The organism is Paraflavitalea sp. (assembly GCF_059502485.1).
This window is the reverse complement of the sequence record NZ_JCACET010000008.1, coordinates 57,672-173,014: the sequence shown is the minus strand read 5'-3', so window position 1 is coordinate 173,014 and position 115,343 is coordinate 57,672. Positions and strand designations below refer to the sequence as shown.

Annotated in this window: 98 protein-coding genes (2 of these 98 cut by a window edge); 52 read left to right on the top strand and 46 right to left on the bottom strand. The window is 46.2% G+C overall.

Annotated features, from left to right (window positions below):
• A protein-coding gene (locus tag AC5JBY_RS03385) for a porin family protein (RefSeq protein WP_495903142.1) crosses the window boundary here: on the top strand, positions 1 to 552 show its 3' portion. 9 nt of this gene lie to the left of the window's left edge; the window shows 552 of its 561 coding nt (coding positions 10–561); its start codon lies off the left edge, out of view; the stop codon is at positions 550 to 552.
• Positions 553 to 647: 95 nt separating this feature from the next.
• Here AC5JBY_RS03385 and AC5JBY_RS03380 read toward each other — a convergent pair whose 3' ends face one another.
• From AC5JBY_RS03380 to AC5JBY_RS03345, 8 genes are all read right to left on the bottom strand, one after another.
• Positions 648 to 3,092: an outer membrane beta-barrel protein gene (locus AC5JBY_RS03380; RefSeq protein ID WP_495903141.1), complete on the bottom strand. Its 2,445-nt coding sequence runs from the start codon at positions 3,090 to 3,092 to the stop codon at positions 648 to 650.
• A gap of 248 nt (positions 3,093 to 3,340) precedes the next feature.
• The gene (locus tag AC5JBY_RS03375; protein WP_495903140.1) at positions 3,341 to 4,651 is read right to left on the bottom strand and encodes a DUF4097 family beta strand repeat-containing protein; all 1,311 of its coding nucleotides are present in this window, start codon (positions 4,649 to 4,651) and stop codon (positions 3,341 to 3,343) included.
• Between the two features lie 10 nt (positions 4,652 to 4,661).
• Positions 4,662 to 5,420 (bottom strand): hypothetical protein, encoded by a 759-nt coding sequence (locus AC5JBY_RS03370; RefSeq protein ID WP_495903139.1) that lies wholly within the window; start codon positions 5,418 to 5,420, stop codon positions 4,662 to 4,664.
• Positions 5,413 to 5,931, bottom strand: coding sequence for an RNA polymerase sigma factor (locus AC5JBY_RS03365; protein ID WP_495903138.1), 519 nt, complete (start codon positions 5,929 to 5,931; stop codon positions 5,413 to 5,415). Before AC5JBY_RS03365 ends, AC5JBY_RS03370 begins: the two co-directional genes overlap by 8 nt.
• A gap of 611 nt (positions 5,932 to 6,542) precedes the next feature.
• Positions 6,543 to 7,124, bottom strand: a complete 582-nt coding sequence (gene lptC, locus AC5JBY_RS03360; protein ID WP_495903137.1) for an LPS export ABC transporter periplasmic protein LptC — start codon at positions 7,122 to 7,124, stop codon at positions 6,543 to 6,545.
• On the bottom strand, positions 7,124 to 8,425 hold the full coding sequence (gene bamG, locus AC5JBY_RS03355; protein ID WP_495903136.1) for a BamG family beta-barrel-assembly machinery protein: 1,302 nt from the start codon (positions 8,423 to 8,425) through the stop codon (positions 7,124 to 7,126). The genes lptC and bamG overlap by 1 nt, the downstream gene beginning before the upstream one ends.
• Positions 8,418 to 9,149, bottom strand: a complete 732-nt coding sequence (locus tag AC5JBY_RS03350; protein ID WP_495903135.1) for a type III pantothenate kinase — start codon at positions 9,147 to 9,149, stop codon at positions 8,418 to 8,420. Before AC5JBY_RS03350 ends, bamG begins: the two co-directional genes overlap by 8 nt.
• Before the next feature lie 53 nt (positions 9,150 to 9,202).
• The gene (locus tag AC5JBY_RS03345) at positions 9,203 to 9,853 is read right to left on the bottom strand and encodes an LON peptidase substrate-binding domain-containing protein (protein ID WP_495903134.1); all 651 of its coding nucleotides are present in this window, start codon (positions 9,851 to 9,853) and stop codon (positions 9,203 to 9,205) included.
• A gap of 188 nt (positions 9,854 to 10,041) precedes the next feature.
• Here AC5JBY_RS03345 and AC5JBY_RS03340 point away from each other — a divergent pair, with 188 nt between their 5' ends.
• The 11 genes from AC5JBY_RS03340 (at position 10,042) to rpiB (ending at position 19,410) form a co-directional block, all read left to right on the top strand.
• Positions 10,042 to 10,818, top strand: a complete 777-nt coding sequence (locus AC5JBY_RS03340; RefSeq protein WP_495903133.1) for a glycosyltransferase family 2 protein — start codon at positions 10,042 to 10,044, stop codon at positions 10,816 to 10,818.
• 9 nt (positions 10,819 to 10,827) lie between these two features.
• Positions 10,828 to 11,769, top strand: coding sequence for a glycosyltransferase family protein (locus AC5JBY_RS03335; RefSeq protein WP_495903132.1), 942 nt, complete (start codon positions 10,828 to 10,830; stop codon positions 11,767 to 11,769).
• A 3-nt stretch (positions 11,770 to 11,772) separates the two neighbouring features.
• On the top strand, positions 11,773 to 12,693 hold the full coding sequence (gene meaB, locus AC5JBY_RS03330) for a methylmalonyl Co-A mutase-associated GTPase MeaB (RefSeq protein WP_495903131.1): 921 nt from the start codon (positions 11,773 to 11,775) through the stop codon (positions 12,691 to 12,693).
• A gap of 86 nt (positions 12,694 to 12,779) precedes the next feature.
• Positions 12,780 to 13,406 (top strand): hypothetical protein, encoded by a 627-nt coding sequence (locus tag AC5JBY_RS03325; protein WP_495903130.1) that lies wholly within the window; start codon positions 12,780 to 12,782, stop codon positions 13,404 to 13,406.
• Positions 13,407 to 13,425: 19 nt separating this feature from the next.
• Positions 13,426 to 14,097, top strand: coding sequence for a hypothetical protein (locus AC5JBY_RS03320; RefSeq protein WP_495903129.1), 672 nt, complete (start codon positions 13,426 to 13,428; stop codon positions 14,095 to 14,097).
• 3 nt (positions 14,098 to 14,100) lie between these two features.
• Entirely contained in the window at positions 14,101 to 15,150 is a 1,050-nt protein-coding gene (locus AC5JBY_RS03315; RefSeq protein ID WP_495903128.1) for a sensor histidine kinase, read from the top strand.
• Complete coding sequence (locus AC5JBY_RS03310) at positions 15,147 to 15,848, top strand: LytR/AlgR family response regulator transcription factor (RefSeq protein ID WP_495903127.1); 702 nt, start codon at positions 15,147 to 15,149, stop codon at positions 15,846 to 15,848. The genes AC5JBY_RS03315 and AC5JBY_RS03310 overlap by 4 nt, the downstream gene beginning before the upstream one ends.
• Before the next feature lie 49 nt (positions 15,849 to 15,897).
• Positions 15,898 to 16,476, top strand: coding sequence for a guanylate kinase (gene gmk / locus AC5JBY_RS03305; protein ID WP_495903126.1), 579 nt, complete (start codon positions 15,898 to 15,900; stop codon positions 16,474 to 16,476).
• Positions 16,477 to 16,700: 224 nt separating this feature from the next.
• The gene (locus AC5JBY_RS03300) at positions 16,701 to 17,978 is read left to right on the top strand and encodes a hemolysin family protein (protein WP_495903125.1); all 1,278 of its coding nucleotides are present in this window, start codon (positions 16,701 to 16,703) and stop codon (positions 17,976 to 17,978) included.
• Positions 17,979 to 18,094: 116 nt separating this feature from the next.
• Positions 18,095 to 18,949, top strand: coding sequence for a twin-arginine translocase subunit TatC (gene tatC / locus AC5JBY_RS03295; protein ID WP_495903124.1), 855 nt, complete (start codon positions 18,095 to 18,097; stop codon positions 18,947 to 18,949).
• 8 nt (positions 18,950 to 18,957) lie between these two features.
• Positions 18,958 to 19,410: a ribose 5-phosphate isomerase B gene (rpiB, locus tag AC5JBY_RS03290; RefSeq protein WP_495903123.1), complete on the top strand. Its 453-nt coding sequence runs from the start codon at positions 18,958 to 18,960 to the stop codon at positions 19,408 to 19,410.
• 91 nt (positions 19,411 to 19,501) lie between these two features.
• On the opposite strand, the gene AC5JBY_RS03285 is transcribed toward rpiB, so the two are convergent.
• The 3 genes from AC5JBY_RS03285 to AC5JBY_RS03275 form a co-directional block, all read right to left on the bottom strand.
• A complete protein-coding gene (locus tag AC5JBY_RS03285; protein WP_495903122.1) occupies positions 19,502 to 20,476 on the bottom strand; it encodes a deoxyhypusine synthase family protein in 975 nt (324 codons plus the stop codon).
• 130 nt (positions 20,477 to 20,606) lie between these two features.
• Positions 20,607 to 21,059, bottom strand: coding sequence for a hypothetical protein (locus AC5JBY_RS03280; RefSeq protein ID WP_495903121.1), 453 nt, complete (start codon positions 21,057 to 21,059; stop codon positions 20,607 to 20,609).
• Between the two features lie 96 nt (positions 21,060 to 21,155).
• Positions 21,156 to 21,623 carry a hypothetical protein gene (locus AC5JBY_RS03275; protein ID WP_495903120.1) on the bottom strand — a complete coding sequence of 156 codons (468 nt, stop codon included), beginning with the start codon at positions 21,621 to 21,623 and terminating at the stop codon, positions 21,156 to 21,158.
• Between the two features lie 456 nt (positions 21,624 to 22,079).
• On the opposite strand from AC5JBY_RS03275, the gene AC5JBY_RS03270 reads away from it, so the two are divergent.
• The 4 genes from AC5JBY_RS03270 (at position 22,080) to asnB (ending at position 25,947) form a co-directional block, all read left to right on the top strand.
• The gene (locus AC5JBY_RS03270; protein WP_495903119.1) at positions 22,080 to 22,676 is read left to right on the top strand and encodes an acyl carrier protein phosphodiesterase; all 597 of its coding nucleotides are present in this window, start codon (positions 22,080 to 22,082) and stop codon (positions 22,674 to 22,676) included.
• Between the two features lie 169 nt (positions 22,677 to 22,845).
• Positions 22,846 to 23,421, top strand: a complete 576-nt coding sequence (locus AC5JBY_RS03265; RefSeq protein ID WP_495903118.1) for a DUF2911 domain-containing protein — start codon at positions 22,846 to 22,848, stop codon at positions 23,419 to 23,421.
• Positions 23,422 to 23,443: 22 nt separating this feature from the next.
• Positions 23,444 to 24,082: a DUF2911 domain-containing protein gene (locus AC5JBY_RS03260; protein ID WP_495903117.1), complete on the top strand. Its 639-nt coding sequence runs from the start codon at positions 23,444 to 23,446 to the stop codon at positions 24,080 to 24,082.
• Between the two features lie 20 nt (positions 24,083 to 24,102).
• Entirely contained in the window at positions 24,103 to 25,947 is a 1,845-nt protein-coding gene (gene asnB, locus AC5JBY_RS03255) for an asparagine synthase (glutamine-hydrolyzing) (RefSeq protein WP_495903116.1), read from the top strand.
• A gap of 37 nt (positions 25,948 to 25,984) precedes the next feature.
• Here the strand turns inward: asnB and AC5JBY_RS03250 are convergent, their stop codons facing one another.
• Complete coding sequence (locus AC5JBY_RS03250; RefSeq protein ID WP_495903115.1) at positions 25,985 to 26,419, bottom strand: hypothetical protein; 435 nt, start codon at positions 26,417 to 26,419, stop codon at positions 25,985 to 25,987.
• Between the two features lie 368 nt (positions 26,420 to 26,787).
• Here AC5JBY_RS03250 and AC5JBY_RS03245 point away from each other — a divergent pair, with 368 nt between their 5' ends.
• The 4 genes from AC5JBY_RS03245 to AC5JBY_RS03230 all read left to right on the top strand — a co-directional run bounded on the left by AC5JBY_RS03245 (position 26,788) and on the right by AC5JBY_RS03230 (position 29,861).
• Positions 26,788 to 27,930, top strand: coding sequence for a cystathionine gamma-synthase (locus tag AC5JBY_RS03245; RefSeq protein ID WP_495903114.1), 1,143 nt, complete (start codon positions 26,788 to 26,790; stop codon positions 27,928 to 27,930).
• An 11-nt stretch (positions 27,931 to 27,941) separates the two neighbouring features.
• Positions 27,942 to 28,577, top strand: a complete 636-nt coding sequence (locus AC5JBY_RS03240; RefSeq protein WP_495903113.1) for a LysE family translocator — start codon at positions 27,942 to 27,944, stop codon at positions 28,575 to 28,577.
• A 32-nt stretch (positions 28,578 to 28,609) separates the two neighbouring features.
• Positions 28,610 to 29,389, top strand: coding sequence for a TIGR02757 family protein (locus AC5JBY_RS03235; protein WP_495903112.1), 780 nt, complete (start codon positions 28,610 to 28,612; stop codon positions 29,387 to 29,389).
• A 70-nt stretch (positions 29,390 to 29,459) separates the two neighbouring features.
• Positions 29,460 to 29,861 (top strand): RidA family protein, encoded by a 402-nt coding sequence (locus AC5JBY_RS03230; RefSeq protein WP_495903111.1) that lies wholly within the window; start codon positions 29,460 to 29,462, stop codon positions 29,859 to 29,861.
• 63 nt (positions 29,862 to 29,924) lie between these two features.
• Here AC5JBY_RS03230 and AC5JBY_RS03225 read toward each other — a convergent pair whose 3' ends face one another.
• Positions 29,925 to 32,711 carry an outer membrane beta-barrel protein gene (locus tag AC5JBY_RS03225; protein WP_495903110.1) on the bottom strand — a complete coding sequence of 929 codons (2,787 nt, stop codon included), beginning with the start codon at positions 32,709 to 32,711 and terminating at the stop codon, positions 29,925 to 29,927.
• Positions 32,712 to 32,922: 211 nt separating this feature from the next.
• On the bottom strand, positions 32,923 to 35,625 hold the full coding sequence (locus AC5JBY_RS03220) for a TonB-dependent receptor domain-containing protein (protein WP_495903109.1): 2,703 nt from the start codon (positions 35,623 to 35,625) through the stop codon (positions 32,923 to 32,925).
• 60 nt (positions 35,626 to 35,685) lie between these two features.
• On the opposite strand from AC5JBY_RS03220, the gene AC5JBY_RS03215 reads away from it, so the two are divergent.
• Positions 35,686 to 36,012: a hypothetical protein gene (locus AC5JBY_RS03215; protein WP_495903108.1), complete on the top strand. Its 327-nt coding sequence runs from the start codon at positions 35,686 to 35,688 to the stop codon at positions 36,010 to 36,012.
• 21 nt (positions 36,013 to 36,033) lie between these two features.
• The gene (locus AC5JBY_RS03210; RefSeq protein ID WP_495903107.1) at positions 36,034 to 37,155 is read left to right on the top strand and encodes a GNAT family N-acetyltransferase; all 1,122 of its coding nucleotides are present in this window, start codon (positions 36,034 to 36,036) and stop codon (positions 37,153 to 37,155) included.
• A gap of 46 nt (positions 37,156 to 37,201) precedes the next feature.
• On the opposite strand, the gene AC5JBY_RS03205 is transcribed toward AC5JBY_RS03210, so the two are convergent.
• Positions 37,202 to 39,823 carry a bifunctional glycoside hydrolase family 9 protein/polysaccharide deacetylase gene (locus tag AC5JBY_RS03205; RefSeq protein WP_495903106.1) on the bottom strand — a complete coding sequence of 874 codons (2,622 nt, stop codon included), beginning with the start codon at positions 39,821 to 39,823 and terminating at the stop codon, positions 37,202 to 37,204.
• Between the two features lie 12 nt (positions 39,824 to 39,835).
• Positions 39,836 to 41,086 (bottom strand): serine hydrolase, encoded by a 1,251-nt coding sequence (locus AC5JBY_RS03200; RefSeq protein ID WP_495903105.1) that lies wholly within the window; start codon positions 41,084 to 41,086, stop codon positions 39,836 to 39,838.
• A 357-nt stretch (positions 41,087 to 41,443) separates the two neighbouring features.
• Here AC5JBY_RS03200 and AC5JBY_RS03195 point away from each other — a divergent pair, with 357 nt between their 5' ends.
• From AC5JBY_RS03195 to AC5JBY_RS03185, 3 genes are all read left to right on the top strand, one after another.
• Positions 41,444 to 41,647 (top strand): hypothetical protein, encoded by a 204-nt coding sequence (locus AC5JBY_RS03195; protein WP_495903104.1) that lies wholly within the window; start codon positions 41,444 to 41,446, stop codon positions 41,645 to 41,647.
• Positions 41,631 to 41,822 carry a hypothetical protein gene (locus AC5JBY_RS03190; RefSeq protein WP_495903103.1) on the top strand — a complete coding sequence of 64 codons (192 nt, stop codon included), beginning with the start codon at positions 41,631 to 41,633 and terminating at the stop codon, positions 41,820 to 41,822. Before AC5JBY_RS03195 ends, AC5JBY_RS03190 begins: the two co-directional genes overlap by 17 nt.
• A 303-nt stretch (positions 41,823 to 42,125) precedes the next feature.
• Positions 42,126 to 42,884: a hypothetical protein gene (locus AC5JBY_RS03185; protein WP_495903102.1), complete on the top strand. Its 759-nt coding sequence runs from the start codon at positions 42,126 to 42,128 to the stop codon at positions 42,882 to 42,884.
• Positions 42,885 to 43,113: 229 nt separating this feature from the next.
• On the opposite strand, the gene AC5JBY_RS03180 is transcribed toward AC5JBY_RS03185, so the two are convergent.
• A complete protein-coding gene (locus AC5JBY_RS03180; RefSeq protein ID WP_495903101.1) occupies positions 43,114 to 43,548 on the bottom strand; it encodes a GNAT family N-acetyltransferase in 435 nt (144 codons plus the stop codon).
• Between the two features lie 98 nt (positions 43,549 to 43,646).
• Between AC5JBY_RS03180 and pdxR the strand changes: the two genes are divergently transcribed.
• Both pdxR and AC5JBY_RS03170 read left to right on the top strand, forming a co-directional pair.
• The gene (gene pdxR, locus AC5JBY_RS03175; RefSeq protein ID WP_495903100.1) at positions 43,647 to 45,119 is read left to right on the top strand and encodes a MocR-like pyridoxine biosynthesis transcription factor PdxR; all 1,473 of its coding nucleotides are present in this window, start codon (positions 43,647 to 43,649) and stop codon (positions 45,117 to 45,119) included.
• 117 nt (positions 45,120 to 45,236) lie between these two features.
• Positions 45,237 to 47,282, top strand: coding sequence for a DUF3857 domain-containing transglutaminase family protein (locus AC5JBY_RS03170; RefSeq protein WP_495903099.1), 2,046 nt, complete (start codon positions 45,237 to 45,239; stop codon positions 47,280 to 47,282).
• A gap of 36 nt (positions 47,283 to 47,318) precedes the next feature.
• Here AC5JBY_RS03170 and AC5JBY_RS03165 read toward each other — a convergent pair whose 3' ends face one another.
• A complete protein-coding gene (locus tag AC5JBY_RS03165; RefSeq protein ID WP_495903098.1) occupies positions 47,319 to 47,645 on the bottom strand; it encodes a hypothetical protein in 327 nt (108 codons plus the stop codon).
• Between the two features lie 321 nt (positions 47,646 to 47,966).
• Between AC5JBY_RS03165 and AC5JBY_RS03160 the strand changes: the two genes are divergently transcribed.
• The 3 genes from AC5JBY_RS03160 (at position 47,967) to AC5JBY_RS03150 (ending at position 50,588) form a co-directional block, all read left to right on the top strand.
• Complete coding sequence (locus AC5JBY_RS03160) at positions 47,967 to 49,349, top strand: aldehyde dehydrogenase (RefSeq protein ID WP_495903097.1); 1,383 nt, start codon at positions 47,967 to 47,969, stop codon at positions 49,347 to 49,349.
• Between the two features lie 198 nt (positions 49,350 to 49,547).
• Positions 49,548 to 50,054 carry a glutathione peroxidase gene (locus AC5JBY_RS03155; RefSeq protein ID WP_495903096.1) on the top strand — a complete coding sequence of 169 codons (507 nt, stop codon included), beginning with the start codon at positions 49,548 to 49,550 and terminating at the stop codon, positions 50,052 to 50,054.
• Between the two features lie 21 nt (positions 50,055 to 50,075).
• Complete coding sequence (locus tag AC5JBY_RS03150) at positions 50,076 to 50,588, top strand: hypothetical protein (RefSeq protein WP_495903095.1); 513 nt, start codon at positions 50,076 to 50,078, stop codon at positions 50,586 to 50,588.
• 83 nt (positions 50,589 to 50,671) lie between these two features.
• Here the strand turns inward: AC5JBY_RS03150 and AC5JBY_RS03145 are convergent, their stop codons facing one another.
• Together AC5JBY_RS03145 and dusB are read right to left on the bottom strand one after the other, a co-directional pair.
• Entirely contained in the window at positions 50,672 to 51,631 is a 960-nt protein-coding gene (locus AC5JBY_RS03145; RefSeq protein WP_495903094.1) for a M28 family peptidase, read from the bottom strand.
• Positions 51,632 to 51,667: 36 nt separating this feature from the next.
• A complete protein-coding gene (gene dusB / locus AC5JBY_RS03140; RefSeq protein ID WP_495903093.1) occupies positions 51,668 to 52,708 on the bottom strand; it encodes a tRNA dihydrouridine synthase DusB in 1,041 nt (346 codons plus the stop codon).
• Between the two features lie 114 nt (positions 52,709 to 52,822).
• On the opposite strand from dusB, the gene AC5JBY_RS03135 reads away from it, so the two are divergent.
• Genes AC5JBY_RS03135 through AC5JBY_RS03125 form a run of 3 tightly spaced genes read left to right on the top strand, consistent with a single transcriptional unit; the run spans position 52,823 to position 55,321 of the window.
• Positions 52,823 to 53,710, top strand: coding sequence for a CPBP family glutamic-type intramembrane protease (locus tag AC5JBY_RS03135; RefSeq protein ID WP_495903092.1), 888 nt, complete (start codon positions 52,823 to 52,825; stop codon positions 53,708 to 53,710).
• Positions 53,711 to 53,722: 12 nt separating this feature from the next.
• On the top strand, positions 53,723 to 54,607 hold the full coding sequence (locus tag AC5JBY_RS03130; RefSeq protein WP_495903091.1) for a phosphatidate cytidylyltransferase: 885 nt from the start codon (positions 53,723 to 53,725) through the stop codon (positions 54,605 to 54,607).
• Between the two features lie 57 nt (positions 54,608 to 54,664).
• Positions 54,665 to 55,321, top strand: a complete 657-nt coding sequence (locus tag AC5JBY_RS03125) for a phosphatidylserine decarboxylase family protein (RefSeq protein WP_495903090.1) — start codon at positions 54,665 to 54,667, stop codon at positions 55,319 to 55,321.
• Positions 55,322 to 55,962: 641 nt separating this feature from the next.
• Here AC5JBY_RS03125 and AC5JBY_RS03120 read toward each other — a convergent pair.
• From AC5JBY_RS03120 to AC5JBY_RS03110, 3 genes are all read right to left on the bottom strand, one after another.
• Positions 55,963 to 57,456 carry a RagB/SusD family nutrient uptake outer membrane protein gene (locus AC5JBY_RS03120; protein ID WP_495903089.1) on the bottom strand — a complete coding sequence of 498 codons (1,494 nt, stop codon included), beginning with the start codon at positions 57,454 to 57,456 and terminating at the stop codon, positions 55,963 to 55,965.
• Positions 57,457 to 57,468: 12 nt separating this feature from the next.
• Complete coding sequence (locus tag AC5JBY_RS03115) at positions 57,469 to 60,687, bottom strand: SusC/RagA family TonB-linked outer membrane protein (protein ID WP_495903088.1); 3,219 nt, start codon at positions 60,685 to 60,687, stop codon at positions 57,469 to 57,471.
• Positions 60,688 to 61,057: 370 nt separating this feature from the next.
• Complete coding sequence (locus AC5JBY_RS03110; protein WP_495903087.1) at positions 61,058 to 61,753, bottom strand: YjjG family noncanonical pyrimidine nucleotidase; 696 nt, start codon at positions 61,751 to 61,753, stop codon at positions 61,058 to 61,060.
• 59 nt (positions 61,754 to 61,812) lie between these two features.
• Here AC5JBY_RS03110 and AC5JBY_RS03105 point away from each other — a divergent pair, with 59 nt between their 5' ends.
• Together AC5JBY_RS03105 and AC5JBY_RS03100 are read left to right on the top strand one after the other, a co-directional pair.
• Complete coding sequence (locus AC5JBY_RS03105) at positions 61,813 to 62,514, top strand: SDR family NAD(P)-dependent oxidoreductase (RefSeq protein ID WP_495903086.1); 702 nt, start codon at positions 61,813 to 61,815, stop codon at positions 62,512 to 62,514.
• 112 nt (positions 62,515 to 62,626) lie between these two features.
• Positions 62,627 to 64,408 (top strand): BatD family protein, encoded by a 1,782-nt coding sequence (locus tag AC5JBY_RS03100; protein ID WP_495905584.1) that lies wholly within the window; start codon positions 62,627 to 62,629, stop codon positions 64,406 to 64,408.
• Between the two features lies 1 nt (position 64,409).
• Here AC5JBY_RS03100 and AC5JBY_RS03095 read toward each other — a convergent pair whose 3' ends face one another.
• The 5 genes from AC5JBY_RS03095 to AC5JBY_RS03075 form a co-directional block, all read right to left on the bottom strand.
• Entirely contained in the window at positions 64,410 to 65,111 is a 702-nt protein-coding gene (locus tag AC5JBY_RS03095; RefSeq protein WP_495903085.1) for a response regulator transcription factor, read from the bottom strand.
• A gap of 9 nt (positions 65,112 to 65,120) precedes the next feature.
• The gene (locus tag AC5JBY_RS03090; RefSeq protein WP_495903084.1) at positions 65,121 to 66,095 is read right to left on the bottom strand and encodes a sensor histidine kinase; all 975 of its coding nucleotides are present in this window, start codon (positions 66,093 to 66,095) and stop codon (positions 65,121 to 65,123) included.
• A gap of 6 nt (positions 66,096 to 66,101) precedes the next feature.
• Positions 66,102 to 66,578 carry a gliding motility lipoprotein GldH gene (locus AC5JBY_RS03085; protein ID WP_495903083.1) on the bottom strand — a complete coding sequence of 159 codons (477 nt, stop codon included), beginning with the start codon at positions 66,576 to 66,578 and terminating at the stop codon, positions 66,102 to 66,104.
• Positions 66,579 to 66,713: 135 nt separating this feature from the next.
• Positions 66,714 to 67,589, bottom strand: a complete 876-nt coding sequence (locus AC5JBY_RS03080) for a YicC/YloC family endoribonuclease (protein WP_495903082.1) — start codon at positions 67,587 to 67,589, stop codon at positions 66,714 to 66,716.
• 53 nt (positions 67,590 to 67,642) lie between these two features.
• Entirely contained in the window at positions 67,643 to 68,245 is a 603-nt protein-coding gene (locus tag AC5JBY_RS03075; protein WP_495903081.1) for a pseudouridine synthase, read from the bottom strand.
• A 338-nt stretch (positions 68,246 to 68,583) separates the two neighbouring features.
• Between AC5JBY_RS03075 and lpxD the strand changes: the two genes are divergently transcribed.
• Positions 68,584 to 69,531, top strand: a complete 948-nt coding sequence (gene lpxD, locus AC5JBY_RS03070; RefSeq protein WP_495903080.1) for a UDP-3-O-(3-hydroxymyristoyl)glucosamine N-acyltransferase — start codon at positions 68,584 to 68,586, stop codon at positions 69,529 to 69,531.
• 12 nt (positions 69,532 to 69,543) lie between these two features.
• On the opposite strand, the gene AC5JBY_RS03065 is transcribed toward lpxD, so the two are convergent.
• From AC5JBY_RS03065 to pheS, 6 genes are all read right to left on the bottom strand, one after another.
• Positions 69,544 to 70,287, bottom strand: coding sequence for a LytR/AlgR family response regulator transcription factor (locus AC5JBY_RS03065; protein WP_495903079.1), 744 nt, complete (start codon positions 70,285 to 70,287; stop codon positions 69,544 to 69,546).
• A gap of 1 nt (position 70,288) precedes the next feature.
• Positions 70,289 to 73,267: a sensor histidine kinase gene (locus tag AC5JBY_RS03060; protein WP_495903078.1), complete on the bottom strand. Its 2,979-nt coding sequence runs from the start codon at positions 73,265 to 73,267 to the stop codon at positions 70,289 to 70,291.
• 107 nt (positions 73,268 to 73,374) lie between these two features.
• A complete protein-coding gene (locus AC5JBY_RS03055) occupies positions 73,375 to 74,460 on the bottom strand; it encodes a carboxypeptidase-like regulatory domain-containing protein (RefSeq protein ID WP_495903077.1) in 1,086 nt (361 codons plus the stop codon).
• Between the two features lie 125 nt (positions 74,461 to 74,585).
• On the bottom strand, positions 74,586 to 75,584 hold the full coding sequence (locus tag AC5JBY_RS03050) for an SDR family NAD(P)-dependent oxidoreductase (RefSeq protein ID WP_495903076.1): 999 nt from the start codon (positions 75,582 to 75,584) through the stop codon (positions 74,586 to 74,588).
• Between the two features lie 88 nt (positions 75,585 to 75,672).
• Positions 75,673 to 76,521 carry a 3-hydroxyacyl-CoA dehydrogenase family protein gene (locus AC5JBY_RS03045; RefSeq protein WP_495903075.1) on the bottom strand — a complete coding sequence of 283 codons (849 nt, stop codon included), beginning with the start codon at positions 76,519 to 76,521 and terminating at the stop codon, positions 75,673 to 75,675.
• A 91-nt stretch (positions 76,522 to 76,612) separates the two neighbouring features.
• On the bottom strand, positions 76,613 to 77,644 hold the full coding sequence (gene pheS / locus AC5JBY_RS03040) for a phenylalanine--tRNA ligase subunit alpha (protein WP_495903074.1): 1,032 nt from the start codon (positions 77,642 to 77,644) through the stop codon (positions 76,613 to 76,615).
• A 137-nt stretch (positions 77,645 to 77,781) separates the two neighbouring features.
• Between pheS and AC5JBY_RS03035 the strand changes: the two genes are divergently transcribed.
• Together AC5JBY_RS03035 and dacB are read left to right on the top strand one after the other, a co-directional pair.
• The gene (locus AC5JBY_RS03035; protein ID WP_495903073.1) at positions 77,782 to 78,918 is read left to right on the top strand and encodes a formimidoylglutamase; all 1,137 of its coding nucleotides are present in this window, start codon (positions 77,782 to 77,784) and stop codon (positions 78,916 to 78,918) included.
• A 40-nt stretch (positions 78,919 to 78,958) separates the two neighbouring features.
• Positions 78,959 to 80,323 carry a D-alanyl-D-alanine carboxypeptidase/D-alanyl-D-alanine endopeptidase gene (dacB, locus tag AC5JBY_RS03030; protein ID WP_495903072.1) on the top strand — a complete coding sequence of 455 codons (1,365 nt, stop codon included), beginning with the start codon at positions 78,959 to 78,961 and terminating at the stop codon, positions 80,321 to 80,323.
• A 78-nt stretch (positions 80,324 to 80,401) separates the two neighbouring features.
• Here dacB and AC5JBY_RS03025 read toward each other — a convergent pair whose 3' ends face one another.
• The 5 genes from AC5JBY_RS03025 to AC5JBY_RS03005 form a co-directional block, all read right to left on the bottom strand.
• Positions 80,402 to 81,196 carry a TIGR00266 family protein gene (locus AC5JBY_RS03025; protein WP_495903071.1) on the bottom strand — a complete coding sequence of 265 codons (795 nt, stop codon included), beginning with the start codon at positions 81,194 to 81,196 and terminating at the stop codon, positions 80,402 to 80,404.
• Positions 81,197 to 81,346: 150 nt separating this feature from the next.
• A complete protein-coding gene (locus tag AC5JBY_RS03020) occupies positions 81,347 to 84,925 on the bottom strand; it encodes an efflux RND transporter permease subunit (RefSeq protein WP_495903070.1) in 3,579 nt (1,192 codons plus the stop codon).
• A gap of 81 nt (positions 84,926 to 85,006) precedes the next feature.
• A complete protein-coding gene (locus AC5JBY_RS03015) occupies positions 85,007 to 86,173 on the bottom strand; it encodes an efflux RND transporter periplasmic adaptor subunit (protein WP_495903069.1) in 1,167 nt (388 codons plus the stop codon).
• Between the two features lie 38 nt (positions 86,174 to 86,211).
• Complete coding sequence (locus AC5JBY_RS03010; protein ID WP_495903068.1) at positions 86,212 to 87,627, bottom strand: TolC family protein; 1,416 nt, start codon at positions 87,625 to 87,627, stop codon at positions 86,212 to 86,214.
• Positions 87,599 to 88,258, bottom strand: a complete 660-nt coding sequence (locus tag AC5JBY_RS03005) for a TetR/AcrR family transcriptional regulator (protein WP_495903067.1) — start codon at positions 88,256 to 88,258, stop codon at positions 87,599 to 87,601. Before AC5JBY_RS03005 ends, AC5JBY_RS03010 begins: the two co-directional genes overlap by 29 nt.
• A 246-nt stretch (positions 88,259 to 88,504) precedes the next feature.
• Here AC5JBY_RS03005 and AC5JBY_RS03000 point away from each other — a divergent pair, with 246 nt between their 5' ends.
• The 5 genes from AC5JBY_RS03000 (at position 88,505) to AC5JBY_RS02980 (ending at position 96,234) form a co-directional block, all read left to right on the top strand.
• Entirely contained in the window at positions 88,505 to 89,143 is a 639-nt protein-coding gene (locus tag AC5JBY_RS03000; protein ID WP_495903066.1) for a DUF502 domain-containing protein, read from the top strand.
• Positions 89,144 to 89,242: 99 nt separating this feature from the next.
• Positions 89,243 to 90,208 (top strand): zinc dependent phospholipase C family protein, encoded by a 966-nt coding sequence (locus AC5JBY_RS02995; RefSeq protein ID WP_495903065.1) that lies wholly within the window; start codon positions 89,243 to 89,245, stop codon positions 90,206 to 90,208.
• 171 nt (positions 90,209 to 90,379) lie between these two features.
• Entirely contained in the window at positions 90,380 to 91,465 is a 1,086-nt protein-coding gene (serC, locus tag AC5JBY_RS02990) for a 3-phosphoserine/phosphohydroxythreonine transaminase (protein WP_495903064.1), read from the top strand.
• Positions 91,466 to 91,482: 17 nt separating this feature from the next.
• The gene (locus tag AC5JBY_RS02985) at positions 91,483 to 92,712 is read left to right on the top strand and encodes a DUF1015 domain-containing protein (RefSeq protein ID WP_495903063.1); all 1,230 of its coding nucleotides are present in this window, start codon (positions 91,483 to 91,485) and stop codon (positions 92,710 to 92,712) included.
• A gap of 189 nt (positions 92,713 to 92,901) precedes the next feature.
• Positions 92,902 to 96,234 carry a VCBS repeat-containing protein gene (locus tag AC5JBY_RS02980; RefSeq protein WP_495903062.1) on the top strand — a complete coding sequence of 1,111 codons (3,333 nt, stop codon included), beginning with the start codon at positions 92,902 to 92,904 and terminating at the stop codon, positions 96,232 to 96,234.
• Positions 96,235 to 96,237: 3 nt separating this feature from the next.
• Here AC5JBY_RS02980 and AC5JBY_RS02975 read toward each other — a convergent pair whose 3' ends face one another.
• The 7 genes from AC5JBY_RS02975 to AC5JBY_RS02945 all read right to left on the bottom strand — a co-directional run bounded on the left by AC5JBY_RS02975 (position 96,238) and on the right by AC5JBY_RS02945 (position 104,021).
• On the bottom strand, positions 96,238 to 98,328 hold the full coding sequence (locus AC5JBY_RS02975; RefSeq protein WP_495903061.1) for a T9SS type B sorting domain-containing protein: 2,091 nt from the start codon (positions 98,326 to 98,328) through the stop codon (positions 96,238 to 96,240).
• A 501-nt stretch (positions 98,329 to 98,829) separates the two neighbouring features.
• Complete coding sequence (locus tag AC5JBY_RS02970; protein ID WP_495903060.1) at positions 98,830 to 99,780, bottom strand: GyrI-like domain-containing protein; 951 nt, start codon at positions 99,778 to 99,780, stop codon at positions 98,830 to 98,832.
• 99 nt (positions 99,781 to 99,879) lie between these two features.
• Positions 99,880 to 100,482 carry a hydrolase gene (locus AC5JBY_RS02965; protein ID WP_495903059.1) on the bottom strand — a complete coding sequence of 201 codons (603 nt, stop codon included), beginning with the start codon at positions 100,480 to 100,482 and terminating at the stop codon, positions 99,880 to 99,882.
• A 64-nt stretch (positions 100,483 to 100,546) separates the two neighbouring features.
• Positions 100,547 to 102,031 carry a vWA domain-containing protein gene (locus tag AC5JBY_RS02960; protein ID WP_495903058.1) on the bottom strand — a complete coding sequence of 495 codons (1,485 nt, stop codon included), beginning with the start codon at positions 102,029 to 102,031 and terminating at the stop codon, positions 100,547 to 100,549.
• Positions 102,032 to 102,225: 194 nt separating this feature from the next.
• A complete protein-coding gene (locus AC5JBY_RS02955) occupies positions 102,226 to 102,597 on the bottom strand; it encodes a helix-turn-helix domain-containing protein (RefSeq protein ID WP_495903057.1) in 372 nt (123 codons plus the stop codon).
• Between the two features lie 4 nt (positions 102,598 to 102,601).
• Positions 102,602 to 102,895, bottom strand: a complete 294-nt coding sequence (locus tag AC5JBY_RS02950; RefSeq protein WP_495903056.1) for a type II toxin-antitoxin system HigB family toxin — start codon at positions 102,893 to 102,895, stop codon at positions 102,602 to 102,604.
• A gap of 241 nt (positions 102,896 to 103,136) precedes the next feature.
• On the bottom strand, positions 103,137 to 104,021 hold the full coding sequence (locus AC5JBY_RS02945) for a hypothetical protein (RefSeq protein WP_495903055.1): 885 nt from the start codon (positions 104,019 to 104,021) through the stop codon (positions 103,137 to 103,139).
• An 866-nt stretch (positions 104,022 to 104,887) separates the two neighbouring features.
• Here AC5JBY_RS02945 and rplM point away from each other — a divergent pair.
• The 9 genes from rplM to AC5JBY_RS02900 all read left to right on the top strand — a co-directional run.
• On the top strand, positions 104,888 to 105,331 hold the full coding sequence (rplM, locus tag AC5JBY_RS02940) for a 50S ribosomal protein L13 (RefSeq protein WP_495903054.1): 444 nt from the start codon (positions 104,888 to 104,890) through the stop codon (positions 105,329 to 105,331).
• 13 nt (positions 105,332 to 105,344) lie between these two features.
• The gene (gene rpsI, locus AC5JBY_RS02935; RefSeq protein ID WP_495903053.1) at positions 105,345 to 105,734 is read left to right on the top strand and encodes a 30S ribosomal protein S9; all 390 of its coding nucleotides are present in this window, start codon (positions 105,345 to 105,347) and stop codon (positions 105,732 to 105,734) included.
• Positions 105,735 to 105,847: 113 nt separating this feature from the next.
• Entirely contained in the window at positions 105,848 to 106,747 is a 900-nt protein-coding gene (gene rpsB, locus AC5JBY_RS02930) for a 30S ribosomal protein S2 (RefSeq protein ID WP_495903052.1), read from the top strand.
• 201 nt (positions 106,748 to 106,948) lie between these two features.
• Entirely contained in the window at positions 106,949 to 107,791 is an 843-nt protein-coding gene (gene tsf / locus AC5JBY_RS02925) for a translation elongation factor Ts (protein ID WP_495903051.1), read from the top strand.
• A gap of 194 nt (positions 107,792 to 107,985) precedes the next feature.
• Positions 107,986 to 108,543 (top strand): RNA polymerase sigma factor, encoded by a 558-nt coding sequence (locus AC5JBY_RS02920; RefSeq protein WP_495903050.1) that lies wholly within the window; start codon positions 107,986 to 107,988, stop codon positions 108,541 to 108,543.
• A gap of 36 nt (positions 108,544 to 108,579) precedes the next feature.
• The gene (locus tag AC5JBY_RS02915) at positions 108,580 to 109,557 is read left to right on the top strand and encodes a FecR family protein (RefSeq protein ID WP_495903049.1); all 978 of its coding nucleotides are present in this window, start codon (positions 108,580 to 108,582) and stop codon (positions 109,555 to 109,557) included.
• Between the two features lie 64 nt (positions 109,558 to 109,621).
• On the top strand, positions 109,622 to 113,023 hold the full coding sequence (locus AC5JBY_RS02910) for a SusC/RagA family TonB-linked outer membrane protein (protein WP_495903048.1): 3,402 nt from the start codon (positions 109,622 to 109,624) through the stop codon (positions 113,021 to 113,023).
• A 19-nt stretch (positions 113,024 to 113,042) separates the two neighbouring features.
• Positions 113,043 to 114,878, top strand: a complete 1,836-nt coding sequence (locus AC5JBY_RS02905) for a RagB/SusD family nutrient uptake outer membrane protein (RefSeq protein WP_495903047.1) — start codon at positions 113,043 to 113,045, stop codon at positions 114,876 to 114,878.
• A 53-nt stretch (positions 114,879 to 114,931) separates the two neighbouring features.
• Positions 114,932 to 115,343, top strand: partial view of a fibronectin type III domain-containing protein gene (locus tag AC5JBY_RS02900; protein ID WP_495903046.1) — the start only. It continues 2,225 nt past the right edge of the window; only the first 412 of its 2,637 coding nucleotides appear in the window; it begins with the start codon at positions 114,932 to 114,934; the stop codon falls past the right edge of the window.

Genomic DNA, 115,343 nt, shown 5'->3' with positions numbered 1-115,343 from the left:
TTTGTAGTAATGGCAGTTCTTGCCTTTTGTTCAGTGGGTATTGTGCGTGCACAGTTTACTCCGGGTATCAAGGGCGGATTGAATGTATCAGATGTTTCTAACTTTAACGGAGACAACCGCCTCAGTGGTCACGTGGGGTTGTTTTTACATCATACTATCAATTCCCGCTGGTGTATTCAACCTGAGATCCTTTACTCAGGTCAAGGTCAAAAATACAATACTGGTGAAGGAGAGCGTACTTTAGCACTAAGCTATATTCAGGTGCCAGTGATGGTGCAGTTCTTCCCTGTTAAGCAATTGTATTTTGAAGCCGGTCCTCAGGTATCATTTCTTACCTCTGCCAAAGTAAAGGGTGGTAACAATGATGTAGAGGTAGATGACAACTACCGTAAAACTGATCTGGGTATCAACCTGGGTGTAGGTATTGCTGCTACCAGTCAGCTTGGTTTTTATGGCCGTTATAATGCTGGCCTGAGCGACATTTCAAAGAACAATAACGTTAGTAACATGAACCGTGGTGGTCAGTTGGGTATGTATGTACGTTTGCACTAAAAAAGATATTAGATCAACAACAAAGGCCGGGTAGACACCCGGCCTTTCATCTATCCGGCATTACCGGAATAAACGGCTATGAGAAAAAAGAACGTTTAGTTGCTGGCTTTCTGGTCATCATTGCTTACTCCCCGTTTGCGGGATACGTTTTCGGTTAGCTTACCGAAATTCCAACGTAATCCAACATTCACTTGCCTGCCTGGTCTGTAATTCCATGATGTAGTACGGAAGTTGTTATCTCCGAGGGAGCTTTTCCATGGAAGCTCTTTCTGGAATATATTATTAAGGTTGAGTGATAGCGTGAATTTATCTTTCAGGAATTTAAGTGTGCCACCGAATCCATACCAATAATTGATTCCGTAATATCCCTGCAGTTGGGCGGGTGATCTGAACATATTGGTGTTGAAATAGGTGCTGATCTTTTTGGTGATATCTACATTGGTACTAAAGCTGCCATATCCTCCAAATCCCTGATTCTTTTGGGAGGGGTCGAAGCGGTTCTTCACAAAGTCATAGCGTAGTCCAAGGTTGCTGTTTATTCTCCATTTAGGGGTTATTGAAACAGTGATGTTGCCGGCGAGGCCTGTGGAATAGTAAGTGCCTATGTTGCCCAATGTCCATGAGCTGACGCCTGTGGTGCTATTGAAATAGGAGTAACGGGTAATCTGGCTGTTGCTGAAACTTTCTGACAGCCGGATGTTGATATTGGTTTTTCCTTTGAGAATGGTGTATCCAAATTCTAAAGAATGGTACAGTTCAGGGTTGAGCTGTGGGTTACCAAAGTTAAGATTGAGCGTATCTGTGTTGTTGATAAAAGGATTCAGGTCCCAGATATAGGGTCGGGCGAGACGTTTGGTATAGGATAATGACAGGGTATGGATATTCGCAAACTTCCGTGATACAAAGAACGAAGGTATGAGGGTAAGGTAATCCTGCTCGACGGTGGTATTTGATTTTACAAAATCACCGTCAACGACAGTTCGTTCGAGGCGAGCTCCGATACGGAAGCTGTATTTTTTGATAGTGAAGCGCATGGTAGCGTAAGTGCCATACACCAATTGTTTGTAGCTGAAGTTGTCGGAGTTTGAGGTGTCTATAATGTATTTGTCATTAGGAAAGGTACGATGCTGGCTTTCATAAAAGGAAGATGCGTTGCGCGTGATGAGCTTGAAACCAGTTTCCAGTCTCATCTTATTCTTTAGGGGATGTACATAATCCAATTGCCAGGTGCTTTGGAAGTTATCGGCGTCGTTGTAGTTTTTTATAGTGCGGTTGCTGCCCGGGCTTTGCTGGTCGCTGAGTTGTGTGTTCTTTTCGTTGCCGTAGTCGTGGAACATTTTTATGGTAAGTTCCTGCTCGGGGTTGCGTCTGAACTTTCGAATGTAATCGAGGCCCCAGTTCCAGCCTGGTGATCTATATTTGAATTGTTCATTGAACAGGCTGCGGGTAGTGTCGGACTTATCGGGAGAGACGAGGTCAAAGTAACGTTGGTTATTGCTCTCTGAATGTCCTCCATTAAGTGAGGCGTAGGTGCTGAGGGTGTTCATGCTGTCAACGTCCCAGCTTAATTCTATATTGCCATAGTTATAGAAGTTGTTGTTCTTTCGCTGGCCAGCGGTGATGCGTTTATAATATGCTATGGGGTTATAGGATTCTGTCTCTGCGGCATTACGTGTTTTAAATCCATCTACTCTGTTGAGGCCATAGTATCCGCTAAAGCCCAGTTTGCCATATTTAAAGCTTGCATTGGCGTTGACGTTGGTATTTCCCAAGGTGTTTTGGCTGATGCCGAGATTCCCGTTGTAGCCTATTACTTTCTTTTTGGTAATGATGTTGATGATGCCGCCTACGCCTTCGCCATCATATTTGGCAGATGGGGTAGTGATGACCTCAATGCTTTTGATCAGGTTGGCAGGAAATGATTGGAGAGCTTCTTTCACATTCCTGGTGAACATAGTGGTCTCTTTACCATTGAGCAGGACCTTGAAATTGCTTTGTCCGTTAAGTTGTACGTTGCCTTCTCCGTCTACTGAAAGGAAGGGCGTTTTGCGTAATACATCGGTAGCCATCTGCCCAGCATTGGATGGGTCTGCTTCAGCATTGTAGATCAGTTTGTCTTCCGAATGCTCAATGAGCGGGCGACGGGCTGATACGGTAACGGCTGTGAGGTTTTGGCTGGCGGGACTAAGTGGTATTACAGGTATATCTATAAGTATCTGATCGCTGGTTGCTTTGAATGGGGCAGATGCCTTTTCTGTGAAGCCGCTGTAGGAAGCAAAGATGATGTAGTGACCAGTATCTACCTGGGTAAATTCAAAGTGACCTTTGTTGTCGGTGAAAATGTTGCGAAGGGGCTTCTGCTGGTTGTTTGCGTGGTATAATCCCACTGTCGCAAATGGCAGGGTTTTGCCTTGTACACTATCCTGTACCATTCCCTTGATGGTGGTCTTTTTAGGAGCCTGTGCCCATGCCTGCCCTGTGAGGCAGGCAAGTATCAGGCACAGGGATATCCTGTACAAAGCGAAGTTTGTAAAAATCATGGCTATACTTTTGAATTGTTGCGGTTATGCAGGAAGCAGTTCCTTTGCTGTTGCAGTGCCGGGCCTGGGTAATATTTACAGTTCTAAATTATACTAAACGGGTTAGGGTATTCCGGCAATCTTGATCATATGATGCTTTTCCTTGACGAAAATATTCGATGTGGGTAAGGAGTGGAGCGGCACTCTCCGGTAGCCGCTCCATAGTGGCTATATTGCGGGTTATGGCGAAGCGATCGTTGCTGATCTGATTATTTGAAATCGAGGGTACAGTAGTGGCAGGTAAGTTCGATGCGTGTGTGCTTACCCTTGGTATCTCCCATGGTGCTGGTAAAGTGTCGAGGGGCTACTTCTGCTGAGGTGGCACTGATTTTTTGGCGATTGGTGCCATAGCCTACTACCGTCACTTCTTTTATCCTTTCTTTGGTAGTACTGGTAGTGGAGCCTTCTGTTTCTTTCTTTTCTTCTTCTTTTACTACTTCTTTCTGGAAGGGTGCAAACACCGTGGAGTACTCGCCTATGAAATCGACGAAATAGTTTTTCAGGTTTTTGACGGGCAGGCGGAGATCGCCGTATTTGTTATTGATCTTGATGAGTGATACATCCTGACCAATGTTACGGATCTTGATGTCAACGTTATTGCCTTCGAGGTCGAAGCTGGTGTTGAGCTGATCTATTTTAATGCTTCCGTATGTTTTGCGTCCGTCTACTTTGTCGATGGCGTCGATGGTATAGTGGTCGGCATCGCTGCGTACATAGAGATAGTTCCCTTTTTCGTATTCTATGGAAGAGGATCTGGAATCCATGTCGAGGTCGTTGATGGTCTGTGCACGGAAGGAGCCGTTCTTAAATTCTACTTCTGCTTTATCGATGTTGCCGAGGTTGGCGTTGCAGTAGTTGGCAACCAATTTCAGGTCTTTAATATCCTGGGCATCGAGGGTACCGTTGCTTATTTCCAGTTTGGCGTCATCGACATTCATTGCAATTATCACATCTCCATAATTGTTTTCAATATCCAGCTTGCAGCCTGTGGGCACCATGATGCTCATGATACGGATAGTAGGGCGTCGATAGCCTGATACCACTACTTCTTCGAGTTTGTTGCCTTGCTGGCTGCCTGGTACTGTCTTGACTTTGAGTGGAACTTTTTTACCAGGATTGATGTGTTGACCATCTACAATCACTTCTTTTGGATAGGTAGTGGTATAGATTTTCCCCGATACTATGTGTGCTGATGGGGCGGTAAGTATATCGACACGGTTGCTGAAGGGTTTAATGTGTATGCCCAAATCTTCAAACCATTCAACATCGGTCTTATTTTTCCGGGGATAGGAGGTATCGTAAACTACTTCCATCGTTACTTTTACTTTGGGTTGGTCCCAACTCTTGATGCTTACCTTGCGTGATGAAGAAACGATGCGTATGAGTGAACCTTTCTGGGAGGCTACTTCCTGGGTTAGTTCTTTGGTAAGTGTACTTTGTGCCTGTGTCTGTATGCCTGTTGTGATGAGTGTTCCTGCCAACAGGAGGGACGGGAAAAGGGCTAATCTTTTGTTATTCATGCTTGTTTTTTTACAGTTTTAAATAGGCTGGCTTGCTCCGCTTAATGTCGGGATGCTGCTGTGCCCGTACGTTCATTTTGCTGATCTCTGCCTGTAGTTCTCCAAGGAGCCACAGTTTTTGCTGGTAGAGCTGGATGAGCTTGCCTACTATCTGATCATTGAGGCCATAGAGGCGTACATCCTGCTTTACTTTGCGTTCATCTTTTTCGAGGTCGAGCCACTGTTTTTTGAATACGTGGAAGTAGCCCGCGCTTTCGGTATAGATGGGTGTTGTTTCCAGTTTTTTCAATTGATAGTTGATGATGGTTACATAATCATCTTCTATCGTCTTAGTGGGTGACGCTGGTTTTTGTGTGCCAGCAATCTTGTCTTTTTTTGTTTTGCGGTTGTCTGGTGGTGTATTGTTTTCGGCCAGTGTTTTATCGCCAGGTAATTCAGTGTCGGGTTCTTTATTCTCCTGCATGGATGCAGTACCAGTAGATGAATCCGCCTGGCCATTCGGCTCCGGGGTTGTATTCGTTTTAGGGTCGGTATTGACAGAAAGTATTGGATCGTCCGTTTTCACCGGGCGTTGGAATTGGTAAATGAGTACAGATGCTGCTACGAGGATAGCTGCCGCTGCGGTGGCCCATTTTGCGATCAATGGTATTGCCGGTTTTTTGACCTCTTGTGTTTGTTGCCGGATATGTTTCCATACCTGCGGACGGGGTGGTTTCTCGGTGTCGAGTTCATCCCGGTGTTCGAAGAGGTATTTTTTAAACTCATCCATGTCGTACCAATTGTTTTAATAATCTTTCTTTTAATAGTTGTCTCGCCCGGTGATACTGGCTTTTGGACGTGGACGTGGTTATTTCGAGGGCTTCGGCTATTTGCTGGTGCGAATAGTTTTCTATGACGTAGAGGTTGAATACTTCCCGGCAACCTCCCGGCAGGTTTTTGATCTCCTGGTGTATTTGTTCGAAGCTGATGCCCTGCAGCCAACTCTCTCCCTCTGCATGGGGATCGTTCATATATTCTTCTTCTACAGGCTGCCACCGTATCACTTTCTTTACGTGGCGGATGCATTCGTTGACGATGATGCGACGAAGCCAGGGTTCGAACAGGTGCTGTTCTCTAAGCTGGTGTAAGCTGTTGAACGCGGCGATGAACGATTCCTGTAATATGTCTTCCGCATCGGGCCGGCTACTGGTCATGCGCACACAAATACTGAACATTTTTTGTGAGAACTGTTCATAGAGCAAGGCCCGGGCTTCTTCATTGCCCTGGGTTGCTTTTCTCACTACTGCCGTTAGTATGTGTGCTGTTTTTTCCAATGCCGTTCTGGTAATAAGAGTATTGGGTTGTGGAAAGGTTGGAAGGGGTGTTGTAATATTTTTTCCTGTACAAGGTACGAGTGGGAGTCGAAAGTCTGAAGTCGAGCGTTAAGTGTTCGGAGTAGAAGGTTTGCAGCTGTGGAGACGGGAGGACGTTTTGCTGTGGTGACGGGGATAGGTGGGAAACGGAGGAGGTATGGCTTTGCAACGGCTTATCAATGAAGCATGTACGGAACATGGTCGCTATAAGGTCGCTATAACGTCGCTGAAAGGCCGCTGTAACCTCGCTATAAGGTCGTTGAAAGGTCGCTGAAACGTCGTTACAAGATCGCTGTAAGGACGCTGTGGGCTTATTAGCAGGGAGTTATAAAAATGGAGCGGGAGGCGTTAAAAGAAGCGAGCGCCTTTCCCATAATTGGACAGTGCTGCTAAATAGGCCCGTGAAGGGGCAAAAATGACAACTGCTAAAAGAACTGTATTTCTTCCCATTTTTGGAATGAAGCTGTTAGAGGCTAATGAAATTTACGAAAATTTGATGGTATTAGCCTTGATCTCTGCGTTTTTTACAGGCTTTATTTTTACTGCATTAAGGTGCTGTCTGTAGTCACGAACATACCGGAAGCCTGGTTGAATTGTTTCCAGGAGAGGTTCTGGGCGGCTCTTAACCCTCCGGCGGCAAACATGGTTTGGGTGCGTTGGAGGATGCGGGCGGGGGCAGTGGTATAAAATTCTTCTTTATTCTGGTCCCACCAAAGTTCTGAGGTGCGAAGGGTATCGCCATTAACGGTGTTGATCACCACCACGCTGTCGCGGAGGAGGATCTTTCGCTCGCGTTCGAAGTATTTGGCATATCGGGCATCAAGAATACTTTCTATGCGGGAGGTGGTGTCGTAAAAGTCTACATGCAGGGTTTTGGGAAACTCCATATAGGCTGAGTCATCGCCTGTGCGGCGCAGCATGAAGGGGGATGCGAGCTTAGCTTTTACCACGCCTTTTTCGCTGAGGTAGCTTTCTATTTGTTTGGCTTCTTCCAGCCTGATCTCCTTCTTAAAAAGGTTGTCGACCTCCTGCTGGTCGTTTTCGCAGGCGGTCAGAACGAAACAGCAGCTCAATAAGAGAGCTGCTGCACGAAGAAGGTATGCTGTGCGAAGTGCTTGCATTAGTCGTACTTGTATTTCTGGAACCAGATATCGCTTAATGAAAGGCCAATTCCTACGCGGAAGAAACTTTCACGCACGAGGCTGGTGTTGTCGCCACGTCTGCCAAACTCGAATACCGTATTGATAACGGAAAACTGGTTGGTATAGGCTGGCTTACGCATCGGAAGTCCTATTCCAAGGGAAAGGGTCCAGGTGGGGAGTTCCTTATCTACTTTGATATAGTCTTTACCGAAGGAGAATCCGGCGCGGTAGCTTACAAAGTTCCAGTAGGTTTTACCTCCAGAAGGGGTAATTTGTCCGCCGATCTTCATTTGCCAGCTATCCTGTACGAGGTCTTTTTCGCCGTAGAAGCGGTGTGCGGACCATTTTTGCTGGGCGTAGTCTACACCGATCTGCCATTTTCCGAGGCGATCGAAGACGATGCCAGCACCATAGGACGCGGGGTAAATTACCTTGCCGCTTATGTCGCTTTGGCGGTAAACTGAATCTATGGGATCGGGAGACCCGGTGTTGGAATTGTATTCGAAGCTTTCGCGGATGATGTCCTGTTTTGCGTTGAGTTTGGATTCGAGGTTGCCATAGACGCCAAAACGGAGCCAATGCAACTTATCCAGCTTTGCTGTATACTGCAGCCCGGCATTCAGGAGTACTCCGCCGTAGTTGGTCTTTGTTTCGTGGTTCGACTTGTAATAGTATTCGAGGGTATCGAGAATGGCTTTGCGGGTTGTATAGTCTTTGGAGCCGAATGTGTACCCAAAGTTGATCCCAAAGGTGAGGTCTTTTGTGATGTTGAAGCCTGTTCCGATGTGGGCTTCGTAAGTGCCACCATTACCTTCGTATAAAGTGCTGATATCGAACGTGTCACCCGGTACGCCGAGGTAAAGACGTTCTGTTTGTCCTATTTTATAGTTAACACGGGTAATAGGCCTGAGACCGATGTTTACTCCCCATCCGCCGTTCTTTTTGAGCGGGAATGCCAGCTGTACATAGGATATGTTGGGGCTGTAGGAAGAAAATTTACGGGGTGGGTTGTTGGCGCGCAAGGTGCGGTTGCCGAGTTCAACTCCAAAATCCAGCGTTGTTGCCTGCAAGCGGGCGTACGAGGCGGGATTGATAAAGTTGATGGTGTTGAAGTCGTAATAAGCAGCGGAAACGCCTCCCATGCCGCGGGACAGGATATTCTGACCGGGAACTACATCCCCCAGTCCATATCGTGAGTAAGGCGAGTTTTCGGTTTGTGCCTGTGCAAAGGAGAGCCAACATAAGCAGACTATTCCTAACAGATTGATTTTCTTATACATTGTTGTGCTCACTAATGGCATAAAGGCCTTTATAGATTAAATTAGGGTCTGCAAATATCTTGTTTTTCAGATGATAGACAAAAAAGGGTGTATCACCCCCGGTTAAGATGACGTTAAAGTTGCCGTATTTTTCGTCATAATATTCTATTATTCCGTCGATCTCTTTTGCCATTCCAAGGATAACGCCGCTCAATATGTTGGTGCGGGTATCGTAGCCAATGAGGGATAGGTTCCAGTCTTTTTCGACCAGGGGCAGCTTGGCGGTGTAATGGTGCAGGGATTTAAAGCGCATTTCCATGCCGGGTGAAATACTGCCGCCTACAAATTCATGGTATTTATTGATAAAGTTGTAGGTGATAGCTGTGCCGAGGCCAATGACAAGGTTGTTCTTTCCGGGAAAGAGGTGAACGGCGGCGGCTACCATGGCAAGGCGGTCGGCGCCAATGTCCTGTGGTTTGCCTACCGGCGTGGTGATGGGTAGCCTGGAATTATGGTCGAGCCTGTGGAAGCGGGTGGTGGCTGCCAACAGTGTTTCTATGCCGGGGGAATGGTTGATGACTGAGGAGAGGATGGATTTGGTGGGCCTGTATTTTTGGATGAGCTGACGAATGGTATCGTCATGGTCATTTTCCAGGACCAGCAATTCTTTCAGAACATCTTCTTCGAATACGGCGCATTTCATGCGGGTATTGCCGAAGTCGAAGCATAGTGTTGTATTGGACATAGAAATGCAAGAATACAGCATTCAGAATACAGAAGCCAGAATAATACAATTATTTATAGGTCAATGTCCAGATCGAAGGCCGAAAGATTCCGGAAATGGCCGTTGAGTTTTACTTTTTCTTTTAGTTGCTCCATTTCCATGAGCATGGGGATCACTTTCTGCAAATGGCGTTTGATGTATTCCTGGCGTTGGAGTTCTTTGAGCAGGCCCAGCACTTCGTATTCTTCTTCGAGTGAGAGGCCTACATGGTGGGCCACATCATAGGCCTGCAACTGGTCGTCGGGCTTTTTGAAATCCTTGCTTACGTTGAGCAGCCGGTGGAGTTCTTTGATGCCAGTGACGACTTTCTGCATCAGCAGGCGGCTACCTACATCCTCATCATTGTCGGGGTAGTTTACGATGGCGCCGCTGTATAGTTTGTCCGGAACTGCTTTGATGACTTCGAGAACACGGAATACTTTGAGTCCCTGTGTTTTTACGTCCATTTCACCGTTCTCATAAGTTTGTACGATGTCTGTGAGTTCGACAAGTGTGCCCATTTCCTGCAGGCGGTTGTTGACTACAGTGGGAATGCCAAATGGTTTTTTGCTTTCGAAGCATTCGTTGACGAGCTGTTTGTATCGTGGCTCGAATATATGCAGGTGTACTTTTTCACGGGGGAATACGACCATGCCCAATGGGAATATGGGAATGAAATTAGTCATGGTTCAATATTACGCAATATCCTTTTATTATGAGTTCTTTGTTGGGCCAGGGGGTGGTTGTTTACTGCTTTTTTGATGGTTATACACTGAGGGGCTGGTATATTTGTTTACTTTGCGGCGTTGAATGAGTCGATCGGGCTTTAGTGGAAGGCAGGTAAGGAATGGACCTTCATAATAAATAAATTGTAATGAGTAAAGTATCTGTATATATCATTGGGTATAATGAAGAGCGTAAAATCGAAGCTGCTATACGAAGTGTGATTGATTGGGCTGATGAGGTGATTGTGGCGGATTCGTTCAGTACAGATAAAACGGCTGAGCTAAGTGAAAAGCTGGGGGCGCGGGTGGTGCAAATTCCTTTTGAAGGTTTTGGCAAATTGCGCAACGTGGCCATTCGTAGCTGTCAATATCCGTGGGTGTTTAGTCTCGATGCCGATGAGCGTTGTACGCCTGAGGCGCGGGATGAGATCTTAAAGATTGTGAAGGCCAACCGGGCTGATGGTCCTGTTGCTTACTGGGTGCCGCGGAGAAATTTTTTTATGGGCCAGTGGGTAAAGTATTCCGGCTGGTATCCCGATTATCGTCAGCCGCAGCTTTTCAAAAACGGTACTATGCGTTATACGGAGGTGGCTGTTCACGAGGAGTTTGAAGCGGATGGTGAGATTGGCAAGCTTACCAATCCCATCTGGCAGTTTCCTTTTGAAAACCTGACACAGATATTGAATAAGGCTAATCGTTATTCCACGTTGGGGGCTGAAAAATTGCAGCATAGGAAAAAGGGGAATACCTGGAAGGCGTTTACACATGGCTTCGCTATCTTTTTTCAGACGTATTTCTTCCGGCTTGGCTTTTTGGATGGGCGTGCAGGTTTTACGATCGCGGTGTATAATTTTATCAGTACTTATTTTAAGTATGCGAAGCTTACCGAGCTTCAACAGGGATGGAAAGAGCCTGTCATCGATTAAACGTATTTCATGAAGATAAGTGGATTTAGTTTTGTGCGTAATGCCACGAAGTTGTATTACCCGGTAAAGGAGTCGATTCAATCCATTTTACCGATCGTGGATGAGTTTGTGATTGCGGTAGGCAAGGGTGATGCTGACGATGCAACTTTGGCGGAAATCGGGCAGATCAAATCTGATAAGATCAAGATCATTCATACGGAATGGGACTCGGATTCTTATTCTCATGCGAGTATATATGCGCAGCAGACGGATGTTGCCAAGAAGGCCTGTACGGGGGACTGGTTGTTTTACCTGCAAAGTGATGAAGTGATCCATGAGAAGTATTTGCCGGTGATCAAAGCGCGTTGCGAGCAATTGCTGCATGACAAGGAAGTAGAAGGGCTGTTGTTTAAATATATTCATTTCTGGGGCACTTATTCCCGGTACATGGTGTCTCATTACTGGTATCCCAAAGAGATGCGTATCATCCGCAATGATCCGGATATTCATTCCTGGCGGGATGCCCAATCGTTCCGGCGTATTCCTCATTTTGATGGTAAAGATTTTTTCCAGAAGCAGGGTACTGAAAAGCTGAAGGTGGCGACGGTGGATGCTGTCGTGTATCATTATGGATGGGTGAGGCCTCCGCGGCTGATGCAGAAAAGGAGAAAATCGTTTGCCGCCGATTATCATGGTGAAGCGAGGGCGGATGAGATCTTCGAAGTTCAGGAAGAAGTTTTTGACTATGGTACGTTGGCGCGATTAAAGTCATTCAAGGATACTCATCCTGCTGTGATGAAGGATTTTATTCAGCGGTTCGACTGGGCCAATGAGATTGGCAAGACGCCTCCTCCCGGTATGGAGCAGAAGCATGACCGATTGAAATACCGCCTGCTGACCATGGTGGAGCAAGCGCTGCTGGGGGGCACACAAATCGGTGGATTTAAAAATTATACTTTACTGAAAAGATAGCTCATGGGCAGGCAGGCTACTATCGACTGGGCGCAATTGTTACTGGATATCCAGCGTCATGCTGTGAAGCAAATATCCAGGGGCATTTCGTTGGTGGAGAATGAAGCGCCCGGGTATGAGCAGTTGTTGTTGTCACTTCCTGCTAACGATACTACCAGGATCATTGGCGTTACCGGTCCGCCGGGTGCGGGCAAAAGTACGCTGGTAGATGCGCTGATCGGCGCTGTTAGTGGCGATGGTAAGAAGGTGGGTGTGTTGTGTGTGGACCCTTCTTCTCCTTTTAATTTGGGTGCGTTGCTGGGTGATCGGATTCGCATGAGTGAATGGTATAATGATCCCAATGTTTTTATCCGTTCACTGGCTACGCGTGGCTCTCTTGGCGGGTTGCATCCCAAGATCATCGAGATCACGGAGCTGATGAAGGCTGCGGCGTTTGATTTTATTATAGTAGAAACTGTTGGTGTTGGACAGAGTGAGATCGAGATCGCCGGACTGGCTGATGTAACGGTGGTGGTGATGGTACCTGAGGCTGGTGACGAAGTGCAGACGATGAAGGCCGGCCTGATGGAGATTGCCGATATTTTTGTAGTTAATAAAGCTGACCGGCCTGATGCCGATCAGTTTGTAAAGAACCTGCGGCTGATGCTGGCGCCTGCTTTCAATAATCATCAGCGTGAAGTGCCTGTGTTGAAAACGATTGCTGCTCAAAAGCAAGGTATTGCTGAGTTGTATGCTGCTATTGTCTCCTTATTGAAAGATCCTCACGACGACAGTAAAAGGGCCTGGCTATTGACTGAGCGGGCTTATCACCTGGTGCAGCAAAAGCGCATGAAGGGTATTCGCAAGGAAGTACTGCAGCAGGCTATCCTTGACCAGTTGCGCAATGACCGGTTTAACCTGTACCGGTTTGTCGAGGGACTTTAATTTCACCGTTCTAATTTATATGTTCACCGAAATGGTTTTACCGGGCGTTGGGCTGCCGGTAGTTTTGACCTATTAAATTATAAGTCATGAAAAAATTATTACTGGCAACTGTACTGGTTGCTATTGTGGCCCTGACGGGGTGTTTGTCTGCCCTGCATCCACTGTTTACGGAAAAGGACCTGGAGTTCAACTCCCAGCTGGTGGGGGCCTGGGGGGTAGATGGAGAGGATGCGGTGTATACTTTTCAACGTGGTACGCCTGCAAGTTTTGGCAACCTGCCGGAGGGTTTGCAACGACTGTCCAGCAATGCTTACACGCTTTCTATTTCAAGCCGGGCAACGGGTGAGGAAACTGGTAGGTATTATGCTTTCCTGGTGCGTATCGGCAAGCACGTGTACCTCGATTATTTTCCTGAAGAAACCAATATGCAAAGGGGATATGCCAATTTCTTTAAAATGAATTTCGTCCGGATGCATAGTTTCTATCGGTTATCACAGGGTGCGGATGGTAACTCAATGGCTATTGGACAGTTTTCCGAAAGTTATCTGCGTAAGCTGATCGATAATAAGCAGATCCGGATCAAGCATGAGACGAAGATGGATGGCTCTTATGTGATCACTGCTCCAACGGAAGAGTTGCAGCAGTATGTGTTGAAGTATGGTGATGCGAGTGATGCTTACCAGGATAATAAAACATTTACCAGAATCCACTAACCCTTTAAACTGTATTTGTATGAAAAAGTTATTTGTGTTTTTATCTGGCGTGGTGCTCCTGTTGCTGCAGTCTTCTTGTGTGGGCAGTTTGCATTCGCTGGCTACTTATAAAACTATTATTACCGATAAACGATTGAATGGTACCTGGAGTGATGGCAAGGATGTATTTACCATCCAACCACTCATTGAAAGTGAACTTGCCAGGGAAAAAGATGGCAGTAAAACGAAGCTTGGGCTGGGTGATTCGCCTCAGGAGATTACCTTTTATTCCAATGCTTATCTTATTACTATCAAGCAAAAGGGTATAGAGTATCTTATGCTTGGTGCGCTTAGTAAGGTTAATGACCAGCTTTTTGTGGATGTCATGTCTTTTACGCTGAAGGACGCTAAAAAGCCAGAGGATAAGGGCAGCGGTTTTGAGTTCTCTGTTGATTACCTGCCTACTTCAAGTATTGCCCAGATCCAATTTCTTGATAACAACAGGCTTTCTATTAAGTATCTTAATGGTGATTTTATCAAAGAGCAGGTTACCAAGGGCAATCTGCGGCTGAAGCATGAGCAGGACAACCTGTTTGGTTCCTTTGTGATCACTGCTTCTTCTTTTGAATTAAAACAGTTTTTGGAAAAGTATGGCCATGATGAACGGTTGTATTATAGTAAGGATTCAACCATTTTAACCAGAAAAGGATAGAGTATGGTATCAAACAAACGTCGCTGGTTGTATCATCCCTTGTTCCGGTTTATGCAGCACCTGGTTTTCTGGGTGCTGTCTTTCGTGGTATTTGTACAGCTTTTTAAAACGGGAGTACGTGCGGAAAAGATCGACTACATATATGCTGCGCTGTTTCATGCAACCATTGTTCCGGCCGTATATGTGAACCTGGGGTGGCTGCTCCCCCGGTTTGCCAATTACCGTTATTGGTGGTTATATGTGCCTGCTGTGGTGGGGTTGATCGTTTTGTTTTCCTGGCTGAATTATTCTTTTTTCCAGGATTGGTCGAAGTATGTGTTGCCCAATTATTTTTTTATTTCCTATTTCACGGTATGGGAGGTGGGGCTCTTTTTCGTGGTGTATCTTGTTGTTACTTCTCTGCTGAAGTTGTCGAAGTCGTGGTTTGTGGTGAATGACTTGCAGCGGCAGTTGTTGCAGATGGAAACGGAGAAGGTCCAGATAGAGTTGAAGGCTTTGAAGGCGCAGGTAAATCCGCATTTCTTTTTCAATACGCTGAATGGTATTTATTCCATGACGCTGGATAAGGACGAGCGTTTGCCGCAAACGATCTTACAGCTTTCGCACCTGATGCGGTATTTTTTGTATGAATCAGGAGAGGACCTGGTCCCGCTGGAAAAGGAGTGGCAGATTCTGGAGGATTATATTGCTTTGCAACGTATCCGTTCTAATGAGCAATTGCATTTGGTGAAGCAGGTAGAAGGAGAGTTTGAGGACCGTCGTATTGCACCATTGTTGCTTATCACTTTCCTGGAGAATGCGTTCAAACATGGCGCCAAAGGGAATACCGGCCCTGTAAACATACATCTGTTGTTACAGGTGTTGCCTCGGCTGCTGCGTTTCCGGGTGCAGAATACGCGCGGGGAAGTTGATGAAGTTGTTTATTCCAATTATAAAGGGGTAGGGCTTGAGAATGTGCGGAGGCGATTGGAGCTGTTGTATCCCAGTAAGCATTCTCTTTCGATAGTGGAAACGGCGGATGATTTTATTGTAACGCTTGAATTGCAACTATGAGTACACTGTATCGTTGCCTGGTGGTGGAAGATGAACCGCTGGCGCAAAATGTGCTGAAAAAGTTTATTGCCGAGCATCCGCTGCTGGAGCTGGCGGCTGTGTGTGCGGATGCTATTGAGGCGCAGCAATGGCTGGCGCGTGAGGTGGCTGATATTGTTTTTCTCGATATCAACCTGCCCCGGTTGTCGGGTATCAGTTTTTTGAAAAGTCTTTCGCGCCCTCCGCTGGTGGTCTTCACGACGGCTTACCCTGAGTTCGCAGTAGAAGGTTTTGAACTGGATGCGATCGATTACCTGGTGAAGCCTTTTTCTTTCGAACGGTTTCTCAGGGCCGTTAATAAGGTTTTGGAAAAGCTGGAACGAAAGACGCCAGGTGGCGTTACTGCTGCACCTGCTTCTATTTTTATCAAGGCCGATAAGAAGGTGTACAAGATCAATCTTGCTGATATCTTATATATCGAGGCTTTGGATGACTATGTGAAGGTGGTAACTACACAATCTAATTACCTGGTGCATGATACGCTGAAGAGCTTACAGGAAGAATTGCCGGCCGATCTGTTTATGCGGGTGCATAAGAGTTATATTATCGCCGGAAGTAAGATCGTGTTTATCGAGGGTAATTATGTGAAGATCGGGGAAAAGGATATTCCGATTGGCGCTTCGTATAGGGAGGACGTGTTTGCGCGGCTTAAGATTTGAGCCGGGAGTTTCCGGCTTTTTAGCTTTCTTTGCTGCTTATTTTTAGCGTATGTCCTTTGATCCCGGTAATAAAATACTGATCATCACTGCTCCATCGGGTGCTGGCAAGACGTCGATCACGCGGCACTTGTTGGAACTAATGCCTCAGCTGGCTTTTTCGGTATCTGCGGCTACGCGCAACGCGCGGGGCAGTGAGCGAAATGGTGTGGATTATTATTTTATGAGTGTTGAGGACTTCCAGCAAAAGATCCGCGACCAGCAGTTTGTGGAGTGGGAAATGGTGTACGAGGGTAAATATTATGGTACGCTCAAGTCGGAGCTGGACCGCATCTGGAGTAATGGTCAGGTGCCTGTACTGGACATCGATGTTAAAGGCGCCATCCACGTTCAACAGCAATATCCTAATTCTACGCTGTCTATATTTATTGAACCTCCTTCTGTAGACGAACTCAAACGTCGCCTGGAGTCGCGGGGTACTGAAACGGTCGAAAGTTTGCAGGCCCGGGTAAACAAGGCTTCTTATGAGATCTCTTTCAAGCATCATTTTCATCGTATTGTGATCAATGCGCAACTGGATAAGGCCAGGGAAGAAGCTATGGGGATTGTGAAGGATTTTCTGGCGATTTGAGTGGGCGTCAGAGGAGTGGCACAAGTACCCTTGGCACAAGGCTTGGCGGCATACTTGCGCCAGAGTGCAGTCGAAAATCGGCAGTGCGTTTGACCAGAAGAGGTCGCCATATGGGCAAAACTTCCACAATTCTTCAAAAAACTGTCAAACCACGGCCTTAAATAGCAATCTTCCTCAATAAGTTATGTAATCCATCGTTCTTTTTATAAATTCGTATCCCAAGTATGAGTTTAGTAGTTATAATACTTATTGGTTTAGCGATTTTTTTCATCGCTTATTTTTCGGGTATCGAGGTGGCCTTTTCTACTGCTAACCGCCTGAATATTGAGTTGAAGAAAAAACAGGGGTCTACCAGCAGTCAACTGTTGAGCAGCTTGTTTGAGAATCCCTCCCGTTTTATCGGTGTGAATATCGTTGGTTTCAATTTCTTCCTGGTGACGGCTGTCCTTTTGGGTAGTGCGAGCTGGAATATGGTGATCAACTTCGAAAAGATGGACAGTACGCTTCTGTCGTACGTGGTGCCAGCAAGGTTGGTGATGGAAATTATTCTTTCCTGGCTGGTGATCATCATTTTCGGAGAATTTATTCCCAGGGCAATTTTCAGGGCAAAAGCCGATAGCCTGTTGTCTGCCTCTGCCCGCACAGGTTTGCTGGGTCTTTCTGATCAGTTTTTCAATTGGGCAAGTAACACGGCTGTGAAGATCTCCATTTTTGTATTGAATATCATTTTCGATATGCGGATCGACCGGAAGAAGGCTGCTTTTTCCCGTGCCGATCTGGACCAGTTCGTTAGTCAGAATAACGAGCATCATAATCAAAGCCAGGACCTGAAGGCTGAGTTGTTTGAGAATGCGCTTTCGTTGCCCAAGATCAAGATCCGGGAGTGCCTGGTGCCGAGGAAAGAGATCGAGGCGGTGGATATCAAATTGAGTGTGGAAGAGGTTCGTTTGCGCTTTGTAAATAGCAAGTTGAGCAAGCTGGTGGTGTATGACGGTGACATTGACCATATCCTGGGTTATGTGCATCAACTGGGTCTTTTCAAGCAGCCTGCTACGTTGAAGGAAATGTTGTTGCCTATCCCGGCTATCCCGGAGAGTATGAGCGCTACCGATCTGATCAGCAAGTTCAGCAAGGAGCGTAAGAGTATTGCCTGGGTAGTGGACGAGTTTGGCGGTACGGCAGGTATCGTTACTATGGAGGACCTGCTGGAAGAGATATTTGGAGAGATCAAGGACGAGTTTGATGTGGAAGAGTTTGAGGACAAGCGTATTTCGGATGATGAATTTATTTTGAGTGGCCGGCTGGAGCTGGATTATTTAAAGGAGAAATATGGCCTGGAGTTCCCGGACAATGAATCGGAGACGCTGTCGGGCTTTATCATTCAACAGCATGAAACCATCCCTAAAATACGGGAGCGGATCATTATTGGTGATTACGAGTTTGACGTGATGAATGTGAGTGATACCCGTATCGAGACGGTTCGCCTTAAGTTGTTGAATTAGCATCTATAAGGGGTAACTTTTCCAATCACTTCATATTAACAAGCTTTCCTGGTTCACCCAACGTGAATAACCCGTACATTTGCCACGCTTTTACCAAGTTATATCTGTATTAGTCAATGGCGTTATCGTTTTTTAGCAAAAGGAAGGCTGACAATCCGGAAATGTCTTTTATAGACCACCTGGAGGAATTGCGCTGGCATATTATGCGCTCTGTGCTGGCCATTCTGGTTGGGGCGATTGTGGTTTTTATTTATATTGACTGGGTTTTCGATACGATCATAGCTGGCCCTCTACAGGCCAATTTTTATACTTATACGGCTTTGTGCAAGTTTAGTCAGTGGATAGGCGCGGGTGATACCTTGTGTTTACCTCCGCCCAAAGTGGCTGAATTGCAGACTACTACTTTAGGCTCTCAGTTCATGAGCAGCATTACCATGGCTTTTGTAGGTGGGTTTATTTTTGCCTTTCCCTACATTTTCTGGGAGTTCTGGCGATTTGTGAAGCCGGCGCTGAGCCCCAAGGAATTAAAGAGTACCCGTGGCGCTATTTTCTTTGTTTCTATTTTCTTTTTCCTGGGGGTGGCTTTCGGTTATTTTTTGCTGGCTCCTTTTACTTTCAGCTTCCTGGCCAATTATACCATCGGCACCAAGCATATCCTGGTAGCCCGGCCTACACTGGCGGACTATATGGAGAACCTGATAGATATTATTATCGGTTCTGCACTGGCGTTCCAATTGCCGGTGGTGTCTTATGTATTGACGCGGATAGGGCTTATTACGCCTAATTTCCTGAAAACTTACCGCAAGTATGCGTATGTGGCCATCCTGGTGATCGCTGCGATCATTACACCTTCTCCGGATTGGATGAGCCAGATGATCGTTTTCCTGCCGCTGGCTTTCCTGTATGAGTTCAGCATTATCATCTCCAAGCGGGTGTTCAAGAAGGAAGAAGAAAAGGCGAGAAACTTTTAAATTAACATATGTCTTCGTTTGATCTCTCCAAACCGATTGCTATCGGCAGTGACCATGCCGGTTTTGATTACAAGGTTGCTTTGGTAAAATGGCTTATTGAAAAGGGTTACCAGATCAGTGACATGGGTGTGTATGAAAACAAGTCGGTAGATTATCCTGATTATGCTCATCCTGTAGCGGATGCGGTGGAAAAGGGTGAGGTTGCTTTTGGTATCCTGTTGTGTGGCAGCGCCAACGGCGTGTGTATTACTGCCAACAAACACCAGGGTATCCGTGCCGGGCTTGCTTTTCAGACGGATGTGGCGCAGCTGATACGCCAGCACAATGATGCGAATGTGATCTGTATTCCTGCCCGCTTTGTGGCTGTGGAATATGCCAAGCAAATGGTCGATATTTTTATCAATACGCCTTTTGAGGGTGGCCGCCACCAGACAAGGGTGAATAAGATAGCTTGTAGCTAAAGCGGTTAATGCCGTAGTGCAGACAACGATAATGAAAAATGCCTCAGGTTGCTATTGCTTCCCGAGGCATTTTGCTTTTTAGTATTCTTTATTACCAGCCCAGCAACCACGCAAAGATGAGTGGCGCTACGATGGTGGCATCGCTTTCTACGATAAACTTGGGGGTATTGATATCCAGTTTGCCCCAGGTGATCTTTTCGTTGGGTACTGCACCGGAATAGGAGCCATAAGAAGTAGTGGAGTCGGATATCTGGCAGAAGTAGCTCCAGAAGGGTACATCATGCCATTCCAAATCCTGGTACATCATTGGCACTACGCAGATCGGGAAATCGCCGGCAATACCGCCACCGATCTGGAAGAATCCTACACCCTTGCCTTCACTGTTCTTTCTGTACCAGTCGGCCAGCCAAACCATGTATTCAATACCATTTTTTACGGTAGTAGCTTGTAGCTGTCCTTTGATCACGTAGCTGGCGAAGATGTTACCAGTGGTGCTGTCTTCCCAGCCTGGGACCACGATGGGGATGTTCTTTTCTGCAGCGGCTACGATCCAGCTATCCTTAGGATCGATTTCATAGTATTGTTTCAGAACCCCGCTGAGTACTACTTTGTACAGGAATTCATGGGGGAAGTAGCGTTCGCCTTTTGCTTCAGCGTCTTTCCAGGCATCTTCGAGGTGTTTTTGCAGGCGGCGGAAAGCTTCTTCTTCGGGTATGCAGGTATCGGTAACGCGGTTGTAGTGATTTTCGAGCAGGTCCCATTCGTCCTGGGGTGTGAGGTCGCGGTAGTTGGGTACACGCTTGTAGCTGTTGTGGGCTACGAGGTTCATCACGTCTTCTTCGAGGTTGGCGCCGGTACAGGAGATGATGTGGATCTTATCCTGGCGTATCATTTCGGCCAGGGATATGCCGAGTTCTGCTGTACTCATGGCCCCAGCCAGGGTAACCATCATTTTACCTCCTTCGAGGAGGTGTGTTTCATATCCTTTGGCTGCATCTATCAATGCTGCAGCGTTGAAGTGTCTGTAGTGATGTTGGATAAACTGTGAAACAGGTCCTTTAGCCATGACGATTCGGAATTTTTGTGGCGGCAAAGTTAACATAAATGGGGGTACACCGATCATTAATAAATAAAGGTGAGCCGCTGTAACGACTCACCTTTCTCTTTTCCAACTAAAACCAACTAAAAAAACCGTTTTATTGTACTGCTTTCTTTTCTTTCTTGAATGTTTCCCAGCCTGTTGAAGCGTTTGCCTTTAGAATTACCTGTTGATCACCGTTTTGCAGTGTAACATAATAACTTGTGGTGTTGTTGGCTGCCATTTCAAAGAGGTCGGTGATCCAGTAGGCGCCGTAGGTTTTCCTGAGATCTGCCTGCAGGTTGATGGGCAGTTGTGATGACAGGATGTTACGGGTTGCGGCTACCAGTTCTCCTTCTTTGGAGTAATAAGCGAACATTACCTGGTCGTTGAGTTTGAAAGTAACCTTAGCGAATTCTTTACCGCTTTCCCAGCTTATTTCCTGTGCTCCGGCAAAGTCTTTCTTAAATGCGTTGACTACTTGTTGGCTAACTGTTTCTGTGTAGCGGGCAAAAGAGGAACTTATTCCTACTGTTAACATTAATGCCCAAACTAAGATTGTCTTTTTCATGCTATACTATTTTATATGAGTTATGTTGATCTCTTTTTTGCTGCTACACTTTCCAATTGCCCTTCACTATTATCAGACGCAGGTTTTTTTCAAATGTTACAGCTTAGCGGCTAAATTCTTTTTTTCTTTTTTAAATACATACAGGTTGCCGCTGTTGTAGGCTTGTATTACAGTGCGCACTTTTTCGTTCTCCAGTGTAATAACATAGCTGGTTTCTCCTGACTTGGTGTACTCGATGGCATCTTTCATTTCGAGCTCAGGATACTTGTTGTTAATGCTTTTAACAATGGATAAAGGCAATGCAGCGGGTGCAATGAAGCGGCCAATTGCCAGCAGGTTGCCATCTTGTTCAAAGAATGCATTTACCTGTTCGTTGTTGTAAATGAATTTTGCGTGGTAGATGTCGTGTTCTTTGAGTGACTGCCATACTATGTACTGGGCTCCTGCAAATTCTTTTTCCAGGGCTACTTGTAAATGACGGGCTACTTTTTCTCCACTGATGGGTGTTCCTGCATAGCTGATCGCACTGATCAACATCATAAGGGCAATGAATAACTTTTTCATGACTTTACTTTTTTTGTTTTTAATGACTATGGTCTATTTGTTTTTTAAGACGCCACAAAATTAGCAGAGGTTACAATGGCTATCCAAGTGAATAGTGACTAATGGTGGCCTTTGTTAATGCAGGTTAAACTGCGTTAGTGAACGTTACTCGGGGACTGATTTTTAAATTCTCTGAAACCCTTGCTGATGAAGGGTTTGAAGCGAAAGTGTTGTTTTTTCTTAAGAAAAAGTTAAGTGGTCATTGATCAAGGCATGGGTTACCCGGTGTATCACATGCATCACCAAAAGCGGGGATGGTATATCACATAAGGATGTGATAAAAATGTTCTGTTTTCAATGTGATAGATCGTCTTACCATTCATCACAAAATTTTAACGCTTTTAACAAGTTTTATGAACTGCAAGGGATGTTAAAATCCTGTAAATTGTATTATAATCGCTTCAATATTTACGTGTTGTGAACTATCTGGCCCATGCATACCTTTCTTTTAATATTCCTGCCGTACTGGTGGGTAATCTTATAAGCGACTATGTAAAGGGTAAAAAACAGTTCGATTACCCGGCTGATGTACGCAAGGGCATCGTTTTGCACCGGGCCATCGATAGCTTTACGGATGAGCATGAAGCTACGGCTGTAGCCAAGGAAATCTTCCGACCCTCTTACCGGCTGTACAGCGGGGCTTTTGTGGATGTGGTGTATGATCATTTCCTGGCAAGGGATGCTCAGCAGTTTACCGGCAACCGGTTATATGCTTTTTCCCAGGAGGTGTACGCAACGTTGGATCAGTATACTTCGATTTTCCCAGAACCATTCAGCCAGCTTTACCCGTATATGAAGAAGCACAACTGGCTGAATAATTATGGCAACCGGGAGAGTATCGATCATAGTTTCCAGGGGCTGGTGCGGAGGTCGATGTATCTTACCGATAGCAGCGAGGCGTTCCGGTTGTTTGAAAAGCATTATGATGCTTTACAGGAGTGCTACGATGTTTTCTTTCCCGCTGTAAAAGCATTCGCCTGGTCGACCCTGGAGGGGCTTGATAAAGGAAATTAGTTTAATCTGTTTTTAATTGAGGAGGAAAGGGGGATGTATGGGCCGGAGGAGTCTTATTGTATGTATTCTCTTCCCTGTAATGACTCTGATCAGTATGTTATACCGATCCTGTAAAAGCCAATTAGTTCCGAGGTAATCTGTTATTTTTGCCGCTTAAATGATGATGGTTATGAAGCAAGTGAAGTCTCTGTTGTTCCTGTTAACTTTTTATGCCTCGACCTCTTTGGCTCAATATAAACCGCCGGCTATCGATAAGTCGCCCATGGACATGGCTTATTACCCGGTGAATTACCCGGTGTTGAAGATCCAGAACAAGGCGAATGAGCCGTTGCTGGCCCGGATCATTTATAGCCGGCCGCTGAAAAATGGCCGTTCTGTTTTTGGGGAGTTGGTGGAATATGGACAGATTTGGCGTCTGGGTGCTAATGAGGCTACGGAAATCGAGTTGTACAGAGATGTGAAGTGCGGTTCGGACGTTAAGGTAAAGAAAGGGCGCTATACTTTATATGCTATTCCTTTTCCGGATAAATGGACTATTATTTTTAATAAGGAGACCGATATCTGGGGTGCGTTTCAATATGATGAGAAAAAGGATGTGCTGCGGGTAGATGTGCCGGCCCAGAAGATACCAGAAGCAGCCGAAGCTTTTACTATGCAGTTTGAGAAGGACAGTACTGGTATCAACCTGGCTATTTCGTGGGACAATGTAAGGGCGCTCGTTCCGTTTAATTTTCAGTCTAACTGATTATACCGTTATTTATTCTTTTATGTTCAACACCAGTAAATTCAAAGGCTTTTTATTCCTGATCGGCTTTTCCGGCATGTTATGGTCGTGTGAGAACAAGCCTGCTAACGGCGGGAGCAACCAGGTAACTATTAATCCTGCAATAGGGACACCTACCGATAAACAGTTGCCTTTGGGGGTTGATAAGTCGCCGATGGACATGGTGTATTACCCGGTTGATTACCCCAAGTTGAAGATGTCCAGGAACGTGCAGGAGCCACTGGTGGCGCGGGTAATCTATAGCCGTCCTCAAAAAAGTGGCCGTGCTATTTTTGGCGATGTACTGAAGTATGGCAACCCCTGGAGGTTGGGCGCCAATGAAGCTACTGAGATTGAATTTTTCAAGGATGTAACGGTGGAAGGTAAGAAGGTGGAGAAGGGCCGTTATGTATTGTATTGCATTCCTTTTGAAAAAGAATGGACGCTTGTGATGAACAGCGATCTATTTACCTGGGGACTAAAGATCGATTCTACCAAAGACGTTTATAAGTTTACTATTCCTATCAACAGGACGAACTATCCTTTTGAGGTTTTTACCATGGAGTTTGAAAAGGCCGGTACTGGGGCTGAGCTTGTCATGGAATGGGATAGCGTCCGCGCTAAGTTACCTTTTACTTTCTAAGTGTTGTATCTTGAGCCACTATGTGTGGTATTGCCGGCATCATTACTGTGAATCCCGCGCAGGCATCGGTACAGCGTATTACCTTAATGACTGATGTGCTTGCGCACCGCGGACCCGACGGAGTTGCTCACTGGACTTCTCCGGGTGGTAATGCTGTATTGGGGCATCGCCGGCTATCTATCATCGATCTTAGTCCGCTGGGCGCTCAGCCTATGCATTGGGGCGATCGCTACTCTATTGTATATAACGGAGAGATTTACAATTACCGTGAGATAAAAGGCAGCCTGGAACAACGGGGTTATCGCTTCCGGTCACAATCGGATACGGAGGTGATCCTGGCGGCTTATGATGCCTGGGGCGCTGATTGTTTGCAGCAGTTTGATGGCATGTTTGCTTTTGCTATCTGGGACGAGCAAAAGCGGCAATTGTTTGCTGCGCGCGACCGCTTTGGGGAGAAGCCTTTCTTTTATTATGTTGACCGCGAGCTGTTCGTGTTTGCCAGTGAAATGAAGGCGTTGTGGGCTGCCGGGGTTGAAAAGTCAATGAATGAAGGGATGCTGTTCAACTATCTTACGCTGGGGTATGTGCAGAACCCTAAAGATGCTGGTGAGACCTTCTATAGAGGTATCCGTAAACTTCCCGCCCGGCACTTTTTGTTGTATGACGCCTTGCAGGAAACCTTAACCCTGCAATCTTATTGGGATATCGATCTTGATCATACTGTTGCTATGGATGACAAGGCTGCTACAGAGCAATTGCGGGAACTGTTGTCCTTGTCCGTCAACCGACGGCTGCGCAGTGATGTGCCGGTAGGTACTTCGCTCAGTGGTGGGCTTGATAGTGCTTCTGTACTGGCTTGTATACATCAGGCTGCTGAGCGGCCTGCCTCCCTACAGTCTTTCTCGGCCGTTTTCCCTGGCTTTGCCCGAGATGAGTCGGCTCAGATTGGAGTAACGGCCAACCAGTTTGGCATAGCCAATCACCAGGTACAACCTGGGGTTGATGACCTGCTCCGGGATTTTGAACGTATTTGTTATTACCAGGAAGAGCCTTTCCAGTCGGCCAGTATTGCTGCGCAATTTGAGGTGTTTGGGCTGGCCAGGCAGCATGGGGTAACCGTGTTGCTGGACGGGCAGGGGGCTGATGAGGTCCTGGGGGGGTATTCTAAATATTATCCCTGGTACTGGCGTGAGCTGTATCGGCAAAACAAGCCGTTGCTTCGGAATGAGCTACAGCAGGTGGCTGAGGCCGGACATGGAAACCTTTGGGGCTGGCAGCATAAGCTGGCTGCCCGGTTGCCTCACTTTGCCGAGACATTCCTGGTGCGCCAACGTGGGCGGCAACAACGGCGCCATGCCGATCTGACCAATGGGTTTGTGGATGTTTATGGTGTTTCTAATTACGACATGCCGCATGTACCTACGCTGAATGGGGCACTATATTATAATGCCTTCCTGAACGGGTTGGAAGAGTTATTACGTTATGCCGACCGTAATTCCATGGCGCATGGCCGGGAAGTAAGGTTGCCTTTCCTGTTTCATGAACTGGTGGCTTTTGTTTTCTCCCTGCCTGCGCGGTATAAGATCCGCGATGGTTATACCAAGTGGGTATTGCGTAAGAGTATGGAGCAGACATTGCCGGCGGCCATCGTGTGGCGAAAGGATAAGGTAGGCTTTGAACCTCCCCAGCAATTGTGGATGCAAGACAAGCGGCTCGTAGATTACATCCGTGAAGCGCAAAGTGTGCTGGTCAAAAAAGGGGTATTGAAGCCCGGGGTATTGGATAAAAAAATACAGCCGCAGGAAACCCATGCGGCTGATAATTTTGATTGGAGATACCTGGTGGCCGGAACGTTACTACATTAGACTATAGGGAATGGCTGAAACCCGCCCGGCCTCCCGGCTAACCTTTCTTGTATTTCTCAAATACCATTGAATTTCCTGATTCATCTACTTTGAGGGTGAACCAATGTTTACCGTCTTCCATTTTCACATAATAGGTTACATCGTTTCCTGATGTAACTTCTGTTACGCCAAACAGGTTCTTTTTCTGGTGTTCTTTCTTCAATTTATTGAAAATATTCAGCGGAAGCAGTTGAGGAGAGTAGTAACGGATAGAACTCAACATATTTCCTTCTTTATCATAATTGACTTTAGAGCGGATTCCTGCACTTACAAAGCTAACGGTGAAGTAGTCGTCAGTTTCATCCCACCTTACTTCTTCAGCTTGTGTAAATGTTTCGCGGAATGACTTTAATACTTTTTCGTTTGGATCGGGGGCAGCGTAAGCGGCAGCTCCTAACAGAGCAGCGCAAATAATCATTAATACTTTTTTCATGGCTTTACTTTTTTAAAATTAGGTGAACAAGTAACGAATGTTAACACCTCAAAAGTATGTCGGGTATAGATGAGTGGCAAGCCAATTGGTAAGGACGGAAGGTTCATGATAAGCAATACGAAGGTTTTCGCACATTGCAGGGTTTGGGTGGGTTATGTAGGTTGCGTGAAACATAGTGCTGATCAGGGTTTCAGAAATGTTACAGCTTATTTTCAGTTTAAGGTTAAGCTTCTGTTAAACTGGAAATCCGGATTTTAAGTGGCGAATCAGGAGAAGTTTTTACGTTCACTGAACTGTTCCGGGCATGAGGTCTGTAACCGAATATTCCGCATCTTTGTAATCGTACTTTTACCAATTATTAAGTTATTATGAAGCCAGCTACCAAGTTTATTCATGCCGGTGCTGAACCTGATCCTTCTACCGGTGCGATCATGACTCCTATTTATCAAACTTCCACGTATGTACAGGAGGCGCCGGGGAAAAATAAGGGTTATGAATATGCCCGCTCTCAAAATCCTACACGCAAAGCTTTGGAAGATGCACTTGCCATCATTGAAAATGGTAAGTATGGGCTGGCTTTTAGCAGCGGTGTTGCAGCTACTGATGCTGTGCTGAAGTTGCTGTCGCCCGGCGATGAAGTGGTTACGGGTAATGACCTGTATGGCGGTACTTACCGCCTGTTTACAAAGGTGTTTGAGAAGTTTGGTATCCGCTTCCGTTATGTGGATATGACTGATATAGGGGCTATTGCTGCTGCGATTACGCCCAATACAAAGCTTATCTGGACTGAGACGCCTACCAACCCGTTGATGAATATCACGGACATCGCGGCGGTAACGGCGCTTGCGAAAAAACAAAACATATTGGTGTGTGTCGATAACACGTTCGCTTCTCCTTATCTGCAAAACCCGCTGGACGCTGGTGCTGATATCGTAATGCATTCTTCAACCAAGTACCTCGGTGGGCATAGTGATGTGATCCAGGGCGCCCTGATCATGAATGATGCTGCACTGCGGGAGCAACTGTATTTTATCCAAAAGAGCTGTGGCGCTGTGCCTGGCCCTATGGACTGTTTCCTGGTATTGCGCGGTATCAAAACTTTGCATGTTCGTATGCAGCGTCATTGCGAGAATGGTGAAAAGATCGCTCACTTCCTGCGGCAGCATCCTAAAGTGGGTAAGGTATATTGGTGTGGCTTTGAAGATCATCCTGGTTATACAGTGGCTAAACAACAAATGCGGGGCTTTGGCGGCATGATGAGTTTTACGCTGAAAGATGATAGCGTGGAGAAGGCCATGAAGGTGTTGTCATCTACCAAAGTATTCTCGCTTGCTGAAAGCCTGGGCGGTGTAGAATCGCTGATCAATCATCCGGCTTCTATGACGCATGCTTCTATTCCACGTGAGGAAAGGATCAAGAACGGCCTGAGTGATTCGCTGATCCGGCTGAGTGTGGGCATCGAGGATGTGGATGACCTGATAGCAGACCTTGAGCAGGCCATCGGTAGTTAAACCTTATACTTATGATACCGTTGAATGAGTTGTTGATGTTTGCATTGGCGGCTTTGGTGCTGGTGATCAGTCCCGGCCCCAATATGATCTATCTTATTTCCCGTTCTATTACGCAGGGCCGCACTGCCGGTCTTATTTCGCTGGCGGGTGTGATCTGTGGTTTCCTGTTTCACATCATCATGGTTTCTTTTGGGCTTACAGCTATTCTGTTTGCCGTTCCTTTTGCGTATACCGTGCTGAAGACATTGGGTGTACTGTACCTATTGTACCTGGCCTGGCAGGCAGTGAAGCCAGGTAGTAAAGGAATTTTTGAAGCTAAGAAGGACCTGCCGGTGGATGGCCCCGCCAAATTGTTTCGCATGGGTTTCCTCACCAATGTGCTCAATCCTAAAGTAGCCGTGTTTTACCTGTCGTTTTTTCCGCAGTTTATCAGACCTGCTTATGGCAGTGTGCTTACGCAGAGTCTTATGCTGGGCGTAACGCAAATACTCGTAAGCTTCACCGTCAATTTCCTGATCGTGCTTTCAGCCGCGCGCGTGGCGATATGGTTTGCCCACAAACCGCAGTGGGTGAGGATACAAAAGTGGTTTATGGCCAGTGTGCTGACTGCGCTTGCCGCGAAAATGGCCCTGGATAAAGGAAAATAATAAATGCACAGTCAATAAAGGATATTTGCAGCATGAGCGGTAAGCCTAAAGACCTGTCTGAATTTTTTAACAGGAAAGTCAGTGAATATAATCAGCCCGATTTTATCAAGGCAGACCCCATCTGTGTGCTGCATCTTTTTAGTAAAAAGCAGGACATAGAGATTGCCGGGCTGTTTGCCGCCATTTTCGCCTGGGGTAATCGTACTACCATTATCAAGAAGGCCAAGGAGTTATTGCAGCTCATGGACAATGCGCCGCATGATTTTGTAATGAACCATACTGATAATGACTTGCGCAGGCTGGAGGGCTTTAAGCACCGCACGTTCAATGCTACCGACCTATTGTATTTCGTGAGCTTCCTGCAGGCGCATTATTCCAAACACGCTTCGCTTGAAACCGCTTTTTCTCAATGGATGAATGCGGGCGATGAAACGATAGAGCAAGGGTTGATTGGCTTTTATCATTACTTCTTCTCGCTTGAACATGTTCCCAACCGTACGCGCAAGCATATCGCCTCACCCGAAAAGAATTCTTCCTGTAAGCGGCTGAATATGTACCTCCGGTGGATGGTGCGTAAGGATAATTGTGGTGTTGACTTTGGTATCTGGAGTCAGATCTCGGCTTCTCAACTTGTATGTCCTATCGATCTTCATGTGGCCCGTGTGGCCAAGCGGTTCAACTTGCTGAATCGCGCACCAGTTGACTGGCTGGCGGCACTTGAACTTACCAGTTATTTAAAGAAGCTGGACAAGAATGATCCGGCCAAATATGATTTCGCTTTATTTGGTTTGGGCGTAATGGAGAAGTTCTAAAACTTAAACGCTATATATGAAAATGTCAACCTGCAAAGCAACCTTCTTGTGTTGCTTAAGCCTGCTATGCATGACTGTATCTGTCATGGCACAGCATAACAATATCGTAAAGGAGAAATTCAATTGGGGCAACGGCACCCAGGATACGACAGCCGGATACGCCCAGGCAGTGAAGATCGACAATGTGATCTATATATCCGGCACGGTGTCCCGTGATGTCTCGCCCGAAGGGATCAAGCGTTTGTATGGCGCGTTGGAGAAAACGTTACAGCATTATGGCGCTACTTTTCAGAACGTGGTAAAAGAGAACTTGTTCACTACTGATATAGAGGCTATGAAGCTGCATAACCAGGCGCGCAAGGCTTTCTATAAAGATGATTTTCCTGCTGCCACCTGGATGCAGGTGAGCCGTCTTTACATGCATGATGCGCGGCTGGAAGTGGAGCTGATCGCTTATTTGCCGAAGAAATAAAAAGGCAAGGGGTCGATCAAATGATCAACCCCTTTATTTGTAGGTACAGGAAAAAGGCAATTATCAGAACATGAATAATCCATTTCTGCCGAAATTTCTTTGACCTGCAGCCGGTGCTCCAAAGCTGCGGATGTTGTAGGTGAAGGTGAGCAGCAAGTAACGGCGCAGGATGGTTGTTTGGTTATCCTGTATATAGTTTTCACGGGTCGTACGGCTAATGCTGGTATTTTGATTGAGCAGATCGTATACAGATAACTTAAGTTGTCCTTTATCATCTTTCAGGAACATATAATTGAGACCTGCATTCCAACGTACATAGCTCTTGCGTACGCCTGGTGCTATTTGAGGATTATAGTTGTAGTCGATAGAGCTTTCCCATACAAAATGCTTGGGTAAACGTACAATCAATTCCGAAGTGGACGTGTGGCTGATCACTTCCAGATCGGGATACACATCGCTTTCATATATGCTCTTATTCCAGCCAATGAAATAGCGTTGGGTGAACTCCAATTTGTCTTTCAGGTTGAAAGAGCCACTGATGGTAGGAATGGAACGGAAATTTTTCACTTCACTGCGGTTGTTGTTTACGATCACCAGGCTTCGGGTGTATTCTGTAAAGAAGCTTCCTCTAATGGTAAACTGCCAGTTACTTTTGAACTTGAATTGCTTGCTTACATTGACGTTTCCTGAAAACCGCCAGATACCATCTGCATTGATAGGACGGGTTATTTGAACGCCTTTGTCATCTACGCTCCGTTCCCTGATCACGGCATCCTTGTCGATGCTGCCATTGAGGTAAACGAAGAGGTTTATGTTGTTTTTTGTGTTGAATTTGTTGTAGTTGATGTTGATGTTGTGTGATTGTGTAGGCACCAGTGAGGGGTTGCCCAATTGCTGGTACAGTGTATTGGTATTGTCAACTACCGGCTGGAGGTCGGTAGCCTGAGGCTCGCGTACATTTACACTATAGTTGAAAAACCATTCTTTAACGGATACGGTTAGGGCCGGCATCACGTAGTTGAAGTTCTGGTTGATAGTGGGGTTTTTGGTAAACTCATTGTCGATATCCAATGTCTGAAAAGTAACGCCGGGCCTGATAGTCCATTTTTTAATGATCCAGTTTAGTGCGCTGGTAAATGATCCGCGCATTCCGCTACGTTTGACGCCGTTTGAGAGGTTAGGGTTGATAACGGTATAGTCTTCACCTGTAATGTCTTTGTTGTACGTATTCAATTCGTCGTTGTCCTTGAAATACTCTCCATTAGCCGAAAGCCGTAGTCCCAGTGTTTTGGCCAATGGCTCATTGTAGTTGGCTGAAAGGCTGACCCGGAAGTTATCGGCATCCCGGTCGCGCAGTTGGTTCAGCACACGTTTTGAAGATGGGGCCTTGTAAAAGGTATCCGTGATATCGTTGAACTGATCGTTGCTGGCGTTGTAGATGTTGAACCCATGGTTGATATTCAGCGTTCTTTCCTTTTTACGGAAGGTGCGGTTGTAGAATATGTTGTGTGAGTAACCAATATCTTTGCCCTCTGCATGCTGCCTGTTGTTGCTCTCGTTGAGCAAGGGGGCATAATTACTACCGGAAGAAGAAGCTAACAATCGGTCGGAGAGGCTCTTCTTAAGTGATAGCTGGGGTGTAAAGCGCAAGTTGGAGAAGGAGTCTAATTTCCATCGGAGAGCGCCTCCAATGCGGTGAGTGTATTCGTCTGATTCCTGCTGTGTTAGATTACGGGTAGTGAGGGAGGTATCCTGGAAAAACTGTTGCGTATTACTGAGTTGATCGAACCGGTTATTGTTCTGGCCATAAAAGTATTGCAGGTTGAGTGTTACTTTTTTACCGAATTCATTATTGATATTGATACCACCTCCTGTACTGCGGGTGATGCCCTGCCCCATACCTCCAAATGATACACCGTTGAGTGAGAAACCTCCATCAGAGTTAATGGATACAGAGTTTACCCCACTGCGCTGGAAGCCTCCGGTGGACATAACATCACCAAGACCAAACCCGGCCCTGTTGAGGTTGTTGCTGAAACCCAATACGCTTACCTGCAGGGTGTCGCGAAACATATTAAGTATAGCTCCTGCTTCATACCGGTCATCTGTACCGCCACCGGCATAGGCTTTGCCAAACCATCCTTGTTTAATGCTTTTCTTCAGTTTCAGGTTGATCACTTGTCCCAATTGCGCCCTGTTGATGTTGGGGTCCTGATCGAGCTGTTCTTTATCATCTACTACTTGTACTTTATCGATAATGTTGGCTGGCAGATTGCGGGTAGCTACTTTGGGATCACCGCCGAAAAAGTCTTTGCCATCTACCAGGATACGGTTTACTGCACGGCCATTGACGGTGATGTTGCCGCTATTGTCTATATCGACTCCAGGCAGTTTTTTCAGCAGGTCTTCTACCAGGGCTGTAGGCAGCGTTTTAAAAGCGGTAGCATTGAATTCAATGGTGTCTTTTTTTACACTTATCGGCGGCCGTTCTGCGGTGACCAGCACTTCCTCCAGCGATTGGGCATCGTGGTACATTTTGAAAGTGCCGAGGTCGAGCTGCGACTGAGCAGCTGTAAGCTCAAATTCCTTGCGGATGACCCGGTAACCGGAAAAAGAGATCACCACCCGGCAGGGTACATCGAGGGGCAGGCCGGGGACCTTGAACTCCCCTTGCGGGTCGCTCAGGCGATAGGTAATAATTGCCGTGTCTTTGGCTTTGAAAACGGTAACGGTAGCCAGGGCCAGGTTTTGTTTGCCGGTAGAATCTACCAGCTTTCCTTTGATGGATCCCTGGGCCATCGATGCTATTGTTACAGTAAGGGAACAGAGTGTGAGTAGAATATATCTCATAAGGGCTTGTTACGAAGTTTCCGTAATATTACGAAGTATTCGTAAATCGTTCAAAGCTAATCTGAAAAAGGGGATTAAAAGTTTTGTTAAAGCGCCAAAATGAAGGACCAACGGTCGGAGAGGCATGTTTCATCCTTGCTCCATCCTTGCAGGTTAAAGCGCACTTTGTGCATGGTTGGTGCAGGGATCAGGCGGGGGTGGAAGGCCGGTTTTACCTGCCAAACCGCTTCAGGTTATAAATAAAGCTCAGGAGGAAATATTGCTGCAGTACCTGTACCTGCGTGTCTTCAATATAAGTAGGTGTAATGGAACGGTAGATGCTGGTATTCTGCTTCAGCACGTCGTAGACAGACAGGCGCAGGACTGACTGCTTGTCCTTAAACAACTGGTAGTTGACGGCCATATTCCACATGGTGATGCCTTTGGGAAAGCCGGGGGCGGTTCGGCTATTGTAATTGTATTGCACATTGTTTTCCAGGATCAGCCGTTTGGGCCAGTTGAAAAACACGTTCATCGTAAGGTTTTTGGTAATGTTTTCGGTTTGCTGTGTTTGTTGAATGGAATACCGACTGTCGTTGTACCTTATTACAAAGGTGGGCATGAGCGTGATCAATTCTTTAAACGTATAGCTAAGGCCGATGCGTTGAGACAGGCTATAGGTTTTGGTAGTGTTCTCTATTTTGTTGGAGAAGGAAACATTCCTATTGAACGAGCCATTGTTGCCAAATGTAAGGCGCAATGACCAGTCTTTCTTTTTCCAGCTACGGCTAAAGTTGAAGTTGTAAGAAACGGTGTAATTACCATTTGAATTGATCGGCCTGCTTATCTGCACACTGTCAAACCAGGTTTCATATACGATCTGGTTGTTGACGGTACCAAAGCTGAGATCTGTATTCCAATATGTTTTGCTGTCATATTGTTTCATGCTGATGTTAACATTATGAAAGAAAGCAGGCTTCAGATCAGGATTACCCAGTCTTATGTATAATGTGTTGCTATTATCGGGCACGGGTTGCAATTGGTCGATCGTTGGCTGTTGGCTACGTCCATTATAGCTAAGGCTGATATTAGCTGTTTTGCTAAACCGGTAACCTATATTGGCCGAAGGGAAGATGTTGGTATAGTGTTGTGCCAGGTTGTTCTTTTGTTGTGCCGAAACGTTTTCCTGTTCCAGCCATTGTACGCCGGTACCAATATTGACATTGAGCTTTTCGGTATTGTACATAACGGACAGGTTAGGAGAATGTGTCAGGTGGCGGTTTTGTAAGGTATTGCTAAAAGTGCTGTCGAAAAGATCGTGTTGCCCCGTGAGCGGATTATATTGGTTGGTGATCTTATCTGTATTTCCCATGCCATTGGCATAGCTATACCGGAATATCATGATCAATGGTTTGGACAGTGGCTCAGTCCAGGATGCAGAAAGGTTGAGTAGGTTATTGTAGCCCTTGGTATTGCTTTGCTGATCGAGACTATCTTCCGTACTGCTACCATCAGGCTTGAAAAAAACAGTATTGCCTTTATTGGTATCGAATGCTTTTCGGTTAGTGGCATTATAATTCATGTTGAGGGTAAAACCTCTGCCTTGCTTGTTCAGGCGGCGTCCGAAGAATACTTCAAGACCGTTATTATTGTCTTTTGAATTGCCTGTAAACAGGTTGGCGGCAGTATTAATAGGATCACCTTTAGTGCTGGTGGAAGTGGCTCCGTTGTTGGTGGCAGATGTTGAATGCGTGGCACTGAGGAATGCATTTATATGAACATCGGTCATACTATCGGGCTTATAATCGATGTTGAGTTGCAGGTTGTGTGCATCGTTTTTATTGGCTGTCCGGGTAGCTGAGTTATATAAAAAGGAAGTATCCGGCAATATATTCAGCCTGCGTGCGGTAGTGGAATTGAGGATATAACTATTGTTGTAAAAATAGCTGCCATTTATCCTTAGTTTTTTACTGAACTCATTGCTGAAGTTGAGGCCGGCCGCTTTGGCTTCGGGAATGCCGTTGCCACCACCACCAAAACTGCTGGAAGGTTTGCCCACGGAAAAATCACCACTGGAAAAGTTTTGTCGGTTGGTATTATTGGTATAACCTATGAAGCTTAGTTGCAGGGGGCCTTTGAAGTAGTTGAGGTTTGAGCTTGATTCATATCGTTTATCTGATCCATATCCCACGGTGGCACGGCCAAACATGCCTTTCTTCTTATCTTTTTTGAGTGTGAGATTAATGGCTTTGTCCTCATTGCCGGTGGTTATTTTATTGAATTGCGCTTCGCGGGTCTTATAATCTACTACCTGTATTTTATCGATAATGTCCCGTGGCAGGTTTTTAGAGGTGATCCTCAGGTCGCTGCCAAAGAAGTCTTTCCCGTCTACTGTGATCTTGGACACCTTTTTCCCGTTGATGGTAATGTTTCCTTCGGCGTCCACTTCTACACCGGGCAACTGTTTGAGCAAATCTTCCACCACGCCGTTGACCGGCGTCTTAAAGGAGCCGGCATTGAATTCAACCGTATCTTTTTTGATCATAACGGGTGGGCGCTGGGCCGCCACTATTACCTCTTCCATTTCCGTATAGGACTTTCGCAACTGGACCGTATTGATGATCAATTCTTTGGTTTCGGGGGAAATGATAAAGTCCTGGACAAAGCTGCTGAGACCACTGTAGGAAACCATTACGCGACAGGGTTTTGCCTGGGGTATTTCTTTTACCAGGAACTCTCCTTTTTTGTTGGTAATAGCATATGTGATGAGTGAAGAATCGGCAGTGAGAAAAACGGAAACGGTGGCGGCTTCTACTGGCTGGCGGCTGGCTGAATCAATGACTGTACCTTTGAGCGTGGCATAACGGGTACGTTGTGCCTTAACATCAGCAGATAGGAATAAGGTTAACAAAATAAGTCCTGCAATAGAACGCATAATTCTATCGGATAAGATTGGTTCTTTTGCAATTGAGGACCTACCCTAAAAGTACTCATTTTGGCAGAACAGGACAACATAATCCTGGTACAACAGGAGTTATCGGCGGAATTTAACATTCGACTGATTCCCAGCTATGCAAGTTGGATGGCGGAGCTGGCGGCGGCCATTAACCGGCTTATACAAACGGATTTTACGGGACTGGTGAACATCCTGTACCGGCTGGATGTGAGCGAAGCCCGTTTGAAGCAGGTCCTGGCGGAGCAGCCAGGTACCAATGCGGGGGAACTGATTGCCACCCTGATGGTGGAACGCCATCTGGAGAAGATAAGGACGCGGGCCTTCTTCAGGAAGCAGGATGATATTCCCGATGACGAAAAATGGTGAATAATTTCTTAAGTTCGCCCAATGAACGTGATTGAGGTTAGCAACACTCGTACAGCACGCCAATTCATTGATTTTCCTAAAAAGCTTTATAAAGACGATCCAAACTGGATCAGTCCACTGGACAATGATGTGGAGGCTGTTTTTGATCCTTTGCACAATGTTTTTTTCGAACATGGCATTTGTACGCGCTGGTTATTGACCAGTGATAGTGGCGAGATCATTGGCCGTATTGCTGCTTTCATCAACTATGAGAAGGCCAACAAGCATCCCCAACCTACCGGCGGCATAGGCTTCTTTGATTGTATCAATGATAAAAAGGCAGCTTATTTACTGTTCGATACTGCCAGGGAGTGGCTGCAAGCTCATGACATGCAGGCAATGGAAGGCCCCATTAACTTTGGGGAGAACGATAAGTTCTGGGGGTTGCTGGTAGATGGCTTCAAGCCACCCAGCCTGGGTATGAACTACAATCCACCGTATTACCAGGAATTCTTTGAATCATACGGATTTGAAAAGTCATACGATCAGCTTACGAACTTCCTGGACATTACTGTTCCTTTTACAGAGCGGTTTACCAAGATAGCCGACTGGGTGATGAAGAAGCCCGGGTATTCATTCCGTTATTTCGATAAAAAGGACTTTGTTAAGTATGCCGAAGATTTCCGGGAGATCTACAATGACGCCTGGAGCACTTTCGACAACTTTACGCCTATAGAGATGGGTGTTATCAAGGAGTCATTTCGCCAGATGAAGGCGATCATGGACGAAAGGATCATATGGTTTGCTTACTATAAAGACGAGCCTATCGGTTTCGTATTGTGCCTGCCAGATATCAACCAGGTGCTGAAGCATGTAAATGGAAAATTAAACCTCTGGGGTAAGTTAAAGTTCTTATGGTACAAAAAGACCACCACCATCGACCGGCTGCGTATTATTATCATGGGTTGTAAAAAGAAATACCAGAACCACGGCATCGAGTCTGCGCTTGTGCGTACCCTACAACTGGAAGTGGTGCCGCGTGGAACGGTGAAGGGTGTAGAGCTGGCCTGGGTGGGTGATTTCAATGACAAAATGTTGGCCATACATGCTGCTACCGGCGCCAAGCTGGATAAGCTGCACAGGACTTACATGAAAGTATTCTGATTACATCCTCTCTTTAAAAATATCTTCCGTGGCGTTTTCGTGTGCGTTAACGAGGCGTCAGCAATTGATCTATGCGCACCATAGAGTAACCAGTTTTTTTAAGGTATTGGACCAGCTCTTCCAGGCGGTTGTACAACTTGTCGGTGCGTTGAGCGCCGGTGCCAATGTGCAGCAGGAGAATAAAGCCGTTGAAGGCGGAGGGGGACTGCTGTCCATAGGAGTAAATGGACTGTAATATGCTATCGGAGCTACGATAGTTTTTCAGGTCGGGCGTTGTGTAATCGGCATGACTAATGGTGCCTGGTGTATAATTAATCAGTTGAATGCCTTGTTGCTTTGTCCATGAAACGATGGAGTCGTTGTACCATTCATAAGGAGGAAGAAAGAAAGGCGCGTCTGTGGCAGCGATGCCAAAGGCGTTCATAACGGTATAGTTGTTGCGAAGATCGGTCTCGAATTGCTGCCGGGTTACCAATAAACTGTCACGCCGTTTCCAATCGCAATATAACAGGTGCTGGTCGCTATGTGCGCCAAGATAATGACCATCCTGCTTAAGCTGCCTGATGGTGGCTGCGAAGGTTGGCTCCCGGTAAAAGCGACCGGTGAAGAAGAATGAGGCTTTAATGCCTTCCTGTTGCAGGGTGCGGGCAATAGTGCTGCCGCCATCACCAAACTCATCACCTGTAAAAACAAGCGCCAGCTGTTTGCTGGTTGTGTCTCCACGGGTAATAGCCCGGTTTTGCGGATTGGCATTGCGCAAAATCGGCGTAAGCTGCGCCGAAGTCTTATTGGGAACGGAGTAGCCTTTCGGCTTTACTTTTTTTTTACCGGATTTGTTGCTTCCGGCAGGAGCGGAGGCCCGATTCTGTTCTTTGGCAGCCAGCAGGTAGATAAGAGAAGCTGTTCCATCCATGGTAGGCTCATTGGTGCTGTAATCGCCGTAATCGTCGTGGTACACTACCAGGTTACTTTGAAAGGCTGCATATTCATCCGGCTGATAGAGTGTGATGCCGATGAGGTTCTTATAAATGTTTCCATATACAGGACCATCTACCAGCCCGCCGTCTATGGGGTATTGCTTCAGGTGAGTAAAGGCCGAGTGAGGATCTGCAGGTGTATCGCCTTTTGCAGGAAGTCCATATACCATGCTGGTGCCCCAGGGGTTGCAGCCGAAGAGCCAGTCGAAATTAGCTTGTTCAAGGTCAAGATATTTTTCATCGCCGGTGAGCGTTCGGTACCAATAACACTGAATGGCAAAAGAAGTAGTGAGGTTGTTGCTGCACCAGATGAAGGGAACGCCCCGGTAAAAGGCATTGCCTTTCGCCTTCTGCCACACCCTTTCGATGCCTTGTTGATAATACTCAATGATCTCCCGTTTGGCTCTTCCTTCCAATTGTTGGGCCAGTTCATAATGGCCCAGGTTGATGAAAGGATACCATTGATAATGTCGTGCCGTATCTCCGCCCAGCCAGGGAGTGATCTTTTCCACCCTGGCATATTGAGTAGCATCTTTCAGAATAGCAGGGTCAGGCGTCCCACTACTGATCCGCTGCATATTGCTAAGGCTGGCTGCAGCCAATTCCATATCATCTGTCCAGTTATCTTCTTCATAGAAGTAAGGTGAGCGGCCCGGAGCCGTTTGACATACCCCTGGCTTTTGAAGGCCAAGCCGGTAGGCCGACTGTGCCCGTTGAAGCAAGGTGGCTTTGTAGGCTGCATCTTCCTGCGTAATGGTTTGAAATCCCAAGGCAAAAGCACTGGCAAATTTGCCGGCTGTAGAAGCTACGCCAGTAGCGCGGTTCTTATATTTCAATAAGCCTTGTGGCTGACCGGTAGCAAAATAAACCGGCCGTTCATAGCCTTTGCCGTAAAAACTATCTTCTTTGGGAATGCGCATGCCGGCATGGTCACGATCGTCGCCCAGCTGGTTGAACATCCAGTCTTCGCGGGGATGCATCTTCAACAACCAATCCAATCCCCATTTGGCTTCATCCAATACATCGGCTCGGTTGTTTTTCCCAACCAATCCATTGGCCTGGTGTTCATCGCCAAATACTTCAGGGAAATCGCGATAAGCTGCCAGCAGATGCCAGGTGGCGTTGGCAGAAGTGGTAACGTATTGCAGGTAGTCTGATGCGTCGTGCCAGCTGCCTGATACATCGATGTGCGTACTATCGGGCATGGGGCCATACATCGTATAGCCATCATGCGTGTGACAGGAGTCTTTCAAAAACGGGTTGAAGCCGCTGCGTTGCTGACGCATATAGCGCAGACAAAAATCAGCTGCCCCTTTGTATACATCTTCTCCAATGTTGAAGTCAGGTGAAACGGCATCCCCTGCCTTTATGAAATAACGGCCCGGCTTTTTGAGGCGGGAGAAGTTGATACGATAGGTCTGTTCAAAAGGCCCATAGCTACCCATGGAAGGGCCAGTATTTCCTTTCAGCACCGTAACGCCCGTTGAAGCTTCTATTACATAAAAGGAGGCAATGATCTGATCGCGCTTGCCACACCAGATGGCCGTCTTATGTCCATCGGGCAGGTAACCCAGCAGGTTGATGCGTATCCACGCATCCGTTTCGCGGGGTGATGGTGAAAAAGCTGTAAGCCCGCTGCTGATGACCAGCAGCAAGACGATACAAAAGGTTTTCAGGCAAGGCTTATGCATGAGGTTGGTGCTTTATTGGTCCTGGTAATTGAGCCGGAACTTTGTCAGATCGGGCTGGTACTTCCGTGGGCGCGACAACTCGTACTGGTAAATGATGTTACCCGTTTCCTTAAAGAAGGGGTAGCCTATCTGTTCGTATTCGTACTTGTTATCGTTCAATATGCCATCGCTGTTCACATAGATTACGCCACTGAGCATGAACTCCACTTTGTGCTCGAAGTCTACAATATAAGTTACATCTGTCAGGAACCCATATGACCAGCCGGTTTTATTAAAAGCCCGGATATAGGAAGGTATATGTCCGCGGCCTGCTTTAAAGAAAAAGAACTTGGTATAGCTCTCGAAAAACTCTGTGGTATCGTATTTGGGATACTTGCTTTCGTAAGGCAGCTTCGACATATAGCGATACAGGAATGTATAATCGTCCTCCGTTAATTTGAACCGCTGCCGTGGTTTTACGGATTCAGGGAAAAGTACCGATTGGGCAATCTGCTGAAGATCCTCCAGTGGTGCATTGTTGTGCGTGGTAAAATCCATGGGCGCATTGATCAAACTATCATCACGGTTGAGGTGACCTTTGCCAACCAATATTTTCTTGCTGAAGTCGAATGGTATAGTACTATTAGCTGGCGGCTGCTCATAAAGGAGTTGTCCATCCTGTACAAATCGTATGGCATTGGTGTGGCGGTTCTGGTCTTCATTCATGGTTACGAAGCGCCGGGTGATGCGGGTGTCTTTGTATCCTTTCTGCCATAGCTTTTCATTGAGTGTTTGCTGCCCCACAAATTCATAAAGGCGGTTGTAGGCATCATTATCGCTGACCAGGAATATCTTCCGGATGTATTGTGCTACAGATGGCAGACCATTGGCGGCTGAGGAATCTTTCCATACTTTGGTTTGCCGCTCATAGCTGCTGTCGGTGAGCATGGGGGTGTATTTATTGACGCCTGATTTATTCAGTTCGTTCAGCTTTTCCAATGCGCTGAAGGCTACCGGCATTTTTACCATGGAGGCCGGGTTGAAATAACGGTTCTTGTCAACGTTGAGGTAGTAGTGTTTGAATTGCGGGCGGTTGTTTTTATCGCGGTTGATCTGTGTATAGATCAGTTGGTACTGGAAACTGTCGGGCTTGTTCAATACATTCAGCAGGAGTGGAGAGGCTTGTTTGCGGAGCAATTGATCCAGCCAGGGATCGGTTTTTTGCTGGCTCACAGCAAGAAAGCAGAGCAATAAGCAGTAGCTGGTTGCAAGAAAACGTTTCATGAGAGTAAGATACGAAACGCTGGTGTTTTTATTTTTTGTATCTTTAGATAAATGTCAGGCACACGGAAACATATACACAGTTTGTACTGCAGGCAGCCATTGCTTGAGGCGCAAACTTATTGTGCCTGCCTGCTCTTCAATTTCGGGAAGAATTCTAATTACTATCCAACCTGTAAGGACTTTCATACTTAGTCCCCGGCCTCATCATACTACCCAGGCTGGGGTTACACGCAATTTTATTTACTGAGTATTCTACTTCTCACGTAGTGGGAGCATTAACACTATTGGCAAATAGGGAAAGACAAACCTGTTGTGGGTTCGGTCGGGGGCCTTCTTTTGCCAATTCAAAAACAGATCATGGCAAATCAACGAAAGTCAAACATGATCAATGAGCAGTTGGTATTGCCACTGGCATTGATCAACGGCATTGTCATCAGGAACGGCTACCTGGTAAATAGCAAATGGTGGTGGATGTTGTTCATCACCTTGCCATTGTTACTATGGCCGGTTGCTCATCATTTCATTACAATCAAAATAACAAATCATGCAAAAGATAAATAACCAGCTTGTGCTAAGGCTGGATGATTATAAACTATTGACGGCTTACTTCAATAACTGGCAAGGCAATACTGTAGTAGAAAAAAAGAGTACACAAGTATTGCAGGAAGAACTGAAGCGTGCACGGCTGGTAGAGAAAGAAGATTCCTTGTTGCGGCACCGTTTGGAGGTGCCTTGATTGACTTTCAAAAGGGCTAGCAGGTACCTGTGGGAAGAGGGTGTTTACGATATTGGAGGTGAAGAAATAAGTGGAATGATAAGGTCTCAAAGAAGGGTGGTTAATACCATCCTTCTTTAATCCAATTTCGACTAACTATGGATATATTCTATATGGCGAAGGATAATTAGTTATCATTGAAATTAGGAAAAATATTACATTTATTGACTGCCTAAGAAGCGGAAAAACATGCAAGTGTTAGATGAATGCTCTTGGCTATTTAGGAAAATTGGTTTGTTCTTAACCATAACTAGCTTATTTTATATGGAGAAGTTATCAATAGTATTAGCTGTCATTGGCTTTGCTGTGTTTGTTTTCACCTTATGGAATCATTTATTGATAAAAAAATACCTGCGAAGATTTAGAGGCGATTATATACATTCAAATCCCTTAGCTGATGAAAAGTATTTTGACCTAAAGTCTCGGCAAGAGTATATCGTTTCAATATCGGCGGTAGTTTTTGCATTATTTACGTTTTTAGGTTATACATCCTTGACTGAAATAAAAAAGGATATGGAAACACGATTCATAAGTGAACAGAAAAAGCTCGACTCTTTAAATGAAGAAGCAATTAATAAATATTTGGGATTGGAATTACGAGGTAATAGTTACAAGGATTCTGTTGTCAATGCACTGAAACTAGTATCGAAATTAAAAGATAAAATTAAAAGTATACTTAATAAAGATGTAATTAAGCAGGATATCTATATCGTTGATCCGCTAGTAATGGGGAGCCTGCCTAAGGATAAGGATGATTTTCGGACTGTTAGTTTTAAAGATTTAGAAACAATATCTGGAGAAAAACTTCCTCTGTTTACTACCCCTCCAAGTATAGTATGCTTTTCAACAACTTACTCATGGTTGCTCGTTACAGATGTTACAGCTAAATCTTTTAAGATTAGGCCAGATTATTTTACTAGTGCTACGGACCTAGAAAAAAATGGAGATCATGTTAAATTTAGTATATGGATTTCACAAAAATCAAAAGACTTTAGTAGTGATTTCAGCAATGATTTTAGGTAAGCCGCCAAAAAATGTATGAATGCAACAGATTAGAGTAGTATAATAGCTACAATAAAAAAAGCTCCATTCTCACTACATCAATATACCAAGTTGAACTTGGGCGTTCGTGAGCTATAGAGCAGTGTAAAGGTAGATCGGAAGTTGATTTCTACCAATTCTTCATTTCTGTATCAAGTACGCAATCGTAAAAGTAAATAAGAAAAAGAGCAAGCAGTTCTCATCTCCCTCCTTAAAATCGCTTCACAAAATGATGTGAGCCTAAAACAAATCCTTTGCTTAAGTACAGACGGTGGGCTGTACTGCGGTGATAGCCCGAATCGAGATGAACGGTAGCCATACCAGCGTCTTTGGCCAGTTGAAATATATAATCCAGCAATTGACTACCATAACCATGACCACGGTGATCGGACAATGTGCCCAGGTCATCGATATAGATCATCTTGCCGGTATGCAGCATATGCATATTGCGGAAGCCGGCAAACGACACAGCTTTGTTGCCTTCTCCTGCTTTAACAGATACATATAACAGCTGGTACCCATCCTGCATCATTTCCTTTACCTGCTCCAGGTATTGTTGTGGGCTGGTGAGGTGCGGACGTAATTCCTTTACCACTTCCCAGCAATCCAATATTTCCTGGTCACTTTGTGCAAAGCGTATTTCCATGGCTAAAAACTTTATTGGTTGTATGTTTTGATGATACAAACTTATAATTCCTTTGGACTACCTTTATAGTCCAGATTAAACAAGACTGGTAGTCCAGTATGTTGCCATTCCAATCCCTCATCAGCATCGATAAAAACAGCACCACCCCGGTATACCAACAAATAGCCAACCGGCTGGTAAGTCTCATCCGGGAAGGTATTATCAGGCCCGGCAGTGCTTTGCCTGGAAGTCGCGATATGGCAGAGTTACTACAGCTTCATCGTAAAACAGTTGTCGCCGCTTATGAAGAGTTGAATGCACAGGATTGGATCGAGAGCGTTCCTCGTAAAGGAGTATTTGTGGCCCAAAACCTGCCGGAAGTAAAGCCCCGAAAGCTTACGGAGGGAGTGAGTGTGCCGGCATACGCGGGCAATACCGGTTTTAGTTTCAACAGGCAGTTTGTTGTTCCTGCCCCTTCTTCGGGTGTGCAGAAACAACGGTTGTCGATCAATGATGGTTTGCCCGACTTGCGGCTGGCACCTATGGAAGCGTTGATGCGGGAATACAGGAGCCTCACCAAAAACAAGACCATACATGCTATGATCGAACGGTCGGATCCTGCTGGTGTATACTCCCTGCGGGAAGCGATGGTGCCTTATCTGTCGGCTACGAGGGGATTGAGTATACAGACAGGGAATGTGATGATAACAAGAGGTGCTCAAATGGCCATTTACCTCGCGGCACGCCTGCTCATACAGCCGGGTGACTATGTGGCGGTGGGTGATCCTAATTATCATCTTGCCAACATCGTTTTTGAAGAAGCAGGGGCAAAGCTGATACGGATTCCTGTCGATGAGCAGGGAATGGATATTGATGCATTGGCCACAGCCTGTAAGAAAAAGAAAATACGAATGGTATATGTGATCCCGCATCACCACCATCCTACTACAGCTACGCTCAGTGCCGACCGCAGGATGCAACTGCTGCAACTGGTACGGCAATACAAACTGGCTGTGATAGAAGACGATTACGATTTCAGCTTTCATTACGATTCTGCACCCATCCTGCCCCTGGCCAGCACCCACCACGATGGATGCGTGATTTACATAGGGTCTGTCACTAAAGTTTTGACGCCTTCCCTGCGCATCGGTTTTATGGTTGCACCGGAGAATTTTATTAAACAAGCTGCCAATCTGCGACGGCTGGTTGACCTGCGTGGCGACAACCTGATGGAAACAGCGATAGCCACCCTCATCAGGAATGGCGATATCGGTCGGCATACCAAAAAGAGTAATAAGATCTACCACCAGCGACGGGATATGTTTTGTTCACTGCTCGATGAACACCTGCCCGGAATTGTCAATTATCAAAAACCAGCCGGTGGCATGGCCATCTGGACCTGTTTTCATCCCAAATACCCACTGCCTGCCGTGGCAGCCCGCGCCCTGGAATTGGGCTTGTTCATGAACAATGGCGCCGCCTATGTTACCGGCAAAGCCAACTACAATGCCCTGCGCATGGGATTCGCCTCCCTTAACGAAAAGGAAATGCAGGAAGTGGTGGGCGTCCTGGCGAGGGCAGTCAAAAAGTAGCTGTTATTTTGGCAGAGATGCGGTCGGGAAAAAATCCGGGTAATTTTATATCCTCTTTGCCGTTATAATCCTGTAGGAAAACTCTAATTTGTATCCCTATATTTTAACCCCAGCATCATGAGATCGTTATTATGGGCTTTGTTGATCATCAGCCTTTTGCCCGCAACCCTGTCATTTGCCCAAAGCAATAAACCCCGCGTGGAAAAAGAGCCCGCCTGGGTCACCGTTCATACACCTGACTATAACGATACAAAACTCGACCAGGAAGCAGAAGGCGGTTATGTCGATCTGATCCTGGATAAACAGGTATCTGTTGGAACTCTGTCTACCTATTACAAACGCGCCTACCGGATTATTTCAGAATCGGGCGTTCAAAATGCTTCGGAAGTAAGTGTTGGTTTTGATCCTTCCTATAGCCAACTCATCTTTCATTCCATCAACATTATTCGCAGCGGTGAAAAGATCAATAAACTACAACTGTCAAAGATCAAGACGATACAACAGGAAAGTGAGCTAAACAGGTATTTGTACAATGGGGCCCTCTCCTCTGTTCTCTTTCTCGAAGATGTACGAAAAGGAGATATCGTAGAGTATAGTTATACTGTCAAAGGTTCCAATCCTGTGTTCAAGGGGAAGTATACAGATATGCTCACTACCAGTTTCGGTGTGCCAATGTATTATTTGTATTACCGGATCATCTTACCCAAAGGGCGTGACATCACCATTAAGAACAGTCTTACCGATATAAAATACACGAAAGCGGAAACAGCAAAGGAAACAACATACGATTGGAAACAGGAAAAAATACCAGCCCTGCACCTGCAGGATCGTATTCCTGGTTGGTATGATCCCTATGCCATGGTGATGGTGAGCGAATACAAAGACTGGAAAGAAGTAAACGATTGGGCGCTCCAGCTTTTCCCGTTCAGTAATAAACTTTCGCCTGCACTGCAAAAAAAGGTAGAAGAGATCAAGAAGGCCGATACATCGGTAGAAAAAAGAATATTGGCAGCACTGCGTTTTGTGCAGGATGATGTTCGCTACCTGGGCATAGAAATGGGTGAAGGATCTCACAAGCCACACCATCCCGATAAAGTATTTACGCAACGGTTTGGCGATTGCAAGGATAAGAGCTACCTGCTTTGCACCATGTTGCAGGCATTGGGCGTAGAAGCAAAGCCTGTGCTGATTAGTTCTACCTACAGAAAGACGATCAACGACTGGTTGCCGGCACCCACAGTGTTCGATCATACCACCGTTTGTGTGCGGTATGAAGGCCGCGCTTATTGGTTCGATCCTACCATTTCTTACCAGCGGGGTAAACTAAAAGATATTTCTTATCCTGATTATCAGTATGGTCTTATCATTGAAGACAGCACCCGGGCCCTGACAGCCATAGCGCCACAAAACAATAAAGGCTTGATCGATATCAAAGAAGAGTTTAGCATACCTGATATGTTTGGCGCAGCAAGGCTGGTAGTAAGAACGACGTACAGTGGGGCATTTGCTGACGATATCCGGGACGATTTCAACAGCAGCAGTATGTTTGAAATGCGCAAGACCTTTCAAACCTTTTATACAGGGTATTTTGAGAAGATCAACATCGATAGTCTCACTTATACGGATGATGACCAAACCGGTAAATTCACTACCTGGGAATATTATACCATCAAAGACTTTTGGGAAAAGGAAGGGTCGCAAAAGAAGTGCTGGTTTTCGCCTTTCGTTATCAGCGGCGTATTGAAAAAACCGAAAGATGCTAACCGTACCATGCCATTCTATATTACACATCCGGCTAAATACCATGAAGAAGTGATCGTGAACCTGCCCGAAGACTGGAACTTCTCGGATATGATGGAGGAGATGAAATGTCCGGCTTTCACCATGCGTGCACATGCAGCGTACGCAGGCAGAAAGCTGAAATTGAAATATGAGTTCGAAAGCCTGAAAGATCATGTGCTGCCCACAGAGGCAACATCATTTTTTAAAGAGTATAAGACCTTTGAGGAAAATGTAAGCTATATGCTTAGTAAAGGTGATGGAGAGGAAGTGATTAAAGAAGCCCCGAAGAAAAAAGAAAAAGAAGGGGTCAATACCGGGTTCATCATAATAGCCGTATTGCTCATCAGCGGTGGCATCTTATGGTGGACACAAAGACGTTGACCTATGCAGGCCAACGTCTTCAGTTACGAATAGCTGCTACAGAACCAGAATAAGGATAAGTATGATGATCAGGATGCCGGTCAATGAGATATAAACACCGCCACGGCCAATAGCTTTAGCTTCTTTATTCAGATCTCTTAATTCACGGCGAAGATCCCTGCGCTCAGCCCTGCTCAGTGTTGATCTGTCCATATCCCGTATTACTTCAACACGGCTCTTGATCTCTTCAACCCGTGCTTTCTTTTCTTCCTCCGACATGCGGGCAATCTTTTCTTTATCAAAGCCATTGGAGGTGCTGGTTGCATGAAGGGTGCTGGTAGTGATCAATAATGCTATTGATAACAAAAGAACTCTGTATCTCATGGTGGTAGTTTTAAAACTTTCTTAGCAAATCAATAGCCTGCTCACCCATTCATGAAATACCATACGTACAATATTCCTGAGTATCATGAGATTGCTTCAAAGCCCCCTGTTGACAACGGTTGTATTATGTAGCGTTATTTCTACAAAGCATTTAGTGGGAGCCAATTGCTTTCGATAGGCCTTATTTTTTGGCATCATTTTTACACCTTATTAATATCTACTTATGCTGTGGTGAAAGTAAAGGATCTGATTACAGGCCTTTACTTTCACCTTTTTTAGTTCGCCAATGTCAAATAATAAGTAATTTCATTGGCGATAACAATGAACCAGGAACGACTAACCGATGCTTTACTGCGTGTGCGCCATTATTATGATAGTGGCGTAACCAGGTCATTCAGGTTCAGGAAAGAACAGCTGCAACACCTGAAACGTGCATTGTACAAGTATGAACAGGCTATACATGAGGCCCTGTATACCGATCTTAAAAAGAATCCCGAGGAAAGTTGGGTCACGGAAACGGGCTTTGTATTAAGCGAGATTAACGTAGCCCTGAAAGGTTTGCGCAACTGGATGGAGCCGGAGCGCGTGAGCACCAACCTGGTAAACCTGCCTTCCTCCAGCTACATCATGCGTGAGCCACTGGGCATAGTATTGATCATGGCGCCGTGGAACTATCCATTCCAGTTATTGTTTGCGCCGTTGGTTGGAGCGATAGCCGCCGGCAATTGCATCGTGCTTAAAGCAAGCGAGTTTGCGCCTGCTACAGCGGTTGTCATGAAACAATTGATAGAAGAAACATTTCCCAAAGAATATATCCTGTATACAGAAGGCGATGGCGCAGAAGTGGTTCCCTCCATGATGCAATCGTTCCGTTTTGACCATATCTTTTATACCGGCAGCACCAATACCGGCAGAATCATTTACCGGATGGCTGCAGAGCAGCTGATACCTGTGACACTCGAGCTGGGTGGCAAAAGCCCCTGTATAGTAGAAAGCGATGCCAACATTAAGGTAGCCGCCCGTCGCATTGCCGTGACAAAATTCTCTAATGCGGGGCAAATGTGTGTGGCGCCGGATTATGTACTGGTGCATACATCTGTATTCGATGCGTTCATGGAAACGATGAAATATACCATACAGCAGTTCTTCTCCGAAAACCCGGCAGAGAACTATAGTTATGGAAAGATCATCAACCGCAAACAGTTTGATAGATTAACCTGGTTGCTTAAGAGTGGACATATAGCCTACGGTGGACAGCAGGATGCAGATAAGCTGTACATAGAACCCACCTTATTGGTGCAGGTAACAGGCGATGCGCCCATCATGCAGGAGGAAATATTCGGGCCTATATTACCCGTCATTCCGTTTGAAACCCGGGAAGAAGCCAAAGCAATCGTAAGCCGTCACCCTGATCCCCTCGCTTTTTACGTATATACAGCCAACAATAGAATACAACAAGCCTGGATAGAACAAATACCCGCAGGCGGTGTTTGTATCAACAACAGCAGCTGGCATTTTACCAACCACCACCTGCCATTTGGGGGGCGCGGCGCCAGCGGAACGGGGGCTTACCATGGCCGCAATAGCTTTGAAGTTTTTAGCCATCGCAAAGCGGTGATGAAAACGCCAACCTGGTTCGATCCGGCAGTTAAATACCCACCCTACAAGGGAAAGTTGAAACTCTTTAAGTGGATTATCCGATAAATGATGGTCCAAAAGAAAAGATACAGGTGGGTTAAAAGAAGCTTGATCGTCTTACTTATATTGGTAAGTACCTTTATTGGGTACGTAGCATATGTAAATAGAAATTCAAAGAGCATGACCATTAAACAAAAGATATCGAAAGCGATATATCCGGCCCTGATGAGCATAACGAAATTGCTTGGAAAAAATAGTAAAGTCATGAATAATGAAAAAGGCGTAGCTGCGCCGCAATCAGTGTACGATTTGCAAGTGCCTTTAAACAATGGTAATACCCTGGACCTCTCGTCGCTGCGAGGTAAGAAAGTATTGTTTGTCAACACCGCCAGTGAATGTGGCTATACCAATCAATATGCCGACCTGCAAAAGCTACATGAACAATACAAAGAAAAACTGGTGATCATTGGCTTTCCTGCCAACGATTTCCATGAGCAGGAAAAAGGCAGCGATGAGGATATTGCCCAGTTCTGTCAGATCAACTTCGGCGTCAACTTCCCATTGGCTAAGAAAAGTATAGTAGTCAAGTCGTCAGAACAGAATCCGGTATTTGCCTGGCTTACCCATAAAACACAGAACGGCTGGAATGAGCAGGCGCCCTCCTGGAACTTTTCCAAATACCTGGTAAATGAGCGGGGCGTGCTCACCCATTACTTCGACCCTTCCATTTCTCCTACAAGCGATATCGTTACAGCGGCTATTGGTAAATAACCAAACATCAAAACTATTGCTATGCTTACCAAAACAGACATTGAAAAATACTTCATGGCCGAAAAGCAGGTAGGGCTTGTCTTTTTCATCATTGGTATCATAGCAATAGTCTCGGCTCTTGTGTTTTTTCTCGCGCTGCGTACTAATTTCTATAAAGGGGCGGCCTTTCCATTATTGTTGGTGGGACTGATTGAATTGATCGTTGGGTTTGCCATATATAAAAGGAGCGATGGCGATCGTGTCAGGAATGTATATGCCTACGATATGAATCCGCAGGAGCTGAAAGAAAAAGAATTGCCCCGCATGCAGAAAGTGACAAAAAGTTTCGCCACCTACAAATGGGCGGAAATCGCTTTCATTATTGCCGGCATCGCATTGATTGTCCTATACCGCGCACGGCCCGATAAAACATTCTGGTTCGGTCTGGGCATTACCCTCACCATCCAGGCATTGCTGATGTTGAGCGCCGACTATTTTGCTGAAAAACGTGCTAAAGAATACACTGAGAAGCTACAGGCATTTGCAAGAAAATAGTATCGCTAACTATACTTGTTTTGGCCTTTTCGATTGTGATTTCTTCGAAGAACAGGTACTCACCACTCACCACTGACAACTCACTACTGCAGCTTCTCCTGCCTGTCCAGCACCACAATCGTTTCCCTGATCATGTTGCACACCTGATAATAAAAGTGCTTGTCGACCTTGTCGAAAGTATCGGTGGGCTTGTGATAGTCCGGATGATCTTCTACGCCAAAGTAGAGATAAGGGATCTTTGCCTTATGGAAGGGGTAGTGGTCCGATTGGTTGGTCCAGTCATCGTGCCCATCGGTAGGGGCGTCGTGACCAAATAATACTTTCACAGGGGTAAAAGGCTTTATACTATCCACATACTTTTTCAGGAAGGGATAATGATACGTGCCGCTGGCGTAGATCTCATTCTTATCATTACGGCTCACCATATCCATGTTCACATTCAGAAGCACCTTGCTGCTGTCTATCGGCAGGTGGCGCACAAAATAATTAGAGCCCACCAATCCATCTTCTTCCGCATCGAACGAGGCCAGTATCAGGGAATGTTTGGGCGGATGCTGTTTGAAATAACGGGCCAGCGCCAGCAGGCAGGCAGAGCCGGAAGCATTATCATCGGCGCCATAAAAGATCTTACCATCCTTGGTGCCAAGGTGATCATAATGGGCAGAGATCACATAGTATTGATCGGCATAAGTAGTGCCGGGAATGATAGCTAAGATATTGTTGCCTTTGGGGTCAGTTGACTTAGTTCCCAACCCAAAAGGTTGCAATCTGCCGCTATCGGGTTTACGCAATTGCAGAGAGTCAAACCGGTTTACGATATAAGTGCGGGCAAGCGCATTCCCGGGAGTGCCTACTTCGCGGCCACCCAGTGCTTCAGAAGAAAGATAGGCAAGGTCTTGAATGAGAGACGCGCTGTCTAATCCCGCAGGGGCCACTACTTTATTTTCTCCTTCAGGGGTCTTACTGGCTTTGTTCTTACAGGAAACAACCAGCAATAATATCACCAGGCATGAGGTAACTGTTTTGAGACCACGCAACAACATAACAACGAATTTGAATAAAGATAAGATGGGAAGGCCTTAATAAGCACATTCTTCCAGCTGTCCGGCTGAGAAAGGAGCTACCTGGCGTTCAGGAACCATGCCGGCAAATGCTTTTTTCACTTCTTCGAGGATAGATTCTACTTCCTCCTGCGTTTTCACAGTTACGAGCCGCGTGCGGTATTCTTTAATATTGGGGAGACCTTTGAGGTAATTAGCATAGTGGCGGCGCATTTCGAAGATGCCAACAATAGGGCCTTTCCATTCGATGGATTTGCGCAGGTGTGTACGGCATACTTCTACCCGCTCTTCAATAGAAGGGTAAGGCAGTATCTCACCGGTTTGCAGGTAATGCTTTATTTCCCGGAATATCCAGGGGTAGCCAATAGCGGCGCGGCCGATCATGATACCATCCACACCAAACTTGTTCTTATAAGCCAGCGCTTTTTGTGGTGAATCGATATCTCCATTACCAAAAATCGGTATTTGAATGCGGGGATTGTTCTTCACCTTAGCGATCAACGACCAGTCGGCTTCCCCTTTGTACAGTTGAGCGCGGGTGCGGCCATGAATAGTGAGCGCTTTGATACCAGTATCCTGCAGGCGCTCGGCCACTTCTTCGATATTCCTGGAATTATCATCCCAGCCAAGGCGGGTTTTAACAGTCACCGGCAAAGTTGTGGATTTGACTACTGCGGTGGTTAACCGAACCATCAGGTCAATATCTTTCAATACACCGGCGCCGGCGCCTTTGCACACTACCTTTTTTACGGGACAGCCATAATTGATGTCCACGAGGTCAGGCTGAACGGTGTCAACAATACGGGCACTCATGGCCATCGCTTCCTCATCACCGCCGAATATCTGGATGCCAAAGGGTCGTTCAAATTCTGAGAAGTCGAGCTTTTGCCGGCTCTTGATAGCATCACGGATCAACCCTTCACTGGAGATGAATTCACTATACATCAGATCGGCCCCATTCTGCTTGCACACGTAGCGAAAAGGAGGGTCACTCACATCTTCCATAGGTGCGAGAAGTAAAGGGAAATCAGGAAGTGATATATGACCGATAGATGGCATAATAAAAACACTGCGGGTACCGTATATGATTCGGGATCAATTATCTTCGCATCGCGTATCTTGCGGCCCGGAGCGGTTGCAAATTTACATACTAATATTCGTTTATACCAGTTTATGATCGGCCATTTACGCATAAAATCACCCTGGAAGCAACTGGCAATTCTGCTGGCCTTCCCCCTGCTGCTGGTATTTGCAAACTTCATGATCCCTTCAGAAGCGCCAAAATTAGATCTCTCTGATCCTCAGGTTATTAACGGCCTGAAATGGGGCCAGGCCTTATCCTCGCTCGTATTGTTTGTGCTGCCGACTTTCCTGTTTGCCGTATTCACATTTACCGGCAAGTACACTTATTTTATCGGCTTAAAGAAAGCAGAACATGCCAACATGTATGTATTGGCTGTCTTGTGCATCCTGCTTGCTTTTCCCTTTGCATTCTGGTTGGGGCAGCTCAATCAACGCATACACTTGCCCTCTTCGCTGGTGGAGTTGGAAAACAAAGCTTCCGGACAAATGGAAGCATTCTTTAAATCGAATAAGCCGATCGATGTTTTCATGAATGTCATCGTTGTTGGGCTTTTCCCGGCGTTTTGTGAAGAACTGTTTTTCCGCGGAGCACTCCAGCGCATCTTGATACAGATTACCAGAAACCCCTGGGCAGGTATCATCCTTACCGGCTTTTTATTCTCAGCCCTGCATCTCCAGTTCCAGGGCTTTTTGCCTCGTATGTTCCTGGGTATAGTGTTGGGTATTTTCTATTGGTATAGTGGAAGCTTATGGACCTCCATAATTGCGCATTTTGTATATAATGCCGCGCAGGTCATAGCTGTATCCTTTTCACCCAAATTGGCAACCACAAATCCCGATGCCCCGCTACTGGCTTCTGTCATCAGCGGCATAGCTGTGTGGGCCATATTGTGGTACTATCGTCGTCAGTCGACAGTTACCTATTCCAAAGTGTATCGTCCGGACGATCTCACACCTACCAACCAATTTATTGCATAACCATACCTGCATATGGCACTCAACCTGTCAACATTAAAAACAAGGTCACTTACTGCCGTCATCTTTGTGGTGGTGATGCTGGGAGGTTTATTGTGGGGGCTCTGGAGCTTTTTGATCCTGTTCACTATCATCCACTTCGGTTGCTGGAAAGAATACCAGCAACTCATTGGTAAAATAGACCCGGGCTATTTGACGATTACACCATTTCATAAATACGGCGTACGCATAGGAGGTTGGTGTATCGTACTCTATTTCACCAACAATGCCTTTAACATCGGCGACTTTTCCCTGCATTCCATTGGTTGGTGGTTAGGCCTCATCTGTGCATTCATGCTGCCGATCATTGAATTGCTATTTGCTGGTAACATCCGGTTAAGAAACATAGGGCTCTCTGCATTGGGCCTCCTGTATATATCATTAAGCTGGGGGCTGATGATGGACCTCAGGAGCGCTGGTGTCATTTACTTTGATGGAGCAGCAAAGCTCGGCCGTGATCTTGGGCCGGTCATTCCCTGTGGCCTTATTTTCTCTATCTGGATCAATGATACCATGGCCTATATAGTTGGCTCCCTCATCGGTAAAACTCCTTTCTCCAAAATATCTCCCAAAAAAACATGGGAAGGAACCGTAGGAGGCGCTATCCTGTGTGTGGTGGTCATCAGCTTGCTGGGATGGTGGCTGAATATTTATCGTGTACGTGACTGGATAGCTATATCAGCCATTGCTGCAGTAATGGGCACCGCCGGCGATTTGCTCGAAAGCAAGCTCAAGCGCATGGCTAATGTGAAGGACAGTGGCACCCTGATGCCCGGGCATGGTGGATTCCTGGACCGGTTCGATTCCCTGTTGATCGCCATCCCCTTCGTTTGGCTCTACGTAACGATCTTTATGAAATAAGACCTCATAAACCCCATAATTTCTAATTACTTACATTTGCAATCTTAACCATACTCAATGACCATTCACAAAGAAGGATACAAAAGCATACTCATTACAGCCATCATATTTGCAGTGATCAACCTGCTCTCGTTTTATTTCATCAGCTATAGCCTGCCCTGGCTCAGCTGGCTCATCTTTGTGGTCACATTGGGACTACTGCTGTTTATCATTTCCTTTTTCCGCGTACCCAACCGTCAGCTTACCAAAGGAGACAACCTGGTAATTTGCCCGGCCGATGGAAAAGTAGTGGTGATAGAAGAAGTATTTGACGAAGAATACTTCAAAGACAAAAGATTACAACTGTCTGTATTCATGAGCCCGGCCAACGTACACCAGAACCGTAACCCCGTATCGGGCGAGGTGGTGTACAACCAATACCATAAAGGAAAATACCTCGTAGCCTGGCACCCTAAGTCATCTACAGAAAATGAACGTCATTCAGTAGTGATCCGCAATACCAAAGGCGAAATACTGGTAAAGCAAATTGCCGGCGCATTGGCTAAGCGCATCATCAATTACCTCACTGTTGGCCAAAAAGTAGAGCAAAGTGCTGAATACGGTTTTATCAAGTTTGGTAGCCGGGTAGACCTGCTACTGCCAATAGGAACCAAAGTAAATGTGCAGCTTAACGAAGTGGTAAAAGGCGGTGTAACTGTCTTGGCAACTTTTTAAGCGATCTTAACCCAGAACTGGGATGTGTTCTTTGATAACCTAAGCCTAAAGCATACATCAGGACATTGGTAGTAATATGTGTAGACTCAATAGGTACATATATACCTTGTATTTGTTTTCACGTTTTAGGAAATTAGGTGACCATTATCTAATTGCTGGCGGAATATTGCTTTTGTGGCTACAACTTGATGTTCTGGCAATTATTAAGCTTGCCTGTATTGTAGTGAGAATTTCTTTTATTGACTTTTTTATTGAATTCCGCTTAGTTTATATTGTGATAGCCATAACTGCATTTTTTCTTTCGAAAGAATATGCAAGACGGCTGGTAAGAAAAGTATTGATAGAAAAAATATTTATACGAAAAGTGCCGATGGTAGAGGTTTGGTTATTTATGCTCATAAGCTTGCTTTTTTTCCTTGTAGTAATGATTGGTTGGTAAAGAAATTCGTCTTCTCTTTTAGTTGGTTGGTCTTCCCAAAACTGGTGATTGAGGGCGGGTTTGTGAGTAAGCATCTTGTGCCTGCGTATAAATTGTTTTTTGTAGTATCAACCCATAAAATTAAAAAGCTGCCTCAATTTATTTTGAGGCAGCTTTTTAATTTTATTAGAATATTCAACCGGTTAAACCGGAGTGATAACTATTACAGGGGGTTCTGCTTAACAACGTTTTGCGTGTTCTCCAGTTCGGCCCTGGGGATCAGGAATATCCAGTTTTTGGTGCCTGCAGGTTCTTGCATCAACTGAGCCAGTGAAGCATCATGATTGCTGCCGGCGCCTGCTCTATTTAGTGGCTGATTCAAACGCTTCAGGTCATAAAAACGGAAACCTTCAGCCCACAGCTCGATCCTTCTTTGTGTCAGGATTTCATCGATCAAAGCTGTGCCACTGTTAGTTGACAATACATAGTTAGGGTCCCTTTGTTTTGCCAGTGTCAACAACACATTACGAGCATCTGCTTCTTTACCAGTCTGTCTTGCCAGTGCTTCTGCTTCGATCAGGTACATTTCTGAAGAACGCATGAACACCAAGTCTCCATTACTATTGGCAGGGTTCGTCAATATGAACTTACGGGTCATGTAAGCTTTCCGTGTACCTCCGTCAACCAGCGGGAAAGTTGCATCCTTACCGGTAGAGTCCCACAGTTTTTTCCTGATGTCAGTTTGGGATATTTTGGCATAAAGCGGGGCGAAGATAGCCTTAGGATTACCACGGGTGTTGGTAGAAGAGAAGTTACCCAGGTAAGCATAATAGGAATAGAAATAAGTAGGTTGATCATCGCGGTGATCAATACCCCAGATCCATTCAGGGTTATCCGTATTGGAGAAGCCTTGCATGTATTGAGTGCTGTTCATGAGCGCAAAACCCTGACGAGCCTCAGAGGCCATTTGTGCAGCCACTGCCCAGTTTTGTTGAGTAAGTGCTATACGGGCTTTGATCCCCTTGGCTACGTTTACGTTCAGGTGCGACTTGGCAGGACGGTTAATACCAGTCAGCGTTGTTATGGCTTCATCAATATCCTTATTGATTTGTGCATACACCTCTGCAACAGTATTTCTTGGCAAAGAGCCGGTTCTTGGTTCCAGTACCAGTGACAAGCCGAGACCATCATTGGGGGCGCCACTTACAAAACGCTCGCTGAACAACTGTATCATCTGGAAATAACTCCAGGCACGGTAGGCTAAAGCCTGACCTTTGATCAGCTTTTTATCGTTCTCAGGTCCTTCTGCTTTATCTATATTGGCAATGATCATGTTGGCATTGCCGATCAGCGTATAATAAAAACCATAGCTGAAACGAACCAGGGTGCTGGCGTCACTACGTTGACCCAGCCAGCGGTATTCGCTCACAAACCAGCCATTGGCATTAGCTGTCATCACGAAATCCTCACCCAGCACTTCCATGTAAAGCATATTGCCACTGTGACCGCCCAGTGCCTGGCTGCCATACCACTGTGAATACATGGTCCGGTGCATACCGTTGATAGCAGCCATCGCATTTTTAGTAGTAGCAAATATATTTTCAGGGCTTAATGCAGCCGGAGGATTTAATTGAAGATATTCCTTCTTACAACTGCTGCCCAGTAACGTCGTGCCTATCAGCACTGCTCCTAATAATTTATTCTTAAATGTGCTCATACTTGTAATGTTTTAGAAGTTTACACTAAGACCCAGGTTAAATACGCGTGCGGCATCATAAGTGTCGCCGGTAGTTCCGCTGAAGTTGCCATTCACGTTCATACCTTTTCTCTTGGTAAAAAATTGAAGATTCTCACCGCTCACATAGATCATTACGTTAGAAGCGCCAATTTTTGAAGCAAGAGAAGCTGGTACCCTGTATGACAGGTTTACGTTGTTAATGCACAAATAAGAAGCGTCTGTAAGCCAGCGTGTAGAAGCTGTTCCAAATTGAGCACTTCTTGTTTCATCCAGTCTGGGAACGTTGGTGATATCACCAGGCTTCTGCCAGCGATTCAGCATGTCCTTGTGATAAGTTACCCCAGCAGTGGAAGTAGTCATCAAAGAGCCATAAACACCATCGTATACATAACCGCCCAGCTGATAGGTCAATGTAACACTCAGGTCGAAGTTTTTATAAGATACTGCGTTGACAATGCTACCATATACATCGGGAATGGCTGATTTGCCTACGTAAGTTTGGCGGGCATTATTATGATCAATAGTCACAGTATCCTTACCACCTTTGCCATTGTCGACAAGTCTGCTATTTGCAGCATCATAAGTAATGGCTCCCAGGTACAATGCCTGACCATCTGCAGGGTCTACGCCATAAAAAGTTCTTGTGTAGAACTCATAAATGGAGTATCCGGCTTCTCTCTTAAAGGGAGAACTGGTGATAGTTGGTACCGTAGGAGGCATCGCAGTCAACTTGTTGCTGTAAGTAGTAGCATTAACAGTCAGGTTCCAGTTAACTGCCTTGGAGCGGACGATATTACCGGTAATCTGTACTTCAAGACCTTTATTGGTCATGTTACCGATGTTTTGCGCTACAGAGTAGTTGTTGCTGGGCGTACCGCCATTTTGAAGAGGTTGAGGTACGTTGAAGATCAGACCAGAGCTCTTTCTATCAAAGTAACCAATGGTACCGGAAAGTCTTTGTTGGAACATAGAGAAGTCCAGGCCAATGTCCAGTGGCTTCTGCGTTTCCCAGGTCAAAGTGGGGCTACCAAGTGAGGTAAGAATTACGCCAGAGCGGGTGTCATCATCCCAACCAATAGAGTATCCGCCTTGATAAGGGTAATTGGCCAATCCGGTAGAGTTGCCCGCATAGCCATAAGATGCGCGTAATTTCAACAGGTCTACAAAAGGAACTTTGAAGAACTCCTCTTTATCCAACCTCCAGCCAGCACCAATTGACCAGAAGTTTTCCCACCTGATGTCTACAGGGAATTTAGAATTACCATCCCTTCTCAGAGAGCCGGAAAGAAGATACTTGTCATTGTAGTCATATTGTACCCTTGAGAAGAAACCTTCTGTGTTATTCTCTGCAATGCTGGAAGTCAGAGAACTGATAGTTCCGAAGTTGGAATACACAAACAAGCCAGAGAAAGCTTCAACAGTTCTCATACCACCTATGCCGGTAGATTTATAACGATAGTTTTCATGACCTACTATCGCATCGACATGATGCTCACCGAAGCTTTTATTAAAGTTCATGATCTGGTTGAGTGTGTAGCTGGTTTCTTTGCTGGAGCTTCTGCTCAACCTGCCACCTGGATAGCCATCACCTATTCTTGGGTTTTCATAGCTCAGGCCATCAGTGTTTGTGGCATCCATAGAAACGTTGGTCGTGAATTTCAACCAGGGTGTGAATATTACATCCGCATATACACGGGCAGAAAGCGCATCTCTTACATCATTGTCCTGATTCCAGAGGTGCTCTGCAATGGAATGACGACCGCTATTGTAAGGACGGGCATAGCCAGACTCGTTACCGGGGTCAAATTGCAAATTGCCTAAAGCATCCAGGATGGGCGCGCCTGTACCAGGAGTGCGCATGTGAACCGGATAAATAGGAGCAACATAGCGGGCAAAGTAAAAGGAGTTTACAATACCACCGGTTGCAGAATAATTGAAGGTAGACCTGTTGGCAGCCAGGTTTGCTCCTGCTTTAAACCATTTTGTAGGCGACACGCTCGTATTCAAGCGGCCTGTAAAGCGGGTCAGATCAGAACGAAGACCCCAGCCGCCTTCTTTCAAATAACTGAAAGAAGCAGTCAGATCCGATTTGTCAGTACCTGAACTGTATAGCATGCTATATTGTTGGCGGGTGCCGGTGCGGGTTGCCTGATCCAGCCAATCCATGTCATCGCCATATAACAATGCAGCATTGGGGTTTAATTTTCCATCAAGACCAACGATATCTGTATTACCTACATTGAAAGGATTATAGTTTCCAAGAACCTGGTAAATGTCACGGAAACTTAATCCCCTAAAATTCTGATTACCTACATTGGCGCCAGATGTAAACCTGGGCAGCTTACCACTGGCAATCATGTTGGCGCTATCTATAGGAGCCCTGGTAGGTCCATAAACCAAACCATTACGATAAGATTCCCATACCAATGGATAATATTCCTGTGCGCTTACTGTGGGGTATTGAGCAATAGCAGGTTCAGAAAAACCCAATTGCGCTTTAAATTGAAGCGTTTGCCTTCCTTTCCTACCCTTCTTGGTAGTGATTACGATTACGCCATTCGCACCTCTTGAACCATACAATGCAGTTGTTGAAGCATCTTTCAATACTGTCATGGTCTCGATGTCGTCAGGGTTGATGTTGGAAAAGCCGCCATCGTAAATTGCACCATCAACAACATACAAAGGGTTGTTGCCTAAAGTGTAAGAACCAAAGCCACGCAGTACGATGCCTGGGCTGGAGCCTGGAGAACCACTGGCTGTAGTTGTCTGGATACCAGGCGCAGCGCCCACCAAAGCATTCAATGGGTTACTAAGAGTCCTTTTTTCCATATCCTTGGCAGAAACCTGAACGGCTGAACCTGTAAAATTTGATTTTTTTACATTACCATACGCCAATACAATTACTTCATCCAATTGAGCTGTAGCAGAAGCAAGCGCAGCATCAATAGACGTTTTGTTACCAATCTGAATCTCTTTTGAAATCATGCCGATCGAAGCAAATACCAGCACTTTTGCAGTAGCGGGGACGGGTAAGGAATAAGTGCCGTCCTCTTTTGAAGTAGTTCCAACGCGTGTGTCTTTTACGAGGATTGAAACGTTGGGTAGGGGAGTACCTTTGTCATCTGTTACCTTACCGGTAATTGTTTTTTGTGCTAACAGCATTCCTGTTATGCACAGAAAAGCAGTTAACAGCGTTAACTTTTTTCTCATGTGAAGTTCAATTTTGGTTACTAAAATTTTGGTTGCGCAGTAATACAATTGTATTAAACAATTAGCACTACGACGGTAGTCATTTTATAAGTGGACTAATTCCGATGTAACTGTAGGAAAGGGATAATAATTAATTGATATTGGATGCAAGCAGTTTTTAAAAAGATATTGTATGGTTGGACCCAGAAAGACAAAAATATGGTTTCGAAACTAAAAAACGAAAAGTGAGGGGCCGTTATGGCAATATTATTTCAATTCCATATATGGGGTAAAAAAGAGGCGGAAAGCGTTAATATTGAGTATCTTCTGCTATATTTCTCTGCAGTTAATCAATCGTTTGCGTAGTCTTGAGATTAAAAGAATTGTTTGGTTAAAAGATTGTTTGCAATTCATGTAATGAATAAACCACATAAGTGGGTCTTATAGCTACAGTTACATTAGTATGATTAACAAACACCTGGTCGATGCCGGCATTAATGGCGCCCTGGATATCCACCTCGATACTATCGCCCAGCATTATACTCTGTTGAGGTAAGGCACGCGCTTTCTTAAAAGCATAATCAAATATTTCTTTGTGCGGCTTCAGACTATTGCTTCCTTCGGAAGTGATTACTTCCTTGAAATATTTATCGATGCCACTGTTCTTTAACTTACTATGCTGCGTTTTTTCAAAACCATTGGTGATGAGGTGCAACTGATAACCTTTGCCAGTCAGGTAGTCCAGGGTTTCAATAGTGTGTGGAAATAATAAATTGCGCGAAGGTAGCAGATCAAGGAAGCGGTCACCCATCTGGCGGGCCAGCTTTTCATCTCCGATCTTGAAGTCCAATAAGGTAAGCCACATTCTCTTCCACCGCAATTCATCCACCTTGATATACCCGTTCCGGTATCGTGCCCACAACTTGTCATTGTGTACAAGGTAGTTTTTATGAAACAGGTCGAAGTCATTGATGCCTCTTGTATGCAAAGCCAGCTCCTCATAAATGTCAGTCAGCGTTTTCCGGCTATTAGCTTCAAAATCCCACAACGTATGGTCAAGATCAAAAAAGAGATGCTGGTATTTCATGCCGCAAAAATAAGAAGTCTGACGCCCAACTTCTAACTTCGTAACCCTAATTCCATACTATGAATGTTGTTATTACCGGCGCTTCCAAAGGATTTGGCAGGTCATTGGCAGAACAGTTTGCTTCCCAGGGGCATAACCTTTTCATTTGCTCCCGCAGTGAGACCAACCTGTATAAAACGGTGGAAGATCTGATGCGGTATTATCCTGAAGTACAGATCAGGGCCAATGCATTTGACCTTTCCATTAAAGAACAGGCGAAAGCATTTGGAAGCTGGGTATTAGGTTTTGAAGTACCGGTTGATGTACTGATCAACAATGCTGGCTTGTTCGATCCGGGCAGTGTACACAATGAACCGGAAGGAACATTGGAACACATGCTCAATGTAAACCTGTTCAGCGCTTATCATGTAACCCGCGCCATTATTCCGCAGATGATAAAACAACAAAGTGGCCACGTATTCAACATGTGCTCCATCGCTTCGCTGCATGCTTATCCAAACGGAGGTGCTTACAGCATCAGTAAATATGCATTGGCCGGCTTTTCGCGTAATCTCCGTGAGGAAATGAAGCCACATGGAGTGAAAGTGACCGCAGTGTATCCCGGTGCTGCCTATACCGATTCCTGGGCGGGCAGCGGCGTTGATCCTAAACGTATCATGGAATCGAAAGATATTGCCGCCATGGTATATGCAGCATCACAACTTTCGCCACAAGCCTGTGTGGAAGACATTATACTACGGCCACAACTGGGTGATTTATAAATACCTGTAACCGTTCATCCTTTAACTGACATTTAACGCCCACAATTCGAGGAAGGCTTGGCCGCAAAATTTATATTTGTCTACCGGCCTACCGGAGAATAAAACATAATCTATTAAAGGAAAGCTACATACATCATTACTTTTATGGATAAGCCTGTTTAGTTTACAATGTGTAAACGGGCAGACTAAATTCTATACCCAGGTCAGCGAATCTACCATACAGTACCCGCAAACATTCCAGGTACAATACATTATCGAAGGAGCCCGCACCATACAGGACTTCAACATACCTGAGTTTGCCGACTTCCGTGTAACAGGCACATTTGATTTTAAGAATACGACCAGTATACAGGCACAAACCAGGCAACTGGTGGAGTCTTATACGAAGGTGGTTATCCTTTCGCCGCGAAAAAGTGGACGCTTTACGATACCGGGCGCAGTAGCCATTATCGATGGCAAAAAGATGCGTTCCGAACCGTTAAAAGTATTGATACAACGTACGGGTTTGTCATCAGCCAATACGAATACCGACGAAGTAGATATGGAGTCAGCGGCAGAACTCCAGCCCGGTGAAGACGTTACTGAAGAGATCCACAAGAACTTTTTTATAAGGGCCGAAGTGAATAAAACAAACTGCTATGTGGGCGAACCAATCATGGCAGTGTACAAAGCTTATTCACGACTTAGCACTACAGCACAGGTGGTGAAGCGCCCATCATTGAATGGTTTCAGCGTGATAGAAATGGTGGATGGTTACGATAACAGGCAGGAAGTAGAAGTATATAAAGGCACCCCTTATTATGTAAACATCATTCGAAAGGTGCAACTGATCCCCCTGCAGGAAGGCGACTATACACTGGACCCGGCTGAAGTAGAGGGAATGATACACTTCCGGAGAAAAGATGTGGCTACGGGCGCCTGGGCCTTGGCCGATTACCCGGTGTCGGTTCGTTCAGAACCAGTCAAGCTTACCATTAAATCATTGCCTGCTGTTGATCAGCCGGAGCATTTTACCGGTGCAGTAGGCAAGTTCAATATTGCTGTCCGCACACCCAGAGCACCCATTCGTCAGGGCGACCTGGTTAAAATTCAGGTAGAGATATCCGGTACCGGCAACCTTACCCTGCTTACAGCACCTACTGTAAAATGGCCCAAGGGGGTCGATACGGCAGATCCGGCGGTCAAAGAAGAGGTGAACAAATATGCCTACCCCCTCTCCGGCAGCAAGCAGTTTGAATATTCTTTCGCCGCACCGGATACAGGCGATTGTGTGATCCCTGCTATTGAGTATTCCTATTACGATCCCATGCTGAAAGAATACAAGGTGGCCAGCAGCGAACCCATCACCATGCACATCATGGCGGCAGTTAGCAAAGCCGAAGAGCAGGAGCGGAATGCTACCTTGGTCAAGGCCAATGAAACAGGCATTCCTAAACACATGTATTTCTTTGCGGCCATCGTATTGGCGATTGCAGGATGGATATTTTACCAGTCGTGGCAGATCAGGAAAAATAAACAACAAGCTAAAAAGGCTGCCGTCCAACAGGAAACACCTCCGCCGGCAGCACCAAAGGAAATAAACCCCGATGAATGGCTGGCAGTAGCACGCGATGCATTACAGCAAAGCGATAAACGCCTTTTCTGTCAGGAAATACAAAAAGCATTGTGGAAAATGGCAGCCGAAAAATGCCAGGTAGCCCCTTCGTCCCTCAATAAACAGAATGTGGCTGGCGCCCTTGCCGCCAAAGGAATGCCTGCGGATACTATACAAAGCCTTACTACCGTATTGAATGAATGCGAATGGGCCTTGTATGCGCCCGACCAGCAAGTAGACGATATGAAAAGAATATTCTACGAAACGAGAGCTTTACTACAGGAATTACAAAAAGTCTAAACTATTCAGTGTATTTATAACCCACCCCCCTTACAGAATGGAAGTACTCGGGGTTGCGGCTGTCCGTCTCGAAATACTTGCGGAAGTTAAGAATGAAGTTGTCGATCGTGCGGGTGGTTGGATACACGTTATAGCCCCATACAGTTTGAAGGATCTTTTCCCGGGGCACCACTTCATTCTTGTTTTCAATAAGCAACTTGAGCAACATAGCCTCCTTCTTACTCAATTGAATACGCTCACCGGATTTGGTAACGGCCTCCTGCGCTTTAAAGTCCACCACATTACTCCCGAAACTATAAGTGTCGCCCACGGAATCCTTATCCAGCATCTTCTTGTTCTTATCGATCAGCTTATGAACGCGCAGCAACAACTCTTCCAGGTTAAAAGGCTTGGTCAGATAATCATCAGCCCCTTTTTTTAACCCCAACACCCGGTCCGAACTGGCATTTTTAGCACTGAGAATGAGGATGGGCACTTCATTGTTTTGTACCCGGATGGTCTCCGTAACACTGATGCCATCCAGTTCAGGCAACATCACATCCAGGATCAGCAGGTCGAAATATTCATCCTGTACCTTCTGCAAGGCCTCGCTGCCTGTAAAGGCAGAAGTCACCTCATAACCTTCCAGCTCCAGGTTCAGCTTTAAAGCCTCATGGAGGTTTTCTTCATCTTCTACCAATAAAATCGAGGGCCTTGTACTCATGGTCAGTATTTACTTCGTAAAACTAACGCTAAAATTACAGCCGGTAGGCATATTATCCGTTACCCGGATGCTCGCTTTGTGATCTTTTGCAATTTTATGACACAGATACAGTCCCAGGCCGGTTCCTTTGGCAGTACGCGTGTTTTCATTACCGATACGGTAAAACTTTTCAAACACCTTGGTCTTCTCGTCGTCCGGGATGCCGGGACCTTGATCGATGACCTCCAGGATCACCTGTTTGCCAGCCTCATGCAGCTTGCATTGGATAGTACCATCTTTGGGGGAATATTTAACGGCATTCTCCAGGAGGTTGTTCACCAGGATCTGCAGTAGAAGCGGGTCGCCTTTAATATCTATCTCTGGCACTATGGCCGATTGCCAGGGCCTGTCCGGAAAACGGTTCTTGAAGTCGGAGAAGCAGGACTTCGCCAACTCGGAGAAATCGAGCTCTTCATTCGATATCCGGTAGCGTCCCCCTTCCAGTTGAGCCGATACAAGAATATTATTGACGAGCGTGTTCAGCCGGTTTACCTCCTGCAGCGTCATTTGCATCAGCTTTTGTCGCTTGGCCTCTTCCAGCGCATGCTTTTGAAGCGTCTCAAGATTCAGCTTGGCAACAGCAATGGGGGTCTTTAACTCATGAGTTACGGTCATCATAAAATTCTGCTGCTGCTGCTGAAACTTCAGTTGACGGCGGAAAGCCCTGTATACAAATAATGCACCCACCAGCGTCAGGGCCAGGAAAGTAACCCCTTCACCTATATATTGGGTAGTCTTTAGTTTCTTTTCGGCAGTGATCCGGTCGTATTTCGATTGATAGGTGGGATCATCGAGCACCAATTCATTAAGCTTGTAATTGGTCATTTGCCGGTTCTGCTTTTCCAGGGCAATGAACCACCAGATCAGCGCAGCGATGATATAAAAAAGCAGGAACCAGTAAATGGTGCTGATGAAGTACAGTCTCTTTTTAGCGGTAGCTTCCATGCGTTATCATTTCACCTTCTCTACCCGTATGCCCACGTTCATGACGTTCTGCAGCGGGTCTTCGCGCATAATGTTGGCTATCTGGAATTGATAAGTTCCTTTCTTTAACTGAATTGATTTAAAGATCGCAATGCGATGCTCAAAAATATCATCCATGCCTGTACCTAGCCAGCCTTTGCTATCGGTGGCCAAAGGCAACTCGAAAGATTGGCTTTTGGGAGCCTCTGCGGGAGGCTGTACAGTCATGTTAACCCAGATATTCTTATAGCGGTAAGCATCCGTATGCCGGAGTACAAGAGAAATATCGTACAGTCTCGTAGTATCGTTGATGTCAAAACTGATAGATGGCTTGAACTGGCTGCTCCATGCATGGTTGGGAATAGCTACATTCTTTTCAAAAACGTCTACCGTAGTACAGGAAGCGAGAAAACCGGAAATAAGAACAGAGAGGGTCAGAATATGAAACAGGCGGTTCCTTTTCAATGGGAAATGTTTTTACAAATATAAGCATCAGCCTAAAAGCCGCAATAGGGGTGGAAAGCAAGCAGTAAATAGCGAGTGGTTAATGGGCTGAAATCCCTATTTCACACTGACCCCTCGCTACTTACTATTGGTATCTTATAATACATTAAGTACCTGCTCCTTGGCTTTCTCCATTTCATCCTTCATTTGCACTACACATTTCTGGATGCTGGAATCGTAAGCCTTGGCGCCGGTGGTGTTTATTTCACGTCCGATCTCCTGGAGGATAAAAGACAACTTCTTGCCCTTATTCTCGTCGGCTTCTTCAAGGATCGATACAAAATAGTCGCAATGATTCTTGAGGCGCACCTGCTCTTCGGTAAGGTCGATCTTCTCGATATAATAAATAAGCTCCTGCTCCAGGCGGTTGGGGTCATAGCTTTCTTTACCTACATTATCTTCCAACACCTTTACCAGCCCCTCCCTGATCTTTTGTTTACGCAACGGTTCCAGGGTTATTACCTCTTCCTGTTGCTTGCGGATATTACTAATGCGCAACAACAAGTCCTTCTGTAACACTTTACCTTCTTCCTGGCGATGCAGGTTCAGGTTATTGATAGCACTTTCAATTACCTTCTGAAAAGCATCCCATTCATTCGGGGTCAACGTTTCACCCGTAGGTGTGATTACTTCCGGTAACTTGATAAGAGTACTTAAAATATGAGCAGGGTCGAGGTCAAGCGCCTTCGACAACTCGGCGATAGGCTTATAATATGCTTTGGCAAGATCAGTGTTGATACTGACCGGTTTTGCAGCACCACTTTCTTTAAGACTAATAGTACAATCTACAGTACCACGTCCCAGCTTCTTGGATAATAAAGCACGGATATCAAATTCAAAAGGCTTTAAAAAAGCAGGCATCTTAAGCGACAATTCAAACTGCTTCCCGTTGAGTGACTTTATGTCCACCAGGAACGTTTTATCGCCTACTGTTTGCTCTGCTCTTCCAAAACCGGTCATAGATTTCAGCATATTATGGATTTTACAGCAAGGTAAGGAATTAGTTTATAGTTGTTAGTGAGCAATTAAGAGAATAGGGCACTATAAACAGCCGAACGGGTTAATATTTGCATATCTCCGGGCTGCAAACCTTCAATAGTAAGTTGTTCTATCCGGTAACGGATCAGGCGAAGGGTAGGGAAGCCCACCTGGGCAGTCATCTTACGTACCTGTCGGTTCTTACCCTCCGTAAGGACCAGCTTCAGCCAGCTGTCCGGAACATTTTTGCGGTAACGGATGGGCGGGTTACGTTCCGGCACAGCCGGAGGTTCGTCAAACACCATAGCCCGGCCGGGCTTCGTACGGTAAGATTTACCATCAACAGCAATCATGACACCTTGCTCCAATTGTTTGATCGCTGATACTCCATTCCCTGCTTCGGACTTAAGATCGCCTTCCACCTGTACCCAGTATTCCCGCTCATGCGCAAAGCGCGGGTCCAGCAACCGGTGATTCAGTTGCTTATCATTCGTAAGCAACAATAATCCTTCACTATCATAATCCAATCTGCCAACAGCATATACATCGGTAGGAACAGCGAAGTAATCCTTCAACGTTAGTTTACCGCCTTCAGATGTGAATTGCGATAGTACCTGGAATGGTTTGTAGATGATAAAATAATGGAGCATACCTAAAATAAAAATCTCCCGGTGAACCGGGAGATTTATTATGTGGATGGGTTAGTAAGTACCGGGAAATAAATTTCCCTACACAATATTAAAAATAATTTCTTCGATATAGAAAAAAATCAGGGTAAATTTTATTCACATTTTTTTTTAATGCTGTGGAAATCTACCCCCCGGATTCGGGTATTGGAATGGATCGAACCTGTATGCCCTTACAACAAATCGATCAACACATAGAGAAGTTGAATTTTTAATTCCTTTGAAACATTGATCAACACTGCATTTCAACAAGCATGTTATACTTCATCGATTGGATACTACCTTTGCGCAAATGACAAACTATGAAATTTCCCTCTCCGATAGCAGTACAGGAAATAGCACAACTGATAGGCGCAAAATTGATAGGTAATGTAAACGGGCTGGTGACCGGTATTAACGAAATACATAAAGTGGAGCCCGGCGACCTGGTGTTTGTAGACCATCCCAAGTATTACGATAAATGTATCCACTCGGCTGCCACCTTTATCATCATCAACAAGGAAGCAAGCTACCCTGAAGGAAAAGCACTCCTTATAGTAGAGCAACCATTCGAGGCATACCAAACCATCGTTCGCCACTTCCGCCCTTTTCAACCCGCTACCCAAATGATCAGCGGGACGGCCGTTATTGGAGAAGGTAGCTACATAGCACCCAATGCATTCATTGGCCATCACGTGACCATTGGCAACAACTGCAGGATATTTCCTAACGTCACCATACTCGATCATTGTGTGATAGGAAACAATGTGGTAATACAAGCCGGAACCGTTATTGGGTCAGATGCTTTCTATTACAACACCAAAAAAGACCGCGACGTGTGGTACAAACGCATGGAAAGCGGTGGCCGGGTAGTAATAGAAGACGAGGTGGAAATTGGCGCCGGCTGCACCATCGACCGGGGCGTAAGTCATGACACAGTAATTGGCCGCGGCACTAAATTGGATAACCTCATTCATATAGGACATGATACCGTAATAGGCAAAAATTGCCTGTTTGCTGCCCAGGTAGGAATCGCCGGAGCGACCACTATTGAAGATGGAGTAATACTGTGGGGACAGGTAGGTGTATCTAAAACACTTACCATTGGCGCCAATGCGGTAGTGTTGGCGCAAAGCGGCGTACCCGCATCCCTCGAAGGTGGAAAGATCTACTTCGGTTCCCCGGTAGAAGATGCTTCAACCAAAAAAAGAGAGCTTATATGGATCAAGCGCATACCAGAAATATGGGAAAAAATTAAGGGCCTTAAATAAGGCCCTTTTTCTTTAACTGAATTTAGCAAGAAACTCATCCCGCTTACGGATAGATACCTCGATCGTAGTACCATCTTCCATCTCGATATACCCGCCCCGTCCCCGGTGATACTTCTTGACAAAGAAGTGGTTGATGATGTGCGAGTGATGGATACGGGAAAACTGCTCCCGGCTGAGAATATCTTCAAACTCTTTCAGGGTCTTGGAAATAGTCACCATCGATCCATTCTTGAAATGGATAATGGTATAATTACTTTTGGCTTCCAGGCGTATACAATCTTCCGTATTCACAAATACCAGCCCATCCAATGTAGGCAATGCCAGCCGCTGGAAAACACTTTTGGGCGTATAAAGATTATAAAAAAGTGTGTCGATCCGTTTATGAATGTTTTTAGTATCGATCTGGGCGCCGGCTTTTTGAACGGCAGCTTGCAAGTCCCTGATATTAACAGGCTTTAATAGATAATCCAGCGCAGAGTACTTAATGGCATTGATAGCATAGTTATCGAAAGCTGTGACGAATACGATCTCGAAATGGACAGGAGCTATGCTGTTCAGCAAGTCAAAAGCATTTCCATAAGGCATCTCAATATCCAGGAACACAAGGTCAGGTTGAGTAGCCTCGATTACCTCTTTGCCCGTTTGGGCACTATTGGCCTTTCCCACTATTTCAACAACCGGGCAATACCTCAACAGCAACTGTTGCAGCGTATCGATATTATTAGGTTCGTCGTCAATAAGAACAGTCCTGATCATATTAACTGAGTTTTGTAAGCATTTGATGAGAAAAATAAACCACGATCCTGGTGCCGGTAGGGGTCTTTTCACCATCCGCCTTGTCAATGACCTCAATCGCAACAAATTCGTTGTACTGCCGGTTTAAAGCCTTTACCCTTTCGGCCGCCAGCGTCATACCTTTTGATTGATATTCCACGTGCATGTGCGATCTGAGTTGACGGGCTTTGAGTCTACCTATTCCATTGTCATCCACGATACACAAAAGCTGTTCGCCCTGCTGCTGGAACTTTATATCGATCATTCCCCGGCCGTCCGTTTTATGCCGCAGGCCATGACGGATACTGTTTTCCACATAAGGCTGAAGGATCATGCTGGGCAGATGAATATTATCCGTATCGATAACTTCATCCACAGAGATGGAGTAATCGAACGAATGCCCAAACCGCATTTTTTCCAGTTCGATATACCGCGACAGGTATTTTATCTCATGACCGATGGATATGGTGCCTTTCTCTGCACAATCCATCGTTTGGCGTATCAGGTGGGCAAACTCTGTCAAATACTCATTGGTCGTTTCCAGATCATTATTGATGATGAACGACTGAATGGAATTAAGACAGTTGAAGATGAAGTGAGGGTTCATCTGTGAAAGCAGGGCCATCTGCTCCAGTTCATTGATCTTTTGCTGTAAGCCTACCTTTTCCCGTTCGCGCCGCCGCACAATATTGAAACGCCACGTTACCAATGCGGCAGTTAAGCCAATGGTAAGCCCCACCAGCATCAAATTGAACCACCAGGTTTGCCAGAAAGGAGTATCGATAAAAAAAGGAATAATAACAGAATTACTGAGCACCCCAAATTTATTGATCGCCTGCAGTTCAAGTTGATACTGACCCGATGGCAGAGAAGGATATTCCAACACATTCTGTCGGGTAGAGTCCCATGAATCCTTCAACCCCTTTAAACGATAGCGGTACAGTATATCGCCGGCCGACTTGAAAGAGATACCGGCAAATTCAATACGCAGGTTATTGTCATTATAGCCCAGTTCATAGGTGGATTGCAACAGTTGCGATTGGCCCGAAACAGCGATATCCAGTATCCGTAGGTCACACCGCGAAAAATCCGAAACCTCTCGTTCATCGAAATAAGTGAGGCCTGCCGGTGAGCCCACATAAACATGAAGACTGTCTACATAAATGGCATTAATAATATTCGAAGGAAGACCATCGGCCATTGAGTACCGGTCGATAGGATAAGCAGGACTGCTGATATCGATCTTGTTGAGCCCCTTGTCGGTACCTACCCAAAGAAAATTTTTATAAGCAAAAAGGCTACGGCAAATATCACTGCTCAGACCCTGCTTGCTGGTCAAATGACCAATGATCTGCCCATGCTTTATGCCAACGATACCCCCACCATAAGTAGCTACCCACAAAGAACCATCGGAGGATTGAGCAAAACTGGAGACACGGTAACGCAGAGAAGGATGACTATCTCCTAAAAAGCGTACCGGTTTATGACGCCCTGCCACGTATAAACCACTTACCGTTCCAATGTAGTAATCATTATTATAATACTTGACAGCTGTAGACCGGTAAGGAAATACGGTATCCAGGATAGTAAGATCTTTTTCCCGCACCCTGATCACATTCCGGCCAATCCCCACCAATAAAGTATCAGGAGTGATCTCGTCGACCTCTTTGATAGGGAATTCATAATTAACATAACTGCCTGTCTTATCTTGCTTGTAGAGAAATAGATCGAAGCCAAGGATTAGTTTACCATTGCTTAACTTCTTTATGCACACCAGCCTGTTGCGGTTGTTGGGTTGCGTAGCGTGGTAAAAATGATTAAGAAAACTGGCCGAATCGATCTTGGCACCCCCTACAAAATACATTTTGTTGAAGGCCGAGCCAACGACAATTCTCTCTCCCTGTTTTTCAAGAGAGAATACCTCGGATGTTTTGCTATTACTGAAAGTGTAAGTTTTAAAACTTCTTGATACCAGTTTGTAAACACCTTCTCCGGCTGTTCCAAACCACATGTTTTTTTCATAATCCACCAGGCCGCTGTAGATCTGCTTGCCCTTTAAAAAGACTTCCGACATGCGGTCAAAACGTATTGTATCTGTGAGCCAGGCGCCCTCATTAGTAGATGTTAAAATAGTTCGATAATATTTTTTAGTAGTATCGAGGGTCGCAAACATATTGTGAGGGAAAGCAGATATGCTGGCAGTTTTGGCAGTGCTATCGTGACTTAATACCGTGGTCAGGTTACCAGAACCATAATCCTTGATCGGCCAATGCTTCAGGCGATCCCCATCCAATAAAAAAAGCGAATCATGCACGTTGAGGAGAAAGCCGGGACGATCTGAAAAATTAGCATGAGCATAAGTGAAGTTCCTGCCATATTTCTTCAGGTCTATGAACTCCTGCTCACCCGGCTTTGTGCGAAGAATATAAGAACCACTCCCTTGACAACTAAAGAAAATATTATCGGCTGCATCGCCCGCTATGCAAGTCATAACGGCATGCAGCTTTACTTTTTTAAGTAAGCTATCGTTGTCGGAAGTGTATATTTTACCTTGGTAATGATAACAAATGGTATTCTTGAACGGTACGATCCACACCCGCCCCTTGTGATCTGCATACAGCTTCAGGATTTCCACCTCTGGCAAGCCATCGGCAGTAGTGAAGTTCTTGAAACGCGTGCCATCAAAACGGCTTAAGCCCGCCTCCGTAGCAAACCAGATAAAGCCATCCTTGTCCTGACACATATCATAAATAGTAGAACCAGCCAGGCCGTCTTTGGTATTGTATTGAACGTAACTGTAATCCTGGGCTTTTAAGACGGGAGGTAGAAATAAGCCAATTGTTAAAAGGAGAAAAAAAATGCTGGAAGGAATTGAAGCAATTAATTTTCTGATTGTAAAAAGAAGGCTTACAATCGGAAAACATCGGGAAAGGAGATCAGGTTTAAGTGGTGAAGCCGGCATCAATAATCCTACTATTTTGGTCAGGTTAGGCCGGTTGAAGATAGAGAAAAAACTCGTTGGATCGGGGTATGGGCGCTTAAGAATTTATTAATATGACAAAATTCAGGCTATTCATACTCGTAATTATACGGTAGCAGCTCGGCCAGCTTTTTCCAGGCCCAGTAACCTGTATTAACAACATCGTATTGCTCATAGAAATACCCATTCTCCTCGATCACAAAACCATCAGCAATATCCAGCAGTGTTACCTGCATACGCGTATTGGCAGGCAGCTTGAATTCCTGTAGGAACCTTTTGTCAGGGAAAACAGTTTTATAGCTCACCCGGTAACGGCCCTGCCAATTGATCATTACATCATTGCTGTCGGCTGCATACAGCGTACTATCATATAGGTCTTTGATAAGAGTACCCTTTATACTTGACAAGTCATTATCGTCCAGTTTTTCTACGATAAAACCCTCTTCACTAACCACACTGTCGTATAGGGAGCGCATGAAGTGCAGACGGGAACCGAGGTATGTTCTGGCCCGGTTTTTCTTCCAGGCAGTGGCAGCCTCCGTGGTGCTGTCAATTTCCTGAAAGAAAGGAGAGCCGGTATATTGACTCATCTTCGTATTATAGTCATAACTGAAAGAGTCCAACTGATAACGGATGGTATAACCCAGCGCATAATTGGTAATGATCAGGTCTTCTTTGGCCGTTACCTTCAGACGGTTACGTTTTTTAGTATAGAAAAAACGCAGCGCTTCCGGATTGCGGATCACACATTGAGAAGCATTGGGAGTAGTACCTATAAATTGATCGGTAAAAAAAGAGCCATACTTGGCGAGACCGTCGGGCACTTCGTTGCTGGCTACAACCGCTACTTCAGTCAGCGCTTTATCTTCCTTCACCAGCTCGATCAGTAGCGTATCCGTCATGGTCTGATTACTGCTGATCCGTAAAATACTCTTGGTATAACCGGTGTAAGTGATCACAAGGTCGTAACCGCCATTCGGCAGACGCATAAAAAATAAACCTTCACTATTAGAGATAGTTCCGTGAGTAGTATTTTGGCAAAAAGCAGAGGCGCCATTCAAAGGTTGCCGGGACACGGAATCAACTACTTTTCCGAGTACCACGAACTCCTTTTGCTGCGCAAAACCGAGGGTACAAATAATTGTTAAAAAAAGAACGACAATGGCCTTTTTCATACGAGGACTATTGGTACTGTTTATGAACGATTTTTAGGACAGTGAAAGTATATATTGCAACTACTTTGCCAGATACTGTCGGCTGAAAGGGTGGGTCGCCCTCAAAGGGCGGCTCACCCTGCTGTCTATAAAGACTGCGGGTGCAACAAATAACTATCACACGCTTGCTTAACACTCTGAGCCAGTGGAGTAAAGGAAAAACCAGGCAAAGCCTGCAACAATTTCTGGTGCTCAAAATAAGTCCTGCTTTGAGCCACGCGGGCGCTTTGTTTGGTGAGCAAAGGCTTTTTACCTGAAAAAAACGACTTGAACTTTTCCAGCCGCCAGGCAATCTCACCTAAAAAAGGCGTTGCTTCCCGGGTAGGCTGCTTTTTATTAAGACCCGCTGCAATTGAACTGAGCAATTGACGAAACGACCAGTTCTCGGAATTCACGATGAAACGTTCCGCCGAAATATCGCTCTTCATCAACAACACAGCAGCACGGGCTACATCCTGCACATCCACAAAACCATTTACACCATTCGTATACCAGGGAAACTCTTTAAAAGTATTCTTGAAAATAGCACAGCTCGAGGAATGCCAATCACCATAACCCAGAATAGTACTTGGATTAAGAACCACTACATTCAAACCTTCACCCATACCCCTCCAAACTTCCCGCTCAGCATGATATTTACTGATGGCATATTGCGTATTCAATTTGCTATGCTGCCATTTCTTGTCCTCCGTTACATGATCACCATTGGCCGTTCTGCCAAGCGCAGCTACAGAGCTGATATGTACAAAACGCCGTACCCCCTTTTCCAATGCCACATTCACCATATTGGCCGTACCATCGATATTGACATGGAACATTTCCTTTTTCTCCTTAGGATCAAAAGAAACCATGGCGGCAGAATGGATCACCGTATCAACTCCTTCCATAGCTTCATCCAGCGATACAATATCCAGCACATCACCATCTACCCATTCCACCTTATCCAATATGGCGGCAGGAATAAAAAAAGGCAACTTGTTACTGCGGCGTATAGCCCGCACAAAATACCCTTGATCTACCAGCTCCCGGATGATATAAGCACCCAGGAAACCCGTACCGCCAGTAATAAGTACTTTATTTGACAAATGTTGATACGTTGATAAGTTAACAAGTTAATAAGGTGAGGTATCAACAGGCCGGTTTTCCTTTTCAACCTGTCAACATTTCAACTTATCAACCATTATAATCGTAATAACCTTTTTTAGTCTTCCTCCCTAACTCCTGCCTTTCCACCTTCTCCTGCTGGATCACAGAAGGTCGTAACCGCTCCGGACTTCCCAACTGTTCATAGACTGAGCAGCTAACAGCATAATTGATATCATTACCGATAAGGTCCATCAGTTTAAAAGGCCCCATCTTGAAACCAGTAGCTTCCAGTAATAGATCGATAGTCGCAAAATCACTGATACCCTGTTCGATCAGCCGTAACGCTTCGAGGTAATAAGGCCTTGCCACATGGTTCACGATGAAACCAGGAGCGTCTTTGCACAACACAGGCGTTTTATCCAGTTGCCGGGCCAGTTCCACTATAGAAGATATGGTTTCCTCATTACTATAAGGAGTCGTTACCACTTCCACCAGCTTCATCACAGGCGCAGGATTGAAAAAATGCATGCCGGCAACACGCTCGGGGCGAATTACCTGCTTCGCAATCTCAGTAACAGACAGAGAAGACGTATTGGTAGCGAAGATCACATCACTGTGATTCACCTCAGCAAGTTGATTGAAAAGAGATGTTTTGACAGGAGCTTTTTCAACGATCGCTTCAATAACAATATCAGCCAGGCAATCATTTACATCATTCGTAAAACGAAGGCGACTGAGCGTGTCAGCCTGCTCCTGGGCAGTTATTTTTTGTTTGTCTACCAGCTGTTGCAAAGAAACTTGCAAGCCTTTTTCAGCTTTGCGCACCATCTCCTCATTTACATCATACAGAATGGTATGAAAACCACGCTGTGCTGCCACCTGCGCAATACCACTTCCCATAGTGCCGGCGCCACAAACACAAACTGTCTGAACCATGACTTGTAGGATTAGATATTGCTATTTGTCCGGCTCTTCAAAAGCGCGGTAGCTATTCTGTATACTGAATTCTGTATGCTGTATTCTTTCCTCATATCGCACTCGTAAACTGTCGTAGGAACCGCACATCATTTTCACTGAAAAGGCGGATGTCGTTGATGCCATACTTCAACAGGGCAGGGCGCTCGATGCCCATACCAAAAGCGAAGCCGGTATATTTGTTGGAGTCGATCTTGCAGTTCTCCAGCACCTTGGGGTGAACCATTCCACAACCAAGGATCTCCAGCCAGCCGGTACGCTTGCAAACCGCACAACCTTCACCACCACAAATCTGGCATTGAATATCCATCTCTGCACTTGGCTCAGTAAAAGGGAAATAACTGGGGCGGAAACGAACCTTGATATCCTTGCCATACATTTCCTGAACGAAGAAGTACAACGTCTGCTTCAGATCGGCAAAAGATACATTCTCGTCAATATACAAACCCTCGATCTGGTGGAAGAAACAGTGACTACGGGCGCTTACCGTTTCATTGCGATACACGCGGCCGGGGCAGATAATTCGGATAGGCAGCGGATTTTGCTCCATAGCCCGTATCTGCGTATTGCTGGTATGCGTACGCAAAAGCCAGTCAGGCTTTTGCTGAATATAAAAAGTATCCTGCATGTCCCGCGCAGGGTGATGCTCGGGCAGGTTCAATGCAGTGAAGTTGTGCCAGTCATCTTCGATCTCGGGGCCTTCCGCTACAGAAAATCCCAAACGTTGGAAAATGCTGATCACATGATTCAGGAACAAATTGATAGGGTGGCGTGTGCCCATGGGCAATGGATCGCCGGGAAGCGTTACATCGATGGAGGGACCAGCAACAGCACTGCTGCTTTCCAGTTGTTGTTTCCAGGCTTCATATTTGCCCTCAGCCAGTTGCTTGAACTCATTCAATACCAGGCCAAACTCCTTCCGCTTGTCGGCAGCCACACTCTTCATCTCGGTAAACAGGTTCTTTACAATCCCCTTTGTACCAAGAAACTTAATACGGTAAGCTTCCAGCGCCTCGGCTCCGTCGGCAGCTACCTTTTCGATCTCCTTCTTATAGGCCTCAATCTGTTGTAACAATTGTTCCATACCGGCAAAGATAATGAAGGAAGACCGAAAAGTCTGGAAGTCAGTAAAGTCCGAAAAGTCCGGAACTCCCCAGGCCCTTCCCGCCTTTTCACCTTTCCGGCTACTTACATTTCCGACTTTCAGCCTATCTTGCGGCCATGTCGGATATTTTTAATATCGTTGATTTTCTGGAGCCTGTAAATAGAGCGGTACTGTCGCAGGATGAGTCGTACAAGGATGGACAATTAGGTAAAACCCTGCACGTATATGAAGAAGAAATGCCCGACCTCACCGGCGTCGACATCGTATTGGTAGGTTGCGGCGAAACCAGGGGCGCAGGCGTCCCGCCTACACCACAGTTGGCGCCCGACTGGATCCGCGCCGAACTGTACCAGCTTTTCTTCTGGCACCACGATGTATCCATAGCCGACATTGGAAACATTAAAAAAGGCGCCTCCCTTAAAGACACCTATGCAGCTCTCAAAACGGTGCTGGCCGAACTGACTGCTGCAGGTAAAATGGTGGTAATACTGGGTGGCTCACACGACCTTACCCTCGCACAATATGGCATGTATGCCGATCAGAAAAAAGTCATTGATGCGGTCTGTGTGGATGCACTCATCGACCTTTCGATCGACACACCACAGCGCGATAAGAACTTCCTGATGGAAATGCTCACCGGTGAGCCCAATTTCATCAGGCACTACAACCACGTCGCGTTCCAGAGCTACTACATCCATCCCCACATGCTCGAAACCATGGACAAGCTCCGGTTCGATTGCTTCCGCGTAGGCATGGTGAAAGAACAGATAGAAGAAATGGAGCCCGTTATTCGGAATAGCCAGCTCTTTAGCTTTGATATTTCAGCAATCGCTAATGCGTTTGCACCTGCCAATACGATTACGCCCAATGGCCTGAACGGAGAAGAAGCCTGTATCCTCATGCGCTATGCAGGCATGAGTACCAATGTTACCACGGTAGGCATATACGGCTACATGCCCGCCAAAGACAAAGAAGCACTGACGGCCAAACAGATCAGCCACATGCTATGGTACCTCGTCGATGGCCGCAGCCGCGGAAAACGTGAAGCCCAGGTAGAAGAAAAAGAATCCTTCAACGAATTTCACATGGCCTTCGCCGAAATAGAATCCGTATTCCTCCAAAGCAAAAAAACAGGACGTTGGTGGATGCAGCTGCCCGATAAAAAATTCATTCCCTGCTCCTATAAAGATTATCTCCTCGCCGGTCGCAATGAGATACCCGAGCGCTGGCTCCGCGCACAGGAAAGAGAATAAGAATTGACCTAATTAGCCTATTAGTGGGTATATTGGTGCTATGAAAAAAAGTACCGGATATATCATTGGTTCCCTGCTGTTTTTTGCGGCCTGCTCACCGCAGAAAGCCATCAACAAACAAGTCCACAAATCAATCCTGCAAGACCCCGCCATCAGCAAGGCCCATATCGGTATCAGTCTTTTTGATGTAAATGACAATAAGTACCTCTACAATTACCAGGGCGACCAATACTTTGTACCCGCCTCCAATACCAAGATCGTTACCTGCTTTGCGGCGTTGAAATACCTGGGCGACAGCCTTACCGGCGTTCGCTATCTCGAAAATGACACGGCAATCTTCCTGCTGCCGGCCGGCGACCCAACCCTGCTACATCCCGAATTCAAAAAACAACCGGTAGTAGACTTCCTCCAAAAGACAACAAAAAATGTCTACATCACCGATCAGGATTGGAAAGACAGGGCCCTTGGTTCAGGATGGGGATGGAGCGATTACAACGAAGAATACATGGCCGAGCGTAGCCCGCTCCCTGTCTTTGGCAACATCATTCGTTGGGTACAGGAAGCCCCCGAGGGAGTACAAAATGAAGACCCGCTTTTTGCACCCAGCCCTTCGGTATATTCCATTCCCGAAGTAGAATGGAAAGTGCGCTTCAACGGCGATACGGCAGTAAAAAGCTTTTACGTAGAGCGCGAGCAGGCCGAAAATGTCTTCCACATCACACAAGGAAAAGAAAAGAAGAAAGAACAGGAAGTGCCATTTGTTACACATGGCCTGCAGTCGGCACTTGAACTGTTGCCCGATACACTGCACAAAGAAGTCGCCTACAAAACATGGAAAACAACACGCAGCCTGCAACCCATGATCAACAGCCGGAAACCGGTAGCCATACATTCACAACTTACCGATTCCATGCTGAAGCCGATGATGTACAGGAGCGATAACTTTTATGCCGAGCAAACACTACTCATGGTGAGCAACCAGAAGTTGGGTGTAATGAGCGACCGACTGATCATCGATACACTCCTGAAAACCGATCTGGCCGATCTGCCACAGGCGCCGCGCTGGGTAGATGGTAGCGGTTTGAGCAGGTACAACCTGTTCACACCACAAGATTTTATAACCATCCTCAACAAAATGCGCGAGCAGTTTGGAATGGACCGCCTCAAAAAAATATTACCTACCGGGGGAACCGGCACATTGGGCAACTTCTATAAAAAAGACAGCGGGTACATTTTTGCTAAAACAGGCACTCTGTCGGGAGTGGTGGCATTAAGCGGCTACCTCTACACACAGAAAAACAAGCTCATCCTGTTTTCTGTGCTGGTCAACAACCACAATGGAAATGCAGTAGCAGTACGACGCACAGTAGAAGCCTTCATCACAAGCATCCGCGAGAAGTACTAATAAATGCTGACAACAAAAAGCCCGTTCTGCATTACTGCAAAACGGGCTTTTTTTATATTATTTGCAACTAAGGCGCAACTACTTCCATCCATCTCCATCCAGCATATTACCCAGGCCACCGAGGATACTACCCTCCTCTTTACGCTTATAAGTACCATAAGCAAGGATACGGCCTGCCAGACGGCTGATCGGCAGCGTTTGTATCCACACTTTGCCAGGACCACGCAGCGTAGCAAAGAATAAACCTTCACCACCAAACAACGTATTCTTGATGCCACCTACAAATTGAATATCATAATTGATATGCCTTGTATATGCTACAAGACAGCCGGTATCTATGCGTAAAAACTCACCCGGTTGTAATGTCTTTTCAAACACGTGACCGCCGGCATGCACAAAAGCCATACCATCGCCCTCCAGCTTTTGCATGATGAAACCTTCACCGCCAAACAAACCGGTGCCCAGTTTCCGTTGCAGCTCGATGCCGATAGACACACCCTTGGCAGCACACAGGAAAGAATCCTTTTGAGCTACGATCTTACCCTCATAGCGCGAAAGATCAAGCGGAATGATCTTGCCGGGATAAGGAGAAGCAAAACTTACCCTTTTCTTGCCTTGACCCACATTGGTAAAGGCGGTCATGAACAGACTTTCACCAGTAAGGATGCGTTTACCGGCCGACATCAGCTTGCCCAATAAGCCTTGTTGCGGTTGCGAACCGTCGCCAAACATGGTTTGCATCTGGATACCGTCGTCCATCATCATGAACGCGCCACTTTCCGCTACGGCTGTTTCATTCGGGTCAAGCTCAACCTCTACATATTGCATCTCTTCACCGTAAATACGATAATCTATTTCATGATTCGTTTTCATATAATAGTCAATTGTTTAGTTCAAAATTAATTAAAGCGCTCGTTGAAAAAGCACATTTAATAAGTAGTAAAAAAAAGGAAATATTACAGCCGGCAGAAAAATAAAGGCCCGGCTAATAGCCAGGCCCTTACAATATGGAGAAATAACAATTTAAAACCAGCTGCCAATAAATGCTTCATTCACACGCTCCTTGGCAAGCTTACGCCTGCGGCGCGCCTTGGCAAAACGGTGCGCCACCATAGTCACCAGCATCAGCAACATAAACACTAAGGTAAAAGGAGGAATACCCAGGAAGGAGATCCATTTACCACCATACATCCTGCGCATCGGACGCTTCAGCCTTTCACCGATCAGGTACATACTTGGCACAATGATCAATGTCATGAAAAACGCAAACGAAAGACCAAAGATGATGGTCCAGGCGAGCGGTTTCCAGAACACTGCGTTGTCGCCACCAAAGAAGATCTTTGGATTCAGGTCGGAGAATAACGTTAAGAAGTTGATATTAAAACCAATGGCCAGCGGGATCAAACCGAGGATGGCCGCGATCGCTGTTAACAATACGGGAATGATCCGCGTTTTACCAGCCTCTACCACAGCTTCCCTTGTCTTCATACCACGACCACGCAACTCTTCCGTAAACTCGATCACGAGGATACCATTCTTTACCACAATACCTGCTAATCCCACGATACCGATACCGGTCATTACAATGGAAACCTGCATACCAGTTAAAGCAAAACCGATCAATACGCCAATCACACTGAAGATGATCTCCATCAGGATCATGACCGATTTACTTACAGAGTTGAACTGCAATACGAGGATCAATAAGATCAACATCAATGCAATGACCAATGCAAGTATCAGGAAGTTGAACGTCTCTGCCATCTGCTCACCCTGGCCCGTTTGACGGATGGTAACATTATCTGGCTTCTTCTTGAAATTATCGATATGCACCTTGAGCTCTTCATTTACCGCAGCTGGGTTATACCCCTGGCTTTCCAGTACATTCGATACCAGCGTGATCGTTCTCTTCTGGTTCTTGCGCTTTACGCTACCCAGCGTGCTGGTATAATCCATCTTCACCACCGAACTGATCGGAATACTTTTAAATCCACCAGTAGCCATATCCCGGAAATAGATCTTCATATTCAGCAGGTCACCCAGGCTTTTACGTTGAAGCTCCAGGTTACGCAACTGGATCTTATACTCATCCTCACCATCCTTGATCTTCGATACCTCACGGCCAAACAAGGCAGTACGCAGCTCCATGCCGATTTGATAAGAAGATACCCCTTCGATCAATGCCCGCTCACGATCTACAGTGAAAGTGATCTCAGGGTTCGTAAGGTCCACATCCATCTTCAACTCTTCCACACCCGGCGTATTGATGGAGTCCAGGTAATTCTTTAATATGGTAGCCGTTTTGATCAGATCATCAAAATTTTCACTGGCTACCTCGATATTTACAGGAGGATCAGTAGGAGGACCACCCTGTTCCTGGCTTACCGATAACTCAGCACCCGGTATACCCTTCACCACCTGGCGTATTGAATCCAGATAAGGACGTGTTGAGTGACCATGCCGCTTTTCATACTCCACAAAAGAGATCTGAATACGTCCCAGTTCAGGCCTTGTACTGCGGTCACCACTCATCGGGTCACCGGCGCCTACAGCGACGTTACTGATAGCGCTTTCTACAATGGGGTTGGTTTTGCCATTATCGATGCCGAGCACCTTATATACACGGCCTTCTAACACGCGCGTCACCGAATCCGTATAATTCACATCCGTACCTACCGGAAGCTTCATGTACACATAGATCTGGTTGGGATCACCGGTAGGAAAAAGGATCACAGGCACCTTCGCTGCACCAAAAAGAAACAGAGAGAATAGGAACAAGCCAAATGTGCCAATCAATAACCACACGGGCCTCCATCCTTTCAGCGCCCAACGTAGCAAACTTTCATAATGATTCATCAACCAGGGCAAAAAGCTATGTTGGAACCGGCGGATCATACCCTCCAGTACATACTTGTTCAGAATAGCCACCAGTACAAAGAAGATCAATAAATTACCAAGAAAGGTATAGCCGCCAAGGTCCAGTAAGATACCTACGCCCAGCGCAACCCATAAAGCAGGGCTTCTGAAAATATCCGATTTCCGCTTCTTGCCATGCTCCTCATGATTCATGAAATCCACAGCAAACACGGGGTTCATGATAAATGCCACGATCAGTGAAGCAGTAAGCGTAAAGATCAGCATCGTAGGCAGGTAGATCATGAACTTACCGATAATACCTGGCCAGAACAGCAACGGGAAGAAAGGAGCAAGCGTCGTAACGGTACCCGATAGAACAGGTATGAATACTTCCCCCGCAGCCATCATGGCCGACTTCTCAGCCGTAAGCTTGCCTTTCGACTGCACAAAGATCCGGTGCGTATTCTCGATCACCACGATCGCATCATCCACAATGATACCAAGCCCAAACACCAACGCAAACAACACCATGAAGTTCAGCGTCACATTAGCCCCCACGATAAGGTCGGCAGCCGGTAAGAAAATGAAGGCTACGAACATACTCAGTGGAACCGACAAGGCTACGAAGAACGCATTCGTAACACCCATGAAGAACATCAGGATCAACAATACCAGCACAAAACCAATAACGATGGTATTAACCAGTTCGTCAAAAGAAGTCCTGGTCGCTTTACTCATATCACCGGTGATCACTACATCCAGCTCTTTGGGAAATTGCTGCTCCTTCATCTCGGCAACAGCCTTCTTCACATCATCAGACGTCTCGATCAGGTTCTCACCAGAGCGTTTGATGATATTCAGCGTAATAACGTTCTTGCCATTCAGGCGTGCATAACTTTCCTTGTCCTTGATGGTATCCTTGATAATAGCAATATCTTTTAGGTAAATAGCAGCACCTTTGGGGTTGCGTACGATCACCTTCTCGATATCGAAAGAAGTTTTGAACTGACCCTTCAATTGCAGATTACGTTTGGTGTCTCCCACATCAAGCAAGCCGCCGGAGATATCCAGATTTTCACGCGCTACTGCATTAGCGATATCGTCAAACGTAACATTGGCAGCCTGCATCTTGTAGTTGTCCACATTGATCTGGAACTCCCGTTCAGGAGCACCTACCAGGTCTACCCGGTTGATCTGTGGAAGTTCTTCCAGCCTGTCTTGCAGATCATCCGCATACTCCTTCAGCTTCATCACGTCAAAATTCCCACTCACATTCACATACATGATAGGCTGGTCCGAAAAGCTTACTTCCAATACAGTAGGCTCTTCAGTAAGATCAGTAGGCAGGTCTTGCTTGGCCTTGTCTACGGCATCCTTTACCTTTTGTAAAGCAATATCAGTTTTAACATCCGTATCGAACTCAACGGTGATGGCAGAATAATCCTGTATAGAAGTACTCGTTACCTTATTGATCTTGGCGCCGGTAATACCCTTGATCTGCTTTTCAATAGGTTGAGTAACCAGGTTCTCCATGTCTTTGGGAGAGTTACCAACATTGATCGTTTGAACATAGATCGTAGGGATCACAATGTCGGGATATTGTTCCTTGGGCAAAGTCACAAACTGGTAAACACCCGCCAGCGTCACAAACAACATCACCAGGTAGATCGATGTTTTGTTCTTGATACTCCAGGTCGTTGGGCCAAAATGTTTGAACTTGTCCGTTATATTTTCCAGAACACTCATAAGATTGTTTTAAGAATGGTTGAATCTTCTTGGCAGCCTTCCGTCCGGACTTTCGGACTATCCGGCTTGCCGACTTCCTGTCTATTTTACATCCGTAGTGATCGCTTGCCCGTCATACAACCCCTGGAATCCTTCAGTAATTAACTGCTCACCCGCAGCAAGGCCACTCTTCACTTCCAGCCTGTCACCATACAACTCACCCACGGTAATGGCACGCTTACGGGCCACAAGTTTATTGCCCTCTTTTACCGCCACCAGCACAAACTTGCCTTTCTCATCACTCTGTAGCGTGGCGATGGGAACAGTAATTGCTTTGGGAGCTGCATAATCCTGAATACGTGCAATAGCGAGTTGATTCGGGCGAAACTTTCTATTAGCGGGAATTCTTGCCTCAACCTGGAAAGAACGGGTGTCTGGGTTGATCTGCCTGCCTGCTACATTCACCTTCGCACGCAGCGTGTCATTATTCATTTCAGGCAGCGTGATCAATAAATTACTGCCCACATCCACACGGCCCTGGTAACTTTCAGGCACGTCTACAACCACTTTCAGTTCACTGGAGTTTACGATGGTGATACCGCGATGAGAAGCACTGCTGCCGGCAGCAAAAGCTTCACCCACCTTAATGGAAACCTCATCAGCTACACCACTTATTTCTGCATGCACATTCGTCAATTCAGACTGCTCCTTCAATAAGTCGATCCCCTTTTGGATATTGTCAACATTAGCCTTTGCATTCAGTAACTCGATCTCTGTACCGATCTTTTGGTCCCACAGATTCTTGCGGCGGTCGTAAGTAGTTTGTGCCAATGCAAGGTTGATCTTGGCTTGCTCGATCTGTTGCTGCGTCATGGGATCATCCAATTTCATCAGCAATTGCCCTTTACGTACAGGATCACCTTGCTTCACATAGATGGCCTTTACAAGACCACCAGCATTACGCGGAGTCACATACACTATGTTCTGCGCATCTATTCTTCCTTTCAGATCGATATAATGCGTAAACTGGCTGGGAGCAACCGGAGAAACGGCTACCAGCTTGGTTTTTTCTTCCTTCACCATTGAAGTGTCCAGCCTGGAAAGCTCCGCTTCCAGCGAGTCGATCTTTACCGCCAGCGTCTTTTGTTCACCCTTCAGCTTTTCCAGCTCGGCTTTCTTCTTCGCCAGGTCTTTATCGCCCGATGATGCACCGCAAGCAGCGAGTACAACCAGCAGGACCAGGGCACTTAATTTATACATCGTTTTCATGATTCGTGTTTTAATGCTATTAATGAGGTTGTAATGGTTTAAAGTTTGCCAACAGCTTTCAGGTAATCCACCTTGGCAATAACGGCATCATACAAAGAACTGTAATAGTTTATCTGCGCTACCCGTAAGTCAGATTGTGCGGTGGTTACCTCGAGGTTAGTACCCAGCCCCTGCTCATACTTCTTCTTAGTCTGGTTATAAACATTCTCCGCCAGTACCATATTCTTACGCTGATAATCCATTGTCACAACAGCGCTGTTCAACGTTGTACGGGCAGTCTCTACCTCATTATCGATCGTTTGCTTCAGGTATTCGATATTATTATCCGTTTGTTGAAGCGTCAATCGCGCCTTACTGATGCGTGCATTCTTGGCCAACCCCTCAAAAATGGGAACAGAAACCTTTAAACCTACCAGGGCGGTAGTAAACCAGTCACCTTTCGAAAAAAAGTCAAACTTATTACGTTGAGCATTCTTGCTGAAATTGCCTATTAATGCCACAGTAGGCAGCTTGCTAAGCTGATAACGCTTAATATTGAATTCATTCAGCTTTCTCAACCACTCGGCCTGCTCATATTCTTTGCGGTCGGTATAATTATAAGCCGTGTCGAGAATATCAGTCTTCAACTCTTGCTCGGAAACAGTATCCGTCAACGCTAGCGTATGGCGTATGGGCATGCCCATCAGCAACTTTAAACCCAGCAAACCATTACTCAACTGATTATCCAGCTTTATCTTTTCAGTCCGCAGGTTCGCCAGCGTCACATCAGCCCTGTCAACATCCAGTTTCTCGGCAAAACCATTGTCATACAAAGCCTTCGTGTCGTGCAATAACTTCTCAAAACGCTCGATATTGGCATCGATAGTGCCAATTTGCTTCTTGCCTACCACCAGCTGGTAATACACCTTATACACATTCGCTTTGATCTGCTCCTGCGTCACCTCAGCAGTCTTCGTTATATATTGAATAGAGGCATCCCTGGCCTTTAAGCCAATAAACACCTGCCCATCAAACAACAACTGCGATAGACTTACACCGGCAGAGCTGGTCCACTTGGTACCAAACTGCGCCTGGATAAACCCGAAATCACTGGGCGAAACAATAGCATTACCGTTACCATCTTTCACACCCTCCTGCTCCAGCACACCATAAGTGGCCATAGCAATGAAGTTGGGAAAACTTTGCACGGGTACTTTGGGATAATAATTCACATCGACGTTTCCGCTGATCTGAGGCAGGGCGGCCGATGTGATCTCTTTGTTGTCCTGTTGCTGCAACTGAATAGCCAGCAACACGTTCTTCACCTGAGCGCTGTTTTTCATGGCATAATCAACACACTGCCTGATCGACAGAGCGTGACGCGTGCTATCCTGTGCCAGCGTAGGGTAGATCGCCAGACAGGCTAACAATAACATCAGGGAGTTTTTACTTCGTCTTACCTGATAAGGTCTCATGTTTTGCTTGTTTTAAACGTTCTTCTTTATATTTTACGATCAGCTTATAACCTTTCAGAGAAGCCAGGCCATATACATAATGCTCGATGATCTCCTTGGAGACATCAGCCAGGCTATATTTGGTAGGGGGGAAAAGGTCAATATTGAAGGCGACCATCATAGAATCCAGCCGGAACTTGGAAATGATCTCTATATTAATATCATCCCGGTACAAACCTTCAGCCAGGCCCCGCTCCATATTCTTGCGGATAACCTGCAACAAAAACTTATTCTTATGATCCATGAACTTTTGGTAACCCCGGAAGTGGAATTTTTCCAGGTCATAGATCAACATGGGGTTCATATTGCGAAACTGCTCCAGTAAACGGTCAATCGTAAAAAAGATCTCCTGCACCGCATCATGCGCATCCTTTACCAGCGCCAGACAATCATTTTGCATGCTGTTGATGTCAAACTCCACCACACTGTCTACCAACTCATCCTTGTCTACAAAGTATTGGTAGATAGTCTTTTTACTCATGCCCAGCGCATTGGCGATATCATCCATACTCACACTCCGGATTCCATACTTCATGAACAACTCCTCAGCCTTCTGCCTGATCCGTTCCTTCGTATTTGATTCGACTGTCATAATTCGGGGCCAAAACTATGGAAACTTTTTTCGTTACGAAAGTTTCCAAGCGTCTTTTTTTGGGAATCTTAGCAGATAAAACAGGCAAACACTTGTTTGTAACCCATCTCCATAAAAGGGTTGAATGCGACAATATCAGACAGTAGCATATTATATAAATCCATGACACTTAAGAAAAAAGTAATCGAAATAAACTCAGGCAGGCTGGCCGCGCAGATGTAATTTTGCGTAAACCATTGTTGTAACATGAAGACCAAACGGGTACTGAGAAAAATTTTCCAATATTTCTTACAAGGACTCATTATCCTGGCGCCCATAGCCCTCACCATCTACGCCGTAACCGTTTTATTCAACTTTGTTGATGGCATATTGCCCGGTCTTGTACAAAAGATATTTCCCCATTTAATAGTCACCGACGCTGAAGGCAATGTCAGGATTCCCGGAGTGGGATTCGTATTGGTAATACTCATTGTTATATTGGTAGGCTATATATCCTCATCCTATATCATTAGCCGCCTGGTAGATTTATTTGATAAAATACTGGAGCGAACACCCGGAATAAAGCTGATCTATAGCACCATCAAAGATTTCTTCGAAGCCTTTGCCGGCGACAAACGTAAGTTTGATAAAGCAGTATTGGTAAGCGTAGAATCGTTGGATGTGTGGCAGGTAGGCTTTATTACACGGGAGGAGCTGAACGACTTTGGTTTGCAGGAACATGTGGCAGTGTACGTTCCACAAGCCTATGCCCTTACCGGCCGCCTGTACTTTGTTAAGAAAGACCGCGTACGCCTCCTGACCGATGTAACCTCCACCGAAGCCATGAAGTTTGCCATCTCCGGCGGCGTCACCCACCTCGACGACGAACACGAAGAGAAGAAGTAAAGTCGAAGCAAACGGAATTGCCCGGTCCTTTAGGGCCGGGATAAAGAATCGACAAAGTTTCTTTGGGCTTTAGCCCAATTGTACAAACCAATATCACTTATGAAAAAAGCCACACTAATTGCTTTTCTATTATGCTCATTTCACCAAGCCTTCTGCTGGGGCTTCTACGCCCACAAAAAGATCAACTACCTCGCCGTATTCCTCCTGCCACCGGAAATGATGGTACTCTACAAACCCCACATCAACTTCCTCAGCGAACACGCCGTTGATCCCGACAAACGCCGCTACGCTTTAGACATAGAAGCCCCGCGCCACTACATCGACATCGACCACTATGGCCAATATCCCTACGATTCCTTACCACGACAGTGGAATGACGCCATAGAGAAGTACACACAAGATAGTCTGATGAAATACGGTATAGTACCCTGGTGGATACAAACCATGCAACACCGCCTCACAGAAGCCTTCAAACAAAAAGACCAGGCAAGAATATTAAAACTTTCAGCCGATATTGGCCATTATATCGGTGACGTACATGTTCCCTTACACGTATGCAGCAACCACAACGGACAACATACAGGCCAGCAAGGCATACATGGATTTTGGGAATCGAGAATACCCGAACTGCTGGCCGAAAAAGAATGGGACTTTTATATAGGCAAAGCCGGATACATCAATGACCCTGGCAACTTTATCTGGAACAGAGTATTGGAAAGCGCAGCAGCAGCCGATACGGTGCTAACCTTTGAGAAAGCACTCAACCACGAATACCCTGCCGATCAGAAATTTGCTTTCGAACACCGCAATGGAATAATAACCCGGCAATACGCACAAGCCTATTGTCGGCAGTACAACCGTCGGCTCAACAACATGGTAGAGCGACGCATGCGGCAATCCATATATGCAGTAGCCTCGTTTTGGTACACAGCCTGGGTAAATGCGGGACAGCCCGATCTGAAACAATTGACCAATAAGCACTTCAGTGAAACAGAGCGCAAAGAATTGGAGACCCTTAACCAACAGTGGAAAGCGGGAAAAGCCCCGTCCAGAAACTGCGATTGATATATAAATAAACAAGTCTACCAATATACTGGAAAATGAAGCAGCTGGTGACCGCCAACCAGCCCCCTGTAACCTGAAACTTTGTAACCTGCAACTGGAAACTGACACCCGGAAACCAGAAACAATCGTTACCTTTGCCCTTCTTTTTTAATCAGAGAAATCATTAGAGCCGTGACATCAGCGATTTATAACTTCAATGCTGGCCCCAGCATATTGCCAAAGACCGTATTTGAACAAGCAGCACAAGCAGTCCTGAACTTCAACAATACAGGCCTATCCATCCTGGAATTAGGACACCGCACCGAAACCTTCCAGGCGGTGATGAACGAAGCCATCTCCCTGGTAAAAGAATTGATGCAACTGGATGCAGACCATGAGGTATTATTCCTGCATGGCGGCGCCTCCACACAATTCTTCCAGGTGCCCATGAACCTGCTGAACGATAACGAAATAGCAGCATACACCGATACCGATATATGGGGAGCCAAAGCTATTAAAGAAGCACGTCTCTTTGGACATGTAGAAGTAGTAGGCAGTTCAAAAGAAGCCAACTACAACTACCTGCCTAAAAACATGATCGTTCCAAAAACGGCCAAATACCTGCACATCACTACCAACAATACGATATATGGTACACAGTGGCAGGATATGAACCCCTTCTACGAAACAGGCGTTCCCTTGGTAGCTGATATGAGCAGCGACATCCTCAGCCGTACACTCGACTTCAATAAATACGACTTCATCTATGCAGGCGCGCAGAAAAATGTGGGCGCAGCAGGCGTAAACCTGGTGGTGGTAAACAAGAACATATTAGGAAAGGTAGATCGCAAGCTGCCAGTGATGATGGACTACCGCAACCACATCGAGAACGGCTCTATGCTCAACACACCGCCGGTGTTTGCTGTATACGTATGTATGCTCACCCTCCGCTGGCTGAAAGAGCAGGGTGGAGTAGCAGCGATAGAAAAGATCAACAACGAAAAAGCAGCCTTGCTCTACAGCACAATAGATAAGAACCCCATCTTCAAAGGAACAGCAGCGGTGGAAGACCGCAGTAAGATGAACGTCACATTTGTGATGGACGACCAGGCGCTCGAAAAAGAGTTCCTGGCCCTTTGCAAAGAAAACGGCATGGTAGGTGTAAAAGGATACCGCACGATAGGAGGTTTCCGCGCTTCCCTCTACAACGCAATGCCACTGGCAGGCGTACAGGCACTAACCAGTCTCATGAACGACTTTGCACAACGAAAAGGATAAACACAACAACAACCATTATGGCATCTATACAACCATTCAAAGCATTGCGGCCAAAACCTGAGTTAGCCGCCCAGGTAGCCTCCCGTCCATATGATGTATTGAACAGCAAAGAAGCCCGTGAAGAAGCAGCAGGAAACCCATACTCCTTCCTGCACATCACCAAATCAGAGATTAGTCTCCCTGAAAATATCGACATCCACACACAGGAAGTATACGATAAGGCAAAAGAAAACCTCGCAGCTTTTATACAACGTGGCATCCTGTTCCGTGAAGACAAAGCCTGCTACTACATCTACCAGTTGGTGATGAATGGCCGTAGCCAGACAGGACTTGTTTGCGGTAGCTCAGTAGACGACTACGAGCAGGACATCATTAAGAAACACGAATTCACCCGCCCCGAAAAAGAGCAGGACCGCATCAACCACATCAAGACCTCCGGTGCACAAACAGGTAATGTGTTCCTCGCCTATAAAAACGTAACAGAGCTGGACAAGCTCATCGACGACTGGAAAGCAGGCCATCATCCCGTATACAACTTCACGGCAGATGACAACATTAGCCACACCATTTGGGTGGTGAACAATGACGAAGCGATCAAATCCATCACAGATATTTTCGCTACGGTAGTACCGGCTACTTACATTGCCGATGGTCACCACCGTGCGGCATCAGCAGCCAAAGTGCGCAAAGCCCTCGGAGAGAAAACCACACCGGAAGCCAACTACTTTCTCACCACGCTGTTCCCCTCCAACCAGTTGTACATCATGGATTACAACCGCGTGGTAAAAGACCTCAATGGATTGACGGAAGCAGAACTCCTCCAAAAGCTGACAGCCGATTTCACCGTTGAAAAAATTGCAGCGCCGTTAGCACCAGAAAACCTGCACGAGTTTGGCATGTACCTCAAAGGACAGTGGTATAAACTCACTTCCAAAGAAGGTACGTTCACAACTGACCCCATTGGCGTATTGGATGTATCGATCCTCTCCAACAATGTGCTCGACAAATGGCTGGGCATTAAAGACCAGCGTACCGATAAACGCATCGATTTCATTGGCGGCATCCGTGGATTGGGTGAACTGGAAAAAAGAATCAACAGCGGAGAAATGGCAGTTGCCTTCAGTCTGCATCCCGTTACCATTCAGCAACTGTTCGATATTGCCGACAGCGGCAATGTAATGCCACCCAAAAGCACCTGGTTCGAGCCCAAGCTCCGCGACGGTTTGCTCACACATCTGATAGCTTAAAACCCTAACATAACTTCACTTTAATTCGCACTGCGAGGCTATAAGCCTCGCAGTTTTATTTTCGGGCCTTTGGTCCGTCTCCAGAGAAGGGGTGCCGAAGGCGGTCCTTTATTTCCTCACAATCCATCAAATCCTCAAAATCGTGGTTCAGACATTTTAGCTATATTACACTAAACGATTACTGCTGCTATGAGCCGGACCAATCACTGCATTGCATTCATCATCAGCCTGGGAATTATCCTTACCCTCATCACTGGTTGCCGGTCCGGCAGCCCGGAGCAGCCACCCCTCTTTGAAACATTGGACAGCGACCGCACCGGCCTCAACTTCTCCAACACACTCACACAAAGCAACAGCATCAACATGCTGAAGTATATGTACTTCTACAATGGGGCAGGAGTAGGAGCAGGCGATTTCAACAACGATGGCAACATAGACCTTTTCTTCGCAGCCAATCAGCAACCCAATCGGTTATACCTCAATACAGGCAACCTACAGTTTAAAGACATCACCCGTGAAGCCCATATACCGCAGGATACGGGATGGAGCACGGGCGTTTCTGTAGCAGATGTGAACAATGATGGCTTGCTCGACATCTACATTTGTCGGGTAGGCAACTACGAAACCCTGCAAAGCCACAACCAGCTATTGATCTGTGAACGTATTGAGAACGGCATACCCATTTATAAAGAACAGGCAAAAGAATATGGATTGAACTTCTCCGGATTTAGCACACAGGCCGCCTTCTTCGACTACGACCTCGATGGCGATCTGGATATGTACTTGCTCAACCACTCGCTGCGCTACAACAGCACCTTTGCAGCCCGGACTACCTACGCAGGTACGTACGATTCCCTTTCGGGCCACCGCATGTTCAGGAACGACAATGGGCACTTCACCAATGTCACCCGCGAATCAGGCATCAACAGTTCGGTCATTGGATATGGATTAGGTATTGCTGTCTCCGACATCAACCTCGATGGCTGGCCCGATCTCTACATTGGCAACGACTTTCACGAAAACGATTACCTCTACATCAACCAGCACGATGGCACCTTTAAAGACGAGCTGACCAACAGTATCATGCACACGAGTCAGTTTTCGATGGGCGTGGATGTTGCCGATATCAACAACGATGCTTATCCAGAGATTGTTTCCATGGATATGCTGCCATCAGACCCATACATACTTAAAAGATCACTGGGAGAAGATGCATACGATATTTTCCACACGAAGATCAAACACGGCTACAACTATCAGTACGCCCGCAATGCCCTCCAGCTCAATCGGCGCAATGGTCAGTTTAGCGAAATCGGATTGTACGCAGGCATATACGCTACCGATTGGTCCTGGGCGCCCTTGTGGATGGATTTCGATAACGACGGCCTGAAAGACCTCTTTGTTTCCAACGGTATACCCAAGCGGCTCAATGATATCGACTACGTAAACTACATTTCCAACGACGAGATACAACGAAAGATAAGAGGAGGAGAGATGCAGGAAAAAGACATGGCATTGATCAACAAATTCCCGGAGATCAAACTGCCCAACCGATTTTTCCGTAACACGGGCAACGCCCATTTTGAAGATGAAGGCAATAAGATTGGCAACGACAGGCCCACCTATTCTAATGGTGCTGTGTACGCCGACTTCGACAACGATGGCGATTTAGATATTGTGGTAAATAACATTAATGAACCTGCCCTGCTGTATCGAAACACCACGAACGATAAAACGGGCAAACATTTCCTGTCCATACAATTGAAAGGACCAGCCGGCAACACAAATGCAGTAGGTGCCAAAGCCATTGTATTTGCCGATGGCGGCATCCGCACCTATGAAAAGTTCCCCACCCGCGGATTTCAATCCTCTATGGAACTTCCGCTGCACATTGGGCTGGACAATACGGAAGTAGATTCCATGTTCATAGTGTGGCCCGACAATACGTACCAGCCAGTTCACTGGTCTGATACGAATCACATCACCATTAAATACGAGCCCGGTAACTTAGCTAAATTCGATTACACGCTGCTGACTGCAGCCTACAAGAGCAACTTGCAGCATGTTAATGATATCACACGAGACGTTAACCTCCAATACTTCCACCAGGAAAACCACTTTGTTGAATTTGACCGCGAACCCCTCATACCCCACATGGTATCCACCGAGGGCCCGGCGCTGGCAGTGGGAGATATGAACGGCGATGGCCTGCAGGATGTATTCATAGGCGCTTCCAAGGCGAAAAAGAATGCGTTGTTCCTGCAAACACGCAACGGTAAATTTGAAAGATCAATACAGTCTGCTCTGGACAACGATAGCACCTGTGAGGACGTAGACGCATGCTGGGTAGATGTAAACAATGACAAATGGCCCGATCTGGTAGTGGCAAGTGGAGGCAATGAATATTACGGTCGCGAAGCATTCCTCTTGCCAAGAGTGTACATCAATGATGGCAAAGGACACCTGAATAAAATAAGCGACGCTTTTAGCGATATATATATTACAGCGGCTTGCGTGGCTCCATATGATTTTAACGGCGATGGATTTGTAGACCTCTTCATTGGAGGCCGTGCCTTTCCCTATGAATATGGACGTGTGCCCCGCTCTTACTTGCTATTGAATGATAAGACAGGCAAGTTCAAAGATGTTACAGCACAGTATGCGCCGGATCTGGTACAGCCAGGCTTCGTAACACAAGGCAAATGGATTGACATTGATAAAGATGGCGACCAGGATTTGCTGACCACGATGGAATGGGGCGGTGTCGATGCATACATCAATAACAAAGGCAAATTCACCCGGCAGGCTATTACAGAAAAGAAAGGCTGGTGGAATTTCCTCCTGCCCTGCGATATCGACCAGGATGGAGACATTGATCTCATTGCTGGTAACCTCGGCCTCAACAGTCGGCTTGCTGCTTCAGACAAAGAGCCGATCAAAATGTATTATGCCGACTTCGACGACAATGGCCGGAAAGAACAGGTCCTCACCTATTTTCTGCAAGGCCGTGAAATACCCTTTGCCAATAAAGACGAGCTGCAACGTCAGATGCCCGTATTGAAAAAGCGTTTCCTCTATGCCGGCGATTTTGCCAAAGCAACATTGGCGGAAATATTTACAGAAGAGAAACTGAAGAAAGCAGACGTATTCACTGCCAACTATCTTTCCAATGCGATCCTGATCAACCAGGGGAATATGAACTTCACATTGCAGCCCATGCCCTGGCAGGCACAGCTTGCAACCTATCGCGACGCGGTAATGATCAATGCTAACAACGATTCCCTGCCCGATATCTTATTAGGCGGTAATTTCTACGACAACAACATCCAGATGGGACGTTACGATGCAGACATGGGGACGATACTTGTAAACAAAAGCAAAGGAGTAGTAGCAGAAACGATTAACGGAACGCCAATAAAAGGTCAGGTACGGCACATCGCATCAATACAAATAGGAAAACAACAGGCATATATACTGGCAAAGAATAACGACAGCCTACAGGTTATAAAGCTGTCACACTGAGCATTAACGTACCAACGTCACAACCCCCTTTTGCACCATACCCCGGCCATTCAGCGTTTCCATTTCCAATAAATACACATACGTGCCGGTAGGCTGGGCAATGCTTCTGAAAGTGCCATCCCATCCCGCGCGGATATCAGTAGAATAAAATACCTGTTCCCCATACCGGTTATAAATGCGCAGACTGATTAGCCGGTTCTTATTCAGCGAAGGAATGCGGAAAACATCATTATGCTGGTCACCATTGGGGGTAAAAATATTGGGCATCCTGATCTCAAACACACAATCCTGGTATATAGTGATTGAATCCGCCTTTGTAGCACAGGCATTCGACACGCTTACCCAGTATTGCCCTGGTTTTTTCACTACGTAGCTGGCGCTGCTACTCACCTCTCCCATCCAATTGTAAGAAGCATAGCCCGGGGCTGTTTTCAACACGAGTGAGTCTTTCCCTTCCAGGCATTCATCCCTGCCAAGATCTACGATAGGTGATTTCGGAAAACTGACAGGATAATACACAATACTATCACAACCCTTTGCCGAAGTGTAAGTAATGGAGTAAGTGCCCGCAGCAGTTACTACATCATTATTGGGCAAAGTGTAACTGCTGGCATTACACAGCTCCCGCGGAGCGGCAGTATCCGTTTTGTCTTCGCAACACGACTTGCGACAAATGATAGAGGCATCTATTCGATAATCGACCATCGACAATGCTATAATACTATGCAGATTGGCAGGCGAAATATCAACATCGAGGTTAAAAGGGACCTGCACAAAATAAGAAGTGATATCTGTGGCCGACACAGTATGTGGACCTTCCACACAAGTAGCTGTTCCGGATGGATCGGTCTTTACCAGTTTCAGATCAGTACTGCCACCATTATGCGTGAAACTGAAAAAGTAAAACCCGTTAGGCGTGGCCAGAATGTCCCTTGTCTCTTGACTGCGACCGGTCAGCGGATAAGACTTTTGCCATTGAATAGCCCCCGCAGCATTGATGTACAACAGCGAAGGTGCATCAGCATTGTCCATAAGCAATACCTGATCTCCTACATTGCCCACTGGAACAGCAGCAGAGGCATAAATAGGAGGTTGATTACTTTGATAGCCGAGCGCCTGCTTTAAGTTCCCGGTATTATCAGTGATCATATTGATTACACGCGTAGTCTTCCGGAAATAGATATAAGCAGTATCGGCCTGAGAAGCGATAATACTCAAACCGCCCGAAGGCAATTCCGTGATCTGCACAATAGGACCAAAAATACGTTCACGTGTAGAAGGAGGCCCTTTCCAGGAATACAAACGTTCCCAGTTGATCAGGCCCGATTCATCATCTATAGAAACAGCATAATACCCTTCATTCTCCGTCACAAAAGGCCTGCTCACATCAAACAACCTGATCATATTGCCCAACACAATGTCACCATTCCTCAGTTGTGTCATTTGCATGCCTGAGTATCCAGCGCCCCGCGCATCAGCATACAGGCGCGTAGTCCACTTAATGACACCATCTTTAGTGATCCTCAAAACGATGTTGGCGCTATTCACCGCAGCAGCATAATTAGTGGCAATAATGAAATCACCGTCTTTCGTAGCAATAATAGAAGGAATGTCGACCATTTTTTCCGCCACAAAAGTCTTTACAAAGATTCTCGACCAGATAATATTACCATGCTTATCCACCTTCATCACAAAACCCAGTTGAGTCAAAGTAGCAGGCGGCACTTTGGTGGTATCGACATTGCCAATATTACCGGTCGCAATATAACCGCCATCGCCGGAGGGAACAGCCTTTGAAAACCGGACATAATTATAGATTGGGGAGGTGTAACGCCTGCTCCACAACACAGTACCATGAATGGAAAGCAAAGAGATCCACCCATCGAGCAGCACGGAGTTAGGCCGCATCACATCACCCGCCAACAGCAGTTCATGATTGCTGGTCAGCACAACGTGCTGCATATTTTGAACAGTGGGAGTAGTATATTCGATGTGAAAGTAATCGCTGACACATACCTGTGCAGTAGTTCCGGCAGGAAGGAAATACAGGAACACACAAAACAGTAAACCCCTCAAGGTAGTCTGGCAAGGCATGCATCGCTGATTAAGCCCGGGCGACACAAAGCACAACCCTGCCCGGTTACTTCAATTTAAGCCTATTACCCCACAAAACCAAGAACCCTGTTATTCAAACGTATCCCCTCTTTTGTCATTTCGAACGGAGCCATTCGAAATTTTAAAGAACAAGGAGTTGCGGCGTAGCGAGAAATCTGCTTGCGAAGCAAAGGAGAATCGAAGAAGATGTCGAAGCTGTTGCTCTGCGAGGCTTGTAGCCTCGCAGTCCTATTCCAGGGCCTTTGGCCCTATCGAAGCAAACGAACCTCTGTCTTTAGTTGAAGCTCTCCCTCTTTTTGTCATTTCGAACGGAGCCATTCGGAATTTTAAAGAACAAGGAGTTACGGCGTAGTGAGAAATCTGCTTGCGAAGCAAACGAGAATCGAAGAAGATGTCAAAGCAAACGGAATTGCCCGGCCCTTTAGGACCGGGTTAAAGAAGTCAACCTCCCCTTTGGGCTTTAGCCCAATTCGTGTAACCTCAAAATATTGGATAGTAGATCCTTGTAACCCACTGCGTCGTATCAGCTTGCTGTTGCCGGTTCGTAACAAGCGATTCAAAAGGAATAGCAGGCGATTCATACTTATGCTCTACGAGATAATTCTCCAGCTGGCGAAAAGCCTCACGCACCCGCGCAGGCCCACCCTGCACTTCAGTCACAAGGAGCTTGCCGGCGAGCAGCTGTCTGTAAAGAATAGCGCCTTTACTGCTTAATACTTTATTAATAGGGAGAGCAGCCATTACTTCCACATGTGAGCTGTCAACGCGTCTTCTATTGATCATGGGAGGATTGGTAACTTGCGCACCAGAAGCAGACGCGTATTGTTGCAACTGCTCAATCAGTCGGTAGATGTCCACTACTGCAGGCTCATGCTGTAGCACAGTTTTGGTGGCAACCAAAAAAGAGTCAGTAACCTTGGTCTGACTGACCTTGATACCGTAAGTATTCACGTCATCATTGAGAAAGTTGGCGAGCGCCTGCATAATACCCCCCACATCTTCCTTCAGCCTTTTAGCCTTATTGCGTTGTTGAAACCTGGTGATAGGATTGAAGCTTGATCGCTCCTGGAATTCCCAAACCAGTTTGACAGTATCCTTACTGATCGGTACAATAGTGATCAGGTTTTTGATACTGTCCGGGCTATGATTGGAAGTAACCTCGATGCCCGACATAAATTGTTGGGAGAGGCGGAAAGCGTGACCATTATAATAAAAGTAGCGGGTGGCAGATAGGGGCCTGATCACTTTCGAGGGACTGCTTGGCCACCACCTGGGCCATTTGCTTTCATCCAGCAAATAACGCTGAGCAGATTTTTGCGTAGTGCTGGACACGGTATTAATAGATTCATGAATGACGGAAGGAACCATAACATAAGGCAGCACAATCAAAATAAGAATAACTATTATTATACCTGTCAGTATTCTTTTCATAGTTTCTTAGCGCAGTTTCGTTTCCAAGTTTAATTCCGTCGCCCCAAACAGTCAGGCCGCTCAAGCGGCCAGACTAACCAGGCAAAGGTCTTGCATTCCTCACACTACCTCCTTCTGATGATCGATCACAAACTGAATGATCTCTTCCAACGGTGTATCGATCCTTGATAAGGCATCCGTAATATCATCCCGGTTCACCTGCGCGGCAAAAGAAGGCGTCTTGAGTTTCTTCATAATACTCTTCACATCCATGCCCTCATACCGGGTAGGGCGGATCAACGCGGCTGCATGAATAAACCCCGACAATTCATCAAACATATAGATCATCTTATCCATGGTATTGTTAGGCTCTACACCAAAATACCGCGGTCCATGCGAGGCAATACAATGAATCACTTCAGGATCGATATGACGGTGTTCAAGCTCTTCGATAATAATGCGGCAATGATCGTTGGGGTGTTTCTCCCAGTCGGCGTCATGGAGTAGGCCAGCCAATTCCCATTTGAGCGCAGTGGTGGCGTCGGCTCCTTCCCGTTCGATGGCCCAGGCCTTCATCACGGCAGCCACTTGTTTCATATGCAGCCGTAGCCGTTCATTAGGAACCCAATCTTCCAGCAATTGATGAGCTTCTTCAATAGACATAAGCTTACCGGCATCCGCCGGATCGCCAAAAGTGTTTCTTCCAAGTACATGAATAGACATACTGTAATATTAAGAAAGCCAGAAGAGCTTTCCAAAAATCGACAGCAGCATAGAGTGGAGTATCTTATTGAACTTTCTTCAATAACTCCATATGCCTTGCCCGGTAACCATTGGGATCAAAAGTCCTGGCGCCATCCGCCCATTGCTTGATCTGAGCAAGTGTCACAGACCCTTTATAAGCTGAACCACGCAAGTAGAGAGCCAGGCCGGCAAGAGAACCGGCAAAGCGCAGGTCTTCGCTGGCTTCAGGGAAAGAATGGCCTTCATCATAAATATCGAGGTCAAGCGGAATACTGGTATTTTCAGCAGGCTTTTTATAGCGGAAATTAATTGTAAAAGTAGGGACCGCTCTGAAAGGTACATTCACTGTAGGCTTGATCTCATAAATAGCAGTAATAGTTTGTCCTGCCCCAACCTCTCCGGCATCCTTTTTATCATCTGCAAATTCACTGTTCTTCATGACCCTGTTTTCATAACCGATCAGGCGATATTCTTCTACCAGTGCTGGGTTGAAGGTTACCTGCACCTTCACGTCTTTGGCTACGGTCAGGAACTTATTATATTCTTCTACAAAAACCTTTTGAAGCTCAGCATGACTATCGAGGTATTCATAATTACCATTACCATTGTTAGCGATTTTTTCGAGCATACTTTCATTAAGGTTACCAGCCCCCACACCCAGCGAGGTGAAATAAACACCCTTCTCACGTTTTTCTTCTACCAGCTTTACGAGCTCTTCTGTTGAGCTGATACCTACGTTGAAGTCGCCATCCGTACCAAGGATGATACGGTTATTGCCACCTGGTATAAAGTTTTGCTCGGCAATCTCATAAGCCTTTGTGATACCGGCAGCGCCGTTTGTGCTACCGCCAGCACCCAGTTTCTCGAGCGCTTTGATGATCTTGTCCTTTTGAGTACCCGGAGTCGATTCCAGCGCCACACCTTGACTACCTGCATAAACTACAATAGCTATCCGGTCTTGCGCGCGCATTTGCTTCACAAAGTCGATAAAACCTTCCCGCAGCAGCTTCAGTTTATCGTCGCTGCCCATGGAGCCTGAAACATCGATGAGCAATACGAAGTTGGCAGTGGGGTAGTCCTGTTTGGGAACAGATTTGCCTTTGATACCGATCCGGATCAATTTGTGACCGGCATTCCAGGGGCAGGAACTCACTTCACCATTTACGCCGATGGGAGCTCCGCCGGTTGGGTCCGGGTAGTTATAAGTGAAATAATTGATAAACTCTTCCGTGCGCAGCGCAGCTTTATAATTGGAGAGATATTGCTGTTCGTAAGTAAGTAACCGGCGGGCCAACGCATAAGAACCACCATCAGCGTCGACTGAAAAAGTAGAAGTAGCGGAGTCGATGGTTTTAATAAAAGAATTCTCAACGATGGAGTCAACATTCCCGACAGATCCGTTTGCTATATAGTCACTGGCAAGGCCGAAAGAACTGGGGCTCGTATTCAATTTTTCGCAACTATAAAGGATGGCGGCAATGCTTACCAGCAATAAAGCGGCAACGGACAGGCGGTTGAAGGGGCGCATGAGTACTTTTTTCTGCTGACAACTACTCTCTGCCCAGCGTTGCATGACACCGATAGGCCGGAACCGGGTTTGTCATTTGTCAATACTTAATCTTATGTCCCGGTTGTTGGAGCTTAGTGTGAAGACGGCTTCCCATCACTGGCGCAAGTATGCCGCTGAGCTTGGTGTGTTGGGTACTTGTGCCACAGGATTAGTTAATCTTTCAGCTTATATTCCTTCAGTAATGCCTCCGCAGGGATACGCAGCATTTTACTAAAAAGTCGTATCATAGTGAGAGAAAGCGGTTGCTTATAATTAAGCACCTTACTGATGGTCCCCTTATCACCATATTCCCGGGCGAGATCGGCAGGCTTTAACCCCATGTCATTCATCCGTTCTTTGATCAGCTCAATAGGGTCTAATGCAGGGATAGACCATTGTTCCTGCTCGTATTTATTGATAAGTAACGCTAATAGAAGTTTCTCTCTATGTTCTGGAGATCCTTTTTTGGTCTCACGGATTTCTTCATAGCGCTTGGTTGCTTCCTTATACTCTTTTTCACTTTCTATGAGAAACCATTGCTTCATACTGCTATATTGTTTCGGGATCGATCTTGTCGTACGCTGCATGGGTGCCAATGAATCGTATTTCGACAAGCTGATCCGCATAATCAATATGGACAATTAATCGATAGGTGTTGTGCGCAATCTCAAAACGAGCCCGGTTGTTTTTGACCATTTTAGCATTTGGAAAATCAGCCAGTACATCCTGTTTGCTTTTCCAGATGCCCCTTTCTGTTATCACTTTCCAGGCAGCAATACTTTTTCTCGCGTTAGCATGAGTATGGGCGAAGTCATTAATTCTTTTAGTATACACAAGCAACATACTTTCAAATCTTTAATGATTCAAAAAACAAATAAACAGAGTTAGAATCGTTTAGATTAAAAGTCAGTGTGCGCTTGTCTCTAGGATAACAAACTTGCTTCTCAAAAATATTGGATACAGCAAAAATAACAAAAGTTGGTAAATCGCCAACTTTTATTTTAAAACCTAAAAGCATTTAAATAATAATTGCTCACCGCATTTCAATCCTACGGCCGATTTTCTGCCGCCATATTCTCCCCCCTCACGCAATCCCCAGCCCATCCATTTCCCACCCATCACCTTGCGTCCCCTCCTTGGGCTTGTCATCCTCAACCCTTGGCACACCAGGGATCACCTTCATAATTTTCAAAGCCCCTGTAAACTGTACCGTTCCATCCGCTTCGATCTGCCGGTTCAACTCCTTTCGTTTACGTTGACTCATCACGGTACGTGGCATCTTCTTTAGGTCTCCCCAGAAAACAACCCCCAGAAAAATAAAGCCGGTGCCATGAAGAGGAATAGAAGGAAAGCTAAAATGTATATCAGACACGTCAGAAAAATCTACGGCCATTTTGCTTGTTTCTCCAAACACACTTTTATAAGCGCCCTTGTCAAAATCGATGACCATTCTGCCTCCAACAAATTGAAAGTGCGTAGCATGAGTTGGAACCTGGAGTTGCCTGGCGACAGCAAAACTTGGGATGCTCACATGCATGTCATCATTATTTTTATTACGGACAATTAAAACGTCACCGGTAAACACCGTTTCCAACGGAAGTTTAACATTAAACTCAAACCCTTGTAATACCTCGGGTTGCCCCTTGTCAAACCTCCGCGTCCCAAAATCACTTACAGCATCGGCTCGGATAGATTGAAGGATGGTAGCATTCATACGAGCGCTGAGTTTCCCATCAGCAATTGGAAAAAGAAGTTTTGACAAGGATTTACGCAAAAGCTTGCCTGCAAAAGTGGTTTCTTTGAATTCTTGCCCGCTATGAATGAAGTTTTGGAACTTTTTATCGCGCATTACGCGATCCTTGTCAAGCGAAGACTTTGCACGAGCCAGATGCCCATCGTCAGGATGATAATAAAAAGTAATCCCATCGATAGTTCCCTTGAGCGGAATTTGCCCCATCTGCCTGGCCATATCAAAATAGATTTAGGAGTATTGAATAAAGAACCGGGTCATTAGAACATACGATGCCCTGTTTCGGCCGGATGTAACAAGTACCCAGGTCTCCTTTACTAATATAAAGAAAAAGCGCCATTCTGGCATATTTTCCTTCAGGAATAAGATAAGCTAATGAGCCGGTTAAGTAGAATTAAGTGCTGGAATGAAGGCGGTTTGATGTATAGATCCTGGCGGGATGCTGTATAGTAAAGCTAAACCAAAACTAAACCAAAGCCAGACTTAAGCTAAACCAAAGCTAAGCGGACCTGGTTAAAACAGGGTTGAAGGCAGATTTCCCGCAAAACGGGAACGCCGGCAAAAAAAGCAGCATGGAGACAATGAGATGGCCTTTTCATTACCTTAAATATACTGATAAAATGGCAGTTTAGATGCAGCAAAAGCAAACAAATTCTTTATTAATATATATTATCCCGATCCTGCTTTTACCAAACAACCCTCCTGAACAACACAATCACCCTTCCCCGTCATTTCGAACCCGGCCATACGTCCTGACCTTCTCAGCAATTCCCCCGGGTGAGAAATCTGCCCGCGAAGCAGCAGGTTTTCCCTCATTGCCTTAATGCTTTTGTACCTCGTTGCCTCTCGATGCCTCACCCTTAAAGCCTCCAAAACCCACTACTGCCGCCTCTTTCACCCCTCCTCTAAATTCAGCAAGCAAAATTTTTATTGAAAATCAATATCTTGCGCAGGTGCGATGAAAAATAAGCTTCCCAAATAATTGGTTATCGATTTACACTTCCCTACCTTTGCGTCCCATTTCAATTCACCGGGTTGGCGGTGACCCTCGCAAGAGGGGTAACATTTAAAAAGAACAAATTACAATGAGCAAATTACATTTCACTACAAAGCATGCGAATGCGGCTACCGTAAAACACAACTGGTATGTTGTGGATGGTACCAATCAAACCGTGGGACGCATGTGCGCTAAAATAGCTGCCGTTCTTCGTGGTAAGAATAAGGCCTATTACACGCCACATGTTGATTGCGGAGACTATGTTATCGTTATTAATGCCGACAAGGTAAAATTTACCGGTAACAAAATTGAGGACAAAGAATACCTGACCTTCTCAGGTTATCCAGGTGGCCAAAAAGCCGAAACAGCTAAGGACCTGCTGAAACGCAGACCCGAATTAGTGGTTGAGCGCGCCGTTAAAGGCATGTTGCCTAAAAACCGCCTCGGTCGCAAAATGTTCAAGAAATTGTTTGTGTACGCTGGCGACAAGCACGAGCAGACTGCACAAAAACCTCAACCATTAACTTTCTAATTGTAAATATTACATGGAAAAGCAGAAAAACGCAGTAGGCCGTCGTAAAGAAGCTGTGACAAGGATCTTCCTTTCAAAAGGAACCGGTAAGATCACAGTAAACGACAAGAGCTACAAAGAATACTTTTCACTGGTATACCTGCAAAACCAGGTAGAGCTGCCCTTGAAAACAATTCAGTCCCTCGACAAATATGATGTTCAGATCAACGCCGCAGGCGGTGGTATGAAAGGACAGGCAGAAGCTGCCAAGCTGGGTATCGCCCGTGCACTGGTTGAGCTCAACGCTGAATGGCGTCCGGCCCTCAAAGCTGCAGGCGTTCTGAAACGTGATCCCCGTTCTGTTGAACGTAAGAAATTCGGTCACAAGAAAGCCCGCAGAAGCTACCAGTTCTCTAAACGTTAATCGATACAAGCTATTAGCTATCGGCCGCTGGCTCTTAGCTAATGGTTTCTGTAAGAAACATTATCTAAAATTGCTAACAGCTACAAGCTAATAGCTAAAAGCTCAAAAATAAAATGGAAAACAACGTTTCATTGCAACAGCAGCTCCTGGATGCCGGTGTACACTTCGGACACCTCCGGAAGAAATGGAACCCCAAGATGTTGCCTTACATCTTCGCTGAGAAGAAAGGTATCCACATCATCGACCTCAATAAAACTACCGAACACCTGCAGGAAACTGCAGCCGCACTGAAGCAAATCGCTCGCAGCGGTAAAAAGATCATGTTCGTTGGTACTAAAAAACAAGCCAAGGAAATCGTTACCGAGTGCGCTAAGAAAGTAAACATGCCCTACGTAACCGAGCGTTGGTTAGGTGGTATGCTTACCAACTTCAACACCGTTCGTAAGAGCGTGAAGAAGATGCAAAGCATCGACAAAATGCTGGGCGATGGAAGCGCAGAGAGCCTCACTAAAAAAGAGAAGCTCACCCTCGGCCGCGACCGCGATAAAATGGATAAAGTACTGGGTGGTATCGCTCAACTGGGCCGTGTACCTGCCGCTTTGTTCATCATCGACATCGGCCACGAGCACATCGCACTGGCTGAAGCAAAGCGCCTCGGCATCCTCACTTTCGGAATGGTTGATACCAACTGCGACCCCAACAAGGTTGACTTTGCGATCCCTTCCAACGATGATGCTACTAAGTCAATCGCTATCATCACACAATACATCACTGCTGCTATCGCTGAAGGTCTGGCTGAACGTCAGGCTGCTAAAGACGAAGAAGTAGAAGAATCAGCAGATGATGAGAACGCAAAGAAAGCAGCACGCATCCAGGCTGAAGCAGAAGCAGAAGCTGGTCGTGGTGGCAGAGGTGGCGCTCCCCGTGGTCAGGGTGGTCCTGGCGGTGGCGGTGGTCACCAGGCAAAACGCCGCGTTCCAGGTGGCGGTGGCCGCAGAGGCGGTGGAAGATAAGTAGAACGTCAATTCAATATCGAATCCAGCATTCCGGGTCACAGCATTCTGAATGCTGGATTTCGACTTCTGAATATAGACCCTCACATATCGACTTAATAAATTCGTAACTGAAGATGCGTTTGCCGACGAGGTTTATTGAAGCAATTTGCACCAGCGCATTTTCAAATTATTATAATTACAAATCTTCAAACTATTCTTATGTCAACTGTTGCTATTACAGCCGCTGATATTAATAAGTTGCGCCAGATGACCGGCGCCGGTATGATGGACTGTCGCAAAGCCTTAACTGAAACAAACGGCGATTTTGAGGCTGCTATCGACTGGCTCCGTAAAAAAGGCGCTAAAGTTGCCGCACTCCGTGGCGACCGTGAAGCGAAGGAAGGTGTGGTACTGGCTAAAACAACAGCCGATAACAAAACAGGTCTCGCACTTTGCGTAAGCTGCGAAACCGACTTCGTATCTAAGAACGCTGACTTCGTTGCCTTCGCACAAAGCATCATGGATGCTGCCGTAGGTGCCAACGTAAAGAGCATCGACGAACTGAACACCGTTGCTATCAACGGCGCTAAGATCGCTGACCTGGTAAACGATAAACTCGCTTCTATCGGCGAAAAGATCGGTATCACCAAGTTCGAGCGCGTAGACGCTGACTATGTAGCCTCCTACATCCACGGTGCAAACCGTATCGGTGTACTGGTAGGTTTCAGCAAAGCCGCTTCTGCCGAAGCTGGTAAAGACGTTGCCATGCAGATCGCTGCTATGAATCCCGTAGCTGTTGACGCAAACTCTGTACCTGCTGCTACAGTAGAAAGAGAAAGAGCCATCGTTACCGAGCAGATCAAGAACGATCCTAAAATGGCCGGTAAGCCCGATGAAATGATCAACAAGATCGCTGAAGGTAAACTCAACGCATTCTTCAAAGAAAGCACCCTCACCAGCCAGCCTTTCGTAAAAGACAGCGGCAAGAGCGTGGGCGACTACCTGAAGAGCGTAGACAGCGACCTGAAAGTTACCGAGTTCAAACGCGTAGCTTTAGGTTAATACACCGCACGAAGGTTTCATTACCAACAATATATACGGAAAAGGGCGCTTAGCGCCCTTTTTTGTTGCCCCTCCTGCACCGTTCATCCCTAAATTTCTTTGCTAAATCGTTTTTCTCTTAACATATTATTCCTAAATTTATCTGCTGCTCATGCCCCAAGACTGTTTAACCAAAACTTATTCAAAACTGCTGAATGAGCGATTATTGTTTGCCCCATATCATCAACGGCATCCGCAACAAAGACCGTGAACTATACTCCTGGATGTTCGACAGGTACTCCCATACCATGTACCTGATCGCACTGGATATTCTCAAAGATCATGAGCTGGCCCGCGACATTGTCCAGGAAGCCTTTCTCAAACTCTGGGAAAAGTCCGACACCATCGACATCCAAAGCTCCATTAAAAGCTATCTCTTCCGCACAGCCGCCAACCTGGCCATCAACAAATACAAAAAAGAAAGCCGCGTAGTACGGCAGGAAGAACTAACGGCAACGCCAGAACACAATACCCGTGTCGAAAACAGGGCCGAAGAAAAAGAATTTGAACTCTATATACATTACGCGATAGACTCCCTCCCCCCACAGTGCAGACGAGTGTTCACCCTCAGTCGCTTCAATGACATGAGCCCCCCCGATATTGCACAACATCTTAATATCTCCATCAATACCGTGTATACCCATCTCACCATGGCAATTCGTATTATTAAAGAGCGTCTAAAAAAAGAAGAACTTTTTTTTAACAATCACTAATTGTCCCCCTTCCCTTATTTGTCTTATCTATACACAATGCACGAGCAGCACGAAAAACTGGAACAAATACTGGCCTCACTCGAACAGTCAGACGATAAACTATTGCAACAACAGATCCAGGAGTGGGTCGCTGCCAGCGAAGAAAACAGGAAATACTATGAGGAAGTGAAACGTATTTGGTTTACCGGTAATGAACCAGGAGATATGGAATACGATATCGAATTGGAAAAAAAGCGTTTCTGGGATCGTGTCGACGGTGAGGCGCCGGTAACCCCTGTTAAAAGAATGAACTGGTTTCCGAAGATAGCAGTAGCCGCTGTGCTGCTGATAACTGCTGGTATCGTAGTGTGGAAATTCGTACTGACAGACCGTAACCCCTATAAAACCATTCAAACGGCCCGGTTGGAAAGAGACAGTGTAGAGCTGGCCGATGGAAGCAAAGTATACTTACATGGCAGTTCAGCCGTGAGGTACACCACCAGCATGAATGGCGCCAGGCGCGAAGTATGGCTCGAAAAAGGCGAAGCCTTCTTCGAGATCACCAAAGACCCTGCACATCCATTTATTGTACATATAGATAGCGCGGAAGTAGAAGTATTGGGAACCAGCTTCGATGTACGACGCACAGATTCCATCCTGTCAGTGGCAGTAGCCACAGGCAAAGTACAATTCACAGCCGTGAAAAACCAGTCGCAGGCTTTACTTACACCCGGTCTTACCGGTGCATTTGTAAAAGCCGGCACAACGATAACAGTTACGAAAAACAGCAACCAGCTTGCCTGGAGAACAGGACAGGTGAAGTTTTACGATTCACCATTACAGGAAGTATTAGCCACGATGGAGCACGTGTATGAGATGAACGTGGACATGGCGCCATCACTTACAAAAACGAGAGTAACAGCTACCATCAATAATCTTTCCTTTGAAAAAATAGTAACACTGTTGGAGGCAAGCCTTGATATCAAGGTAACCAAGATCGACAGTATGACCTATAAAGCACGCCCGGTGCGGTAATACCATTGCCCGGGCAGCTTCAGCCCTGGGTTTTATTATCACTTTCTTATTAAAACTAACTGCTATGAAGAGAATTGTACACTTCGTACATGGCCTCCGCATGCCCGTACGTCAACGGGTCATTGTCTTAACCGTAACCTCATTTTTCCTGGGCCTGCTATCGGCCCACGCCACGGGCAACCAGGACCTGCTCGAAAGGCGCATCACACTACAACTGAGCAAGGCGCCACTCACAGATGCCATCAAACAAATTGAATCTGCCGCCAACACCAGTTTCTATTTCGACCAGAAAATACTGGAAGGCAGAACAGACCTGGTAACACTCAATGCAAAAAACTCGACACTCAAAACAGTACTGGCCCAGGTATTCCCACCTGCGAAGTACGACTTCTTCCAGCTCGAAGCCCAGATCGTAGTAAAGCTGCGGCCAGTAAAAAAAGTAACACCACCCGCGCCGGAAAAATCACTCGTAGAAATAACGATCACGGGCACGGTTAAAAGCGAAGCCCTCAACCAGGCAATGGCGGGCGTCACAGTCACCGCCTTACCGGCTAACAAATCAACCACTACCGATGTAAACGGATTTTTCAGGATACAAGCCAATCAAGGTGACTCTATCGAGTTCACCTATGTTGGTTACCAACGCCAGGCAGTTGTTATCCGCGACCGCATCGTCCTCGATGTGGCCATGCAGGCCACCCAGGGCGGTCTCAATGAAGTAGTGATCGTAGGCTTTGGTAAACAGAAAAAAAGCAGCCTTGTAGGCGCTCAGAGTACGGTAGATGTGGATGAACTAAAACAACCTGTCGCCAACCTGAGCACCACACTCGCCGGCCGTATCGCCGGCGTAGTGGGGGTGCAGCGCTCTGGTGAGCCCGGAAGGAATGGCGCCGATATATGGATACGCGGTATCGCCACCTTCAATGCCTCCAACGACGCACGCCCCTTGATCCTCATCGATGGCGTGCCCCGCGATATCAATAGCCTCGATCCCGAAGACCTGCAGTCAGTTACCATTCTGAAAGATGCGGCTGCCACAGCAGTATACGGCGTACAAGGCGCCAATGGCGTTATCCTCATCAAAACAAAAAGCGGCAAAGCAGGTAAAACCACTTTCAACGTCAACTACAACGAAGGCTTCATGACCTTCACCCGAATTCCCGAGCTCACAGATGGAGTCACCTACATGAACCTGACCAATGAGGCGATGAAAGCCAGCAATATCCAACCCAAATATTCACAGGAATACATTAATAAAACCGCTTCAGGCGACGATCCCTATGTATACCCCAACGTAGATTGGATGAATGTCCTCTTCGATAAATGGTCCCACAACAGGCGCCTCAACGTGAGCGCACGCGGTGGTTCCGAAAGAGCCAACTACTACGTATCACTCGCCTACTACGATGAAAAAGGCTTCCTGAAAACAGATGGCCTCGAAAGCTACAATACAGATACTCGTTTCAGAAGATACAACTTCACGAGCAACCTCAACCTGCAGCTCACGGGTACTACCCGTTTCGAGTTAGGTATTCAGGGCTACATCACCAACGGCAACTATCCGGGAGTAAGCTCCTCTGATGCCTTTGCACAAGCCATGCAGATCACACCAGTACTCTTCCCCGTTATGTACCCCGGCGATTTTGTACCCGGTCAAAGCTCCAATGGCGACCAGCGCAACCCCTATGCCGATATCACCAAGCGTGGTTTCCAATCCACCTATGGCAATCAGCTATACACGAATGGACGCCTCACGCAGGACCTGGGCTTCTGGGTGCCTGGCCTGTCCGTTACAACGATGTATTCCTTTGATGCCTATAATTCACAAACACTCAGCCGCACGAAACGCGAAGACACCTACTATGTAGACCAGGTGAATCCCCGCAAGGCGGATGGAACCCTGAACCTGCTACAAACCTGGCAGGGCAACAACTCACTCTCCTTCGGCAATGCCACATCGAGCAATCGCCGCTTTTATACAGAGACCAGCGTTAACTACGACCGCACATTCGGCGAACACCACGTGAGCGGTATGCTCCTCTACAACCAGAGCGATCTCACAAGCGGCACAGCAGGCGACCTGGTATCATCCATCCCTACAAGGTTTCGTGGCTTGGCAGGACGTACCACCTATTCCTATGCCGACCGCTACTTTGCAGAATTCAACTTTGGTTACAACGGTTCAGAGAACTTTGCACCCGATAGCCGCTTTGGTTTCTTCCCCTCCTTTGGCGTAGGCTGGATCGTTTCCTCCGAAAAATTCTTCAAGCCCCTGCGCAATGCAGTACAATACCTGAAATTCCGCTTCAGTGATGGTATCGTGGGAGCGGGTAGTGGTGGCCGTCGTTTCGGTTACCTCACCTTCGTCAATGGCGGCGCTTCCGGTTATACCTATGGCACCAACCGCGCCGGCCGTGCAGGCGTGGAAATATCCGATTACGGAACAGAGATCACCTGGTCCGAAGCACACAAACAAGACCTCGGTATAGAATTCAAGACGCTCAACAGCAAGATATCCGTTATCATCGACTTCTTTAAAGAACGCAGAACAGGCGTATTCCTCCAGCGCGGTAGCCTGGCCAACTTCGTGGGCCTTACCAACCGCCCCTGGGGCAACCTCGGTGTGATGGACAACAAGGGAATCGATATGACGATAGAAACAGCCCCCATGTATGTGGGCAATCTATCAGTGTCCTTGCGTGGCAACTTCACCTACAACAAGGATAAAGTGATCGAAAACGATAACCCCACACCCAAATACCCTTGGATGGAACGTCGTGGAGTTAACTACCTCTCACGATTTGGCCTCATCGCAGAAGGATTGTTCCAGAGTGATGACGAGATCGCCAAGAGCCCCAAATCCTCCTATGGCCCCGTGCGCAAAGGAGATATCAAATACAAAGACCTCAACGGAGACAACGTTATCGACTCCTACGATCAAACCCGTATCGGCCGCGGTGATGTACCCGCTATTGTATACGGCTTTGGCTTCAACGTAGAGTGGGACAGGAGAGTGTACCTGAGCGCTTTCTTCCAGGGTGTATCACAAGCCGACAGGCTTATATCAGGAGATGGCATTGTACCCTTCTCCAATAGCATTGGCGCCGATAGAAGCAACCTGTATTCCATTGCCACCGATCGCTGGACAGAAGAGAACCCCAATCCCAATGCCTTCTATCCACGCCTTGGTTACGGCAACGCTGTTAACGCCAACAATATCCAGGCAAGTACCTGGTGGGTAAAAGACATCGACTTCCTGCGATTGAAAACAGTTGAGCTGGGTTATAGACTCGATGTACATAAACTGCAAGGAATTGGCATTAAAACAGCCACACTCTTTGCACAGGGCGTCAACCTGCTTACGTTCAGCAAATTCAAACTGTGGGATCCTGAGTTGAATACCTCCAACGGTACTTCCTATCCCAATGTGATCACGATTTCAGTTGGACTACAGGCCACTTTCTAACAAACAAACACACTGCATTATGAAAAAGAATTACAGCATATATATACTCCTGCTCGCTGTGCTGGTCATCACATCCTGTAAAAAAGGATTCCTCGACCAGGTACCCGATGACCGCCTCACTACCGATGATATCTTCGAAAGCCAGAACACCACACTCGATTTTCTGGCCAACGTATACAGCTATATTCCCGATGAGGGCAACCAGCGCTTCGTTACGAGCGGAGGCTCTGGCCCCTGGACGGCTGCTTCCGATGAAGCCAAATACACCTGGGACTTTGTGGCCAGCAACAATATGAACCTCGGTTCCTGGAATGCCACCACGGGCTTCGTAGGCTCCTTCTGGCAACGCTACTACCGCGGCATCCGCAATGCCTCCTACTTTATGAATCATGTGGCAGAGTGCGAAGAGTTGGGACCCCAGTTGATCAGGCAACACGGAGCAGAAGCAAGAGCACTCCGCGCTATCTACTACTTCTTCCTCATCCGCATCTACGGCCCAGTACCTCTCACAGGTGAAGACCCTATTTCACCCGATGCATCATTTGATCAGGTACAGCTGCCCCGCAACACCTTCGAAGAATGCGTCAACTACATCATTACCGAGTTGGATAAAGCATCCCCCGATCTGCAGGTAAAATCACTGGGCGATAACAAAGGCCGCGTCGATCAGGCCACTGCCCATTACTTCAAAATGCAAACATTATTACTGGCAGCCAGCCCGCTGTTCAACGGCAACCCGGACTATGCCAACCTGAAAAACCAGGATGGTAAAGCGCTGATGCCAGCTCAATACAATGCCAACAAATGGAAGTTGGCTTCCGATGCAGCCAAATCATTCATCGATAAATACGTACCAACGTACTTCAGTCTCTTCACCGATAAAGACGCTACCGGTAAAGTAAGTCCTTACCTCTCTTGCCGCAACGTAATGATCACCGACTGGAATGACGAATGGATCTTTGGCCGTCCGTCAGCCTCTATCGGTACGATGCAGTACGACAGAACACCCTACCACGCAGGCTCTGCCAACGACGCCAAAGGCGGTGGTGGATTAGGTGCCACGCAAAACATGGTGAATGCCTACTTCATGGCCAATGGTGAAAGCCCTTACAATGATGACGGCACCGTCAATCCCAACTCAGGCTACATCGCTACAGGCTTCAGTAGCTTCAGAGCACCCTACGATGTGGCAGCGCGCCAAACCCACAACATGTGGGTGAACCGCGAACCCCGCTTTTACGTAGCCGTTACCTACGACAACGTTTTATGGCTGAATACAAATACGGGCAACATTGTAACCACAGTACAATACTCCGGCAACTCCGGTGTAAAAAACACAGGTAGCGACCATAGCCCCACGGGTTACATCGTGCGCAAGAACGTTGCACCCGGCAGCACAGGCAATGGCAACCGTGCACTGGTGCTGGCCCGCCTCGCCAATGTCTTCCTCGATTATGCAGAAGCGCTCAACGAATCTGATCCCGGTAACACCCTCGCATTATACTACCTCAACCTCATCAGAGAGCGTGCAGGAGTGCCACAATATGGTGTAGGCGTCGATCCATTACCTGTTCCATCAGGTCAGGCTGCTGTACGCGCCGCTATCCGCAAAGAACGCCGCGTGGAACTGGCCTTCGAAAACGTACGCTACTTCGATACCCGCCGCTGGAAGATCGCCGAGCAAACAGATAAAGGCCCCATGTATGGCCTCAACATCAATGCCGATGGAACATCCTTCTACAATGTTGTTCCTTTTGAAACAAGAGTGTTTGAAAAGAAGCATTACCTGTTCCCAGTGCCACAGGGAGAAATTGATGTAGATAAGAAACTGGTACAAAATACCGGTTGGGAATAGTTGCTGTAACAGCAAAGAAGAAAATACAATTTGAATGCATTAAACCCTCAAACATGAACAGCAGGATTATTAAGATGCTCTGTTTCGGAATATGGATGATGTTTTCCATACAGGCATCTGCACAGGATATTATGGCCAACGGCGGCACCCTCACCGTTTCACAAGACAACCCCGGAGGTGCCGGCTCCGGCGAAGGATCGCTGAAGCTCATCGATAACAACCCCAATTCGAAAATATATGTAGGCGGCGTCACACTCCCCTGGTACATGCAATGGCAATGCAACACACCCGTCCGCGCTGCCCAGTATGTACTTACTTCAGGTGGCGATGCCCCCACGCGCGACCCTAAGAACTGGAAGCTGGAAGGATCAGACGATGCAGCCGCCTGGACTTTGCTCGATACACGTACCAATGAAGCGTTCGCCGGTCGCAACGAAGCACGCACCTTCGAAATCCCTACACAAG

Bases quoted from the DNA above. Each gene is read 5' to 3' on its own strand.
- AC5JBY_RS03380 (WP_495903141.1), bottom strand. From the start codon at position 3,092: ATGATTTTTACAAACTTCGCTTTGTACAGGATATCCCTGTGCCTGATA.
- AC5JBY_RS03375 (WP_495903140.1), bottom strand. From the start codon at position 4,651: ATGAATAACAAAAGATTAGCCCTTTTCCCGTCCCTCCTGTTGGCAGGA.
- AC5JBY_RS03370 (WP_495903139.1), bottom strand. From the start codon at position 5,420: ATGGATGAGTTTAAAAAATACCTCTTCGAACACCGGGATGAACTCGAC.
- lptC (WP_495903137.1), bottom strand. From the start codon at position 7,124: ATGCAAGCACTTCGCACAGCATACCTTCTTCGTGCAGCAGCTCTCTTA.
- bamG (WP_495903136.1), bottom strand. From the start codon at position 8,425: ATGTATAAGAAAATCAATCTGTTAGGAATAGTCTGCTTATGTTGGCTC.
- AC5JBY_RS03350 (WP_495903135.1), bottom strand. From the start codon at position 9,149: ATGTCCAATACAACACTATGCTTCGACTTCGGCAATACCCGCATGAAA.
- AC5JBY_RS03345 (WP_495903134.1), bottom strand. From the start codon at position 9,853: ATGACTAATTTCATTCCCATATTCCCATTGGGCATGGTCGTATTCCCC.
- AC5JBY_RS03340 (WP_495903133.1), top strand. From the start codon at position 10,042: ATGAGTAAAGTATCTGTATATATCATTGGGTATAATGAAGAGCGTAAA.
- AC5JBY_RS03335 (WP_495903132.1), top strand. From the start codon at position 10,828: ATGAAGATAAGTGGATTTAGTTTTGTGCGTAATGCCACGAAGTTGTAT.
- meaB (WP_495903131.1), top strand. From the start codon at position 11,773: ATGGGCAGGCAGGCTACTATCGACTGGGCGCAATTGTTACTGGATATC.
- AC5JBY_RS03325 (WP_495903130.1), top strand. From the start codon at position 12,780: ATGAAAAAATTATTACTGGCAACTGTACTGGTTGCTATTGTGGCCCTG.
- AC5JBY_RS03320 (WP_495903129.1), top strand. From the start codon at position 13,426: ATGAAAAAGTTATTTGTGTTTTTATCTGGCGTGGTGCTCCTGTTGCTG.
- AC5JBY_RS03315 (WP_495903128.1), top strand. From the start codon at position 14,101: ATGGTATCAAACAAACGTCGCTGGTTGTATCATCCCTTGTTCCGGTTT.
- AC5JBY_RS03310 (WP_495903127.1), top strand. From the start codon at position 15,147: ATGAGTACACTGTATCGTTGCCTGGTGGTGGAAGATGAACCGCTGGCG.
- gmk (WP_495903126.1), top strand. From the start codon at position 15,898: ATGTCCTTTGATCCCGGTAATAAAATACTGATCATCACTGCTCCATCG.
- AC5JBY_RS03300 (WP_495903125.1), top strand. From the start codon at position 16,701: ATGAGTTTAGTAGTTATAATACTTATTGGTTTAGCGATTTTTTTCATC.
- tatC (WP_495903124.1), top strand. From the start codon at position 18,095: ATGGCGTTATCGTTTTTTAGCAAAAGGAAGGCTGACAATCCGGAAATG.
- rpiB (WP_495903123.1), top strand. From the start codon at position 18,958: ATGTCTTCGTTTGATCTCTCCAAACCGATTGCTATCGGCAGTGACCAT.
- AC5JBY_RS03285 (WP_495903122.1), bottom strand. From the start codon at position 20,476: ATGGCTAAAGGACCTGTTTCACAGTTTATCCAACATCACTACAGACAC.
- AC5JBY_RS03280 (WP_495903121.1), bottom strand. From the start codon at position 21,059: ATGAAAAAGACAATCTTAGTTTGGGCATTAATGTTAACAGTAGGAATA.
- AC5JBY_RS03275 (WP_495903120.1), bottom strand. From the start codon at position 21,623: ATGAAAAAGTTATTCATTGCCCTTATGATGTTGATCAGTGCGATCAGC.
- AC5JBY_RS03265 (WP_495903118.1), top strand. From the start codon at position 22,846: ATGAAGCAAGTGAAGTCTCTGTTGTTCCTGTTAACTTTTTATGCCTCG.
- AC5JBY_RS03260 (WP_495903117.1), top strand. From the start codon at position 23,444: ATGTTCAACACCAGTAAATTCAAAGGCTTTTTATTCCTGATCGGCTTT.
- asnB (WP_495903116.1), top strand. From the start codon at position 24,103: ATGTGTGGTATTGCCGGCATCATTACTGTGAATCCCGCGCAGGCATCG.
- AC5JBY_RS03250 (WP_495903115.1), bottom strand. From the start codon at position 26,419: ATGAAAAAAGTATTAATGATTATTTGCGCTGCTCTGTTAGGAGCTGCC.
- AC5JBY_RS03245 (WP_495903114.1), top strand. From the start codon at position 26,788: ATGAAGCCAGCTACCAAGTTTATTCATGCCGGTGCTGAACCTGATCCT.
- AC5JBY_RS03240 (WP_495903113.1), top strand. From the start codon at position 27,942: ATGATACCGTTGAATGAGTTGTTGATGTTTGCATTGGCGGCTTTGGTG.
- AC5JBY_RS03235 (WP_495903112.1), top strand. From the start codon at position 28,610: ATGAGCGGTAAGCCTAAAGACCTGTCTGAATTTTTTAACAGGAAAGTC.
- AC5JBY_RS03230 (WP_495903111.1), top strand. From the start codon at position 29,460: ATGACTGTATCTGTCATGGCACAGCATAACAATATCGTAAAGGAGAAA.
- AC5JBY_RS03225 (WP_495903110.1), bottom strand. From the start codon at position 32,711: ATGAGATATATTCTACTCACACTCTGTTCCCTTACTGTAACAATAGCA.
- AC5JBY_RS03220 (WP_495903109.1), bottom strand. From the start codon at position 35,625: ATGCGTTCTATTGCAGGACTTATTTTGTTAACCTTATTCCTATCTGCT.
- AC5JBY_RS03210 (WP_495903107.1), top strand. From the start codon at position 36,034: ATGAACGTGATTGAGGTTAGCAACACTCGTACAGCACGCCAATTCATT.
- AC5JBY_RS03205 (WP_495903106.1), bottom strand. From the start codon at position 39,823: ATGCATAAGCCTTGCCTGAAAACCTTTTGTATCGTCTTGCTGCTGGTC.
- AC5JBY_RS03200 (WP_495903105.1), bottom strand. From the start codon at position 41,086: ATGAAACGTTTTCTTGCAACCAGCTACTGCTTATTGCTCTGCTTTCTT.
- AC5JBY_RS03195 (WP_495903104.1), top strand. From the start codon at position 41,444: ATGGCAAATCAACGAAAGTCAAACATGATCAATGAGCAGTTGGTATTG.
- AC5JBY_RS03190 (WP_495903103.1), top strand. From the start codon at position 41,631: ATGCAAAAGATAAATAACCAGCTTGTGCTAAGGCTGGATGATTATAAA.
- AC5JBY_RS03185 (WP_495903102.1), top strand. From the start codon at position 42,126: ATGGAGAAGTTATCAATAGTATTAGCTGTCATTGGCTTTGCTGTGTTT.
- AC5JBY_RS03180 (WP_495903101.1), bottom strand. From the start codon at position 43,548: ATGGAAATACGCTTTGCACAAAGTGACCAGGAAATATTGGATTGCTGG.
- pdxR (WP_495903100.1), top strand. From the start codon at position 43,647: ATGTTGCCATTCCAATCCCTCATCAGCATCGATAAAAACAGCACCACC.
- AC5JBY_RS03170 (WP_495903099.1), top strand. From the start codon at position 45,237: ATGAGATCGTTATTATGGGCTTTGTTGATCATCAGCCTTTTGCCCGCA.
- AC5JBY_RS03165 (WP_495903098.1), bottom strand. From the start codon at position 47,645: ATGAGATACAGAGTTCTTTTGTTATCAATAGCATTATTGATCACTACC.
- AC5JBY_RS03160 (WP_495903097.1), top strand. From the start codon at position 47,967: ATGAACCAGGAACGACTAACCGATGCTTTACTGCGTGTGCGCCATTAT.
- AC5JBY_RS03155 (WP_495903096.1), top strand. From the start codon at position 49,548: ATGAATAATGAAAAAGGCGTAGCTGCGCCGCAATCAGTGTACGATTTG.
- AC5JBY_RS03150 (WP_495903095.1), top strand. From the start codon at position 50,076: ATGCTTACCAAAACAGACATTGAAAAATACTTCATGGCCGAAAAGCAG.
- AC5JBY_RS03145 (WP_495903094.1), bottom strand. From the start codon at position 51,631: ATGTTGTTGCGTGGTCTCAAAACAGTTACCTCATGCCTGGTGATATTA.
- dusB (WP_495903093.1), bottom strand. From the start codon at position 52,708: ATGCCATCTATCGGTCATATATCACTTCCTGATTTCCCTTTACTTCTC.
- AC5JBY_RS03135 (WP_495903092.1), top strand. From the start codon at position 52,823: ATGATCGGCCATTTACGCATAAAATCACCCTGGAAGCAACTGGCAATT.
- AC5JBY_RS03130 (WP_495903091.1), top strand. From the start codon at position 53,723: ATGGCACTCAACCTGTCAACATTAAAAACAAGGTCACTTACTGCCGTC.
- AC5JBY_RS03125 (WP_495903090.1), top strand. From the start codon at position 54,665: ATGACCATTCACAAAGAAGGATACAAAAGCATACTCATTACAGCCATC.
- AC5JBY_RS03120 (WP_495903089.1), bottom strand. From the start codon at position 57,456: ATGAGCACATTTAAGAATAAATTATTAGGAGCAGTGCTGATAGGCACG.
- AC5JBY_RS03115 (WP_495903088.1), bottom strand. From the start codon at position 60,687: ATGAGAAAAAAGTTAACGCTGTTAACTGCTTTTCTGTGCATAACAGGA.
- AC5JBY_RS03110 (WP_495903087.1), bottom strand. From the start codon at position 61,753: ATGAAATACCAGCATCTCTTTTTTGATCTTGACCATACGTTGTGGGAT.
- AC5JBY_RS03105 (WP_495903086.1), top strand. From the start codon at position 61,813: ATGAATGTTGTTATTACCGGCGCTTCCAAAGGATTTGGCAGGTCATTG.
- AC5JBY_RS03095 (WP_495903085.1), bottom strand. From the start codon at position 65,111: ATGAGTACAAGGCCCTCGATTTTATTGGTAGAAGATGAAGAAAACCTC.
- AC5JBY_RS03090 (WP_495903084.1), bottom strand. From the start codon at position 66,095: ATGGAAGCTACCGCTAAAAAGAGACTGTACTTCATCAGCACCATTTAC.
- AC5JBY_RS03080 (WP_495903082.1), bottom strand. From the start codon at position 67,589: ATGCTGAAATCTATGACCGGTTTTGGAAGAGCAGAGCAAACAGTAGGC.
- AC5JBY_RS03075 (WP_495903081.1), bottom strand. From the start codon at position 68,245: ATGCTCCATTATTTTATCATCTACAAACCATTCCAGGTACTATCGCAA.
- lpxD (WP_495903080.1), top strand. From the start codon at position 68,584: ATGAAATTTCCCTCTCCGATAGCAGTACAGGAAATAGCACAACTGATA.
- AC5JBY_RS03065 (WP_495903079.1), bottom strand. From the start codon at position 70,287: ATGATCAGGACTGTTCTTATTGACGACGAACCTAATAATATCGATACG.
- AC5JBY_RS03060 (WP_495903078.1), bottom strand. From the start codon at position 73,267: ATGCCGGCTTCACCACTTAAACCTGATCTCCTTTCCCGATGTTTTCCG.
- AC5JBY_RS03055 (WP_495903077.1), bottom strand. From the start codon at position 74,460: ATGAAAAAGGCCATTGTCGTTCTTTTTTTAACAATTATTTGTACCCTC.
- AC5JBY_RS03045 (WP_495903075.1), bottom strand. From the start codon at position 76,521: ATGGTTCAGACAGTTTGTGTTTGTGGCGCCGGCACTATGGGAAGTGGT.
- pheS (WP_495903074.1), bottom strand. From the start codon at position 77,644: ATGGAACAATTGTTACAACAGATTGAGGCCTATAAGAAGGAGATCGAA.
- AC5JBY_RS03035 (WP_495903073.1), top strand. From the start codon at position 77,782: ATGTCGGATATTTTTAATATCGTTGATTTTCTGGAGCCTGTAAATAGA.
- dacB (WP_495903072.1), top strand. From the start codon at position 78,959: ATGAAAAAAAGTACCGGATATATCATTGGTTCCCTGCTGTTTTTTGCG.
- AC5JBY_RS03025 (WP_495903071.1), bottom strand. From the start codon at position 81,196: ATGAAAACGAATCATGAAATAGATTATCGTATTTACGGTGAAGAGATG.
- AC5JBY_RS03020 (WP_495903070.1), bottom strand. From the start codon at position 84,925: ATGAGTGTTCTGGAAAATATAACGGACAAGTTCAAACATTTTGGCCCA.
- AC5JBY_RS03015 (WP_495903069.1), bottom strand. From the start codon at position 86,173: ATGAAAACGATGTATAAATTAAGTGCCCTGGTCCTGCTGGTTGTACTC.
- AC5JBY_RS03010 (WP_495903068.1), bottom strand. From the start codon at position 87,627: ATGAGACCTTATCAGGTAAGACGAAGTAAAAACTCCCTGATGTTATTG.
- AC5JBY_RS03005 (WP_495903067.1), bottom strand. From the start codon at position 88,258: ATGACAGTCGAATCAAATACGAAGGAACGGATCAGGCAGAAGGCTGAG.
- AC5JBY_RS03000 (WP_495903066.1), top strand. From the start codon at position 88,505: ATGAAGACCAAACGGGTACTGAGAAAAATTTTCCAATATTTCTTACAA.
- AC5JBY_RS02995 (WP_495903065.1), top strand. From the start codon at position 89,243: ATGAAAAAAGCCACACTAATTGCTTTTCTATTATGCTCATTTCACCAA.
- AC5JBY_RS02985 (WP_495903063.1), top strand. From the start codon at position 91,483: ATGGCATCTATACAACCATTCAAAGCATTGCGGCCAAAACCTGAGTTA.
- AC5JBY_RS02980 (WP_495903062.1), top strand. From the start codon at position 92,902: ATGAGCCGGACCAATCACTGCATTGCATTCATCATCAGCCTGGGAATT.
- AC5JBY_RS02975 (WP_495903061.1), bottom strand. From the start codon at position 98,328: ATGCCTTGCCAGACTACCTTGAGGGGTTTACTGTTTTGTGTGTTCCTG.
- AC5JBY_RS02970 (WP_495903060.1), bottom strand. From the start codon at position 99,780: ATGAAAAGAATACTGACAGGTATAATAATAGTTATTCTTATTTTGATT.
- AC5JBY_RS02965 (WP_495903059.1), bottom strand. From the start codon at position 100,482: ATGTCTATTCATGTACTTGGAAGAAACACTTTTGGCGATCCGGCGGAT.
- AC5JBY_RS02960 (WP_495903058.1), bottom strand. From the start codon at position 102,031: ATGCGCCCCTTCAACCGCCTGTCCGTTGCCGCTTTATTGCTGGTAAGC.
- AC5JBY_RS02955 (WP_495903057.1), bottom strand. From the start codon at position 102,597: ATGAAGCAATGGTTTCTCATAGAAAGTGAAAAAGAGTATAAGGAAGCA.
- AC5JBY_RS02950 (WP_495903056.1), bottom strand. From the start codon at position 102,895: ATGTTGCTTGTGTATACTAAAAGAATTAATGACTTCGCCCATACTCAT.
- AC5JBY_RS02945 (WP_495903055.1), bottom strand. From the start codon at position 104,021: ATGGCCAGGCAGATGGGGCAAATTCCGCTCAAGGGAACTATCGATGGG.
- rplM (WP_495903054.1), top strand. From the start codon at position 104,888: ATGAGCAAATTACATTTCACTACAAAGCATGCGAATGCGGCTACCGTA.
- rpsI (WP_495903053.1), top strand. From the start codon at position 105,345: ATGGAAAAGCAGAAAAACGCAGTAGGCCGTCGTAAAGAAGCTGTGACA.
- rpsB (WP_495903052.1), top strand. From the start codon at position 105,848: ATGGAAAACAACGTTTCATTGCAACAGCAGCTCCTGGATGCCGGTGTA.
- tsf (WP_495903051.1), top strand. From the start codon at position 106,949: ATGTCAACTGTTGCTATTACAGCCGCTGATATTAATAAGTTGCGCCAG.
- AC5JBY_RS02920 (WP_495903050.1), top strand. From the start codon at position 107,986: ATGAGCGATTATTGTTTGCCCCATATCATCAACGGCATCCGCAACAAA.
- AC5JBY_RS02915 (WP_495903049.1), top strand. From the start codon at position 108,580: ATGCACGAGCAGCACGAAAAACTGGAACAAATACTGGCCTCACTCGAA.
- AC5JBY_RS02910 (WP_495903048.1), top strand. From the start codon at position 109,622: ATGAAGAGAATTGTACACTTCGTACATGGCCTCCGCATGCCCGTACGT.
- AC5JBY_RS02905 (WP_495903047.1), top strand. From the start codon at position 113,043: ATGAAAAAGAATTACAGCATATATATACTCCTGCTCGCTGTGCTGGTC.